Origin of the sequence: Providencia sp. PROV197, from assembly GCF_028479625.1 — a bacterium.
Lineage (GTDB): Bacteria > Pseudomonadota > Gammaproteobacteria > Enterobacterales > Enterobacteriaceae > Providencia > Providencia vermicola.
On sequence record NZ_JAMPNZ010000006.1, the window covers coordinates 57,526 to 172,868 of the forward strand.

At 40.3% G+C, this 115,343-nt stretch carries 115 protein-coding genes and 5 tRNA genes (2 of these 120 only partly in view); 45 read left to right on the forward strand and 75 right to left on the reverse strand.

Translation table 11 applies throughout. The features are described 5' to 3' along the window. The 10 genes from PR808_RS03275 to flhD all read right to left on the reverse strand — a co-directional run. Positions 1 to 335: the 5' portion of a protein-glutamate methylesterase/protein-glutamine glutaminase gene (locus PR808_RS03275; RefSeq protein WP_206083836.1), read on the reverse strand. The gene continues 733 nt to the left of window position 1, outside the view; 335 of the gene's 1,068 nt are visible here — the first part of the coding sequence; it begins with the start codon at positions 333 to 335; its stop codon lies beyond the left edge, outside the window. Next, entirely contained in the window at positions 335 to 1,171 is an 837-nt protein-coding gene (locus PR808_RS03280; RefSeq protein WP_206083835.1) for a CheR family methyltransferase, read from the reverse strand. Before PR808_RS03280 ends, PR808_RS03275 begins: the two co-directional genes overlap by 1 nt. A 128-nt stretch (positions 1,172 to 1,299) precedes the next feature. After that, entirely contained in the window at positions 1,300 to 2,868 is a 1,569-nt protein-coding gene (locus PR808_RS03285; RefSeq protein ID WP_206083834.1) for a methyl-accepting chemotaxis protein, read from the reverse strand. 116 nt (positions 2,869 to 2,984) lie between these two features. Beyond that, positions 2,985 to 4,670: a methyl-accepting chemotaxis protein gene (locus tag PR808_RS03290; RefSeq protein ID WP_206083833.1), complete on the reverse strand. Its 1,686-nt coding sequence runs from the start codon at positions 4,668 to 4,670 to the stop codon at positions 2,985 to 2,987. A 103-nt stretch (positions 4,671 to 4,773) separates the two neighbouring features. Next, the gene (gene cheW, locus PR808_RS03295) at positions 4,774 to 5,271 is read right to left on the reverse strand and encodes a chemotaxis protein CheW (protein WP_004909833.1); all 498 of its coding nucleotides are present in this window, start codon (positions 5,269 to 5,271) and stop codon (positions 4,774 to 4,776) included. A 16-nt stretch (positions 5,272 to 5,287) separates the two neighbouring features. Next, complete coding sequence (gene cheA / locus PR808_RS03300) at positions 5,288 to 7,342, reverse strand: chemotaxis protein CheA (protein WP_272538690.1); 2,055 nt, start codon at positions 7,340 to 7,342, stop codon at positions 5,288 to 5,290. A 98-nt stretch (positions 7,343 to 7,440) separates the two neighbouring features. Beyond that, positions 7,441 to 8,364, reverse strand: coding sequence for a flagellar motor protein MotB (motB, locus tag PR808_RS03305; RefSeq protein WP_241016823.1), 924 nt, complete (start codon positions 8,362 to 8,364; stop codon positions 7,441 to 7,443). 7 nt (positions 8,365 to 8,371) lie between these two features. After that, entirely contained in the window at positions 8,372 to 9,259 is an 888-nt protein-coding gene (gene motA / locus PR808_RS03310) for a flagellar motor stator protein MotA (RefSeq protein ID WP_206083831.1), read from the reverse strand. Between the two features lie 95 nt (positions 9,260 to 9,354). Then, the gene (gene flhC, locus PR808_RS03315) at positions 9,355 to 9,945 is read right to left on the reverse strand and encodes a flagellar transcriptional regulator FlhC (protein WP_206083830.1); all 591 of its coding nucleotides are present in this window, start codon (positions 9,943 to 9,945) and stop codon (positions 9,355 to 9,357) included. After that, positions 9,942 to 10,292 carry a flagellar transcriptional regulator FlhD gene (gene flhD / locus PR808_RS03320; RefSeq protein WP_206083829.1) on the reverse strand — a complete coding sequence of 117 codons (351 nt, stop codon included), beginning with the start codon at positions 10,290 to 10,292 and terminating at the stop codon, positions 9,942 to 9,944. The genes flhC and flhD overlap by 4 nt, the downstream gene beginning before the upstream one ends. A 1,629-nt stretch (positions 10,293 to 11,921) precedes the next feature. Here flhD and PR808_RS03325 point away from each other — a divergent pair. Then, positions 11,922 to 12,362 (forward strand): hypothetical protein, encoded by a 441-nt coding sequence (locus tag PR808_RS03325; RefSeq protein ID WP_206083828.1) that lies wholly within the window; start codon positions 11,922 to 11,924, stop codon positions 12,360 to 12,362. A 437-nt stretch (positions 12,363 to 12,799) separates the two neighbouring features. Here PR808_RS03325 and PR808_RS03330 read toward each other — a convergent pair. Then, positions 12,800 to 12,875, reverse strand: a tRNA-Lys gene (locus PR808_RS03330). A 255-nt stretch (positions 12,876 to 13,130) separates the two neighbouring features. On the opposite strand from PR808_RS03330, the gene cycA reads away from it, so the two are divergent. Next, positions 13,131 to 14,531 (forward strand): D-serine/D-alanine/glycine transporter, encoded by a 1,401-nt coding sequence (gene cycA, locus PR808_RS03335; protein ID WP_206086742.1) that lies wholly within the window; start codon positions 13,131 to 13,133, stop codon positions 14,529 to 14,531. 91 nt (positions 14,532 to 14,622) lie between these two features. Here cycA and putP read toward each other — a convergent pair whose 3' ends face one another. Continuing rightward, entirely contained in the window at positions 14,623 to 16,107 is a 1,485-nt protein-coding gene (gene putP / locus PR808_RS03340) for a sodium/proline symporter PutP (protein ID WP_272538691.1), read from the reverse strand. A gap of 498 nt (positions 16,108 to 16,605) precedes the next feature. Here putP and putA point away from each other — a divergent pair, with 498 nt between their 5' ends. Then, positions 16,606 to 20,589: a trifunctional transcriptional regulator/proline dehydrogenase/L-glutamate gamma-semialdehyde dehydrogenase gene (putA, locus tag PR808_RS03345; protein WP_241016913.1), complete on the forward strand. Its 3,984-nt coding sequence runs from the start codon at positions 16,606 to 16,608 to the stop codon at positions 20,587 to 20,589. Positions 20,590 to 20,796: 207 nt separating this feature from the next. Here putA and fliZ read toward each other — a convergent pair whose 3' ends face one another. Then, on the reverse strand, positions 20,797 to 21,312 hold the full coding sequence (fliZ, locus tag PR808_RS03350; RefSeq protein ID WP_206086740.1) for a flagella biosynthesis regulatory protein FliZ: 516 nt from the start codon (positions 21,310 to 21,312) through the stop codon (positions 20,797 to 20,799). Positions 21,313 to 22,336: 1,024 nt separating this feature from the next. Between fliZ and PR808_RS03355 the strand changes: the two genes are divergently transcribed. Further along, positions 22,337 to 22,645 carry a DUF5339 domain-containing protein gene (locus PR808_RS03355; protein WP_102139566.1) on the forward strand — a complete coding sequence of 103 codons (309 nt, stop codon included), beginning with the start codon at positions 22,337 to 22,339 and terminating at the stop codon, positions 22,643 to 22,645. 116 nt (positions 22,646 to 22,761) lie between these two features. On the opposite strand, the gene mgtA is transcribed toward PR808_RS03355, so the two are convergent. The 4 genes from mgtA to cspE form a co-directional block, all read right to left on the reverse strand. After that, a complete protein-coding gene (gene mgtA / locus PR808_RS03360) occupies positions 22,762 to 25,464 on the reverse strand; it encodes a magnesium-translocating P-type ATPase (RefSeq protein WP_206086738.1) in 2,703 nt (900 codons plus the stop codon). A gap of 148 nt (positions 25,465 to 25,612) precedes the next feature. Beyond that, positions 25,613 to 26,311, reverse strand: a complete 699-nt coding sequence (locus PR808_RS03365; RefSeq protein ID WP_272538692.1) for an MgtC family protein — start codon at positions 26,309 to 26,311, stop codon at positions 25,613 to 25,615. 425 nt (positions 26,312 to 26,736) lie between these two features. Beyond that, entirely contained in the window at positions 26,737 to 26,925 is a 189-nt protein-coding gene (dsrB, locus tag PR808_RS03370) for a protein DsrB (RefSeq protein WP_206086736.1), read from the reverse strand. 104 nt (positions 26,926 to 27,029) lie between these two features. Then, positions 27,030 to 27,242: a transcription antiterminator/RNA stability regulator CspE gene (cspE, locus tag PR808_RS03375; protein WP_004909801.1), complete on the reverse strand. Its 213-nt coding sequence runs from the start codon at positions 27,240 to 27,242 to the stop codon at positions 27,030 to 27,032. 484 nt (positions 27,243 to 27,726) lie between these two features. Between cspE and PR808_RS03380 the strand changes: the two genes are divergently transcribed. The 3 genes from PR808_RS03380 (at position 27,727) to PR808_RS03390 (ending at position 28,770) form a co-directional block, all read left to right on the forward strand. After that, on the forward strand, positions 27,727 to 28,230 hold the full coding sequence (locus PR808_RS03380) for a YlaC family protein (RefSeq protein ID WP_206086735.1): 504 nt from the start codon (positions 27,727 to 27,729) through the stop codon (positions 28,228 to 28,230). 136 nt (positions 28,231 to 28,366) lie between these two features. Continuing rightward, a tRNA-Asn gene (locus PR808_RS03385) sits at positions 28,367 to 28,442 on the forward strand. A gap of 252 nt (positions 28,443 to 28,694) precedes the next feature. Further along, positions 28,695 to 28,770 (forward strand) — tRNA-Asn (locus tag PR808_RS03390). 55 nt (positions 28,771 to 28,825) lie between these two features. On the opposite strand, the gene PR808_RS03395 is transcribed toward PR808_RS03390, so the two are convergent. After that, a complete protein-coding gene (locus PR808_RS03395; RefSeq protein WP_272538693.1) occupies positions 28,826 to 29,728 on the reverse strand; it encodes a LysR family transcriptional regulator in 903 nt (300 codons plus the stop codon). Positions 29,729 to 29,858: 130 nt separating this feature from the next. Here PR808_RS03395 and PR808_RS03400 point away from each other — a divergent pair, with 130 nt between their 5' ends. From PR808_RS03400 to PR808_RS03440, 9 genes are all read left to right on the forward strand, one after another. Further along, entirely contained in the window at positions 29,859 to 31,397 is a 1,539-nt protein-coding gene (locus tag PR808_RS03400; protein WP_272538694.1) for an MFS transporter, read from the forward strand. A gap of 23 nt (positions 31,398 to 31,420) precedes the next feature. Next, positions 31,421 to 32,473 carry an HlyD family secretion protein gene (locus PR808_RS03405; RefSeq protein ID WP_272538695.1) on the forward strand — a complete coding sequence of 351 codons (1,053 nt, stop codon included), beginning with the start codon at positions 31,421 to 31,423 and terminating at the stop codon, positions 32,471 to 32,473. Then, on the forward strand, positions 32,473 to 33,918 hold the full coding sequence (locus tag PR808_RS03410) for an efflux transporter outer membrane subunit (RefSeq protein ID WP_272538696.1): 1,446 nt from the start codon (positions 32,473 to 32,475) through the stop codon (positions 33,916 to 33,918). Before PR808_RS03405 ends, PR808_RS03410 begins: the two co-directional genes overlap by 1 nt. After that, positions 33,899 to 34,672: a siderophore-interacting protein gene (locus PR808_RS03415; protein WP_272538697.1), complete on the forward strand. Its 774-nt coding sequence runs from the start codon at positions 33,899 to 33,901 to the stop codon at positions 34,670 to 34,672. Before PR808_RS03410 ends, PR808_RS03415 begins: the two co-directional genes overlap by 20 nt. Before the next feature lie 21 nt (positions 34,673 to 34,693). Continuing rightward, the gene (locus PR808_RS03420) at positions 34,694 to 35,137 is read left to right on the forward strand and encodes a universal stress protein (RefSeq protein WP_206086729.1); all 444 of its coding nucleotides are present in this window, start codon (positions 34,694 to 34,696) and stop codon (positions 35,135 to 35,137) included. Positions 35,138 to 35,387: 250 nt separating this feature from the next. Next, positions 35,388 to 35,463, forward strand: a tRNA-Asn gene (locus tag PR808_RS03425). 181 nt (positions 35,464 to 35,644) lie between these two features. Continuing rightward, on the forward strand, positions 35,645 to 36,694 hold the full coding sequence (gene pyrC / locus PR808_RS03430) for a dihydroorotase (protein ID WP_272538698.1): 1,050 nt from the start codon (positions 35,645 to 35,647) through the stop codon (positions 36,692 to 36,694). 234 nt (positions 36,695 to 36,928) lie between these two features. Then, complete coding sequence (gene bssS, locus PR808_RS03435) at positions 36,929 to 37,183, forward strand: biofilm formation regulator BssS (RefSeq protein WP_047756449.1); 255 nt, start codon at positions 36,929 to 36,931, stop codon at positions 37,181 to 37,183. A gap of 217 nt (positions 37,184 to 37,400) precedes the next feature. Then, on the forward strand, positions 37,401 to 37,994 hold the full coding sequence (locus PR808_RS03440; protein ID WP_206086727.1) for a LuxR C-terminal-related transcriptional regulator: 594 nt from the start codon (positions 37,401 to 37,403) through the stop codon (positions 37,992 to 37,994). 48 nt (positions 37,995 to 38,042) lie between these two features. Here PR808_RS03440 and trhO read toward each other — a convergent pair whose 3' ends face one another. Continuing rightward, positions 38,043 to 39,089 carry an oxygen-dependent tRNA uridine(34) hydroxylase TrhO gene (gene trhO / locus PR808_RS03445; RefSeq protein WP_206086726.1) on the reverse strand — a complete coding sequence of 349 codons (1,047 nt, stop codon included), beginning with the start codon at positions 39,087 to 39,089 and terminating at the stop codon, positions 38,043 to 38,045. 277 nt (positions 39,090 to 39,366) lie between these two features. Between trhO and PR808_RS03450 the strand changes: the two genes are divergently transcribed. Next, positions 39,367 to 39,999 carry a DUF1007 family protein gene (locus PR808_RS03450; RefSeq protein ID WP_272538699.1) on the forward strand — a complete coding sequence of 211 codons (633 nt, stop codon included), beginning with the start codon at positions 39,367 to 39,369 and terminating at the stop codon, positions 39,997 to 39,999. Continuing rightward, on the forward strand, positions 39,990 to 40,997 hold the full coding sequence (locus PR808_RS03455; RefSeq protein ID WP_272538700.1) for a nickel/cobalt transporter: 1,008 nt from the start codon (positions 39,990 to 39,992) through the stop codon (positions 40,995 to 40,997). The genes PR808_RS03450 and PR808_RS03455 overlap by 10 nt, the downstream gene beginning before the upstream one ends. 158 nt (positions 40,998 to 41,155) lie before the next feature. Here PR808_RS03455 and ttrA read toward each other — a convergent pair whose 3' ends face one another. The 3 genes from ttrA to ttrB are packed head-to-tail and all read right to left on the reverse strand — an operon-like array spanning position 41,156 to position 45,988. Then, a complete protein-coding gene (ttrA, locus tag PR808_RS03460; RefSeq protein WP_272538701.1) occupies positions 41,156 to 44,230 on the reverse strand; it encodes a tetrathionate reductase subunit TtrA in 3,075 nt (1,024 codons plus the stop codon). After that, complete coding sequence (gene ttrC / locus PR808_RS03465) at positions 44,223 to 45,269, reverse strand: tetrathionate reductase subunit TtrC (protein ID WP_272538702.1); 1,047 nt, start codon at positions 45,267 to 45,269, stop codon at positions 44,223 to 44,225. Before ttrC ends, ttrA begins: the two co-directional genes overlap by 8 nt. After that, a complete protein-coding gene (ttrB, locus tag PR808_RS03470; protein WP_206086722.1) occupies positions 45,251 to 45,988 on the reverse strand; it encodes a tetrathionate reductase subunit TtrB in 738 nt (245 codons plus the stop codon). The genes ttrC and ttrB overlap by 19 nt, the downstream gene beginning before the upstream one ends. Positions 45,989 to 46,242: 254 nt before the next feature. Here ttrB and ttrS point away from each other — a divergent pair, with 254 nt between their 5' ends. From ttrS to PR808_RS03525, 11 genes are all read left to right on the forward strand, one after another. Continuing rightward, positions 46,243 to 48,000 carry a tetrathionate respiration histidine kinase TtrS gene (gene ttrS, locus PR808_RS03475; protein WP_206086721.1) on the forward strand — a complete coding sequence of 586 codons (1,758 nt, stop codon included), beginning with the start codon at positions 46,243 to 46,245 and terminating at the stop codon, positions 47,998 to 48,000. A 115-nt stretch (positions 48,001 to 48,115) separates the two neighbouring features. Then, positions 48,116 to 48,712, forward strand: a complete 597-nt coding sequence (ttrR, locus tag PR808_RS03480) for a tetrathionate respiration response regulator TtrR (protein WP_206086720.1) — start codon at positions 48,116 to 48,118, stop codon at positions 48,710 to 48,712. A gap of 74 nt (positions 48,713 to 48,786) precedes the next feature. After that, positions 48,787 to 49,731, forward strand: coding sequence for a Kdo(2)-lipid IV(A) acyltransferase (locus PR808_RS03485; protein ID WP_272538703.1), 945 nt, complete (start codon positions 48,787 to 48,789; stop codon positions 49,729 to 49,731). A 394-nt stretch (positions 49,732 to 50,125) separates the two neighbouring features. Beyond that, the gene (mdtG, locus tag PR808_RS03490) at positions 50,126 to 51,352 is read left to right on the forward strand and encodes a multidrug efflux MFS transporter MdtG (protein ID WP_206086718.1); all 1,227 of its coding nucleotides are present in this window, start codon (positions 50,126 to 50,128) and stop codon (positions 51,350 to 51,352) included. A gap of 383 nt (positions 51,353 to 51,735) precedes the next feature. Further along, positions 51,736 to 53,265 (forward strand): peptide MFS transporter, encoded by a 1,530-nt coding sequence (locus PR808_RS03495; RefSeq protein WP_206086717.1) that lies wholly within the window; start codon positions 51,736 to 51,738, stop codon positions 53,263 to 53,265. A gap of 141 nt (positions 53,266 to 53,406) precedes the next feature. Continuing rightward, the gene (locus PR808_RS03500; RefSeq protein WP_206086716.1) at positions 53,407 to 54,201 is read left to right on the forward strand and encodes a PhzF family phenazine biosynthesis protein; all 795 of its coding nucleotides are present in this window, start codon (positions 53,407 to 53,409) and stop codon (positions 54,199 to 54,201) included. Positions 54,202 to 54,488: 287 nt separating this feature from the next. Continuing rightward, positions 54,489 to 55,907 (forward strand): NAD(P)/FAD-dependent oxidoreductase, encoded by a 1,419-nt coding sequence (locus PR808_RS03505; RefSeq protein ID WP_206086715.1) that lies wholly within the window; start codon positions 54,489 to 54,491, stop codon positions 55,905 to 55,907. Positions 55,908 to 56,015: 108 nt separating this feature from the next. Further along, the gene (locus PR808_RS03510) at positions 56,016 to 56,372 is read left to right on the forward strand and encodes a hypothetical protein (RefSeq protein WP_272538704.1); all 357 of its coding nucleotides are present in this window, start codon (positions 56,016 to 56,018) and stop codon (positions 56,370 to 56,372) included. A gap of 206 nt (positions 56,373 to 56,578) precedes the next feature. Then, positions 56,579 to 56,986: an acyl-CoA thioesterase gene (locus tag PR808_RS03515; protein ID WP_206086713.1), complete on the forward strand. Its 408-nt coding sequence runs from the start codon at positions 56,579 to 56,581 to the stop codon at positions 56,984 to 56,986. Positions 56,987 to 57,583: 597 nt separating this feature from the next. Further along, on the forward strand, positions 57,584 to 58,153 hold the full coding sequence (locus PR808_RS03520; RefSeq protein ID WP_206086712.1) for a tetratricopeptide repeat protein: 570 nt from the start codon (positions 57,584 to 57,586) through the stop codon (positions 58,151 to 58,153). Between the two features lie 218 nt (positions 58,154 to 58,371). Beyond that, complete coding sequence (locus PR808_RS03525) at positions 58,372 to 58,809, forward strand: universal stress protein (RefSeq protein ID WP_206086711.1); 438 nt, start codon at positions 58,372 to 58,374, stop codon at positions 58,807 to 58,809. Positions 58,810 to 58,980: 171 nt separating this feature from the next. Here PR808_RS03525 and PR808_RS03530 read toward each other — a convergent pair whose 3' ends face one another. Continuing rightward, a complete protein-coding gene (locus PR808_RS03530) occupies positions 58,981 to 59,475 on the reverse strand; it encodes a GNAT family N-acetyltransferase (RefSeq protein WP_272538705.1) in 495 nt (164 codons plus the stop codon). Between the two features lie 117 nt (positions 59,476 to 59,592). Next, a complete protein-coding gene (gene agp / locus PR808_RS03535; protein WP_206086709.1) occupies positions 59,593 to 60,846 on the reverse strand; it encodes a bifunctional glucose-1-phosphatase/inositol phosphatase in 1,254 nt (417 codons plus the stop codon). 198 nt (positions 60,847 to 61,044) lie between these two features. Between agp and PR808_RS03540 the strand changes: the two genes are divergently transcribed. Together PR808_RS03540 and PR808_RS03545 are read left to right on the forward strand one after the other, a co-directional pair. Further along, entirely contained in the window at positions 61,045 to 61,485 is a 441-nt protein-coding gene (locus PR808_RS03540) for a GNAT family N-acetyltransferase (protein ID WP_206086708.1), read from the forward strand. A gap of 4 nt (positions 61,486 to 61,489) precedes the next feature. Then, positions 61,490 to 62,044: a GNAT family N-acetyltransferase gene (locus PR808_RS03545; RefSeq protein ID WP_272538706.1), complete on the forward strand. Its 555-nt coding sequence runs from the start codon at positions 61,490 to 61,492 to the stop codon at positions 62,042 to 62,044. Positions 62,045 to 62,118: 74 nt separating this feature from the next. On the opposite strand, the gene fdnI is transcribed toward PR808_RS03545, so the two are convergent. The 3 genes from fdnI to fdnG are packed head-to-tail and all read right to left on the reverse strand — an operon-like array spanning position 62,119 to position 66,713. Then, a complete protein-coding gene (fdnI, locus tag PR808_RS03550; RefSeq protein ID WP_206086706.1) occupies positions 62,119 to 62,775 on the reverse strand; it encodes a formate dehydrogenase-N subunit gamma in 657 nt (218 codons plus the stop codon). After that, the gene (fdxH, locus tag PR808_RS03555) at positions 62,768 to 63,655 is read right to left on the reverse strand and encodes a formate dehydrogenase subunit beta (protein ID WP_206086705.1); all 888 of its coding nucleotides are present in this window, start codon (positions 63,653 to 63,655) and stop codon (positions 62,768 to 62,770) included. Before fdxH ends, fdnI begins: the two co-directional genes overlap by 8 nt. 10 nt (positions 63,656 to 63,665) lie before the next feature. Then, positions 63,666 to 66,713 (reverse strand): formate dehydrogenase-N subunit alpha, encoded by a 3,048-nt coding sequence (gene fdnG, locus PR808_RS03560; RefSeq protein ID WP_206086704.1) that lies wholly within the window; start codon positions 66,711 to 66,713, stop codon positions 63,666 to 63,668. Between the two features lie 290 nt (positions 66,714 to 67,003). On the opposite strand from fdnG, the gene PR808_RS03565 reads away from it, so the two are divergent. The 4 genes from PR808_RS03565 (at position 67,004) to yafC (ending at position 70,446) form a co-directional block, all read left to right on the forward strand. Then, a complete protein-coding gene (locus tag PR808_RS03565; protein WP_272538707.1) occupies positions 67,004 to 68,089 on the forward strand; it encodes a hypothetical protein in 1,086 nt (361 codons plus the stop codon). Positions 68,090 to 68,235: 146 nt separating this feature from the next. Beyond that, positions 68,236 to 68,772 carry a dihydrofolate reductase family protein gene (locus PR808_RS03570; RefSeq protein ID WP_272538708.1) on the forward strand — a complete coding sequence of 179 codons (537 nt, stop codon included), beginning with the start codon at positions 68,236 to 68,238 and terminating at the stop codon, positions 68,770 to 68,772. After that, positions 68,769 to 69,323, forward strand: coding sequence for a TetR/AcrR family transcriptional regulator (locus PR808_RS03575; protein ID WP_272538709.1), 555 nt, complete (start codon positions 68,769 to 68,771; stop codon positions 69,321 to 69,323). The genes PR808_RS03570 and PR808_RS03575 overlap by 4 nt, the downstream gene beginning before the upstream one ends. Positions 69,324 to 69,546: 223 nt before the next feature. Beyond that, the gene (gene yafC, locus PR808_RS03580; RefSeq protein WP_206086700.1) at positions 69,547 to 70,446 is read left to right on the forward strand and encodes a DNA-binding transcriptional regulator YafC; all 900 of its coding nucleotides are present in this window, start codon (positions 69,547 to 69,549) and stop codon (positions 70,444 to 70,446) included. A 200-nt stretch (positions 70,447 to 70,646) separates the two neighbouring features. Here the strand turns inward: yafC and dkgB are convergent, their stop codons facing one another. Further along, complete coding sequence (dkgB, locus tag PR808_RS03585; RefSeq protein WP_206086699.1) at positions 70,647 to 71,450, reverse strand: 2,5-didehydrogluconate reductase DkgB; 804 nt, start codon at positions 71,448 to 71,450, stop codon at positions 70,647 to 70,649. A 375-nt stretch (positions 71,451 to 71,825) separates the two neighbouring features. On the opposite strand from dkgB, the gene PR808_RS03590 reads away from it, so the two are divergent. Next, a complete protein-coding gene (locus PR808_RS03590; protein WP_206086698.1) occupies positions 71,826 to 72,404 on the forward strand; it encodes an NAD(P)H-dependent oxidoreductase in 579 nt (192 codons plus the stop codon). Positions 72,405 to 72,525: 121 nt separating this feature from the next. Here PR808_RS03590 and PR808_RS03595 read toward each other — a convergent pair whose 3' ends face one another. Together PR808_RS03595 and PR808_RS03600 are read right to left on the reverse strand one after the other, a co-directional pair. Further along, on the reverse strand, positions 72,526 to 72,816 hold the full coding sequence (locus PR808_RS03595; protein ID WP_206086697.1) for a putative quinol monooxygenase: 291 nt from the start codon (positions 72,814 to 72,816) through the stop codon (positions 72,526 to 72,528). A 215-nt stretch (positions 72,817 to 73,031) separates the two neighbouring features. Next, positions 73,032 to 73,598, reverse strand: a complete 567-nt coding sequence (locus tag PR808_RS03600) for an NAD(P)H-dependent oxidoreductase (protein WP_272538710.1) — start codon at positions 73,596 to 73,598, stop codon at positions 73,032 to 73,034. Positions 73,599 to 73,779: 181 nt separating this feature from the next. Here PR808_RS03600 and PR808_RS03605 point away from each other — a divergent pair, with 181 nt between their 5' ends. After that, positions 73,780 to 74,223 carry a hypothetical protein gene (locus PR808_RS03605; RefSeq protein WP_206086695.1) on the forward strand — a complete coding sequence of 148 codons (444 nt, stop codon included), beginning with the start codon at positions 73,780 to 73,782 and terminating at the stop codon, positions 74,221 to 74,223. A gap of 208 nt (positions 74,224 to 74,431) precedes the next feature. Beyond that, positions 74,432 to 75,112 (forward strand): Crp/Fnr family transcriptional regulator, encoded by a 681-nt coding sequence (locus PR808_RS03610; protein WP_272538711.1) that lies wholly within the window; start codon positions 74,432 to 74,434, stop codon positions 75,110 to 75,112. Between the two features lie 41 nt (positions 75,113 to 75,153). Here the strand turns inward: PR808_RS03610 and PR808_RS03615 are convergent, their stop codons facing one another. Next, entirely contained in the window at positions 75,154 to 75,582 is a 429-nt protein-coding gene (locus PR808_RS03615; protein ID WP_272538712.1) for a TOBE domain-containing protein, read from the reverse strand. A gap of 209 nt (positions 75,583 to 75,791) precedes the next feature. Beyond that, the gene (locus PR808_RS03620; protein ID WP_206086692.1) at positions 75,792 to 76,304 is read right to left on the reverse strand and encodes a hypothetical protein; all 513 of its coding nucleotides are present in this window, start codon (positions 76,302 to 76,304) and stop codon (positions 75,792 to 75,794) included. A 256-nt stretch (positions 76,305 to 76,560) separates the two neighbouring features. Between PR808_RS03620 and PR808_RS03625 the strand changes: the two genes are divergently transcribed. Continuing rightward, positions 76,561 to 77,280, forward strand: coding sequence for a GNAT family N-acetyltransferase (locus tag PR808_RS03625; protein ID WP_272538713.1), 720 nt, complete (start codon positions 76,561 to 76,563; stop codon positions 77,278 to 77,280). 39 nt (positions 77,281 to 77,319) lie between these two features. Here the strand turns inward: PR808_RS03625 and ugpQ are convergent, their stop codons facing one another. The 8 genes from ugpQ to PR808_RS03665 all read right to left on the reverse strand — a co-directional run bounded on the left by ugpQ (position 77,320) and on the right by PR808_RS03665 (position 85,942). After that, positions 77,320 to 78,057 carry a glycerophosphodiester phosphodiesterase gene (gene ugpQ, locus PR808_RS03630; protein WP_272538714.1) on the reverse strand — a complete coding sequence of 246 codons (738 nt, stop codon included), beginning with the start codon at positions 78,055 to 78,057 and terminating at the stop codon, positions 77,320 to 77,322. Then, the gene (locus PR808_RS03635) at positions 78,054 to 79,124 is read right to left on the reverse strand and encodes a sn-glycerol-3-phosphate import ATP-binding protein UgpC (RefSeq protein WP_272538715.1); all 1,071 of its coding nucleotides are present in this window, start codon (positions 79,122 to 79,124) and stop codon (positions 78,054 to 78,056) included. The genes ugpQ and PR808_RS03635 overlap by 4 nt, the downstream gene beginning before the upstream one ends. A gap of 3 nt (positions 79,125 to 79,127) precedes the next feature. After that, entirely contained in the window at positions 79,128 to 79,973 is an 846-nt protein-coding gene (ugpE, locus tag PR808_RS03640) for a sn-glycerol-3-phosphate ABC transporter permease UgpE (RefSeq protein ID WP_206086688.1), read from the reverse strand. Then, the gene (gene ugpA, locus PR808_RS03645) at positions 79,970 to 80,857 is read right to left on the reverse strand and encodes a sn-glycerol-3-phosphate ABC transporter permease UgpA (protein WP_206086687.1); all 888 of its coding nucleotides are present in this window, start codon (positions 80,855 to 80,857) and stop codon (positions 79,970 to 79,972) included. The genes ugpE and ugpA overlap by 4 nt, the downstream gene beginning before the upstream one ends. A gap of 65 nt (positions 80,858 to 80,922) precedes the next feature. Further along, the gene (gene ugpB, locus PR808_RS03650; RefSeq protein ID WP_272538716.1) at positions 80,923 to 82,239 is read right to left on the reverse strand and encodes a sn-glycerol-3-phosphate ABC transporter substrate-binding protein UgpB; all 1,317 of its coding nucleotides are present in this window, start codon (positions 82,237 to 82,239) and stop codon (positions 80,923 to 80,925) included. Positions 82,240 to 82,489: 250 nt separating this feature from the next. After that, on the reverse strand, positions 82,490 to 83,224 hold the full coding sequence (locus tag PR808_RS03655; RefSeq protein ID WP_272538717.1) for a YnfC family lipoprotein: 735 nt from the start codon (positions 83,222 to 83,224) through the stop codon (positions 82,490 to 82,492). Positions 83,225 to 83,523: 299 nt separating this feature from the next. Beyond that, positions 83,524 to 84,096, reverse strand: a complete 573-nt coding sequence (locus PR808_RS03660) for a cytochrome b/b6 domain-containing protein (protein ID WP_272538718.1) — start codon at positions 84,094 to 84,096, stop codon at positions 83,524 to 83,526. Between the two features lie 733 nt (positions 84,097 to 84,829). Beyond that, the gene (locus PR808_RS03665; protein WP_272538719.1) at positions 84,830 to 85,942 is read right to left on the reverse strand and encodes a tyrosine-type recombinase/integrase; all 1,113 of its coding nucleotides are present in this window, start codon (positions 85,940 to 85,942) and stop codon (positions 84,830 to 84,832) included. 133 nt (positions 85,943 to 86,075) lie between these two features. Between PR808_RS03665 and PR808_RS03670 the strand changes: the two genes are divergently transcribed. Next, complete coding sequence (locus PR808_RS03670) at positions 86,076 to 86,273, forward strand: hypothetical protein (protein ID WP_272538720.1); 198 nt, start codon at positions 86,076 to 86,078, stop codon at positions 86,271 to 86,273. A gap of 28 nt (positions 86,274 to 86,301) precedes the next feature. Here the strand turns inward: PR808_RS03670 and PR808_RS03675 are convergent, their stop codons facing one another. The 6 genes from PR808_RS03675 to PR808_RS03700 all read right to left on the reverse strand — a co-directional run bounded on the left by PR808_RS03675 (position 86,302) and on the right by PR808_RS03700 (position 89,392). Then, positions 86,302 to 86,751, reverse strand: coding sequence for a hypothetical protein (locus PR808_RS03675; RefSeq protein WP_272538721.1), 450 nt, complete (start codon positions 86,749 to 86,751; stop codon positions 86,302 to 86,304). After that, positions 86,726 to 87,601: a hypothetical protein gene (locus PR808_RS03680; RefSeq protein ID WP_272538722.1), complete on the reverse strand. Its 876-nt coding sequence runs from the start codon at positions 87,599 to 87,601 to the stop codon at positions 86,726 to 86,728. Before PR808_RS03680 ends, PR808_RS03675 begins: the two co-directional genes overlap by 26 nt. 98 nt (positions 87,602 to 87,699) lie before the next feature. Next, positions 87,700 to 88,041, reverse strand: coding sequence for a DUF3024 domain-containing protein (locus PR808_RS03685; RefSeq protein ID WP_210845751.1), 342 nt, complete (start codon positions 88,039 to 88,041; stop codon positions 87,700 to 87,702). 170 nt (positions 88,042 to 88,211) lie between these two features. Continuing rightward, entirely contained in the window at positions 88,212 to 88,547 is a 336-nt protein-coding gene (locus tag PR808_RS03690) for a DUF3024 domain-containing protein (RefSeq protein WP_210845753.1), read from the reverse strand. 129 nt (positions 88,548 to 88,676) lie between these two features. After that, positions 88,677 to 88,976 carry a hypothetical protein gene (locus PR808_RS03695; protein WP_272538723.1) on the reverse strand — a complete coding sequence of 100 codons (300 nt, stop codon included), beginning with the start codon at positions 88,974 to 88,976 and terminating at the stop codon, positions 88,677 to 88,679. Between the two features lie 35 nt (positions 88,977 to 89,011). After that, positions 89,012 to 89,392, reverse strand: coding sequence for a hypothetical protein (locus PR808_RS03700; RefSeq protein WP_272538724.1), 381 nt, complete (start codon positions 89,390 to 89,392; stop codon positions 89,012 to 89,014). Positions 89,393 to 89,847: 455 nt separating this feature from the next. Between PR808_RS03700 and PR808_RS03705 the strand changes: the two genes are divergently transcribed. Then, a complete protein-coding gene (locus PR808_RS03705; protein WP_272538725.1) occupies positions 89,848 to 90,351 on the forward strand; it encodes a Dps family protein in 504 nt (167 codons plus the stop codon). Positions 90,352 to 91,017: 666 nt separating this feature from the next. Here the strand turns inward: PR808_RS03705 and PR808_RS03710 are convergent. Beyond that, complete coding sequence (locus tag PR808_RS03710) at positions 91,018 to 91,206, reverse strand: hypothetical protein (RefSeq protein ID WP_272538726.1); 189 nt, start codon at positions 91,204 to 91,206, stop codon at positions 91,018 to 91,020. Between the two features lie 1,092 nt (positions 91,207 to 92,298). Between PR808_RS03710 and PR808_RS03715 the strand changes: the two genes are divergently transcribed. Continuing rightward, positions 92,299 to 92,718: a hypothetical protein gene (locus PR808_RS03715; RefSeq protein WP_272538727.1), complete on the forward strand. Its 420-nt coding sequence runs from the start codon at positions 92,299 to 92,301 to the stop codon at positions 92,716 to 92,718. Positions 92,719 to 93,214: 496 nt separating this feature from the next. Here PR808_RS03715 and PR808_RS03720 read toward each other — a convergent pair whose 3' ends face one another. The 25 genes from PR808_RS03720 to PR808_RS03840 all read right to left on the reverse strand — a co-directional run bounded on the left by PR808_RS03720 (position 93,215) and on the right by PR808_RS03840 (position 110,961). Continuing rightward, on the reverse strand, positions 93,215 to 93,781 hold the full coding sequence (locus tag PR808_RS03720) for a hypothetical protein (RefSeq protein WP_272538728.1): 567 nt from the start codon (positions 93,779 to 93,781) through the stop codon (positions 93,215 to 93,217). A gap of 287 nt (positions 93,782 to 94,068) precedes the next feature. Continuing rightward, positions 94,069 to 94,434: an HK97 gp10 family phage protein gene (locus tag PR808_RS03725; RefSeq protein ID WP_272538729.1), complete on the reverse strand. Its 366-nt coding sequence runs from the start codon at positions 94,432 to 94,434 to the stop codon at positions 94,069 to 94,071. Between the two features lie 46 nt (positions 94,435 to 94,480). Beyond that, complete coding sequence (locus tag PR808_RS03730; RefSeq protein WP_272538730.1) at positions 94,481 to 97,810, reverse strand: hypothetical protein; 3,330 nt, start codon at positions 97,808 to 97,810, stop codon at positions 94,481 to 94,483. 15 nt (positions 97,811 to 97,825) lie between these two features. Continuing rightward, a complete protein-coding gene (locus tag PR808_RS03735) occupies positions 97,826 to 98,164 on the reverse strand; it encodes a hypothetical protein (protein ID WP_004906508.1) in 339 nt (112 codons plus the stop codon). After that, positions 98,164 to 98,337: a hypothetical protein gene (locus tag PR808_RS03740; RefSeq protein WP_004255410.1), complete on the reverse strand. Its 174-nt coding sequence runs from the start codon at positions 98,335 to 98,337 to the stop codon at positions 98,164 to 98,166. Before PR808_RS03740 ends, PR808_RS03735 begins: the two co-directional genes overlap by 1 nt. Positions 98,338 to 98,518: 181 nt before the next feature. Continuing rightward, positions 98,519 to 99,034 carry a hypothetical protein gene (locus tag PR808_RS03745; RefSeq protein WP_272538731.1) on the reverse strand — a complete coding sequence of 172 codons (516 nt, stop codon included), beginning with the start codon at positions 99,032 to 99,034 and terminating at the stop codon, positions 98,519 to 98,521. A gap of 77 nt (positions 99,035 to 99,111) precedes the next feature. Continuing rightward, a complete protein-coding gene (locus tag PR808_RS03750) occupies positions 99,112 to 99,330 on the reverse strand; it encodes a hypothetical protein (protein WP_004265380.1) in 219 nt (72 codons plus the stop codon). 12 nt (positions 99,331 to 99,342) lie between these two features. Further along, positions 99,343 to 99,795 (reverse strand): ProQ/FINO family protein, encoded by a 453-nt coding sequence (locus PR808_RS03755; protein ID WP_036959118.1) that lies wholly within the window; start codon positions 99,793 to 99,795, stop codon positions 99,343 to 99,345. A 407-nt stretch (positions 99,796 to 100,202) separates the two neighbouring features. Further along, positions 100,203 to 102,920, reverse strand: coding sequence for a TOPRIM and DUF927 domain-containing protein (locus tag PR808_RS03760; protein ID WP_272538732.1), 2,718 nt, complete (start codon positions 102,918 to 102,920; stop codon positions 100,203 to 100,205). Further along, the gene (locus PR808_RS03765; protein WP_272538733.1) at positions 102,907 to 103,281 is read right to left on the reverse strand and encodes a hypothetical protein; all 375 of its coding nucleotides are present in this window, start codon (positions 103,279 to 103,281) and stop codon (positions 102,907 to 102,909) included. The genes PR808_RS03760 and PR808_RS03765 overlap by 14 nt, the downstream gene beginning before the upstream one ends. Positions 103,282 to 103,339: 58 nt before the next feature. Then, a complete protein-coding gene (locus PR808_RS03770; protein WP_267722133.1) occupies positions 103,340 to 103,954 on the reverse strand; it encodes a hypothetical protein in 615 nt (204 codons plus the stop codon). Beyond that, entirely contained in the window at positions 103,954 to 104,148 is a 195-nt protein-coding gene (locus tag PR808_RS03775) for a hypothetical protein (protein WP_004265067.1), read from the reverse strand. Before PR808_RS03775 ends, PR808_RS03770 begins: the two co-directional genes overlap by 1 nt. After that, positions 104,145 to 104,321: a hypothetical protein gene (locus PR808_RS03780; protein ID WP_272538734.1), complete on the reverse strand. Its 177-nt coding sequence runs from the start codon at positions 104,319 to 104,321 to the stop codon at positions 104,145 to 104,147. Before PR808_RS03780 ends, PR808_RS03775 begins: the two co-directional genes overlap by 4 nt. After that, positions 104,318 to 104,899, reverse strand: a complete 582-nt coding sequence (locus tag PR808_RS03785; protein WP_004255428.1) for an ORF6N domain-containing protein — start codon at positions 104,897 to 104,899, stop codon at positions 104,318 to 104,320. Before PR808_RS03785 ends, PR808_RS03780 begins: the two co-directional genes overlap by 4 nt. Further along, complete coding sequence (locus PR808_RS03790; protein WP_154632364.1) at positions 104,896 to 105,105, reverse strand: hypothetical protein; 210 nt, start codon at positions 105,103 to 105,105, stop codon at positions 104,896 to 104,898. Before PR808_RS03790 ends, PR808_RS03785 begins: the two co-directional genes overlap by 4 nt. Further along, the gene (locus PR808_RS03795; protein WP_004265074.1) at positions 105,102 to 105,281 is read right to left on the reverse strand and encodes a hypothetical protein; all 180 of its coding nucleotides are present in this window, start codon (positions 105,279 to 105,281) and stop codon (positions 105,102 to 105,104) included. Before PR808_RS03795 ends, PR808_RS03790 begins: the two co-directional genes overlap by 4 nt. Next, positions 105,278 to 105,469 carry a hypothetical protein gene (locus tag PR808_RS03800; RefSeq protein WP_272538735.1) on the reverse strand — a complete coding sequence of 64 codons (192 nt, stop codon included), beginning with the start codon at positions 105,467 to 105,469 and terminating at the stop codon, positions 105,278 to 105,280. The genes PR808_RS03795 and PR808_RS03800 overlap by 4 nt, the downstream gene beginning before the upstream one ends. 2 nt (positions 105,470 to 105,471) lie before the next feature. Continuing rightward, the gene (locus PR808_RS03805; protein ID WP_272538736.1) at positions 105,472 to 105,645 is read right to left on the reverse strand and encodes a DUF4222 domain-containing protein; all 174 of its coding nucleotides are present in this window, start codon (positions 105,643 to 105,645) and stop codon (positions 105,472 to 105,474) included. Further along, positions 105,638 to 105,862 carry a host cell division inhibitor Icd-like protein gene (locus tag PR808_RS20625; RefSeq protein ID WP_166185487.1) on the reverse strand — a complete coding sequence of 75 codons (225 nt, stop codon included), beginning with the start codon at positions 105,860 to 105,862 and terminating at the stop codon, positions 105,638 to 105,640. The genes PR808_RS03805 and PR808_RS20625 overlap by 8 nt, the downstream gene beginning before the upstream one ends. A gap of 980 nt (positions 105,863 to 106,842) precedes the next feature. Further along, a complete protein-coding gene (locus PR808_RS03815; protein WP_272538738.1) occupies positions 106,843 to 107,451 on the reverse strand; it encodes a BRO-N domain-containing protein in 609 nt (202 codons plus the stop codon). A gap of 12 nt (positions 107,452 to 107,463) precedes the next feature. Beyond that, positions 107,464 to 107,859: a hypothetical protein gene (locus tag PR808_RS03820; protein ID WP_154632368.1), complete on the reverse strand. Its 396-nt coding sequence runs from the start codon at positions 107,857 to 107,859 to the stop codon at positions 107,464 to 107,466. Continuing rightward, a complete protein-coding gene (locus PR808_RS03825; protein ID WP_272519384.1) occupies positions 107,859 to 108,077 on the reverse strand; it encodes a helix-turn-helix transcriptional regulator in 219 nt (72 codons plus the stop codon). Before PR808_RS03825 ends, PR808_RS03820 begins: the two co-directional genes overlap by 1 nt. A 157-nt stretch (positions 108,078 to 108,234) precedes the next feature. Next, on the reverse strand, positions 108,235 to 109,284 hold the full coding sequence (locus PR808_RS03830; RefSeq protein WP_272538739.1) for a DUF6387 family protein: 1,050 nt from the start codon (positions 109,282 to 109,284) through the stop codon (positions 108,235 to 108,237). Between the two features lie 213 nt (positions 109,285 to 109,497). After that, positions 109,498 to 110,709, reverse strand: coding sequence for a tyrosine-type recombinase/integrase (locus tag PR808_RS03835; protein WP_272538740.1), 1,212 nt, complete (start codon positions 110,707 to 110,709; stop codon positions 109,498 to 109,500). A gap of 164 nt (positions 110,710 to 110,873) precedes the next feature. After that, positions 110,874 to 110,961: transfer RNA gene (locus tag PR808_RS03840), tRNA-Ser, on the reverse strand. 180 nt (positions 110,962 to 111,141) lie between these two features. Here PR808_RS03840 and tusE point away from each other — a divergent pair. After that, complete coding sequence (gene tusE / locus PR808_RS03845; protein ID WP_225817886.1) at positions 111,142 to 111,471, forward strand: sulfurtransferase TusE; 330 nt, start codon at positions 111,142 to 111,144, stop codon at positions 111,469 to 111,471. 7 nt (positions 111,472 to 111,478) lie between these two features. On the opposite strand, the gene PR808_RS03850 is transcribed toward tusE, so the two are convergent. Next, positions 111,479 to 111,757 (reverse strand): acylphosphatase, encoded by a 279-nt coding sequence (locus PR808_RS03850; protein WP_206086682.1) that lies wholly within the window; start codon positions 111,755 to 111,757, stop codon positions 111,479 to 111,481. Positions 111,758 to 111,975: 218 nt separating this feature from the next. Between PR808_RS03850 and hspQ the strand changes: the two genes are divergently transcribed. Then, a complete protein-coding gene (hspQ, locus tag PR808_RS03855) occupies positions 111,976 to 112,296 on the forward strand; it encodes a heat shock protein HspQ (protein WP_206086681.1) in 321 nt (106 codons plus the stop codon). A gap of 75 nt (positions 112,297 to 112,371) precedes the next feature. Here the strand turns inward: hspQ and PR808_RS03860 are convergent, their stop codons facing one another. Then, entirely contained in the window at positions 112,372 to 112,785 is a 414-nt protein-coding gene (locus tag PR808_RS03860) for a CoA-binding protein (RefSeq protein WP_272538741.1), read from the reverse strand. A 113-nt stretch (positions 112,786 to 112,898) separates the two neighbouring features. On the opposite strand from PR808_RS03860, the gene PR808_RS03865 reads away from it, so the two are divergent. Beyond that, positions 112,899 to 113,357 carry a methylglyoxal synthase gene (locus PR808_RS03865; RefSeq protein ID WP_206086679.1) on the forward strand — a complete coding sequence of 153 codons (459 nt, stop codon included), beginning with the start codon at positions 112,899 to 112,901 and terminating at the stop codon, positions 113,355 to 113,357. 47 nt (positions 113,358 to 113,404) lie between these two features. Here PR808_RS03865 and helD read toward each other — a convergent pair whose 3' ends face one another. After that, positions 113,405 to 115,343 carry the 3' portion of a DNA helicase IV gene (gene helD, locus PR808_RS03870; protein ID WP_272538742.1) on the reverse strand. Its footprint extends 116 nt past the window's final position, so 1,939 of the gene's 2,055 nt are visible here — the last part of the coding sequence; its start codon lies off the right edge, out of view; the stop codon is at positions 113,405 to 113,407.

The window sequence follows — 115,343 nt, forward strand, 5'->3', positions numbered from 1 at the left end:
ATGCCGATTTGTGGTTTAGTGACAAAATCCACCGCACCAAGCTCTAACGCTTTAAGCGTTACTTCAGAGCCTTTTGATGTCAATGTAGATACCATCACCACTGGCATTGGGTGCAAACGCATTAATTTTTCTAAAAAATCAATACCATCCATACGAGGCATTTCAACATCTAACGTGATCACATCAGGTTCGAGCTGTTTAATTAAATCACGTGCAACGTAAGGATCAGGCGCTGTATCCACCACCTCCATGTCTTCATGGCTATTAATGATTTCACGCATTAATTGACGCATCAGTGCTGAGTCATCCACACATAGCACTTTAATTTTTTTCATTACCCCCTCCTTTCAGCTTGCACGCTGTAGACGGTTTGTCCTTTGATCACAAAGCGTTGTGTTAATTGTGATAAATTTTCTGAATGCCCAATAAATAACAAGCCATCTGGCTTAAGCAGTGGTGCAAAACGCTCAAGCATTTTTATTTGCATTTCTTTATCGAAATAAATCATTACGTTACGGCAAAAAATTGCATCAAAGCGATGTTGGAGCTGCCAGTCATGGTCACTCAAATTTAAGTAACGAAATTCAATCATCTGCCTTAACGCGGGCTTGACTCGTGCATACCCTTCAAATTCCCCCACACCTTTCATAAAGTAACGTTGCCGCTGAAGTGCACTAAGTGATTTCAGCTCTTCGATGCGGTAAACACCTTGTTTCGCTTTTTCAAGCACTTCCGTATCAATGTCACTGGCAATCACTTTGGCATTAACGGCATTTGGCCCCAGTACATCACTTAATGTCATCGCGATAGAATAAGGCTCTTCCCCTGTTGAAGAAGCTGCACACCAGATGGTGATTGGGTTATTTTTACGTGTACGAATAAAATCCGTTAACGTGACAAAATGGTGTGGCTCACGAAAGAATGCGGTTAAATTTGTGGTCAATGCATTGACGAAAGCTTGCCATTCCGCGTTATGTGGCTCGCGCTCAAGCATCCGTAAATAGTCAGAAAAGTTGTCGAGATTACAGTCACGTAACCGCTTTAATAGCCGGTTATAGACCATATTTTTTTTATTCATGGTTAGGACTATGCCTGATTTTTTATGAATAAATCGACAAACCCGACCAAACTCATCATCAGTCAGTGGTTCTATCTGTGGTACAAAAAGCATCGTACTTGTCGTCCTATTCAATAAAAATCCAGAAGCAGCCACCTAATGCGCTGCCTTTAATGGCAAGGGAAATGCACAAAACGATTCATTTCCCTCTGCCGAAAACTCATTGTGAGTTTTCTCAACACTTAATACCGACTACGGTTTACTGCATTTTCAGGGAGCTCAAAAAATGCCACAGTATCCACTAAGTTATTGGCTTGGTCTTCCAGTGCCGCAGTTGCACTGGTCGATTGCTCGACTAATGCAGCGTTTTGCTGTGTGACTAAGTCCATTTGACTCACTGCGGTAGCAACTTGCTCAATCCCACGGCTTTGCTCATTCGATGCAGACGCAATATTTCCCATTAATTCAGTTACTTGATTAACTGCAGCAACCAGTTCGCTCATGGTCGCACCCGCTTCATTCACCAGCTGGGAACCTTGACTTACACGCCCCACAGACTCATCAATTAACGTTTTAATCTCTTTTGCCGCTTCAGCACTACGTTGTGCCAATGCCCTAACTTCGCCAGCGACAACGGAGAACCCACGACCTTGCTCACCCGCACGCGCCGCTTCAACCGCTGCATTTAGGGCTAAAATATTGGTTTGAAAAGCAATGCCATCAATCACGCTAATAATTGCGCTAATTTTTTGCGAACTGTTAGAAATTGATGTCATGGTATCGATAACATCTTCGGTAATTTCACCGCCTTTCGTTGCCGTTTTCGATGCACTGACGGCGAGCTCACTGGCTTGACGCGCGTTATCCGCATTCTGCTTAACGGTCGCTGTTAGCTCTTCCATACTGGCTGCCGTTTCTTCAAGGGATGCAGCTTGCTGTTCAGTCCGCGATGATAAGTTATTATTACCTAAAGCAATTTCACGAATACCGGTATACATTTGGTCAGTATTCGAACGCAATGCACTGACGGAAGTGGCTAACGATTCTTGCATTTGTTTGAGTTTGCCAAATACTTCACCGATTTCATCGCCCGTCGTAATTTCAATATTTTGGTTCAGTTTGCCATCAGCCACTAAAGCGAAGTGTTCACCCATACTTTTCAATGGGTTAATCACTTTACGTTTCATCCAATAATGGGCAAACGCGATCACCAGAATAATAATCACAATCACCGAACAAAATGAGCTCCACGCAAAGGTGTTGTACATGCGTGCAGCAGAAAGAGATTCATCATTTTCAGCATTCAATAATTCAAGATATTCATCAATTACTTGGGTTAATTGATCTTGATTTTCTTGGGCTGGAAGCTCAATGTAAGCTGCGATATCTTTGTTATCTAAGTGTGTTTTTAATGCTTTGAGTGTTGCGACAAAAGCTTGATATTTCGCATCAAGAGCTGCAAGGTTTTCTTTTTCACTCAAAATCGGTTGGTTTTTAAATGTGGTATAATCTTTTTGCGCTTCTTCTAATAGTTTGCCAAAAGTGACTTGTGTTTCTTCAATAAGCTGGTCATGGCCACTCACTTTATTCAGCAATGCAATTTGCGTTAAGCTATTACGTGCTTGTATTAAATGTTTATTGGTTTCCTCAAGCATTGCACGCTTATCAGAGCCCAAATCAATACGTTCTAATGCTTTTAACTCACTAACAACAATTCCAACAGAAACCCCGCTCGACACAATCTGCATTCCACAAAATAAAAATAGAAGCAGATATAAACTCACCGAAATTCGGATATTTTTACCAAACATAGATAATCCCCATTTGTGCCAGCTAAGAGAGCTGTTCGCTTAAAACATTGCTTGTTTTCTAATGCACAGAAACGCTGCAAAGCCAAAGCCTTGCAGCGTGAAACCATGCTTAATGTTTAGAAAGTTTCCCAGTTGTCATCATCTTTATGTTCCTTCGATGATAGTTTTTTTAAATCCGGCGTTTTAACGATATTGGATACCGTTCTTGCTGCTGGTTTTGTATTACGTATTTCACTTTGTTTTAACGGTGGTAAACGGAAAATAGAGATAAGCTGCGACAGTTTCGCGACTTGCTCTTCTAACACATTCGCTGCAACCGCTGATTGTTCCACTAACGAGGCATTTTGCTGAGTCACTTTATCCATTTCAGCAACTGCAATGCTGACCTGCGAAATGCCTTTACTTTGCTCATCAGAAGCGGTTGCGATGTGCGTCATGATGTCTGTCACTCGCGTGACCGATTCCACAATTTTCGTCATCGTTTCACCTGCGTCTTCCGCTTGGCGCGCGCCTGTTCCTGTTCTTGAAACAGAGTCTTCAATCAATGTTTTGATTTCTTTCGCGGCATCCGCACTGCGTTGTGCTAAGTTACGCACTTCATCTGCCACGACCGCAAAACCACGGCCATGCTCACCCGCACGTGCTGCTTCAACCGCAGCATTCAGTGCTAAGATATTGGTTTGGAAGGCAATACTGTCAATCACTGCAGTGATATCAGAGATTTTTTGTGAGCTATCAGCAATGTTCAACATGGTACTCACCACATTGGAAACCACTTTTCCACCTTCTTTCGCAATAACAGACGCTTGGTTTGCATACTCGCTAGCTTGATGGGCGTAGTCTGTATTTTGCTTAACCGTTGCGGTTAATTCGCTCATACTGGCGGATGTCTCTTCCAAACACGCCACTTGCTGCTCCGTACGAGAAGAAAGGTCGTTATTACCTGCGGCAATTTCAGTGGTGCCTTGGTAAATAGTTTCACTGCCATCTAATACACCACGAACCGTGTTAATCAGCTCTTGTTGCATGTGCTGAACGCCATTAGCTAATTCGCCAATTTCGTTATTCGAGGCTGTCGTAATGGAAGGCGTTAAATCACCTGATGCGAAGACTTTAATCCGCTCGTTTAATAAACCTAATGGCTCAATAATGCCTTTACGCACATAGCGATAACTAAAGAAACCAATAAAGGCGAGCAGAATCGATAATGTCACCAGCATATATAATGATTGGCGATAATTATTATCTGCATTAACGACTTCGCTTTGGAAATCGGCTGAAATATCGGCGAAATAAGCATTAAATTGCTCTTCGAACTTCATTTGATGGCCCGATGTTCTATGAGCATAGAAACCTTCTAAGTCTCCTTTTTCCGCGAAATCACTGAGCTTAATTAATGCATCACGGTAGGTTTCATAGGTGCTAAAAAGCTGTTCAAACTTGGCTTTATCATACTCTGAACTTTGCATCAGCTTGTTGTAACGAGCATAAGCATCATCCGCAGCTTTAAAGTTACGTTTTGCCGCTTTAATCAGGTCTTCTGTTGTCGCATCATCTTGAATTTTTCGGCCGTCTAATAGGTAGGCGTTGATTGACCGATTTAAATTGGCTCGGGCCTGTAAAAGGTTAACCCAGCTTTCCGTTAATACTTGTCTTTGGCGTTGTAGTGAATTTAAATAACTAATACTGTCGCTGTTATCGCCGAGTTTAGTGAACATCAACCCACTGGATACCAGTTGCAATAAAATAAAGATAAAAATGACGGACAAAAGTCCTGATACGATTTTAATTCGACTGTACATGACGTTTTACTAACATTATTTGTTGTATTTTGGATATCGGTCATCTAACCAAAAACTTTAGTTAATGACTTATTATTATTTGAGCAATTATTTAGGCTGAGAATTACTCAGCCATGCTGTCAATAAGCGCCATTTCGTCACTAGTCAGTAGCTTTTCAATGTCCACTAAAATCAACATGCGGTCATTGAGTGTCCCTAAACCAGTGAGATATTGGGTGGATAACGTCACTGCAAAATCGGGCGGCGGGGCAATTTGCTCTTCATTGAGCACCAACACATCCGAAACGCCATCAACCACAATGCCAACCACTCGGTCTTTTAAATTCACAACAATCACAACGGTGTTATCGTTGTACACCACATTTTCATGAGAGAATTTCACCCGTAAATCAATGATTGGGATAATGACTCCGCGTAAGTTCGTAACCCCCTTGATAAAGTCAGGTGTATTTGCGATGCGAGTGACTTGCTCATACCCCCGAATTTCCTGCACTTTTAAAATTTCAATGCCGTACTCTTCCTCACCTAAAGTGAAAATAAGGTAACCTTCGCCGTTTTTTTCTTCTTCGTGTTTATTTAAATCATCATCTAACATAGACATGGTATATGGCCTCTATTTAGTGCACGACAGGTTGGGAAACCTGATGTTTCTTTTTGATCAAAATGCTGTTATTCATTTTTTGCAGCTCAGCCACATCTAAAATCAATGCAACAGAACCGTCGCCCATAATCGTTGCAGCAGAAATACCTGGAATTTTTCGGTAGTTACTTTCGATATTTTTCACCACGACTTGTTGCTGTCCGACCAATTTGTCCACAAGCAATGCAAAACGGTGCCCCGCATTTTGAATAATAAGCACAATGCTGTTATCCAAATTGCGCTCCGCTTCTTCAATAGAAAAGACATGGTGTAGCTCGACCAATGGCAGATATTCACCGCGAACTAAAAGCATTTTTTCTTCACCCGCAAGGCGGTAAATATCTTCTTGTCGTGGTTGTAAAGTGCTGATGATGGCGCTTAAAGGCACGATAAAAACATCTTCTGCCACTTTTACTGACATTCCATCAAGAATGGCAAGGGTTAAAGGAAGTAAAATTCGAATGATAGTTCCTTTGCCTTCGGTGAAACCGATTTGGATACGGCCGCCCATATCTTGAATGTTCCTTTTCACCACATCCATCCCCACACCGCGACCCGATACATCAGTCACCACTTCTGCAGTGGAGAAGCCTGGTGCCATAATAAGCATCGCCACTTCATCGTTACTCATGCCATCATGCACATTCATCCCTTGAGAACGGGCTTTAGCCAAAATACGCTCACGGTTTAGACCTGCCCCGTCATCACGCACCTCAATACAAATATTGCCGCTTTGATGTGCAGCTGCGAGAGTCAATGTCCCCGCTTCTGGTTTTCCATTTGCCACACGGACATCTGGTTTTTCAATACCATGGTCTAAGCTATTACGGACAAGGTGATTTAGCGGGTCGACAATGCGCTCTATCAGGCTCTTATCAAGTTCAGTCGAACTACCTTCCACTTTTAATTCAATTTTCTTGCCTAGTTTAGAGGCAATATCACGCACCATGCGTGGGAAACGACTGAAAACATAGTCCATTGGCATCATACGAATAGACATGACGGACTCTTGCAGGGCTCGCGAGTTACGCTCCAATTGAACAATAGAGCTCAGTAAATCACTGTATTCATTTTGATCAACGTGTTGGCTGTGCTGTGTCAGCATGGATTGGATAATTACTAACTCACCGACCAGGTTGATAAGTTGATCGACTTTTTCCACGGCAACACGAATACTGCTGGAGTCCCCTTTCGGTTTTGTTACTGCTGTTTTTTTCGAAGGGCTCGAAACCACGGTAGGGTTAACGACTTCTTTTGGAAGCACAATTTCCGCATCTTGAACGGCTTCAGGTTCACTTTTTCTTTCGGCTTGTGGCATAAAAGCTTGGCAATCAGCAAACGTGATAGCGTCTTGTGCAATTTGTGATTCATCCACCACAAAACACAGTACTCCACAAATATCCTCAATATCGGTATTTGTGCCTAACCATACTTGGAGGCTATCGGTCGATTTTTCCGTATGATATAAATGACCAAACAGTTCGAGCTCGTCGGCAAGTAAATCGACTTCGGTTTCTTTAAGTCCACTTAATGTGATTTTAAAGTAATGCGAAAATTCCCCTTTAGCGTCAATTTGTTGAATTTCTGACGTCACTTCTTCTACTTGTACAATGTCTTCAATAATAGACTCTGCCTCAATGACCTCTTCGGCATGGTTCTCAACACGACTAAGCACTTCACAAATTCGTTTAAATGACTCTTCATCGGGTAAAGAATCATTTTTGTAAGCATCGAGCTGCGAGGCCATAACATCTTTGGTATCCAAAAATACATCTATGATGTCAGGAGTGAGGGCTAACTCATCATGGCGTGCCTTATCGAGCAGGTTTTCCAGTGTGTGCGTGGTGTTTTGCAACTGAGTGAAACCAAAGGTTGCAGCACCTCCTTTTATTGAGTGCGCACTACGGAAAATGGCATTTAGCTGCTCGCTATCCGGGTCAAAAGGATCAAGCTCAAGTAAATGTTGTTCCATATCCCTGAGCAACTCGTCGGCTTCATCGAAAAATGTTTGATAAAACTCAGTAATATCCATGGTTTTTATCCAGTTTCGCTTAGGTTTCACTTAACGCTGACTGCCGGAAAATCCGGCAGGCAATAAAAAATCACAATGTATCTCTTCACAAACACAGTCTATTCATCGGCTTTTTTCTGTGTTTTCGCCGTCACCACAGTCTCAGTAGCTATCTTCGTAGCTGGTTTACCCAATACGTCAGAAATCGGTTTTGCTCCGTCGTATTCACGTAAAATTTGTTTCGTTTCCTCATCATTGAGAACAATGATGCTGATCCGTCGGTTAATTGGTGCAAGACCGTTGTTTTTATCTAAATGAATCGCTGATGCCATACCAACCACTCGTAAAACCTTGCTCTCATCCATTCCCCCACGGATTAACTCACGTCGCGAAGCATTTGCTCTGTCTGATGAAAGTTCCCAGTTGCTGTAATTCGCCCCGTTGGCATAAGATAAATCATCGGTATGGCCTGAAATGCTGATTCGGTTAGGTACATCATTTAGCAAAGGGGCAATGGCGCGTAAAATATCGCGCATGTAAGGTTCCACTATCGCAGAACCTACTTGAAACATCGGGCGGTTTTCACTATCGACAATTTGAATGCGCAGACCGTCATTAATCATGTCGATCAGTAAATGCGGTTTTAACTCATTTAGACGTGGGTCTTTTAAAATAGCCTGCTCAAGGGCTTCCTTAAGCTTTTCAAACCGATAACTGGCATTACCGTCAATAATATTATTCGGTTCAGGCATCACATCGCCCTCACGAAAAATGGGGTCTTTGCCGCCTCCCGGAATAGGGTTGGTCGCATCTCCACTTTTGGTACCAGGGTTAATTGCAGTACTAAGCGGAGTTCGAAAATATTCTGCAATTTGTGTGAGTTCTTGAGGACTTGAAATCGAAATCAGCCACATCACCAAAAAGAATGCCATCATCGCCGTCATAAAATCGGCATAAGCGATTTTCCACGAACCACCGTGGCCACCTTGATGATGAGAATTGCGTTTTTTGACTCGAATTACATGAGGGGTATTGGCTGCCATCCTAGTGTTACTCCTCGGTGGTTTCTTGTGAGCGAGCACCCACTTTTACTTCGCGAACTCTATCTTCAAGTTCAACGAATGACGGCCTATCAGCACTAAATAACACTTTACGACCAAACTCTACGGCAATTTGCGGCGCATACCCTTGTAATGCAGATAAGAATGTCACTTTGATACATTCCATCATTTTGAGCTGTTCGCTGCTGCGTAATCTAATCAGTGCTGCCAAGGGTAAAATAAATCCGTAAGCGACTAAAATACCTAAGAATGTTCCAACCATCGCATGGGCAATCAATGCACCAAGTTCACCTGCTGGCCTATCAGCAGATCCCAACGCATTCACGACACCTAATACCGCCGCCACAATACCAAAAGCAGGCATGGAGTCACCGACCATATTTAGGCCAGATGCAGGAACTTCATTTTCTTGGCGGAATGTTTCGAGTTCTTCATCCATTAAGGCTTCAATTTCATGACTTTGTAAGTTACTGCTTACCATCAAACGCAAATAATCCACAATAAACATCATGGTGGATGCATCTTTGAGGATGCGAGGATATTGAGAAAAAATTTCGCTTTCTTGAGGATTTTCAATATCTTTTTCTAAGGCAAGTAACCCTTGTTGGCGAGATTTATTGAGCAATTGAAATAACAATGCCATCAAGTCCATTGACATCGTTTTATTGTAGGAAGAACGGCGGAATAGTTTCGGTAATACTTTACATAGGGCGATAATGGATTTGCCACTGTTACCCACGACAAATGCACCTAAACCAGCACCTAATATAATAACAAATTCAGCGGGTTGATATAGCGCGCCTAAATGGCCACCAACCATGAGATAACCGCCAATAACCGCTATTGTAACAATGATATACCCGATGAGTATTAACACAATATTCCCTTTCACTCCGTTGGTTAACAGATGGCAGTCAAAGGGAATATTAGGAGTAACAGGCAAAAACTTGCCTGTTGACCAAATCAATCCAATTACATTACCGCTTTCGTAATGCCATCCTGTCGATATAGCGTAATATCGGCGAGATGCTCGGAAAGTTTACGTTTTTTTATTGCTCGTGATGGCGGCTGACACAAACTACAAGTAAAACTATTTTCTGGGATGTGCGCATAAGTGATAAACGAACCATGGCAGCAGCTGCATTTTGAGCTTTGTAGCATGCCACTTTCAACAAAACGGACGAGGGTCCAAGCTCGTGTTAGTGCTAATAATGGCTCATCACCTGGCTCTGGAATACATTGTTCAAGATACAAACGGTAAGCTTTTAAGATGGCATCAACGCCTTGGCAATGTCCACTTTGCAGTAAAAATTGATAGGCGTTATAAAACATGGATGAATGAATATTCTGCTCCCATGTCATAAACCAATCTGTTGAGAACGGTAGCATACCTTTTGGTGGCGGGCAGCCTCGAAGTTCTTTGTATAATCGAACTAAACGGCCGCGGCTAATTTGGGTTTCACTTTCTAACATTTGAAGGCGAGCGCCTAAAGAGATTAATTCCATGGCTAAGCGAATATCGTTCGCTTCTTGGACAATACTTTTTTCAGCTGCGGTACTCATCTTTTTCTCGCTATATCAGTGTCGCCTTCATTATGCGTTTGCAATAATCGGGTCGAAAGGAGGATACCTGTATGAATTTGTTGTAATTCATCAACCCTTGAGTCGCGGGTCAACTTTTCAATTGTGTCGCTATTCTCAAATCTAAACTGACAGATTAGCTGGTTTGTTTCTGCCAATTTGACCAATTGAGGAAGCGTAAGGTCTGCTAAAGTAGTTGCCATTGCATCAGAGATACCTAAGCGGAACATCGCAGAAGCTTTCTCTTGGGAGATGAGTTTTTGGGCTAATAGCAAATATGAGAGGTTAATATCGTATATATGCTTCAGAAAATCTGTCGTCGAGCTCATTTTTTTTCCTTTCCGAATATTTATCAACATCTGTGTGCAAAAAGAACAAATATGAATTTGAAAGTTTTGTGTGCCTAAAATTGGTTATTAGTAAAATTAATTAAACTGGATAAATGTATTCCATTACTTCCCATGTTTTCCGTTAATCAATACCCAGTTTGGAGTATAAAAACACAAATCTTCAAACTTAAATTAAATACATTTCCTGAATACCTACAAACAATAAAGAGTGACTAAAAATTTAGCACTTTCAGTAAAAGTCAGAATTTGCCGATGTCATTATTAGTCGTCAATTATTATGCACCACTAAATTAACTATTCAAGGTACTTATGTTTCTTTTTATCTCATTGGGATAATTATCCATTGATTCATTAAATAATCTTTATTATTTCTTTATCTTGTCTTTCCCTATCTAAAATATCCGCAACATTTTAGATCACCCTAAGCCAAATGACAGGATTTTAATCAATAGCTTCACTCTCTACATGTGATTTGAAAGCAAAAAAAACCAATCACAACATCAAAATCAAAATATTGATCCAAATCAATCTTTGGTATTGAGAAACTCAAAAATCTAATATGGATATTTCTCATTATCGGCTATTTGGGAATAAAACTTAATCATTAATTTTCAATAAGTTTAATGAAAGCAATAGGCATTATTCAAAATTATTCAATCCAGTTCAAAGAGAAAAAAGATATTATTTTGTCATACATATTATCTCCATATATATATGTTCCATTAGAATCATTAAACTATGGTTATAATATGCCCAGATGATAATATTAATAAAATTAATAAACTTTATAAAGTCTGTCAGTAATGAAACAAATATTTAGCTTAAATATATGTGTTATGTATTATTGGCCGATTTATATTTTTAGTAATTTTCTTGTTATTATTTTTTTAACTAAACACTTTCAATTAATTTATTTTTGTTTTTTTTATTAAAATAACTAAAAAATTAATTTTTTTAATAAAATGATCAACCTACAGGTAACCAAACCCAAGAACGCATCACGAAAAATCAAAGTTTCAATTGAGAACATTCTGTTTCTTATCAATTTTCCTATTCGCTTTATCTCATTCAAAATAAGAATAAAACAGTGCTGACATCTTGTATTTTAATTTGTATTTTTACTTAATTTGTTTAGGGTTTTACATTGGCACGTTAATAACATAATAACATAATGTTATTATAACCATTAATTACTATATACTTTTATTTTAACAAATCCAGCTTAACGCTAATTTAACTTAAGTAAATTTGCTTAGTCGATGAACACATCTAACTGAAATGAGTTGATTTTAGTTAAAATAATTCAGTTAGCTTTTCGAGTACAAATTCAACAAAATGAAGTATGTCTACTGGAGTAAAAAGATTATAAGAATTGCGACTTTGTTCACATTTAGTTTCTTTATTTCCAAATAGTTTCTAAATAAAACTATGTTGTTATAGGTACATTTGCGCCTACAAGATCACAAAATGAACATCTTGATATCATCGAGCTCAATAAGCCATCTTACTCACCTATAATCTCGCTTATTCTGCATACAGGTTTGACTGAAGCTCTCTTAGATTTACTTTATACTAACGGCTTTTAATACCAACTATAAAAGGAAAGGTATGTTTACTTATTTTGCCAATGTTGAATTTGTTGAAGAAGAAGGTGCATTTGAAATCAATTTTTATGATTTTCCAGGTATTCAAGGTGTCACTTTTTGCAAAGATGATGTTGAATTGGAAGCCGAAGAGGTTTTACTGGCAACATTATCTGAATTAATAACGTCAAGAAAAGCAATTCCACTACCACAAGGACATACAGAAAATGCATTCCCAGTGTATTTGCCTATTTTAGTCTGCCTCAAAGTCGCGCTACATAATGCAATGTTAGACACTAAAACTTTACGTGTTGATTTAGCTAGAAAAATGAATATTAATGCGCAACAAATAGAACGCTTACTCGATGTTCACTACGCGTCAAAAATTGAGATGCTAGAACAGGCTTTATACCTATTAGGTTACGAAGCTAAAGTAACCGTGAAAAAAAGGTCGCAACAGGAATAGCATTACTTTCCTGTATTGAAACAGATTATTAATCTAGTTATTTTTGATTAGGCGGGTTATTTTACTAGCTTATCTTTTTTATTACCTTATTGGCTGTTTTAACAGCCTATTTATTTTTTTTGATCATTGCATTTTATCGATATTTATTCATTTCAGAAAAATACTGTTCAATCAATTTTTTTTTAATTTGTTAGTTACACATTTATTTAACAAATAGCACTTTGATATACATTGCATATAATCAAGGCTCTCTTTGTGTTTTGATTATTCAACTTAGAGTCAGGTAAATCAGACTGGCTCAAAGCTTATCCAAGATGAATTTGAGTAAAAAATGGAAATTGTTTCGAAGGGAATAATAAATAGGCTTTTTTGCACCATAAAAAGCAATAAGCCACTGTTTAAAAGTGGCTTATTATACTGATAACACAGCTTAATTCTGGTGGGTTGTTGGGGGTTCGAACCCCAGACCGAGCGATTAAGAGTCGCCTACTCTGCCAACTGAGCTAACAACCCAGTGCAAAATATTTAACGCCTATCAATTGCTACAGTCAATATTATTCTGCTATTTTTATTGTGTAAGTTAATTTTTAGTATTGAATGTTAAATTAACGATAATGATAGATTGAATAAGCAGCACTTCGATTTCAACAAAGTAAGTTTTCCTTACTCTAATTGAGATTTATGTCACAATATTTCACGCAAACATAACCACACAAATAAAAAAATACTGTGGTCAATTATAACAAACTACTACGGACACTTTACAGTATGGAAGAAAATACAACTTCAAACCCAGCTCAGCACTCCGCTGATCGTAATCAGTTAAAACGAAGCCTTAGTAACCGCCATATTCAACTTATTGCAATTGGCGGCGCAATTGGAACGGGTCTATTCATGGGGTCAGGGAAAACCATCTCTCTTGCAGGGCCATCCATTATATTCGTATACATGATAATTGGCTTCGTGTTATTTTTTGTTATGCGAGCAATGGGTGAACTTCTACTCTCTAACCTTAACTATAAATCCTTCAGCGACTTTTCTGCTGACCTAATCGGGCCATGGGCAGGTTTTTTCGTCGGCTGGACATATTGGTTTTGTTGGGTGATCACTGGCATCGCAGATATTATTGCCATTACCTCCTATGTCAGTTTCTGGGTACCCGATTTTCCTGAATGGGTGACTTCATTTATTTGTGTCATCACCTTACTCACACTAAATTTAGTGTCCGTTAAGCTTTTTGGTGAGCTTGAGTTTTGGTTTGCGATGATAAAAATTGTCGCCATTATTGCCTTAATTGCAGTAGGCGGAACGCTTATCGCGATGAATTTCCAATCGCCTACAGGCCATACTGCATCATTGAGTAACATTTGGAATGATGGTGGAATGTTCCCTATGGGAATAAGTGGTTTCTTTGCAGGCTTCCAAATTGCGATATTTGCATTTGTTGGGATTGAATTAGTCGGTACCGCAGCCGCTGAAACGCGCGATCCTGAAAAATCGTTACCAAAAGCCATCAATGCAATCCCAATTCGTATCATTGCCTTCTATGTTTTATCACTTATTGTGATTATGGCCGTAACACCTTGGCGGACAATTTTGGCGGATAAAAGCCCATTTGTTGAAATGTTTGTGTTAATCAGTCTTCCTGCGGCGGCCAGCATCGTTAACTTTGTGGTGCTAACGTCAGCCGCTTCATCCGCAAACAGTGGAGTATTTTCCACCAGCCGTATGTTATTTGGTTTGTCTAAAGAAGGTGATGCACCGAAGAAATTTAGCCAGTTATCGAAAAAAGCCGTGCCTGCAACAGGGTTAATTTTCACCTGTATATGCCTCAGTTTTGGTATTGTGCTTATCTATTTTATTCCTGATATCATGCATGCGTTCACCTTAGTGACTACAGTATCCGCTATCTTATTCATGTTTATTTGGAGCATGATTTTATATAGTTACCTCAACTTTCGTCGTAAGCGGCCAGAAATGCATAAAGCCTCCCATTATAAAATGCCTGCGGGGATTATTATGTCTTGGGTTAGCTTAGCATTTTTTGCTTTTATGATTGTCTTACTCGCATTCCAACACGATACAAGGCAAGCCTTAATCGCGACACCTATCTGGTTTATTGTGCTGCTTATTGGCTATCAAATTGTGAAACGTCGCAAAACACATTAAACACCATTTCGCTATCCACCAATAAAAAAGGCCGAACATATTTAACAGTTCGGCCTTCTTAATCGTTCATCTAATCACAAGATAACAACTATTACTTTGCTTTATATTCCGCTTCCGCTTGTTCGAAGCGTTCTTGTGCTTCTGCACTTGGCGCTTTGGTGATTAAACTCACTACTACAATCGCGATGGTAGCAAAGATAAAACCAGGAATAATTTCATACAATGCAAACCATTTGTATTGCATCCAAACTAATACAGTTATAGCGCCCACCAACATACCCGCCAGAGCACCTGTGCGTGTCATACGCTTCCAAAGCACAGACATCAAAACAACGGGACCAAACGCAGCGCCAAACCCCGCCCATGCATTGCTCACTAACCCTAATACTTTGTTATTTGGATCACGGGCAATATAGATAGCAATAGCCGCAACTAGCAGCACCATAAAACGCCCGACCCACACTAACTCTTTTTGGCTCGCTGTTTTACGAATAAATGGCTTGTAGAGATCTTCGGTCAATGCACTTGCGCACACTAATAATTGGCAACTTAGGGTACTCATTACCGCGGCTAAAATTGCAGAAAGTAACACTCCCGCTACCCATGGATTAAATAATATTGCTGCTAATTCCATGAAAATACGTTCATTATTCTGCGTTACAGCCCCTGCAACACTCGGGTTCATTTCGAAATAACCGATACCAAAGAAGCCAACGGCAATAGTACCGCCTAAACATAACACCATCCACGTCATGCTAATACGCCTTGCGGAGTGGATTGTTTGGTGTGAATCTGCCGCCATAAAGCGTGCTAAAATATGAGGCTGCCCAAAATAGCCTAAACCCCAGCCAAGTAAAGACAGAATTGCAATAAAATTCATTCCCTTGAACATATCAAGGTATTCAGGATTTTTCGCTTTTATCACTTCGATAGAGGTATCTATGCCACCCATAGATAAAATAACGACAACTGGTGTAAGGATCAGGGCAAAAATCATTAACGAAGCTTGGACTGTATCTGTCCAGCTCACAGCTAAAAAGCCGCCTAAGAATGTATAAGCAATAGTGGCTAATGCCCCTAACCACATCGCTTTTTCGTAGCTAATATGGAATGTACTTTCGAACAATAATCCACCTGCAACAACACCTGATGCACAATAAATGGTGAAGAAAACTAAGATAACAATGGCAGAAATAATCCGTAAGATTTTACTATTGTCCTCAAAACGGCTGGTAAAATAATCAGGTAGTGTCAAGGCATTATTATTTTTTTCTGTTTGCAAACGTAGGCGGCCTGCTACGAATAACCAGTTAAAATAAGCCCCTAGTGTTAACCCGATTGCAATCCAACTTTCAGAAATACCTGCGATAAAAATCGCGCCAGGTAACCCCATCAATAACCAACCGCTCATGTCTGATGCACCCGCTGATAATGCGGTCACCACACTGCCTAAACTTCGTCCTCCGAGAATATAATCATCAAAGTTTTTTGTTGAGCGATAGGCTAAATAGCCAATTAATAACATGCCAGTAATATATACGATGAACGTGACAATCATCGGAGTGCTTACAGTCATCTATATTCTCCATTGAGTAGCTTAGTAGTGTAGTTATCTTTATATGAATTGCCGTTGATAACTTGTAACTTCATGGTGTTGCACTTTATTGCACATCTTTAATTTATCTTCGTGAACACCAAATAGGTTGTGATTGTTTGTGTTGCACTAACTTAATATCTTAGTGACTCCATCCTAGTCAGACTCATATTAAATTAACAAGAAATTAACTATTTTTTATTCCATAAATAGAATCCATATCACAAATGTTAAAATTTTAAGCCAAATTTCAAAATAATTGATTAATTATTCCCTTAATAACGGCATGGCTATAACCATATGAAAAATATATAGAATAAATAACCATAACTTTCATTAATATGATTAATCACCAAAAAACCCGACATGTTTCACATTTCCCTCAGAAATTTCACTTAACAATGTTGCACAAAGTTGCAACATTAAGATAATGTTGTGTAACTTTTCGATTATGACGACCTGTCAACTAGAGGAATTAAGATGAGTAGCACGACAACTATGGGTGTGAGACTTGATGAAGCAACTCGTGAACGCATTAAAAATGCCGCTCAACGACTGGATCGCACATCACACTGGCTTATCAAGCAAGCTATTTATAATTACCTAGAACAACTCGACAATAACCAAATCATTCCTGAGTTATCCGCCGGTATCGATGCAAAAGAAAATCAGACAGGAGAAGAAGACACCACAGTAGAATCTAATTATCAGCCATTTTTAGATTTTGCAGAGCATATTTTACCACAATCAGTAAAACGCTCTTCAATTACTTCCGCATATCGCATCCCAGAAACGCAAGCTGTACCAATGTTATTGCAACAAGCACAACTGCCAACTGAGCAGGCAGAGGCAGCGCATAAACTGGCTTACTCCATTGCAGAAAAATTACGCAATCAAAAAAATGGTGTAGGTCGTTCCGGGTTAGTACAAGGGTTGTTGCAAGAGTTTTCACTTTCGTCCCAAGAAGGTGTAGCATTAATGTGTTTAGCCGAAGCCTTATTGCGCATCCCTGATAAAGCCACTCGCGATGCATTAATTCGTGACAAAATCAGTAACGGAAATTGGCAATCTCACCTAGGGCAAAGCAGCTCAATGTTTGTGAATGCTGCAACGTGGGGCTTATTATTTACAGGTAAGCTAGTTTCTACTCACAACGAAGCTAAACTGTCGACCTCATTAAACCGCATTATCAGTAAAAGTGGCGAGCCACTAGTACGTAAAGGCGTAGACATGGCGATGCGTTTGATGGGCGAGCAATTTGTTACAGGCGAAACCATTTCCCAAGCCTTAGCGAACGCACGTAAGTTAGAAGACAAGGGCTTTCGCTATTCCTATGATATGTTAGGAGAAGCTGCGTTAACAGAAAAAGACGCCCAAGATTACATGGTGTCATACCAACAAGCGATCCACGCTATCGGTAAAGCGTCAAATGGACGTGGTATTTATGAAGGCCCAGGTATTTCAATAAAACTATCAGCCCTGCACCCTCGCTATAGCCGTGCACAATATTCACGCGTTATGGATGAGCTATACCCACGCCTACTTTCTCTTGTATTACAAGCACATCAATATGACGTAGGGATTAATATTGATGCAGAAGAGGCTGATCGCTTAGAAATCTCATTAGATTTACTCGAAAAACTGTGTTTCGAGCCGCAACTTGCAGGCTGGAATGGAATTGGCTTTGTTATTCAAGCTTATCAAAAACGCTGTCCATTTGTGATTGATTACATTATCAATTTAGCAGAACGCAGCCAACGTCGTTTGATGATCCGTCTAGTTAAAGGTGCTTATTGGGATAGCGAAATTAAACGCGCACAAATTGATGGTTTAGAGGGTTATCCAGTCTATACCCGTAAGGTTTACACCGATGTTTCATACATTGCTTGTGCTCGCAAATTATTATCTGTACCAAATTTAATTTACCCACAATTCGCAACGCATAACGCACATACCCTCTCCGCTATCTACCAAATTGCAGGTAAAAATTACTACCCTGGCCAGTATGAGTTTCAATGTTTGCATGGGATGGGTGAACCACTGTATGAGCAAGTAGTCGGGAAAGTGGCAGATGGCAAACTTAATCGCCCATGCCGTATCTATGCCCCTGTTGGTACCCATGAAACGTTATTAGCTTATTTAGTTCGCCGCTTATTAGAAAATGGCGCAAATACTTCATTTGTTAACCGCATTGCTGATGCAACTATTCCGTTAGATGAATTAGTCGCAGATCCTGTGAAAGATGTACTTGAGCTATCTAAAACAGAAGGCCAAATCGGTTTACCCCACCCTAAAATCGCTCTCCCACGTGATTTATACGGGAATGAACGTGTTAACTCTATGGGCCTCGACCTGTCGAATGAGCACCGTTTAGCTTCTTTATCAAGCGCACTACTCAGCGCTGCTATCCAGCCTAAACTAGCAGAGCCTTTATTGGGTGGCGAGTTCTCCACAAAAGATACGCTTCCAGAAGCTCAAGCAATCCTCAACCCTGCGTGCCATAAAGATATTGTCGGTCATGTTCGTGAAACGACAGAACAAGAAGCCGATCATGCGTTAAATATCGCCAATGACGCAGGCACAATTTGGTTTGCAACCCCACCATCAGAACGTGCCGCTATTTTATTACGCGCAGCCGATCTCATGGAACAGCAGTTGCAACCGCTACTCGATGTCTTAGTTCGTGAAGCTGGCAAAACCTATTCGAATGCCATCGCAGAAGTCCGTGAAGCGGTAGATTTCTTGAATTATTATGCGACACAAGTCAAAAATGACTTTGATAATAATACCCATCGTCCATTAGGACCTGTGGTATGTATCAGCCCTTGGAACTTCCCGCTTGCTATTTTCTCTGGGCAAATTGCTGCTGCACTCGCTGCGGGCAATACTGTACTAGCCAAGCCAGCAGAGCAAACACCACTTGTCGGTGCCATCGCCGTTTCAATTCTTCACCAAGCGGGTATTCCTCGTGATGTATTGCAATTTTTACCTGGTAAAGGAGAAACTATCGGAGCCCAGTTAGTCGGTGATAAACGCGTTCGTGGCGTCATGTTTACGGGTTCAACGGAAGTCGCGGGGTTATTACAGCGTAATATTGCTGGTCGCTTAGATGCCCAAGGCCGCCCTACCCCGTTAATCGCAGAAACTGGCGGATTAAACGCCATGATTGTCGACTCCTCCGCATTAACAGAGCAAGTCGTCACAGATGTGGTTGCTTCTGCATTTGATAGTGCAGGCCAACGCTGCTCCGCATTACGTATACTTTGTGTTCAAGAAGATGTTGCCGATAGAACCATACGTATGTTGAAAGGCGCTATGGAAGAATGTCGCATGGGGAACCCAGAACACCTTTCCACCGATATCGGCCCAGTGATTGACCGTGAGGCGAAAGATAATATTGATCAACATATTCAACAAATGCGTAGCAAAGGAAAACCTATTTTCCAAGCGGCATTTGATCATTCCGATGATACAAAAGAACAACACGAAGGCACTTATGTTAAGCCAACATTAATTGAGTTGGAAAACATTAGCGAGCTGAAAAGAGAAATTTTTGGCCCTGTTCTTCATGTGGTTCGTTTCAAACGTGATGAACTTGATATGCTCGTTGATCAAATCAATGCAGCGGGTTACGGCTTAACTTTAGGTGTTCATACCCGTATTGATGAAACCATCAACCAAGTCGTCAGCAAAGCTAAAGTTGGCAACTTATATGTCAACCGAAATATGGTTGGCGCAGTGGTCGGCGTGCAACCATTTGGTGGCGAAGGGTTATCAGGTACTGGACCAAAAGCGGGCGGGCCGTTATATCTCTACCGTTTATTAAGTGAACGTCCAGAGAGTGCGGTGACGAATACGCTTGCACGTCAAGATGAACACTTACCAATGGATGCTAGTGCACGGGCCGAATTACTTGCACCTTTCGATGCCTTTACTGCATGGGTAGAAAAACAGCAGGCACCTGTTGATCAATCCGTTCTCGAACAATTTACGCGTTATACTCAAGCAGGGACTACTCGACTTTTACCTGGCCCTACGGGTGAAAAAAATACTTATACATTACGTCCTCGTGGCCTGGTTTTATGTATTAGTGACAATGAAAATGACTGCTTAATTCAACTTGCAGCGGTTCTAGCGGCAGGTTGCCAATCCCTTTGGCCTGATAGCGAAACTCACCAAAAACTATTTAAACTGCTTCCTGAGAAAGTCCGAAAAACCATCTCAATCACCAAGCAATGGCAGGGTTCTAAAGAGACAATTGAAGGTGTTATTTACCATGGGGATAGCGATCAGTTAAAAGAAGTTTGTGCAGTTATCGCTGAACGTAAAGGGCCAATTATCTCTGTTCAAGGTTTTGAGCGTGGCGATACGAACTTATTAATAGAACGACTTGTTCACGAACGTTCATTGAGTGTCAATACCGCTGCAGCGGGAGGGAATGCAAGCTTGATGACCATCGGTTAAATACAATAAGGCCTGATTTCATGAATAATTGAAGTCAGGCCTCTTCATTTTTCTTTTCAATGATTTTCATATAATTAATCTTCGTATTCTATTCAGATTTGATATTTATTTTGAACCGCTAAAAACGCAAAAGGTGCCCATAGGACACCAATTCATTAATGAATAGATATTGATTAACCACAAAGTAGGTTATCTACTCTATTCTTATTACTGCACTTTTTCTGATTCCCAGAATAAATATTGTTCATATTTACGTAATGCAATATTGTAATTACTAAATGCTGAGTCTGTCATTTTTTCGCTTAATTGTTCTTGAACTTTACTTGCAGTAAATTCTTTCATTGAAAAATTAGAAGAAGATAACAACTCATCTAAGCGGCGTAAGCGAACAACATACTCACGAACGGTACTGTGGCTCATCTCAGTCTGTAAGAATAAATACTGTTTAAATGACATAATATCAAAATAATCAGTATTGCTATTGCAGTAAATCTCACTACAAAAACGACAAAGTGCAGTAAATTTACCTTGCAGCTCTCCCCAAGTTCCTTCATCAACCAATTCGGTCATATCAGCGATAGCTTCTTTATTTAAGATGTCATCGTTGAAAACCAAAGAGATACGATCAAGAGTTTTGTGGCAATGTGCACAATGAGTTTGGCTGTGTTTAAAATCTTTGATGTAACGACTCAGAGGCCGTTTCTTTACAATAGAAGCAGACATAATGGTAAAGCCCTGTGTGTAAGTCTAAAAATAAAATTGTAACAAGATAAACCGAGTTACATACTTGTTATGCCCATAGCATTAATAGAATGTCTGCTATGTTGCATTTAAATACGGGTAAACCCGTATATTATTTTCTCACTTTTTCTTTAGGAGAATGATCCTCCTAAGAATGTAATGTAAGAAAAATTATTGCCCTTTATGAAAAATATTTTACCCCGTCTATCGCTCTTTGGCGAATTTCCAAGGTGAGTCAATTTTGGTACGAATTTGATTTAGCGTCAACCTAATTAACTTAAATTTTGTTAACTCTATACACATAGCGTTAACGAACCTTATAAAGGCAATTATTCATTAGACAGACCAAAGGCTCAGACTTTACCTGATTATCCTATCTTCGTACAAAGAAAATTTGATTTAAAAATCAATATTATAGCTATTCAAAGATTTAATTGATAAATATGTGAAGCTGCTCACCTTTTTCATCTATTATTGCATCTTAAATGTACAGATATTAATGCTTAAAATATCTCATAGTTTAGCGTTATTCAATTTACGTAAACTTTTCATTACATTTTATAACTATTTTTAAACACTCAACCCTATATACAAAAATGTTATAAATAGCATTAAAAGTGTTATATGGGTTTTAATTGACTTTATTTCGTTCTATATCACACTTTCAGGGGCTTATTTTCTAATGAGAAATAACTTTACAGAAATTACCCATTTCAACTTAATGCCAATCTTTACCCTTTTAGTTTTATCTTAATCGAGGGAGTATTACACTAATAATGAATGTACCCTTTTAAACAGCGGTTAATACTGTGATTTTTAATGAGTTCCCCATAAATAATATATAATCCAACTACCCATGCTTCATATTGCAATATTATTCACTAACATAGTTATTTTTATAATTACTAATTAAGATATTATTTTAGGATTAGTTACATTTGATATTAAAAACTTCTCTTATATACTTCATTTGCTATATAAATAAATAATTTTAATAAGGTTGATTATGAAAAAGTTAATTTTAGCTTGTGGTATGGGTTTATTGGCACTGACAATCACTGCTTGTTCAGAAGAAGAGAAAAAAGGTGAAGTTGCTGGTGCAACTGAAACTTGTAATGCTTACTTCGCTGAAGTTGATAGCTTAATTGCTAAAGCTTCAGAAAACCCACAAGCAAAAGCTCAGTTAGATGCGATGAAAGGTCAACTGGAAGAAGGTAAAAAACAAGTTGCCGCATTACCTAAAGATCAGCAAGATAAAGCTTGCCAACAAGGTATTGATGCAATGAAACAAATGAAAACGGCTTTAGGTCTGTAATCGCTTAGATTATTTCAGAGTACTGCAATTTTCCAAGAAAGGGCCCATTTGTGGCTCTTTTTTATGCAAAAAGGAGAACCTTCCTTGGTTCTTCTTTTTATTAATTTATCAATATGTTATAGCCATGTACCAAAGCGCTTGATATAAAATTGTTTCATCAATTGTGCGACAATACAGTAACTTACTAATGTTAACGCTAACCAAGGGAAATACTCAATTGGTAATGGTTGTAACCCAATCATGGTTCCAAATGATGAAAACGGGATATATAAGCCTAATGCCATAATTAACCCCGTTGTTAACATCACAGGTAGTGCCGCCGTGCTTTGAATAAAGGGTATTTTTTGTGTTCTTAACATATGAACAACCAAGGTTTGTGATAATAACCCTTCAACAAACCAACCTGATTGGAACAATGCTTCATGAGCCACACTATTTGCTTGGAATACATACCACATCAAAGCAAATGTGGTGATATCGAAGATAGAAGAGGTTGGCCCGATCCAAATCATAAAGCGACCAATGTTTTTCGCATCCCATTTACGAGGGCGTTTTAAGAACTCTTTATCCATTTTGTCCCAAGGTAATGCCAGTTGGGAAATATCGTACAGCAAATTTTGTACGAGCAAATGAATTGCTAACATGGGTAAGAACGGAATAAATGCACTAGCAATTAATACAGAGAACACATTCCCGAAGTTAGAGCTCGCTGTCATATTCAGGTATTTGATAATATTACCAAAAGTTTCCCGTCCTTTAATCACTCCCTGCTCTAATACCATCAAATCTTTTTCCAGTAAGATGATATCCGCTGATTCTTTTGCGATATCAGTACCCGTATCAACGGAAATTCCCACATCAGCATCACGAAGCGCTGGCGCATCATTAATTCCGTCCCCTAAAAAGCCGACAGTATGTCCATTTGCCTGTAATCTTTTTAAAATTCGGGATTTTTGCAATGGCGTCAGCTTACAAAAAACAGAAACCTGCTCAACTTTTTGGCTCAACTCTTCATCAGACAACGCTTCAACTTCCAAACCCGTCATGATTTCACTGATATTTAGCCCAACATCATGGCAGATTTTTTCCGTAATGATGGCATTATCGCCAGTCAATACTTTGACGGTGACACCATTTTCACGCAACGCCGCGATTGCAGAAATCGCACTTTCTTTAGCAGGATCCAAGAAAGTTAAAATACCTTGGAGCTCAAGTTGTTGCTCCGCTTGAGCAGATAATGGCAGGCTAGCTTCATGTTCATTTAATGCTCGCGTCGCTAGCAACAGTACCCGAAATCCTTGTCGGTTGTAATCACTCACTAACTCTGTGACTCTTGCTCTCGCTTGCTCATCTAAAACCTGAGATTCACCATTTTGTTGATAACTTTGACAAACAGCGAGCATTTCTTCAGCAGCACCTTTACAGATAAGTAACGCATTTCCCTCTGGCGTCCTTACCGTTACCGATAATTTTCGTCGGATAAAATCGAATGGCAACTCATCAATTTTCTGGAATGCTTTTAATTGTTCAACCTCACTATTCCCTCTTCCACGGCGAATAATGGCCTGATCCATCATATTTTTAGCACCACTTTGATGAAAACTATTCAGCCACGCGAGTTGCAGAATTTTACTATTTTTCTCACCATGACTATCAAGGTAATGTTCTAAAATGATCCTATCTTGCGTTAACGTTCCCGTTTTATCTGTGCAAAGAACATCCATTGCGCCAAAGTTTTGGATAGCATTCAACCTTTTGACAATCACTTTGTGCTTAGACATTGCAATTGCCCCTTTCGCCAAGTTTGAACTGACGATCATTGGAAGCATTTCAGGGGTTAACCCTACAGCAACAGCTAAAGAAAACAGCGTTGCTTCGAACCAATCACCTTTTGTAAATCCATTAATCAATAAGACAATTGGAACCATAACTAACATAAAACGGATCAATAGCCAGCTGACACTATTTACCCCCTTGTCAAAAGAGGTTTGTGCTCGACTACCAACGATTGATTTTGCTAGCGAGCCTAAATAGGTTTTCCCACCCGTTGCCACCACAATACCGCGAGCCGTTCCGCTGGTGACGTTAGTACCCATTAAGCAAATATTTGATATTTCAAGTAATTCATTTTCAGTGGGCGATACAGGATCAAGGTTTTTGGCGGAAACATCCCCTAATGTGTCATATTTCTCTACAGGGATAGATTCACCAGTTAAAATCGCTTGGCTAATAAATAAGTCTCTCGATTCAACGAGTTTTAAATCGGCGGGAACCATATCTCCAGCGGATAAAAGAACAATATCCCCAGGGACTAGGCATTTAATTGGAACTTCTTTACGAATTGAACGCCCTGTTTTATTGTCCCGACGAAACACCGTTGCGGTCGTTCTAACCAAAGATTTGAGCGCTTCAGCGGCTTTATTCGTCCGATATTCCTGCCAAAAACGCAATAAACCACTTAGCAGAACCATCGTAACAATAATGATAACACCCGTTAAATCTGTCTCTTCTCCTTGACGCTCAGGGATCAGATAGTCCGTGAAAAAGCTGACTAACGCCAACACAATCAGAACAAAAATAAATGGGTTTTTAAATGATGAAAGCAGCTGCTTCCAAGCAGGAGGGGCTTTTTCATGAGCAACCTCATTTTCACCCTCAGTCACTAAGCGATCCATCGCTTCATTGTCTGCTAGGCCTAATAAATTGGTTTGATACTCATTTAGCACTTGCTCAATATTTTTACTCGCTTGCTCGCCAACAATAAATTTTTGCCGTGCAGGCGCTTTAACGCTTTTGCGTTGGTGTCTTATTTCAGTCATAACGTTGTCTCTAATACAACACTTGTGTATTTTTACGCTATCCAACTGAAAATAAGGCTATTATATCAGTTGGATAGCTCCAAGGTTCGTCTCCATGACGGAGGGTGATCGTCCATTTCGGCTCCTATAGTGAGTTAATTGTTTGCATTCAAACCGGAAGCTCTGATGCCACTTTCCAATTGATAGCACTTACGCTTTGCTCAAGACTGATTCTACAAACTAATGCTTCAATCTCTTTTTGCTCAGCGGGTGTTGCCAAAAATTCAGCACAAACCTCAAGTTGTTCTGTTTTTAATGTGTCAGCACTACTTAACGATTGCAGTCGAATGTGTAACCCATTAATAGCTTGTAAAATAAGGGTTCTAACTAAAATCTCGTCTTCTTGATGGCACATAACGCGGATTTTATAACGTTGTTCAACATCTAAGGCTTGAACTTGAGGCTGCTTATTGATGCGAGAAGCCGCTTCTCGCAATAAAATATTTGCACATAAAATCAATAAGGTAGCCATCAATGCGAGTGAATATTGCCCCAACCCGCATAACACGCCAATCCCAGCAGAACACCATAACGTTGCAGCTGTATTCAAGCCTCGAATATTCATGCCTTCACGCATGATGACACCCGCGCCCAGAAAACCGATCCCTGAAACCACTTGTGCAGCAATACGGCCAGGGCTATCAGGTGATGTCGTGACAGAACTTAAAATAAAAACAGCAGCACCCGTTGCAACTAATGCGTTGGTTCTCAGTCCCGCCATACGTTGACGCCATTGGCGCTCAGCACCAATTAAGGCACCGAGGCACATTGCCGAGACAAGATTTAAAATATCAGGAGTAAAAAGCATAATAATTCCTCCAAAAAATAATTTGGATAATCTTTTATATGCTTAATAAAAAGCACATAGCCATAATTTGAATCAATAAAGATTCAAGAATAATTAGCTATTGCCTGGAGGAAATAGAGAATAAAAATATACAAACATGATACACACTCAATACAATAGTAATAAGCTATTAATTAAATATAGAATAGTACTTTGTGTACAATATAAGGGTGTATGTATGATGGGATACATCAGACACCGCCCGCCTTAGTGGCAAGCAGTGAAAAGAAAAGACGATTACTGGCTTGCCGTTAAATTAAGTTTTTATTCCAACTCTGACTGTCCAAGTAATAATCTCCTAAATAATTGATGGGTGGAGTATAGGTGGGCTAATTTACGAAGTAAAGAACAAATTTTTAATAAATTTGAATTTAATTAAAAAACTATTATTCAATTAATGTGACAAACGTGCCTTCGTTGCCTTCTTTTTCATTAAAAAACCAAATACCTTCTGGGTAATCAGGTAATGCAATTAAATACATTACACCTTCATTAAAAGGTTCGATAAGTAAAATTGTTCCTTCTCGTCGCTCTTGCCCATCTGTTTTCACATAAACACGATCATTAATATTCATGACATCTATTTTCCAACAAAATAATATTAATCATAAATGTAACGCATACGAAAAAGCCCGTCATTAAAAATGACGGGCTTTAGAAAATCAGTTCAGCAATTAGCTTAGATAGCAGTTACGTTAGCAGCTGCTGGGCCTTTTGCACCGTTTTCAATGGTGAATTCAACTTGCTGGCCTTCTGCCAGAGTTTTGAAACCATTGCCCTGAATGGCAGAGAAGTGGACGAAAACGTCTTTGCTACCATCAGCTGGAGTGATGAAACCGAAGCCTTTAGACTCGTTGAACCACTTAACTTGACCTTTCATTTTGTCGGACATTTGACTTTTCCTATATAACATCAAAAAAACTTGCCTTTTTGGCATATACGGGCCAGAGTCAACTATTTAATCAGGGAAACACCAAGATGAAGCGTCACGGTCAAAGGCTATCTGTGATAACTTTCTTCTTTAGAACACACTAACTCAGTAATCATACATCAAATAGGACTGCTAAACAGGCCGATGCACATTAACTCATGACTTTAAGATAATAGCAACTATTTTATACATTCAATCCATAAAAAGATGCAGTTTTTTCGACTATGTCACTTTTATCCGCCATAACGTTAACAAAAACACTGCATTTAGTTGATAACTTAAAGAAAAATTTAATTACAAGGGCAAAAAAACCTTTTATTGTCAGTCAGAATTATCTGATCTCATGACAATCTGCATTAATATTTTTTTTAACTGATATATAACAATCTTGAGCCCTCGTGATACTCTGCGAGTATAGATTCAATATCTGACAGAGAGTTATCACATGGATATTATCAAACAAATACTTGTCGAAGATTTAGATACCATCAATAAACGTGAAAATCGTGATGGCAAACCGTATTTCAATAGCCAGTTCCTCGCAAACCACCCTTACTTATGTATAGGTATGATTGCAGCTTATATTCCGCTCGCCGTTATTCTTTGGTATGCGCCGTATTTTGGCCCATACTGGACGTTGGGTATTACTCTGTTATTTATTATTTTAGCTAGCGTGTTACTTTTTGATATTAAGCCAGTCTATCATTTCGAAGACATCGGCGTGTTAGATTTACGTGTTTGTTATAATGGTGAATGGTTCGTGACTGAACCTGTTTCTGAAAACGCAATTCGTAAAGTCCTTGATTCCAATGAAGTCAGTCAAACAATTAAACAAGAAATCACCCGTCTAATTGCATTAAAAGGCATGATCTCGTTTTACGATATTTATCATGTGGTTTACCCCGAAGTTTCTACACCAGTACAAGGTAAATTGGCTGCACAAAATTAATGCAATATCAATTAACTAGCATGAAATTCAGTCATATTGAGTAGTGATTGAGCAGTTGAGTTTTTTTTCAATTTTTATCGTTGACAGTCCGAGGTGATATCGTTAATATTCGCCTCGTTCTTAGGAACAAAGCAATTCCTCCATAGTTCAGTCGGTAGAACGGCGGACTGTTAATCCGTATGTCGCTGGTTCAAGTCCAGCTGGAGGAGCCAAATTTAAAAAGCCCGCTTAATGCGGGCTTTTTGCTATCTTGCATCCTCTCTATTTAACGTATAAATCTATTTTTTCTTTCCTCGCTCTCATTGTGGCTGTCTATCCCCTCATTTAGTTAAAATCAGATATTTAGGTACAGATAATCGCCAGTTTGTCTATTTAACACCCACTTGACGATTTTTTTAATTTTTATGCTTTACAACGGGAAACAGGATGGGTAATATGCGCCTCGTTCTCAGGAACAAAGCAATTCCTCCATAGTTCAGTCGGTAGAACGGCGGACTGTTAATCCGTATGTCGCTGGTTCAAGTCCAGCTGGAGGAGCCAAATTTAAAAAGCCCGCTTAATGCGGGCTTTTTGCTATCTAACATCGACTAACTCATTATTCTTTTTCTAGAAAAAATTGCTTAATCGTTTGACGTAGCCATTGGTGCGCAGGGTCTCTATCCAGACGAGGGTGCCATGCTTGCACAATAAATATAGACTCCAGCTCAATAGGGAGTTCTATCTCAACAAGTGGCAAATTGATGCTTTTCACCCCTTGTAATACATGGCGCGGTAACGGCAAGATATAATCAGACTTCATTGTTAGCATCATAGCGGAATGAAAACTGGGTAACGTCAATGCCACCTTGCGTTGCAATTTCAAATCACGCAATGCATCATCAATTGGCCCTAAAGTCCGTCCCCTTCGTGAAACACTAATATGCGGATAATGCGTTAACGTTTCAGGTGTTACGTTGTCAAGAATTGGATGCCCAGGACGTACTAGCGCTTGAAACGTGCTCGTAAATAAGCTCTGGGCTTTAATTTCAGGGTGCCAATCCCGTGATGAGCCAATAACCAAATCCACTTTGCCACTACGCAAGGAGTCATCATCTATATCACTTTCTGCGATAAAGGTTAAACTACTTCGTGGTGCCAACTTACGTAATGTTTCTAATAACCCCCCACCTAGTGCCCCAATAAAAATATCATTCGCACGTATGACAAATGTTCTTTCAAGGGATTCGGGATGAAACAACTCATCAGGTTCAATAAGTGCTTGAGCTTGAGCTATAATTTCTGCCAATTGTTGTTTTAACTCTAACGCTCTGGGTGTCGGAACCAATTTTCGCCCTGCCCGCACGAGAATAGGATCATTAAATTGTTCACGGATACGGCCTAAAATGCGGCTCATCGCAGGCGCACTTAAATTCATTTTTTCAGCAGCACCGCTCACACTGCCTTCCTCCAGTAATAAATTCAGCGCATAAATTAAATTAAAATCTATTTTCTGTGGCATATTTCCCCCGCCCACGGATTGCGTTTTTTGCAATAAATTAATTACATCATTTCATTTTAAACAATCAAGTAAAATTTAGATACTACTGCTGAAATTGATAGAACAATTATTGAAACAGCAGGAGTTTGAAATGGTTGATGCGTCTATTACGCAACCTCAAAAAAACAAATGGATAGCCAGTGCAGGCGAGATCAGTGGCCGCACATGGATGGGCCTATTTGGTGTTTTTTTAGCGGTCATGGCGAGTGGCGTGGGAGAAAACGCCAGTAAATTCGCCCTTGGCGACATCCAAGGCGCAATGGCTCTAAATATAGATACAGGAAGTTGGTTAATCTCCTGCTATGTCACAGGTTTTGTTATTGGCTCGGGTTTTACACCCTGTTTTTGGCCTACTTTTTCATTACGCCGTGTAGCCTTAGTGATGTGCTCAATTTATCTACTGGGTGGATTAATTACACCTTGGTTAGGGGAGCACTACACATGGTTGTTAACCATTCGCAGCTTACAAGGCTTCGCGGGTGGTGCTTTACCACCGATGTTAATGACCGTTGTACTGCGCTTTATGCCCCCGCTAATTAAGGTGTTAGGGTTAGGTGCTTATGGGTGGGTTTCCGCGTGGAGTGCCACCTTTGGTGCAACCGCCGCCGCATTTGCATTTCACTGGGGATGGAGTGGTTATTTTTATTGGAATTTACCCTTAATGGCCATTGCAACCATTTGCATTGGCTATGGCTTACCACAAGACCCTCTTCGCTTAGAACGCCTTAAACAATTTAATTGGCGTGGTTTAATCCTTGGGGGAAGCGCTTTAGCCATGCTAACTGTAGGAATATCCCAAGGAGAGCGTTTAGATTGGCTTAATTCCTCACTCATTTATGTCTTATTAATTGGTGGATTAGGGCTACTTGCGCTGTTTCTCATTAATGAATGGTATCACCCATTGCCATTTTTTAATTTGCAGCTGCTTGGCAAACGAAATCTTTCATTTTCATTAATTACGTTGGGTGGGGTTCTATTGATTATGGTTTCACTAGTCAATATTACCTCTGGTTATTTATCCGCAATCCAAGGATATCGACTCGAACAGACCTCAGACATGATGCTGTGGGTATCACTCCCCCAACTAATTACGCTGCCTATCGTTGCTATCATTTGTAATACCCCAAAAGTGGACTGTCGCTGGGTATTGGCGATCAGCCTGTTATTGATGGCAGCGGCTTGTGTGCTTGCATCACAACTGACCCCTGATTGGCATGGAAATAATTTTAAAACCATTTCGCTACTACAAGCAATTGCTCAACCCATGGCAGTTATTCCGTTGTTGATGATGGCAACTGGGGGACTTTTACCGACCGATGGCCCATTTGCTGCTGCGTGGTTTAACGCAGTCAAAGGCTTCGCAGCAACAGCAGCAGGTGGTGTTATTGCCCTGTTAAGCCGCCAACGGGGGGATTTTCATTCAGGCGTAATTGCCGATGGCTACGGGACAGCATATCGCAAAACCTCAGAGTCTATTGGAGAGCTGACCCAGCTTGCCTCTAGTCAGGGATATGTGCTGGCTAGTGCTGATCTTTATATGTTGGTTTCAGGCTTAGCGCTGTTGTTAACAGGGCTGATCGTTGTGATGCCAACTCGAATTTATCCGCCACGGTCTGTAGCCGCGGCTTAGTTATTGATTATCAGGAATTAACAATGAGTAAAATTAAAATTAATAAAGGTGTTGCCCTTGCAATCGCGGGTATTTTAGTTGTCGTAGGCGGGCTATTAATTAATAAGTTCGCCATTAAAAAAACAATGCAAAATACCAATGATGCTTATATTCGTGCCGATATTTCGCGTATTTCACCCCAAATTTCAGGTGTTGTTACCCAAGTTTTGGTTCAAGACAATCAATGGGTGAAAAAAGGCGAATTATTAGCGGAAATTGACCCACGGGAATTCACTGTCGCACTTTCCCAAGCGATAGCACAAGAAAACTCAGCACGTGCACGCCAAGATGATACAAAAGCGAATCTAGTACGCCAGTATGCGCTGATTTCTGCTGCGCAAGCTCAATTACAATCCGCACAAGCTGAGTTGCAATTTGCTCACCAAGAGAAAACGCGCTATCACAAAATGGCAACGACTGGCGCAGGTTCACAACAAGCGGCACAACAAGCAACTACCCGCGTACAAACGATGACTGCCAGTGTTGCACAAGCCGAAGCGTCTTTAAAAGCGGCTAAGAATATGTTGCAAGTTTTACAAGCTAAGCAATCGGACAGTGACGCTGAATTGACATTGGCGCAAGCGAAGAAAGAGATGGCTAAACTCAATTTATCTTATACCCGTATTACCGCACCGATTGCAGGAGTAGTGGGTAAAAAAAGCCTGCGAGTGGGTGAGTTTGTTAAGCCTGGTGATGCGTTAATGGCAATTGTGCCCCAAGACAAACTGTACATTATTGCTAATTACCAAGAAACACAGTTGCAGAACATTACTCAGGGGCAAACCGTTGATATCAGCATTGATACGTTCCCTGGCCAAACCCTAAAAGGCTATGTTGACAGTATCGCACCCGCTTCAGGCGCTAGCTTTTCCCCTGTTGCACCTGAAAATGCAACAGGTAATTTCACAAAGATTGTGCAACGTATCCCTGTAAAAATTACCTTTGATATTAACAAAGAGAGTGCGGCGACAATGAATGCACTACGCGTAGGCATGTCAGCCGATGTGAGCATCAACACATTGGATGGGAGCCACTAATGAACAAAACCGCCATTGCACTGGTTCTCGTAGCACTCACAGGTTGCCAAGCAGTTGGCCCCGATTACGTGCCACCGCAAGCGACTTTGCCAGAAAATTGGGGTGCTAACCAAAGCACCTCCTCCCTTCCTATCCAGTGGTGGAGCATTTTTGGTGATCCCCAGCTTTCAGAGCTCATACAACGCGCAACAAAAAGTAATTTAGATTTGCAATTAGCGACAGCGCGCATGCAACAAAGTCGCGCTTTATTAGGCATTGCCGATTCTGACTTAGCCCCTGATTTTAGCTTTGATGGTGCTTACCAGCGCCAACGTGCAACATCAGTCGGTAGTATGGATCCATCAGGGAAAAAAGGCGAGTCTGACTTTAACCTCTGGCGCGGTGGGTTTAGTGCGGTTTGGGAGTTGGATATGTGGGGAAAATTACGCCGTGCATCAGAAAGTGCTCGTGCTAATTTTGCCGCATCAGAAGAAAATCGGCGAGCCTTGTTAACCTCTGTCACCGCAGAAGTTGCCACCGATTATTTACGCCTGCGTGCTATACAGCAACAAATTCAAGTTGCAAGAGAAAACCATGCAACCTCGTTACAAACCTTGGAACTCACTCAGGTACGTTTACAAAATGGCTCAGGAAACCAACTTGATGTGGAACAAGCGCAAGTACAACTCGACCAAATCAATGCCTTGCTTCCTGTGCTAATTGATAGGGAAAATCGCCTAAAAAATGCCATTACCTTGTTGCTGGGCGAGCAACCTGGGGCGTTTAATGCCCAATTATCAACGAAAAAGAACCTCCCACAGTTAACTCAAATAGTTCCGATGGGCGTTCCGTCGGATCTTGCACTTCGCAGGCCAGATATTCGTGAAGCCGCAGAGCGCTTACACCAAGCAACCGCAGAAATTGGCGTCGCTAAAGCGGATTACTACCCACGGATCACGTTAACAGGTAATGCAGGCTACCAAGCCCTTGCATTATCCGATATGGGAAGCTGGTCAACGCATACGTTCGCCATTGGCCCCTCACTGTATTTACCCATATTCGATGGTGGAAAAATCAAACAACGTGTGACGTTAAGTGAGTACCGTCAACAAGAAATGGCAATTGCATACCAACAAACTGTTTTGCGTGCTTGGCATGAAATTGATGATGCACTTTCAGATTATCAGGCCCAACAACTCAGGCAAATACACCTAGTTTCTGCCGTTACCGCTAATCAACATGCTTTTTCATTAGCACGGGATAGCTATCTTAATGGCGCCAGTGACTTCATGCATGTATTAAGCACCCAGCGCGCCTTGTTAGATTTGCAATCGGCACAAATTACGTCTCAAGAAGAAACCGCCCTTGCTGTAGTCAATCTATATCGAGCATTAGGCGGTGGTTGGGAACACACTTATCCGTCAAATATGCAGCAGGAGGATCCTCATGCACAATACAATGAATAAAATTGTGGGCGACATATTAGAAAAAGATACAAGGCGCAAACGAGAAGCTACCGTTAGCGCAGTGCAATCATTAACAAAAAAAATGCGACGGATTACCTTGAGTGGTGATGATGTCGATAAGTTTTTAGATGATTTAAGAGCTTACGAACCCGCAAGTTGGGTCAAGGTATTTTTTCCTTGGAAAGAAAGTTTAGCGGGTCGCGCTTACACCATTAGCGGGATCAATAAAATCAACAGAACCATTGATATCGATATGGTTTTGCATGGTGATGGCCCCGCATCTCGCTGGGCTGAAAACGCATTAATCGGTGATAGACTTGGTTTTGCAGGGCCGTGTTCTGGCGGGTTTAAACCGCTATCTGAAGCAGGTTGGTTACTTTTATTGGGTGATGAAACCGCACTTCCCGCAATGCGTCGTATTCTTGAATCATTGACGGAACCAATGCCTGTTTTCTGGTTTGCAGAGGTCAGTGATGAAGCAGAAATACAAACACTAAATTACCCTGACTTAATCGTCAATAGCTGGCAAATTCGCGACCGTCATTATGATAGCGTGATGAATAGTTCTCTAGTCCGAGCCATTACTCAATGTGCTCTGCCTGCTGAACCAGGCCAAGTTTGGTTAGCCTGTGAGCAACAAATTGCTGTTTATTTGAAGAATCATTTTATCAACGAAAGAGGGATCCCCAAAACCTCACTCTTCGCAAAAGGCTATTGGAAAAAAGGGGAATCTAACTTTAAGGGTGCGGTGTAAATCGCTTATCAGGAGATAAAAATGATTAATAATGTATTGTTGGCTGTCGATAGCTTCGAAAATAGCAGTAATGCCCTCAATTTTATGCAACGTATGACAGGCTGTATTCATAATGTCATTGTCTTAACCGTTGTCGATAGCACCTTTGCGCTAAGCCGCACTAAACTAAGTCAAAATAGCGATGAACGCGATGAGTACCCTGCTGCTCAGCGAGAAGAAGCCTTAGCAGAGAAACAATTAAAAGATGTCACCAGCGCATTAACAAATATGGGATTTAAAACACAGGGGCTGCTTGCCGCAGGAACACCTATCGAGACAATCCCTAAACAAATGGAAAAACACAATTGTGATTTACTGATTATCTCCCACCGTCACCTTTCTTCATTTAGCCGCTGGCTGAATACGTCGGTCACTCGCAGTTTATTAGATGATATTTCTCAACCCGTTTTAGTGATCCCGCGTTAACCGATATAATTAAAAATGATTACAGTGGTTACCTGTTGTTATCCACTGTAATCAATACTTTTAATACACAAAGCCCATCATGGCATTGATGTTTTTTCTATTGATTTGTCCTTCAGTTTATTGTTCCTACATAATTTCCGATCAAACTTCCCTCAGTTCGCACAGATAACAGGCAAACGAACATTTTTTTCGATATTCTCCTTTGACAATCCCTTTAGAGGAAGCTAATATCCTCTGCGTACCAAGGAGTTCCTCCATAGTTCAGTCGGTAGAACGGCGGACTGTTAATCCGTATGTCGCTGGTTCAAGTCCAGCTGGAGGAGCCAATATTTAGAGAAGCCTGCTTAAAGAAATTTAAGCAGGCTTTTTGCTTTCTTATCGTTTATCATTTTTCTCAAAAGATATTTAATCATTAATTCCCATAGCTATTTTTCTCCTTTCGCTTTATCATTCGTTCCCGGCCTGAGCGTTCGCTCATCACTCACCTTCCCTTATGGAGCCGGTTTAATGACTACTGTAACTACCCTAACGATTCGCCGCCCTGATGATTGGCATGTTCATTTTCGCGATGATGATATGTTAAAAACGGTCGTTCCCTACACCAGTGAGTTTTTTGGCCGCGCAATTGTGATGCCAAATTTAGTTCCTCCCGTTACTACCGTTGCAGCCGCAAAAGCATATCGCGAGCGCATTATTCAGGCTGTGCCACAAGGGCACCAATTTACCCCGTTGATGACCTGTTATCTTACTGATGGAACTGACTCAACTGAACTCATCCGTGGCTTTCAAGAAGGTGTGTTTACCGCATGTAAATTATATCCTGCTAATGCAACAACCAACTCAAGCCATGGGGTTTCTGATATTAAGAAAATTTACCCTGTTCTGGCAGCAATGGAAAAAGCAGGTATGCCGCTATTGATTCACGGTGAAGTCACCGCGAACCATATTGATATTTTTGACCGAGAAGCACTGTTTATTGAACAAGTCATGCAGCCATTACGCGCCCAATTTCCAAACTTAAAGGTAGTTTTCGAACACATCACAACAAAAGAAGCTGCACAATATGTTTTGGATGCCAACGAATTTACCGCTGCGACGCTAACGCCTCAGCACCTGATGTTTAACCGTAATCATATGTTAGTCGGTGGTGTAAGACCGCACTTGTTCTGTTTGCCAATTTTAAAACGTAACATTCACCAAGAAGCGCTTCGTTCTGCTGTTGCATCGGGTTGTGATCGCTTCTTCCTAGGAACAGATACCGCTCCACATGTGCAATCACGTAAAGAAGCTGCTTGCGGATGTGCTGGCGTATTTAATGCACCAACCGCACTGGCCGCTTATGCAACTGTGTTTGAAGAACTAGATGCTTTAGCGCACTTTGAAGCATTTTGCTCATTGAATGGTCCTAAATTCTATAATTTGCCTGTAAATGAAGGCCATATAACCCTGACTAAAGAACCAAACATGACTTGTGAATCTATTGATTGCTGTAATGATAAATTGATCCCGTTCTTAGCAGGTGAAGATTCTCGCTGGTCAATCGCTATCGCTAAATAAGCACTAAAAATCTCGTTTATCGTCATGGGGGAAGTTGCAATCGCTTCCCTCTACGAGCCCCAGCTATATTCACTTTATTTGTGCATTTACTGTCATTTATGCAAAAAAAATATTTTATTTACTTCCTTATTAACGAAATCTCCTTATACTGAAAGTGGATTCATTCCAAGAACTTTGCTCTTAGTCAGTTATAGATATTTATTATTTATCACGCTGTTTGATTAGGAGGTTTTTATGAATAGAAAAAATGATGTTATTCAAACTCACCCAGTTGTTGGCTGGGACATTAGCACTGTAGATGCCTATGATGCTATGATGTTACGTTTGCACTACCTCCCCGAACAAGATAAAAACTCAGGCGATGCTGTCGTGGATAAAACCATGTGGCTTACCACGGATGTCGCAAAACAATTGATTGGTATTCTTCAAGCTGGCGTGGATAAGATAGAGTCTGGGGAATACATCGAATTTAATTTTAAAACACACTAAATCCTTAAATGGATATTTGAGCCGTAGATATCCATTTTTTAAATCTATAGCCTTTCAATAAAGTAGTTATATATTATATAACTACTTTACCTCATTTTATTTTTATAAATTGATTAATTTAAATTAACGACAACATTTTTTGTTTTTATTATTACTCAGTTGACATCACTAGCTATTCCAATTTATTGTAATACTCTTTCGAACCAGGACGTTCCCAATGAAAATATTAGTTATTGATGAGTGTTATTACACGAGACTTGGTATTACTGAATATTTATCAAAGAATAAGAACTTAAACTTTATTAGCACTGGCTGTTTGGGTGATGCTATTAAATTCATAAATAAAAACTCACCAAACATTGTTCTTGTTAATTTAACCTATTATTGCCACTACTCAAATTATTGTCCAACTTTACAAGGGTTACTAAACCTATCAAATAATATTCGTTTTTATATTTATATCAATGCCCCTTACCCCCAAACAGATAACCCACTATTATTAAAAGATAATTTTTTTATTTTATCCAAAAATATCATTATTAAAACATTGGATAGAGTAATTAATGATTATGCACAAATAGAAAAAATAACAAAATTAGCGAATAATACAGATACCTCTATATTTACTGTCAAGGAGCAAAAAATAATTAGCAATTGGATGAATGAAATACCAAACCATATTATCTCTAAGAAATTAGGGATAAGTAACAGTACGGTTTATTCACAAAAGCGCCATATAGCAAGTAAGGTTTTCGTTAAAAACAGAATAGAGCTTTTCTTCATTTATAATGTATTTAAATATTTATATTAAGTAAAAAGCCCTGAAAAAGGGCTTCTACTTTTTTAGTATTATACTCAATTAGCTATCGCTATTTAATAAGCCCTCTGATAAACGGTGGCGGGATTTATTAAATATTTTATTGCTCACTTCACGGCCTGCACGGCGAGCACGCTGTTCTTGCTCTGGTAGTTTCATTTCTTCATTGCATGCAGCACTACAGCAACCTTCGTATTTTTCAGCGCAAGTTGGGCATTGGATGAACAGTAGATGGCAACCATCATTGCGGCAGTTCGTGTGTGAATCACAAGGTGCCCCACACTGGTGGCAGTGCGCTAACATGTCATCTGTAATACGTTCGCCCATACGGTTATCAAAAACAAAGTTTTTCCCTTTAAAACGCAAAGGTAAGCCTTGTTCTTTGGCTTTACGTGCATACTCAATAATACCGCCTTCCACGTGATAAACATTTTTAAAGCCGTTGTGTAGCATGTATGCACTCGCTTTTTCACAACGAATACCGCCAGTACAATACATGACAACATTCTTATCTTTTTGCTCTTGCAGCATTTCCACGGCCATCGGAAGCTGTTCTCTAAAAGTATCCGATGGAACTTCTACCGCATTTTCAAAGTGACCCACTTCGTATTCATAATGATTACGCATATCAACAAATACAGTATTCGGATCATCAATCATTGCATTCACTTCATGCGCTTTGAGATATTGCCCAGTATTTGCAGGGTTAAATGTCTCATCGTCAATGCCATCAGCAACTACGCGATCACGCACTTTCATGCGCAGAACCCAGAACGATTTCCCATCATCATCAATAGCAATATTTAAGCGCAAATCATTCAATGCAGGATCTGTGCGATAAATTAGTTCACGTAAAGCGTCAACATTGGATGCTGGCACGCTGATCTGTGCATTAATGCCCTCTTTGGCAATGTACACACGGCCAAATACGTTTAACGCTTTGAATTGTTGGTACCATTCATTACGAAAGACAGCTGGGTCTTCAATATTAAAATACTTATAGAAAGAAATAGTGGTACGTGGCTCAGTTTCAGCCAACATGCGTTCTTTGAGTATTTTATTTGAAACTTGGTTATGTAACACTGGCATGGTGTTCTCTTTTCCTTTGTAACTAACTAATATTTAAACAATTAACCTGATGACTGTTAAACACAACTGCATGAGATTATTTATTCATATTATCGCTGTTATTGTGTTAATAAAAAACCCTTTATTTTAAGTGGGATTGTTATTGAAATATGATTAAAACGTTTAAATCATTATTTACTTACATAATTAACGGTATTTTAGTGACATTTGATGATTCACGATTTCATTCCGTTATGTTATAACGTTATTAATTTACCACCTTTAAATAGTAGAAATAATGCGATTATTCCCTCTCTTTTTTATTATGTTATCTCTTGTCGTGCCACAGGTAGCGGCTCATCCTCACAGTTTTATTGAAATGAAAATGACCCTTGAAACCAAACAAGATAACTATTCAGGGATAAATTATGCTTGGAAGATGGATCCAATGACCTCTGCAGATATTCTGTATGAACTCAAAGGGGTAAAAAAGGATGACCCACGCTGGAAGCAACAAGAAGCCATTGTGATGGCGAATGTATTAATGCAGGATTATTTCACTGATTTCTATTATCAAGGGAAAAAAGTCAGTTTTAAGCGCATCCCCGATAACTACCATCTTGAAAAAGACGGTTTTTCTCTAGTGTTTTACTTCACTGCGTCATTTATGCAACCTCTACCAATTAAAAGCTCCCATGTGACTCTCCAAACCTACGATCCATCATTTTATGTCAGTATGACCTACCAAAACCCGCAGCAAATTACACTACCTATAGAGCTTGCCGCGACCTGCAAGTTGGCATTAAAAGAAGCCGATATTACTGACTCCATGCGCGCCTATGCCTTTTCATTAGACAAAAATGATACACCAGATGAAGACTTAGCACTTGGTAAGCAATTTGCACAACAGGTGGATATCCAATGCCCTTAATTGCGTTGCGTAACCAAAAATGGCTCGGTGCAGTTATCTTATTAGTGCTTATAGCGTATTGCGCCTTGCAGGTTTACATCCATTGGAACTCATGGTTACAACTAAGTGTTATTTGGCAAAAACAATTAAACCAAGGGCTATCTTACCTTCTCCAAGAAACGGCGACTCGGCCATTTTATGCTGGAGGATTATTGGTCATTGCAAGCTTTGCTTATGGTTTTTTACACGCCCTTGGGCCAGGACACGGTAAATTAATCATCACCACCTATATCGCCACACAAGCCACTCACTTAAAACAAAGTGTCATGATTAGCTTACTCGCGTCTTTATTGCAGGGATTAGTCGCCATTTTGCTGGTTTCTTTTGTACTCATTTTATTCCAGCTCTCCACTAAACACCTGAACCAAGCCAGTGCTTATGCAGAGCAAATCAGCTACATTTTTGTGATCTTGCTAGGCGTATTTCTTTGTGTCAGTGCGATTCGCCGTCTTTGGCAAACCAGCAAACCAAAAAAATCAGCCGCTTTAACATTACGAAGCATACAACCACTGAATCAATCCCAACCCAAAATTATTTATAGCAAAGTGCAAACTGAGCTGTCTAGCTGCGCTTGTGGGCATCAACATGTTGTCCAATCTGAACAGCTACAAGCGGGGTTCAAAAGTAAGCTACTGATTATTCTTTCGATGGGGATCCGCCCATGCTCAGGCGCAATTTTGGTACTGCTCTTTTCGTATGTGATTGATGCATATGTGTGGGGAATGATTGCTGCGCTGATGATGGCTGTCGGCACAGCGTTAACCATCTGTTTGATTGCGGTGTTTGTTCATCTTATGAGAGATAATGCATTGCGCGTTTCACGTCTAAAAGGCGTTCAACTCTCACCATATTGGGTAATTTCACTTAAAATCATCGCTGGGGTGCTGTTTGTCTTGATGGGCGTTTTATTGTATCAAAGCGGTGCAATGGAACACGCAACCTCACCATTATTGCATTAAAAAAGGGAGGGCTCCCCCTCCCTGGCACTTGCCGAAGTCACAGTGCGATAAACACACTGTTGATGCGCAATGTCAACTGCTCAAAACAAAGTTGCTGGCCTGCAACGCTATGCAGAACCCCGCAAGCTAGCAACTTTTACTACTACGTTAAAACCTAGCTAGCTGATTAACTCAATTTTCGCTGGTAAACCTTGGCGAACAGAAGCACCCGATACCCAATCAAGCCAAGTATTTGCCACTTCACGCGTTGGGTCAGCAAACCCGAGGTCGTTTAAATTAATACCTGAACCATTAGCCGCATTCATCGGCATTGGTTCACCATCTAAATAGTGCTGTTTAGCGCCCATTTCAGTGTGCCCATAACCATGCTCAATCGCTAGCACTCCTGGCATTACACCATCCAACACGCTGACTTGAGCTTCTGCATTTCCACCTGGCGTGGTGATGCGGATCCAATCACCATGTTTTACCCCCATTTTCGCAGCATCATCAGGGTGAATAGCCACAAGGTTGGTCGGTTTAACATGACGTAAGCGTTCAATCACCGTTGTTGAACTGCTCATTACATGAGATTTAAATGACATCAGTTTCAGTGGCCACTCTTTTTCTGGGAACACTTTATTAACGTCATCACCATTCGCCATACGTGGCGGATAGTAAGTTGGACAGCCACTGTAACGTTCACCCGTAATTGCATGACGGTTAGTCCCAACAGTTGGGTTCCAAATCTGCAATCCTTTTTTCCATTGTGGCCCTGTTGCATCGCCATCCCACGCTTTTTCATACGGTGCAAAACGGCCACCGCGTGTGAAGATGTAAGCCACACGGCGCACTTCTTCTGGTTTCAACGTGCGAGTGATCGCAGGTAAAATACGTTCAACACCACTGATTTGGATGTCTTCTGTTGCGGCTTCTGGTACGGGTTTTTCCCCTAACCAAGCCATATTAGCAGCCACGCGCAAGTAGTAATCCTCTGCGGTATTGAGTGAATGCATGTTGCCATCCATGTCCTCAATCACGTTGTCCCCAAAGCCAGGTAATTTCAGCTCTTTTGCTACCGCAATGCAGAAGCTTTCCATTGAAATTGGCTGGCCATCCGCGGTTTTCGCTGTACGGGACTCAACAATTGGCCAACGCGCGGTACTCGCCTTAACTTGAACACCTGACCACGGCGCACTGAAGCCCCAACTTTCAAAGTTATGGGTATCTGGCACAATGTAATCTGCCAGCGCAGTGGTTTCATTCATAAAGGCATCAATACCAATAATTAATGGAAGATGTTTTGGATCTTTCAGTTTTTCTTCCATAACCTGACGAATACCCGCGATGCCATATACCGGGTTAGTCATATTGGTGATCCACGCTTTAAGCGCATACGGATACCCCATCAACGCAGACGCCAGTTGCTCCGTTAATTGGCCTTTCGCAAACGGATACCAAGGGGCTTTTGCAGGATACGGTTTTTCACCTGCGGCTAATCTTGCTTTAAATTCATCTGATTTTTCATAGACTTCATTACTGCGCGATAACACAACACCTTTTGGCTTCACTTTGCCTTTGTAACTCGCCATATTGTAACGTGGGCCATCGTTCTCCCCGTTGAATTTACCGCCACCAACAGACACACCGCCTTTCAGGTTTAAATTACCAATCAAGGCGTTAAGCATTATGACTGACCATGCTGTGTAGAAGCCGTTGCCTCCCATCATACCGCCATGGGAAATGACCGCTGCTTTTCTATCATAAGAAGTTAAGGCTTTGCCCAGTGATGCAATGGTTTTCACTGGTACATGGCAGCGTTCGCTATATTCTTCAAGCGTCATGCGATTTGCTGCTTCTTTCAGGCATTGGAAGCTTGATTTTACTGTGACTTCGCTGCCATCATGCAATGTCACTTTGCGGGTCACAAAAAGTTCCGCAGCAGGGACATCATCTGCTAATTTCAACTCACCAGAAGCGTCCTGAACCAAATAGGCTTTTTCATCATCCTCTTCCCCAGTAAGATAAGAGGAAATTAATAATTTGCCTGCTAATGGATGCGCGTCATCAGTGATAACCAAATGGGTGGAGTTGGTCCAACTTTTTTCCCCCATGCCTTCCATTGATTTTTCGCTTGGTACGCTAAGGTATTTTGCATTATAACGCTCGTTTTCGATGATCCAGCGGATCATTCCCATCACTAACGCTGCATCCGTCCCTGGTTGTACAGGCACCCAATGACCATGGTCATTGGCTAATGTTGTCGTTAGTGGCAATGCAGGGGAAACAACCACATAATTAAAAGAATCACGTAAACGTGCTGTCGCTAACTGGCGGCCTTGACGTTTGAACGGGTTCCCCGATTGTGCAGGGGACGTCCCGAGGAATAAGGCAAAACGCACGTTATCCCAATCAGGCTTGACGTGGGCGTTTTTGTCCAAGTCATCCATCAATGCCCCCGAACCTGCTCGGTAAGCGAGGCCACAGTAAGAGCCGTGCGCACCGAAGTTTTTGCTACCAAAGCCGTTTTGTGCAAAGCGACGAATAAAGCCGTCGCGGCCATCGTCCCCTGCGTTAGTCACTAGCAATTGGTTCGCTTTCGGGCCTAATTTAGGCTGTGATGGGTCTAATGGCGTTTCAAGGTCACGAATGGCTCTTAATCCATCCACATGGCCTTCACCGAATAAATCACCGCCTTCAACCACTTCTTTAATCAGTTGTTCAAAGCTAATGCGCTCCCATTTACCTTCACCGCGTTTACCCACACGTTTCATCGGTTCTAAAATACGCAGTGGACTGGTTAAGCCTTCCATTAAGGTCGCCCCACGGGCACATGCCGTTGAACGATGTTCTAAACCTGACTCACCGCTCATTTTGTTGAACGCAGTTTTTAGCGGCATACCATAGGGGAAATGCTCTTCGTGAGATAACGGGTGGTACGGGTTCCCAGCAATACGCAGCACTTCATTTTTTGCTGTATCAACACGAGCACGGATACCACACTGAGTCCAGCAACCAAAACATTGGGTCATCGCCACCACTTGTTCTGGGTTTTCCTGCCAGCCTTTCAGTGCTTGGCCTTCTGGACGCAGTGAGTTGCCATTGAGGCGGTCTAACGTGACTTTACCAGAGGTGCCATTAACCAAACCATCGACTGCACGTTTGGCCACATCACGGTAGCTTGCACCAAATAACGCAATGCCACCGACAACCAAACCACCTTTAAGCCATTGACGTCTTGAGAATTTAGCCATGTTGCACTCTCCTCGCAAACCAGCGAACACCTTCACGAACAATAATTGTTAACGCAATCCACAGACCAAATGTGCCTACAATAGCCATTAAGCCGTCAGTCCCCAGAGGGAAGTGGTATGGATTCGCGATAATGTTATATTTTGGAACCGCTTGAACTTCCATCAGGAAAATCCAACGTAGTGTCCAAGCAAAAGCCATCGAAACTAAGGCTAAAACGGTAATGTAAGGTACTGAACGGATAGCTTTTACATTGCTCACTGACATCACAAATGTGATTAACCACAGCGCACAAACCCCCATCAGCATCCACAAACCTGCACTTGCAGTATCCAACTGTTGGCGTACCGCGATCCCTGATATGGTATCCCCTGATAACCACAGAGCGAAACACACGGCAAATAACAGCAGGGTAATCACTTGGAAACGGGCTAAACGGTTTTGGTATTGTGGCTCTTTGCGAGCACCTAAACCAATCAATGCAGGCAGAACTTGCAACGCACTTAGGAACATTAATACTGGCATCCACCAGCTATACCAGATTGGACGCGCGTTTAAGATTGACGCTTCACGGCCGGTGTACAGCAATAAGCCCATTGCAGATAACGCCGCTAGCAATGCCACCCAACGGGTCGCTTTAAACTCTTTTTTCCAAATCATTTTCACAATCAGGGCAACAAAATATAACCCAATGAATGTGGTGAATAATGGTAATAAAACCGAGCCCCACCACATCCAAGACCACAGTGTTGGGTGTGCGTAGAAATGCCAAACCCGTGCGGTTTGGTGCAAGTCTGCCGTTAACGCGAGTGGCGCGGTGATCCCCATGGTGATCGCGATGAACACAGCGATCATCTCTAATCGGCCATTTTCGCTTTTATTTTGCCAATGCAGGTAACACGCATACAGCACAGCGCAAGAAGCGATTCCGATAAAGAAAAAGTATTGCACGGCCCACGGTAGCCAGAAAAATTCTTGTGGCTGAGCCATAATTTCAGAAATATATGTCACTTGACCGTCCATCAGAACACCTCCTGCCATAATGCGGGTTGCCCTTTGCCTTGTAGCGGCTCTACAAATGCATCATCCAAACCGATATAGAAAACTTGTGGTAATGTGCCACTTTCTGGTTTGAGCACTTTAATTTCCGCTTCATGTTCAGTCAGCATTTTACGAATGGTGCTGTTCGGGTCTTTTAAGTCACCAATAATACGTGCACCGCCCACACAAGATTCAACGCATGCGGGTAATAAACCCACTTCTAAACGATGTGCACAGAAAGTACATTTATCTGCAGTTTGTGTGGAATGATTAATAAAGCGGGCATCATACGGGCAAGCCTGTACACAATAAGCACAGCCGACGCAACGTTCATTATCAACCACAACAATGCCGTCTTCCCGTTGGAAAGTGGCTTGAACAGGGCATACAGGAACACAAGGAGGTGAATCACAGTGGTTACATAAGCGTGGCAGAAGTACGTTGGTAAAACCTTCCTCACCTTTAACCGCCACTTGATATTGGTTAACGGTGGTTCTAAATTGGCCTTGTGGCGTTTGGTTTTCAACCGAGCAACTTACAGTGCAAGATTGGCAGCCAATACAACGACGTAAGTCGATTAACATCCCATAACGTTTTTCAGGATTGCCTTCATGACGCGTTGGAGATAAGTTTAGGCCAGCCTCCGAGATTGGAATTAACGACGCACCCGCCGTCACTGCCCCAATTTGTTGTAGAAATTTTCGTTTACTCAGATCCATAATTGGCTCCAGTATTGACATTGCTAATGCGAAAATAAAAGTTATTAATCAATATGTTATTTGTTTTACAAGCATTATTGACAATCGATTCAGTCCAGTTAAGATAACCGCAGAAATTCTTATTTCTCTTTAAAACTGGTGTGTTATCTTGGTAAAGCTTGTAGTGCCATTGTAGGAAGAGAGGAGCCAGCGCCCTATTGTGGTTTACCACATACCCGAAGCTAAATTGATCTAACGCAACGAATAACCCAAATATGTTAAAAAAATCGCCTATACTGTTGTATCACATACTATTAACCATGTTTTTAACATGGTCATTTCCTGCGATTTCTGCGCAATGGACAATCGGCGTTTTGGCTTTGCGTGGCCCCAGTTCCACACAATCTCACTGGCAACCTTTAGTCGATACGTTAAATGATTCAATTCCAGGAGAACGCTTCACTCTCCAGCCCTTAAATCTCGATGAAATGCGTGAAGCCATTTCCAACCAAAAAATTGATTTCTTACTGACTAACCCAGCACAGTTTATTCAGCTCGACAGCCGCTACCACTTACGGTGGCTACTTTCCTTGCGTTCCGATGTCGAGCCTAATAGCACCACCCGCAACGTGATTGGTAGTCTGATACTGGTACGCAATAACAGTGACATGACTGAACCTCAAAATTTGATTGGTAAAAAAGTGGGGGCGATTTCCCCCGATGCTTTTGGTGGGTATTTATTAGGCTATAAAGTGCTGCGAGATTTAGGCTATGACGCCGAAAAAGATTTTCAAATGCAGTTTTTAGGCTTCCCTGCGGATGCCCTGCTGTATGCTTTACGCGATGGTTCACTGTCAGCCGCGATCGTTCCTGTTTGTTTATTGGAAAATATGCACAGTGAAGGGCTAATTGATAAAACGCAATTCCGACCGCTTATTCAACATCCTAGTTCTCTGTCTTGCCTGACCAGCACGGAACTTTATCCCAATTGGTCATTTGCGGCCCTAAGCGAAGTGCCAGATAACCTTGTCGACAAGGTCACTAAAACCTTACTTTCAACAGATAAAAGTACTATGCGCTGGGGAGCCCCCGCCTCCGTTACCCAAGTGGAAACCCTTTTGCGGGATGTGAACCAACATCCACAGCAGCGGCAAATTTGGCAAGATATTGTCAGTTGGACAATTCAAAACCAAATTACCCTTGGCTTTGTTGCCCTATTTTTTGTCCTTCTTGGGGTGAACCACGTATGGATTGCATTTTTAGTTCGCCGCCGAAGTCGCCAATTAGAAGTGGCGCATAACCGACTGCGCCAGCAAGAGGCAGATTTACAAAAAGCTCAACGGTTGAATATTTTAGGAGAAATGGCTTCAGGATTTGCTCATGAACTCAATCAACCGTTATCGGCTATTCGGCACTATGCACAAGGGTGTATTTTGCGGCTGAATAAAGAGTCGGAAAAGCATCCTTTAATTAATGCCTTAACAAAGATTGACGACCAAGCCCAACGTGGGGCGGATATCATCCGTAATTTACGTCTTTGGGCGGGCAAGCCAGGGCAAGACCCAGCACTAATTTTAAGCCAACAATCTGTTAAACAAGCTATTAAGCATATTTGGCAACTTTTACGCGTTGACCAACATTACCCTAATGCAAAATTATTACTACCAGACACCCAAGATGTGTCGTTGGTACTGCCAGAGACCCTATTGGAGCAATTATTGTCCAACTTAGTCAGCAACAGCCTGCAAGCAGGAGCCAACACATTACACTTTGGTTTTCATTTTGCCCAAAACCGCTTTTTACTGGTCTTGCAAGATGATGCAGGGGGTATGCCTTTAGAACAACTTGAACAAGGGATAACCCCATTCGCAACCACCAAAAAAGAAGGCTTAGGGCTTGGCTTAGTGATTTGCCAGCGCTTGATTCAAAGTCAAGGTGGGGATATTCGTATTGAAAACAACCTGAGTGATGATGGATTAAACGGCTTGCGAGTCACATTAATTTTTAATTATCCCGATAATTTGCACCACTAAGCACTGTATGCCACGCAATTGATAACATTCAGATTAATTATATGTGACAATAGCTTTATTGAGCTGACTAGTATCTATCTTAATAGTCACCCTCTACACGACGAGGTATGTATTTATGCCAGTTATCCATCTAGTGGATGATGACACCGATGTGACCGACGCCTGCCAGTTTTTACTTGAAACGCTGGGCTACACTGTTACCGTTTGGAATGACAGTGAACAATTTATTCAACATGCAGCCCTTCACCAAGAGGGGGTGGTTTTGCTTGATATGCGCATGCCAAAGCTAGATGGTCGGCAAGTCCACCAATATCTGTGCGATCAGCACAGCACCTTAGCCGTGATTTTTCTATCTGGGCATGGGGATATTCCGATGGCGGTTGAGCAAGTCAAACTTGGTGCCGTGGATTTTCTACAAAAACCGATTGATAGCCAACAACTGGCAAAAACTCTTGAGCAAGCTCAACGGCAAACCACGCAATCCACCGAAAATTATCTAATTAAACAACGCTATGAAATGCTAACACCCCGCGAAAAAGAAATCTGTCGCTATGTGCTCCAAGGTTTAATTAACCGTGAAATTGCTGAAGCTACCTGTGTTTCAGTACGTACTGTTGAAGTGCATCGTTCTCGCGTGATGGAAAAAATGGCGGTGAGAAACATCGCTGAATTAATGAGTACCATGCAGTCAGTGAACTTATTAAAAAAATAATTTGATATAATTAGATTCAATTAAACCTAATTAATAAAAATTCACCATTACAGACTAAAAATAATCGGATACTAATGATACCAGCGCCTACTTTTCAAAAACACCTACTTCATCCTCGCTACTGGTTAACGTGGATAGGTGTTACTGTACTTTATCTTCTTGTTTTACTGCCTTACCCTGTTATCTATTGGATGGGGACTCGCCTAGGGTTATTATCCAAGCGCTTTCTAAAAAAACGCGTACAAATTGCCGATCGTAACCTGCAACTGTGTTTTCCAGAGATGAGTATGCAAGATAGGCAACACTATATTGATAAAAATTTCGAATCTGTCGGTATGGGATTATTTGAAACGGGTATGGCATGGTTTTGGCCTGATTGGCGCATTAAACGTTGGGTTAAGGTCGAAGGCCGTGAAAATATGTTATCTGCCCAAGAGACTGGCCGCGGGATTATCGTGCTTGGCATACATTTTCTCACCTTAGAAATAGGCGGGCGTGCTTTTGGTATGCTAAACCCAGGTATTGGGGTATATCGTGCTAACGATAATAAACTGATTGACTGGCTACAAACCCGTGGGCGTTTACGTTCAAATAAATACATGCTCGACCGTAAAGATGTCAAAGGGATGGTACGTGCTCTGAAGGACGGGGAAATTCTCTGGTATGCCCCTGATCACGATTATGGCCCACGCAATAGTACCTTCGCACCGTTGTTTGCGGTTGAAAAGGCAGCAACCACTAATGGCTCACAAATATTACTTCGCTTAGCCAACCCACTGGTTGTCCCTTTTGTCCCACGACGTTTACCCAACGGCAAAGGATATGAGCTTCTCATTCAACCTGCAGTGGATAATTTCCCTGTAGAAGACAATGTGGCAACTGCAGCGATGATGAACCAAGTCATCGAAAAAGAAATTTTGCGTGCGCCCGAGCAATATATGTGGCTACATCGCCGTTTTAAAACGCGCCCACAAGGTGAAGCATCGCTGTATGGCGACCTCGATAAAATTCATCATTAATTTATGACAAAATAGCTGTAGCCCTACCTAACAAAGAGTTTTTCCTAAATAGATGGAAAGTTTTCCCTAAATAGTCAGGCCTACAGCGAGGCGCCTAAATGAAGATATCCCAAGGAGCGTACATAAGTACGTGACTTGGGTAGCTGAGTGACGGTAACAACGCTGTCGGTCTGAATATAACAGGAAAATAAGCCAAAAGTTTTCCCTAAATAGTCAGCCCTACAGCGAGGCGCCTAAATGAAGATATCCCAAGGAGCGTACACAAGTACGTGACTTGGGTAGCTGAGTGACGGTAACAACGCTGTAGGGTTGAATATGACGGGAAAATGACGGCAACAACGCTGTCGGTCTGAATATAACAGGAAAATAAGCGGTCTGAATATAAAGGGAAAATATGACGGGAAAAGGTAATTACTGGAAAAGAAACTTATACGTCGTCTGGTTCGGCTGCTTCTTAACAGGTGCTGCCTTTAGCTTAATCATGCCTTTTCTTCCCCTTTATATTGAAGAGCTCGGCGTCAAAGACCACGCTTCGTTGAATTTATGGACCGGCGCTGTTTTCAGTATTACTTTTCTGTTTTCCGCCATCGCCGCGCCGTTCTGGGGGCGGCTATCTGACCGTAAAGGTCGTAAGTTAATGCTGCTGCGTTCTGCGCTTGGCATGGCGATTGTGATGGTCTTGATTGGCTTTGCACAAAATATCTGGCAATTATTGGCACTCAGAGCCTTACTCGGCTTGCTTGGTGGCTTTGTGCCCAATGCCAATGCGCTAATCGCCACACAAATTCCAGTGAAAAAAAGTGGCTGGGCAATGGGCGTTTTGGCCACGGGGGCTGTGAGTGGTGCGCTCATTGGCCCATTAATTGGTGGGTTCCTTGCTGACCAGTATGGTTTACGCCCCGTCTTTTTTATCACAGCAACCGTTCTATTTATCTGTTTTTTCGTCACCCTTTTTTATGTTCGCGAACGTTTCACCCCTGTTTCGCGCAAAGATGCCTTAACCAGTAAACAGGTTTTTGCCTCCCTACGGAATAAAAACTTGGTCATCAGCTTATTTTTCACCACCATGATTATTCAGGCAGCAATGGGTTCCATTAACCCTGTCATTACCCTTTATGTTCGAGAACTGTCAGACTCCCTTGAGAACCTAGCATTTGTTAGTGGAGTGATTGCATCTATTCCTGGCGTCGCCGCGTTAATCAGCGCACCAATGCTAGGTAAATTAAGTGATCGAATTGGCCCTGAAAAAGTCCTATTGGCCGTTTTAGGTACCTCAATTTTTGTGCTATTCCCGATGGGGCTCGTCAGTAGCTATTGGGAGTTAGGTTTCCTACGTTTTTTATTAGGGGCACTTAATGCCGCCTTACTACCAGCGGTTCAGACGCTAATTATTTATAATATTTCGCACCAAGTGACTGGCCGTATTTTCAGCTATAACCAAGCTTTGCGGGATGTGGGGAATGTAACGGGGCCGCTGATGGGGTCGTTTGTTGCAGCAACCTATGGTTTCAGAGCTGTCTTTTTCTTCACAGCTGCTTTAGTCCTTTTTAATCTTATCTATTCTTGGCTCATTATTCGACGCCAATCAGATGGCCTACGCGCTTCACCAACTGAGCAATAATTAGCCAGATAGTTTTTAACCAAAAACCTGATGCTTTATAAGCTTTATTGTTTTCTTAACGAAAAAATAATACTTTATATGATTAACTAACTGTTTAATAACAACTTAATCGATTCAAAATTCTTTCTTTTATTGTCAATGAAAATCCTGTATCTTCCCCTACCTTATCGTGAAAAATGAGAGTTATATCGACTTTTCACCTTAAAACCTCGCCTTTTACAATAAATTCATTCTGTTTATAGGCGATTCTATAATAATGTATGTTAAAAATATGTTTCCAAACTGAAAGTTAACATATCAAATAATAATCGACACTCAGGCGCTCGGCTTGGTGTTTTATATCATGCACAACCTCTCAAGAGATGATTTATGGGAGTTCACAGATGAATAATTCTGCGACTAAAACAAAAACTTTTTTCGGGCATCCATACCCGCTGAGTTCACTTTTCCTTACCGAAATGTGGGAAAGGTTCTCTTTCTACGGCGTTCGCCCGCTACTTATTCTGTTTATGAGTGCGGCACTCTTACAAGGCGGCATGGAGCTGCCAATTGAACAAGCCTCTGCTATCGTTGGTATCTTTGCAGGTGGTGTTTACATCACTTCGTTACCAGGCGGCTGGTTAGCTGATAACTGGTTAGGCCAACGCAGAGCGGTTTGGTACGGCTCATTGATCATTGCATTTGGTCACTTATCCATCGCAATGTCTGCATTTTTAACGAATACCTTCTTCTTTGTTGGTCTATTGCTGATCGTACTCGGAACGGGGCTGTTTAAAACCTGTATCACCGTGATGGTAGGTACCCTGTATAAGAAAGAAGATACACGCCGTGATGGCGGTTTCTCCCTGTTTTATATGGGTATCAATATGGGTTCATTTATTGCACCATTAATCATTGGCCCATTGCATGAAAAATACGGTTGGCATTTAGGCTTTGGCCTCGGTGGTTTAGGGATGTTAGTGGCGCTGTTAATCTTCCGCTTCTATGCTATTCCGCAAATGCGTCGTTACGACAAAGAAGTCGGCTTAGATTCCACTTGGAACCACCCGACAGTTCAACGTAAAAATGTCGGTAAATGGGTCACTTTTGCGATGGCATTGCTCGCGGTATTGGTTATCTTAATCGATAACGGCACAATCCCATTCAACGCATCAATGATCGCTAAAAGTTCTGCTTACGTGATTTCAACCTGTGTGGGCATCTACTTCCTGTTTATGTTCTTCTTTGCAGGTTTAAATAGCAGTGAACGCTCACGCTTATTAGCTTGTTTGATTTTACTGGTTGCAGCCGCGTTCTTCTGGTCAGCCTTCGAGCAAAAACCGACTTCATTTAACATTTTCGCTCGTGACTATACCGATCGCCAAATGGGTAGCTTTGAAATCCCAACCATTTGGTTCCAATCCATTAATGCTCTGTTCATTATTTTGCTAGCCCCTGTATTTAGCTGGTTCTGGCCATCCCTTGCTAAGCGCAATATGAACCCAAGCAGTATGACAAAATTTGTTATCGGTATTTTATTTGCCGCGGGCGGTTTCGCTATCATGATGGTTGCAGCAAACCAAGTATTAGCAACACAAAGTGGCGTTTCACCGTTCTGGCTAGTGGGCAGTATCTTATTACTGACTTTAGGTGAACTGTGCCTAAGCCCAATTGGTTTAGCAACAATGACCTTGCTAGCACCGCAAAAAATGCGTGGTCAGGTTATGGGGCTGTGGTTCTGTGCCAGTGCATTAGGAAACTTAGCGGCAGGTATTATGGGCGGTAACATCCGTAAAGACCAACTGGATTCCATGCCTGAATTGTTCTCCCACGTATCTATCGCGTTGGTTATCTGTGCTGTCGTATTGGCCGCACTGATTATTCCAGTAAGAAAGATGCTTAAAAATGCGGATAAAAACGAAGCCAAAGCGTAGTTATCTTCATTAACTTGAACTGCTCAATGACATATTGTTGTTGGGCAGTTTTCTTTCCTCCCATACGATTACTTAGCTTATTATTTTTTTCTAATCAGATTATACTCACTGTCTTATCTACCATAAGCCGGAATGTTAAGTATGTCCCTTTCTCTACCTGTCTACTATGTTGATGCCTTTACAGATACCTTATTTCAAGGGAATCCCGCAGCCATTGTACTACTGAATGATTGGCTACCTGATCATATGCTCATTGCCATTGCCGCGGAAATTAATTTATCGGAAACGGCATTTTTAGTCGGTCAACATATCCGCTGGTTTACCCCAAAAATGGAAGTTGCTTTATGTGGCCATGCCACTTTAGCTACGGCTTATGTCCTTAACCATGTCTTACAGCAACACGCCCAGCCAATCGTCTTTAAATCACTTTCGGGAGAATTAGTGGTAACCTGCAGTGAACAAGGCCTCACTCTTGATTTTCCCATCCTTGATTCAGTTCTCAGTTCACCAATACAATTCCCTGAACTTGCTGATATTTTAGGTGTTGAAATTACTGAGCTTTGGCTCGCCAAAGACCGCTATCTGTGTTTTCTTTCAAATAGACAGCAAATCGAAAACTGCCAACCAGACATGCAACGCCTTGCACAACTTCCTCTGCCAGGGTTAACAATTACAGCACAAAGTACTGAAGACGACTGTGACTTCGTATCACGCTATTTTGCTCCCGCCAAGGGGGTAAATGAAGACCCTGTCACTGGCACTTCACACTGTGCCATTGCCCCAATTTGGGCAGAACGATTACAAAAAACAGCATTAGTCGGAAAACAACTCTCGAAAAGAGGCGGTATAATCCACTGCGAGGTCAATAACGGCAGAGTTAAGCTAACAGGAAATGCAGCCTTATTCCTAACAGGTAAAATTCAAATTAATCAATAAACTACAAAATCTAGATTCAAGAGCGCATACTTCAACCAATATCCGCACTCACAACAATGACATTAAATGATGTTCGGCATGTGATGAGTATGACTCTTCCCTCTCTTTTGTGTTCCTTATCTCAGATTAGATAATAATTTTTTTAACATTTAATTAAAAATTTTAAATCAACGTTAAATTAGTTTACAATCATAATTATAATTAAAAATATAATTGCAATTATAAGTATTACTTATTAACGCTTTGATTAACTGTTAAAAACTCATTCTATATAAGGAACTCTATAAATGGCTATTACTAGAAGAAAATTTCTTATTGGTGGCGCGGTTGTCACTGTAGCCGCTGGTGCTGGAATTTTAACGCCAATGCTAACGCGTGAAGGTCGCTTTGTACCTGGTAAGCCAAGACATGGCTTCGTTGCAGGGACGGAAGGTGCACTACCACAACAAGCTGACGTCGTTGTTATTGGTGCTGGAATTCTAGGGATTATGACTGCTATTGAATTAGTCGGTCGAGGCTTAGATGTTGTCATCGTTGAAAAAGGCAATATCGCGGGTGAGCAATCATCCCGTTTCTACGGCCAAGTTATCACCTATAAAATGCCAGAAGAAACCTTCTTACTTCACCATCTCGGTAAACATCGCTGGAGAGAGATGAATGCCAAAGTCGGTGCTGATACCAGCTATCGCACCCAAGGCCGTGTTGAAGTCCCTCTTGACGAAGAAGACTTAGTCAACGTGAGAGAGTGGATTGATACCACCAGCAAAAATGTCGGTTCTGACATCCCATTCAAAACTCGTATTATTGAAGGTGCAGAGTTAGATCAGCGCCTAAAAGGTGCACAATCTAAATGGAGCATTGCTGGATTTGAAGAAGATTCAGGCAGTTTAGATGCTGAAATTGCGACCTTCGTGATGGCAGAGCATGCCAAAAAACTGGGGATCAAAATTTACACCAACTGCGCAGCAAGAGGGTTAGAAACTCAAGGTGGCGCAATTTCAGATGTCGTTACGGAAAAAGGGGCGATCAAAACCTCTCGTGTCGTCGTGGCTGGCGGTGTTTGGTCACGCTTGTTTATGCAGAATTTAGGGGTAGACGTCCCAACTCTGCCTGCTTATCAATCCCAACAGTTAATTTCTGGTTCACCAACAGCGCCAGGTGGTAACGTCGCATTACCAGGTAATATCTTCTTCCGTGAACAAGCTGATGGCACTTATGCAACTTCTCCACGTGTTATCGTCGCACCAGTGGTGAAAGATTCCTTCGTTTACGGCTATAAATATATCCCATTATTATCAATGCCTGATTTCCCAGTGCACATTTCGTTAAATGAGCAACTGATTAACTCATTCACAGAGCCAACTAGCTGGAAATTGAATGAAGTTTCACCGTTTGAAAAACACAGAAATATGACAGCATTACCAGACCTGCCAGAACTGAATGCATCATTTGAGAAACTAAAAACCGAATTCCCTGCATTTAAAGACTCAAAACTGATTGATCAATGGAGCGGAGCAATGGCCATCGCACCAGATGAACACCCAATTATTTCCCAAGTTAATGAATACCCAGGTCTGGTTATCAATACCGCAACAGGTTGGGGTATGACAGAAAGCCCAGTTTCGTCTGAATTAACTGCCGACTTATTGTTAGGCAAAGAACCTGCACTGAATGTAAAACCATTTAGCCTGTACAGATTCAGCTAGTTTATTCGCTTCATCGCGATCACAAAAACCCTCCAAGTTGGAGGGTTTTTTATTGCCTAATATTCCTCAATCCCTTAACATTCTCGACTTAAATCAAATGGAGTGATTATGAACAAGTTATTATTAGGAATGATGATTTCGTTAGTGAGTTTCGGCGTAGTGGCAGAGAAAAACTACACCCTAGAGCAAGTTGAAAATATGATTGCTTCTGGGAAAAAACCCCAAACTGCAACGCCTACCTTAGATGGCTCGATAGCAAAAGAGGATTTTGCAACCTGTAAATCTGGCTTAAAAGAGTGGTTAGATGGTGTTGAAAATTACCCGATTACCATCGAAAAAGATGTTGATGGTAAAGATTTTTCCGCCACTATTTGGACAGAATCCAAAGCCTTTTTGGTATCTTGCGTAAAAAGTGGTGATAATGCAAAAGCCATTCGAATGAGTGCTGAATATTTAGATAACTAACTGGCTCATTTTATTCGTTTTCATTCACACCATATCGGTGTGGATGAATACATTTTTATCATCACGATAGCAAAATGTGCTCTATTTCAAAAACCTTCCAAACTGGATCGATTCACTTCTCATTTATTGCTGTAATTATTTGTGATGAGTATTACACTTAGCCTTAACATTATTAATACACTAAGTAACAACTGTAAGGCCCAACCATGAGTTCCATCGTTGATGATGTCATCGCACAAAAAATCGAACAATCCATTTCCCGCGTTTCTAAAGTTGTATTCCCGACCACAACTAACCACCATAGCACCTTATTTGGTGGTACAGCTTTAGCATGGATGGATGAAGTCTCTTTTATCACTGCAACCCGCTTTAGCCGAAAACGTTTAGTGACCGTTTCTACAGAAAAGATCAATTTTACACATCCCATTCCATCAGGCACGATTGTTGAATTAGTCGGAAAAGTCATCCGAGTCGGTAGAACCAGCTTAACGGTGAATGTATCCATCTTCTTGGAAGATATGTATTCTGAAGGCCGTGAAGAAGTTATCCATGGCCAGTTTAACTTTGTAGCCATTGATGACAATGGAAAACCAACACCCTTATTTGGTGAATAATATTTAAAATAACTGAAACAATCACCTTTTTGGTGTAAATAAAGTGTGAACCTATTTTTATTCACACTTTATTTATCTTTCTAACCTTTCATTATTTAAGTTTTCTATTTTTCATATCGCTATATCCAAAATCGTTAAATAAAGCTATTTTTCGTTTAAGTTATGATATTTTTTGGCATAATTCACCAAAAAGGATTTTCAACAAAAAATTAATTTTTACGTTATTCATAAAATGTCTATTAATATATAATTATCATAATTAGAAATACTTAGTTTAAAAAATAAAAAAACATTAATATCTTGTTACAACAATCATATAGCGTCATATTTTAACACCACAAAAATACTCCTATAAGATGTAATTTAGAATAGATATTGTAATTTACCCATTATGGACGTAGAGTATTTCAACACGCTAATTACCCTAAAAGGGTGTAACGCCTGAAAAGAATATTTATTATTTAAAACGCGATATCTGCACTATGGCATTACATATATGCTTGAAGTAGTTGGCGAGTTCAATAATTAATGTGCAAAAATACATTTTATAGCCTATAAATAATAGTAATAAACATCGATGACATAAGAAATAAAACCATGCTTAGAATTCTTTCACTTATTTTTATCTTTATTTTATCCATTAATCTCAGTGTTGCTGCGGTTCCTAAAGAAACCATCAAACGTATTGAGCAAGAAGCCCAAAAAGGCGATATTAAAGCACAAGTGATGCTTGGGATTGGTTACTACCTGGGTAATGAGCTGAAACAAGACTACGGTAAAGCCAAAAAATGGCTGACGATGGCCTCAAATAAAGGCAATTCTGATGCTCAGCTATTTTTAGGCGATATGTACCTAAATGGTAATGGTGTAGAACAAAACCTTGAAACTGCGATGGAGTTATTTGAAAAATCAGCGAATAAAGGGAATGTTGAAGCACAAAACTATATGGGGCAATTTTATTATCAAGGTATTGGGGTAAAACAAAACTATATTACCGCATTTGAGTGGTTCCAAAAATCAGCTGAGAAAAAATTTCCTCCCGCACAATATCAGCTCGGAAAGATGCTTGAGAATGGTGAAGGTACCGAAATTAATGATAAATTAGCGGCTGATTACCTAGCGCAAGCCTGTAAAGCTGGCATTAAAGAAGCGTGCTCTAAAAAATAATCCAGCCCTTTTCCTCTAGATTAAAACTTTCCTATTTTGACGAACATCACCATCATCGGTCATGTTCGTTTTTATTTTTTCTTTGCTAAAAATCTGATTGCGACTACTGGCTCACACCCCATCACCAACCAATCAGTTACTATTCTAGTATGAATAATCAATATCAAAATGTATAAGAATGTTCTAAACTTATAATATAAAAGAAAAAAGGAGAATTTATGTACAATACAATTTTAGTTCCGATCGATGTAACCGAAGATGCTCTGACCAATATGTTAGTTCCACATGTCAATTCTCTGCAAAAATTGAATAATGCTAATGTTCATTTTCTTGCGGTCACGGCCCCAATTTCTAATTATCTACGCTATGGTGGCACCATTTTACCAGGCGATTTCCCGAATGATGAAAAACAAGCTGAGATTATTCTTGCTGAGTTACAAGAGAAAATTAAGTTGTTTTCAATTCCTGCGGAAAAAGTGCATGCAAAGGCGAGTGTTGGTTCGGTTAAAGATGAAATTTTAGCCACTGCCGAAGATATTAATGCTGATATTATCTTACTGGGTTCACGTCGCCCGAGTATGACAACCTATTTATTAGGTTCAAATGCAGCATCCGTCGTACGTTACGCAAAAACAAGCGTACTGGTTGTCAGATAAGCTTTACTATCTACAATTTTTAGTAATTTTATCTTACTTTACCAATGATAAGTTTAAGCTCAATGAATGTTACAAAAACGTATAAATCCATACACTTTATAAGACTATTTCATTGCTAATTGCGGTAAATTATAGGCTCATAAACATTTTCGTGATTTTCACGCCCTGCTTTTATAGCAGGGTTTTTTTCATCTTTTTATCGGCTTTTTTCAGCCTAAACCGTTTAAACGGTACGCCATCAAAATCAACCAAACCGTCTTCGACAAATCCATAGCGCAATAACGCCGCTAGCTTAAGTCTTGTTAACGGCAAATGAATGGTTAGGGAATCAATATTCAGGGAACTAAAAGCCTTTTGGATCATTTGTACCGCAATCCGTTTGCCTTCCCCCCAAAATACTGGATGCAAAACAAGGGCTAAATCCGCATCACCGTTTTCATTTTGCAGCCCACCCCACCCCGCAAATTGTCCATCGATAACAAATGCCCAAACGCCATAACCATACTGGCTCCAATGCTGCTCTTTTCCCGCAACCCAATTTCGGCAAAATGCCTCATCAAATAGTACATCCCCCAGAGGCATATGCTTCAATACTAATGGGTGTGTATTTAGCGCAATAATCTCAGCTGTTGGAATTTGGGGAAGTCGTAAAAACTGGATAGGCATATTTGTCACTCGATAAAATAAGATGGCTGAATTGTAAGCAGCTAAACATAAATTTCAACATGAAAAAAGCCCATTGAACATTACTGTTAATGGGCCTTAACGAGGAAGATTAAACGTTTATTGTTCCAATGCTTTCGCCATCACCTTTTGGAAATCTTCCCATGAACAATAGCCATTTTTATCAACCGGGCAATCTTTTAGCTCTAAAGTCACATGTTTTGGGGGTGTCTCAAGGGATAAATAGGCATTGTCCCTAAGTTGATCTGCAGTTTGATAAACATATTCAACTTTCATAAAGTCTTTTTTCGTTTGTTTGTCTGTCCAACGCTGGAAAACCAATTTACCGCCAATTGGCGTATGCTCGTACTGCTGTGCTAACTGATACGGTTTAAAATCCATCGCTGACATCAATGAAGCAATGTTGGAATCGTGACCCACTAAGAAAATAAATTTAGCTGTTTCCCCTTTATCTACGGATACAAAGCCTTTATCTATATAATTGAGGATTGGATGAGCCACATTTTTCGCAATAATTTTTGGCGTAAATAAGGTCTCTTGGTACGCATTTTTCAGAGTATTCAGTTTTTTCCATTTCTCAGGGGTATCCACTAGCCCCCATGCGACTTGATCTGCGGGAAAACCTTCATAATATTGTAGGTCGATAGCATCCACTGCAGAATTCGCAATTTTCAATGGGCCACTAACACCCGGCTCTTTATCTGCTTCGATAATAAAACTATTTTTTTGGCTATCGAGGTTACACAATTTATCCGTTTTGCATTTTTGAGAATCTTTAATATTCAATACGGTATCAAGTTCTTCATAACCTGCTTTTAGTGATAAACCTTTAAGATAATCATCCATTGCCGCAAGGGCTTTTTGTTTAAACTCAGGCGAGCCATTGGTAATAATCGGGTTAAAGACAGGGTCCATCTTACCAATTTCTGGCTGATGGTGGATATTCACTTTACAGCCAGGAAATGCCCCCGCTGCAAAAAACTGTGCTGTCGCTATCGTTCGTTGTAAGCTATTGGTATACAGATATATATCTTCGTTACTAGTTGGGCATAACTCATCCGCGAGTAACTTATTTTGGTCAATCCACTCTCTAAAATAATGCCCCATATACACTTCAAGCGCCCCACCTTGAGTAGTGAGATAACCGCTTTTTGCATCCCAATCCGGCCATTTTTTATCAGTCACTTCAGTGAGAATACCTGTATTAACTATTGGTGTTCGTAAATTGTGGCGGCTAAGGACTAAAACTTGGTCTAAAACCATATCTGCTTGATTGTCGGTACTTGCCATGGTTGGTGCAATCGGTGCAAATAAGGCCGCAGATAAACATAGCGTTAACACTTTGTATTTCATTAAGATACCCCTACCAATATGGAAAAGTGAAAAGACGTTAAACCGCCCCAATAATCTAAACTTATCTCATAATGACAAAGCTGACTTTTTTTTCTGAGATTAATATCTCAAAACTAGCCTTAACTAAAATTAAAATCAGACATTGACATTACAAGTCTGCAATTTAAGATTGCAGCATTATTTTAGGGAGACAAGATAATGATAGTCCAAGCTGCCACGCGTGCACATGATGATGAAATAATTCGAATTTGGGAGGCTTCTGTTAGAGCCACTCACGATTTTTTACCTGAAGAAAAAATTGACGAACTCAAAGTAGCAATTAAACAGCTATATTTGCCAAACTTAGCTGTATTTGTCGCCTTTAATGATACAGGTAAAATGGTGGGCTTTCTTGGTTACGCTGAAAATCGCCTTGAAATGCTATTTATCTCCCCAGAAAACCGCGGGCAAGGGACAGGGAAGAAGCTCCTACAATACGCCATTGAAAAATGGGGTATCACAGAGCTTGATGTGAATGAGCAAAATCCACAAGCTGTTGGATTTTATGAACATATGGGGTTTGTACAATATGACCGTTCAGAGTTAGATGGTGAAGGAAACCCTTTTCCACTCTTACATATGCGTTTAAAAATAGCGTAGTAGCATGAACATTCTCGAATTAGAGACCCCGCGATTACGCCTTCGCAAGTGGCAAGAGGAAGATAGCGCCGTGTTTTATGCGCTCAATAGCACCCCTGACGTGATGCGCTACTTTCCTGCCATATTAGATGAGCAACAAAGCCAACAGTTTTTAGAAACCATCATCACAAAATTTAGCCAACAAGGTGGCTGGGGGTTATGGGCTGCCGAATTAAAAGAAACCAGTGCATTTATTGGCTTTCTTGGCTTAAATATTCCCGCCGCTAACCTGCCCTTTTCCCCCTGCGTTGAAATTGGTTGGCGTTTGCTTCCTGATTATTGGCATCAAGGCTTTGCTTCTGAAGGGGCGAAAGCCGTTATTCGGCTGGCGTTTACCCAGTTAAAACTTAAAGAGTTAGTTGCATTTACCGCGGTTCCCAACATTCCATCAGAATCGGTAATGAAACGCCTTGGCATGATAAAACAGCCTGATAACTTTTATCACCCTGCGCTCCCTGATGGTCATTGGCTACAAGAACATGTGTTGTATCGCATTAAAGCGAGCGATTACCGTAATTAAAATGCCACCAAAACAATCCCCACAAAAAAGCCATCACACTGTGATGGCTTCAGGTTGCTTAGCTTATACGTAAATTACTTTTTACTTTCCGCTTCTGCTTTAGCTTCTTTCGCTTCAACATCACGATACCAGCGTGGGTGGTGTTTCTTCGCCCAACGACGGCTCACTTTGCCTTCGATCATGCCTTTAATCGAGCCTTTAACCCAGAATGCCATATACATATGGATTAAGATTGCGTGGATTAAAATAATCGCGGCTGCTGCATGAATAAGCAGGCTCCAACGGATCATCCACATCGGGAACATATCCGCAAAGTAAGGACGCCAAATGATAATCCCAGTCACTAAGAGTACGAAAATCATACTCATAATACTCCAGAACATCATTTTTTGGCCTGCGTTATATTTGCCAACATCCGCAACTTCGTGCTCGTTACCTTTGAGGACTTCTACAATATTCTTGATCCAAGGTAAGTCCTTTTTATCTGGAATATTGTGTTTCACAAAGCGCACAAACATAAACATCAGTACGACAAAAATCAACACACCAAAGAATGGGTGAAGAATACGCCCCATTTGTGGTGTACCGAAAGTTTCCGTCAGCCATTTCAGTGTTGGGAAAAACAGTGCAATACCTGACAACGCAACCAAGAAGAAGCTGATGACCACTGTCCAGTGGCAAGCACGGTCAATAAATTTTGTCCGTACAATCATTTTGCTTTTTTTACTCATGGTTATCGTCCTCCTCTTCATCACTCACTTCTTTGTTTGGGCCAATTCCCACATAGTGGAAGATTAATCCCGCAAAGGTTGCAATAAAGCCAATTGCAGAAAGTGGTTTCAGAACGCCTTTCCACAGATTAATTGGGGTATCAATTTGTGGATCTTCAGGCAGTCCGTGATAAAGCTGGGGTTTATCCGCATGATGCAACACATAAACAACGTGTGTTCCACCGACGCCTTCAGGGTCATAAATACCCGCTTGGGCGTAACCACGATTTTTCAGTTTCGTGACGCGCTCTGCGCCGTATTCCAGCATTTCGGCTTTTGTACCAAAACGAATAGCCCCTGTCGGACACGTTTTCACACAAGCAGGTTCTTGACCAACACTGACTCTATCAACGCACAAAGTACATTTGTACACACGATTATCTTTCGGATTCAATCGTGGAATGTTGAATGGACAACCCGCAATACAGTAGCCACAACCAATACAGTGCTCTGATTGGAAATCCACAATACCATTAGCGTACTGAATGATTGCACCTGCAGATGGGCACGATTTCAAACAGCCTGGGTCGGTACAGTGCATACAGCCATCTTTACGGATCAGCCACTCTAACTTGCCCATTTCCGTGGTTTCGCTAAAACGCATCACCGTCCACGATTTGGCACTTAAATCCGTAGGGTTATCGTAAACCCCTACGCAGTGGCCCACTTCGTCACGAATATCATTCCACTCAGAACATGCCACCTGACAAGCTTTACAGCCAATACAGGATGACACATCAATAAGCTTACACACTTCCAGCTTATCATCACGCGCCTGCGGCGGAGGCGTAATGCTATTGGTCGCGGAACGTTTAATAATGTCTTGAGATTGCATGGACATGTTCCCTCCCTTACGCCTTCTCAATGTTAACTAAGAATGCCTTATACTCAGGAGTCTGAGAGTTAGCATCGCCCACAGATGGCGTTAACGTATTGGTAATGAAACCTTTTTGTGTTGCGCCTTCAAAGCCCCAGTGAATTGGCAGACCAACCGTTTCAATCGGTTTGCCATCAACCATCAGGGTTTGCAATCGTGGTGTCACCACAGCGACCGCTTTGATAAAGCCGCGTTTACTGCTGACTTTGACTTTATCACCCAATGCAATGCCCTTCGCTTTCGCTAAGGTTTCACTGATTTCCACAAATTGCTCTGGTTGAGCAATCGCGTTTAAGCGAGCGTGTTTTGTCCACGTATGAAAGTGCTCAGTCAAACGATATGTGGTTCCTACATAAGGGAAATCTTTGTGATCACCAAGACGCTTCTTGTCTTCATCAAAAATTCGCGCAGCAGGGTTAGACACCACATTTGGATGCAATGGGTTTGTACCTAATGGCGTTTCAAACGGCTCATAGTGCTCAGGGAATGGCCCTTCAGCCATCTTATCGATAGCAAATAAACGCCCTAACCCTTCAGGTTGCATGATAAATGGACCTGTTCCTACTTCTGGCGCAGAAGCGTTAAAGTCAGGAATATCGTTACCTACCCATTTTTTACCGTTCCATTCGATAAGCACACGGTCTTTATTCCATGGTTTACCTTTGGTATCACAAGATGCTCGGTTATAAATCACACGGCGGTTCAGAGGCCATGCCCATGCCCAACCTAGTGTATTACCGATACCTGATGGGTCGCTGTTATCACGGTTCGCCATTTGGTTGCCCTTTTCTGTCCAGCAACCAGTGTAAATCCAACAAGACGAAGCGGTTGTACCGTCATCACGCAGCAATGCAAAAGAACTGAGTAACTCGCCTTTTTTCGCCTGAAGATTGCCATCCGCATCATAGAGGTCAGCCAGTGCAATACCGTTGTTCTCTTTCGCCACTTCTTCTGATTCAGGGTGGAATTGCTGTTTGTAATTCCATTTCATCTGCATCAGAGGTTCTTGGCCTTGGCCGCCCTCTTTTTCATACATTTCACGGATTTTATACAAAATACCCGTTAAGATTTGGCCATCATTACGCGCTTCACCTGGGCCATCCGCAGCCTGCCAGTGCCATTGTAACCAACGGCCTGAGTTAGCGATTGAACCATCTTCTTCCGCAAAACAGGTTGATGGTAAACGGAACACTTCAGTTTGAATTGAAGCGGTATCGACGTCATTCATCTCACCGTGGTTTTGCCAGAAATTTGCTGTTTCTGTGACCAGAGGATCAACAACCACTAAATATTTCAGCTTGCTCAGGCAACTAACCACTTTATTTTTGTCTGGGAAAGACGCAACTGGGTTAAAGCCTTGGCAGATGTAACCCGTCACTTCGTTACGGCTCATCATGTCAAAATACTTCATCACATCATAAGCTTGGTCCCATTTAGGTAACCAATCGAAGCCCCACTGGTTATCTGCTTGTGCAGAATCACCGTAGAACGATTTCATCAAACTGACGAAGAATTTAGGGTAATTACTCCAGTAGTTCACCTGATTCGGTAATGTCGCTTTTGGCGTGTTCGCCGTCAGGTAATTATCGACAGTAAGATGTTTTTCTGAAGGTAATGTCAGGTAACCTGGCAAACTGGTAGATAACAGGCCTAAGTCTGTCAAACCTTGAATATTTGAGTGACCACGCAATGCGTTCACACCACCACCAGCAACCCCCATATTACCAAGCAGTAATTGGATCATTGCCATGGTACGGATGTTTTGCGCGCCTACGGTATGTTGTGTCCAACCTAAGGCATACAGGAACGTACCTGCTTTATCAGAAGCGCTGGTCGTCGCGAGAATTTCGCAAACTTTTAAGAAATCGGCTTGTGAAGTACCACAAATTTTTTCAACCATCTCAGGCGTATAGCGTGAGACGTGCTTGCGAAGTAAATTCCAAACACAACGTGGGTCTTGTAATGTGTCATCGCGCAGTGCGTGACCATTCTCATCAAATTTGTAGTTCCAGCTGGTTTTGTCATAACTGCGTTTGTCAGCGTTATAGCCACTAAATAGACCATCTTCAAAGTCAAAATCATCTCTGACAATTAACGCCGCATTGGTGTAGTTCTGAACGTATTCAGCATTGATTTTATTATTTTCAATTAGATACAGTAAAACGCCCGATAAGAAAGTAATATCGGTGCCTGAACGAATTGGCACATAATGGTCTGCGACTGATGCGGTACGCGTAAAACGCGGATCGATAACAATCAGTGTTGCATCATTATTATTTTTTGCTTCAATTGCCCAGCGGAACCCAACAGGGTGAGCTTCCGCAGCGTTACCGCCCATTACGACGACAACATCCGCATTTTTAATATCAACCCAATGGTTGGTCATCGCACCGCGACCAAATGTTGGAGCAAGACTTGCTACCGTTGGTCCGTGTCAGACACGCGCTTGGTTATCAACCGCCAGCATACCTAGCGATCGTGCGAATTTTTGGGTCAACATTCCCGTTTCGTTACTTGCAGCAGATGCACATAACATCCCTGTGGATAACCAACGGTTTACTGTTGTTCCTTGTTCATTTTTTTCAATGAAGTTTGCGTCGCGGTCATCTTTCATTAATCGCGCAATACGCGTGAAAGCATCATCCCAGCTAATACGTTCCCATTTATCAGAGCCTGGCGCTCTATATTCTGGGTAACGTAAACGATTTTCACTGTGAATGTAATCCAGCAGGCCAGCCCCTTTAGGACATAAAGCACCACGGTTTACAGGGTGGTCGGAGTCTCCTTCGACGTGGAAGATCGCGGATTTAGCATTCATGGCACCATCGCCCATGCTATACATTAATAATCCACAACCGACAGAACAGTAAGTACAAGTATTACGCGTCTCTTTAGAACGTAGTAATTTATATTCACGTACATTAGCTATTGCCATTCCAGGCATAAAACCTAACGCAGCTACAGTTGTACCTGCCATCCCGCCAGCACAGATTTTAAAAAACTTTCTGCGACTAACGTTCATTGCTACCTCTTTATATTTTTTGTATAAATCGGTGAGAGAATAGCAGCCTAATATGATTAGATATTGCCTAAAATCAATTAAAGTGAAAATAAAAGTTTAATTAATATTAACTGAGTAGTTAAACAACAATTAAAATTACCACCAATAGGGTATTTATTGTTAAATTGATTTGGATCAATTGTTACAATCGGAAACCTTTAAGTTAAATAAATTTTATTTGGCGTTTTTTGAAATCTACATTTCAACATAATAATTATAATTTACAAAAACACTCAGTTTTAAGGTAAATTATGCCACTTAACGTAAATAATGAAATTTCAATACTATCAAATAGTAAAATAAAAAACATAAATCCACTACAAAATAATACTTCGAGTTTCATCAGTCATCTCCATAATGTGGAGAGCAGCCAAAACCCCTTCGATTTATTAAGTACTAGTCAACAAAAAATAGCAATTAATCAGGAACGTGATGAATTGAAAAATAATATTCAGCATGACATAAAAAAAGCGGCTATTTACGGTATTAGTAAACATCAATTAGAATGTGCTGACTACATGAGAGCTGTTAATAAAGAAGTACAAACCATCATGATAGGCAGTTTAAATCAAAGTATTGGCCTAAATAAAGTGAATGTTTACCCATTATGTAGTGTATATGGCGAGCTGGACGAACAGTTAAATGCTTTTGTTAACGCGCTAGAAAACCGCTCAACGGTGGACGCTGATTGGGTTCTAAAATCATACCTTCCTTTCGTTAATCAATGGCAAGTTACGCTAGCGAATAACAAGCATAAAATCGATATATTTCAATATTTAGCTAAAAAGAGTAACACACAGGAACAACTCAAAGAATTAAAAAAACTCATCATAAAAAATACATCACCAAAAACTAATAGCGACGAACTGTACAATTTTATTAAAAATAAGATATTACCGTGTCAATCCCTATCAGAATTTCGAGCGAAGTTACAAGATCTATATCAAACTAACAAGGAGGATATAAATTGGAATTCATCTGGCTTATTTAATTTAATTGAAAACCATTTTTTTAGAAATACAAGTAAAATCGGATTGAATTTCTTTCTCCAACACCACCATTCAATCATTCTCACTTGGAACCAAAATGATGAAAAAGGTTTTTTACTCAGTGACATCAATCAAAAAAATTTCAAACATGGTTTTAGACGGCTATATAATAATAAAGAGTGCATAGAACCCATCACTTTTTCAGAGATCAGGCATCTTGAGAGAAATAAAAGCCAGTTTTCAAATAACATCATTAGAATACTATTACATAGTGATAGCGCTATGATATCGAAGGGTTTTGATGATAAGTGGTTTGAATACAAAGACAGCGAAATGATTGAGCAGTAATCTAAAAGAAAAGAACGAGAAAAGTTAGTGCTCAGGCTGCATGTTGTCAATAACTAAACAAAACATATATAGCCACATTATTAAAACTAGCATTCCTATATTTTTACATTATTATACACCGTATAATTAATTCTGGAGGTATCATAATGATCACTGGGCATGTCTTCATAGCAACCAGTTTAGATGGCTATATTGCACGTAAAAATGGTGATATTGAGTGGCTTTTACAACAGGATCTGCCTGATGAAAATCATGGCTACGAAAGCTTTATCAACAACATCGACGCTATCATCATGGGTCGAGGAACATTCGAAACAATTTGTGACTTCACACCTTGGCCCTATGAAAAACCTATTGTGGTGCTTTCATCCAAGCTCTCAGCACAATCCGTACCTGAGCATTTAATCGGTAAGGTACGGTTTTCAAACCAGACTCCAGAGCAAGTCATGCTAATGTTAGAGGCTGAAGGCTATAAGCGTGTTTATATCGATGGTGGGCAAGTTGTTCAATCCTTTTTAAAACAAGGGCTAATTCACGACCTTATTATCACTAAAATTCCTATTTTATTAGGTGAAGGACGTTCTTTATTTGGCCCTCTATCCCATGATATTTGCCTAAAACATTTAAATACTCAAAGCTTCCCTTCAGGGTTTATTCAATCTCATTATGAGATAGTCAAATGACAGAACGTAAACCTGGACGCCCGAGATCACAACAACTCAACATATCACCTGAAAATATTATTGCGAAAGCAATAGTGATATTAGATGAAAAAGGGATTGAGCAATTATCTATGCGGTTAATAGCCAAGGAGATGGCCATCACACCAATGGCTATTTACCACTATTTTTCTGATAAAAATGCATTAATTAAAGCTATTGGTAACACACTTTATCATGATGTTAATATTGCAGATATAAAAGGCATTTACCCCAAAATAGAAAACCTTTTACTTAGATATCGCGAAAAAATCATTCAATACCCGCAAATTACGTTAGCAATATTTAGCACACCTAAGTTATTTCCCGAGCAAGCCTCTCGCATAACCCAGGAGCTAATCCAGTTATTAACGGGGTTAGGATTATCAACACAACAAGCAACCCAATGGGGGCACATTTTAATCGACTATACTCACGGCGAAGCTTTAGCAACAGCAACCAATGATCAGCTTATTTATGGCAAAGCAAAAGAAAATTATACTGATACATTAAAAATGCTCTTAAATAATATATAAAACGTAATTTTAATGCCATTATTCTAAATACTGAACGAGGTTTCCCCGCAGAAAAATTTTATAAACGGAATGATTTTACTGAGCATAAAGGACTAATTATTATGTCGAAAATAGTCAAATAAATAACGCTTTACTACTGTAACCCTTTTACTCCCTACTACTTTTTATTTCTGCTACTATAACAGCCTTCTTTTCTATCATCTTATTGGCTAATAAAATCATTATGAGAGCAACATCTGAAGAAGCCCGAGTATTTATTGAAGTGGTAGAACAAAAAAGTTTTAGTAAAGCAGCTGATAAACTGAATTTAGCAAATTCAGCAGTAAGTCGAATCGTCAAAAAACTGGAAGAAAAATTGGGTGTCAACTTGCTTAACCGCACCACAAGGCAAATTGACCTAACCGCCGAGGGCGAACTTTATTTTCAGCGTATGAAAGTTATCTTGCAAGAAATGCAAGCAGCAGAAAATGAATTACACGAAACGCAAGCTTCCCCAAAAGGCCTATTACGAATTGATGCTGCAACACCGATTGTATTGCATATATTAATCCCCTTTGTTTCTGTTTTTCGTCAACAATATCCCGACATTCATTTGTCGTTAGTGTCATCAGAAACCTTTGTTAATTTAATCGAACGGAAAGTCGATGTTGCAATACGTGCAGGGCAACTCACCGACTCCAGCTTACGCGCCCGCCCATTATTTAATAGCTACCGCAAGATAATCGCATCTCCAAATTACCTTGAACAACATGGTGAACCCAAATACCCTCAAGCGCTTTTGAACCATACATGTTTAACCTTTACTGAACCCGCATCATTAAATATGTGGCCAGTTAAAAGTGTTGATGGGCAATTAATGGAAGTCACGGAAGGGATATCATCAAATAGTGGAGAAACGCTAAGGCAGCTTTGCTTAACGGGAAATGGAATTGCATGTTTGTCTGACTTTATGGTGAATAAAGATATTCAAAATGGCCAGTTTGTCGAAATATTAAAAGAAGACTTACAGCCTGTTCCTTTGCCATTCCATGCCGTTTATTACAGTGACCGCGTTGTCAGCCAGCGTATCCGCGTTTTTATTGACAGCTTAACTCAATATCTTGCAGAAATTCAGAAGCCATAAAAAATTATGGCTTCTCAGACTGCTGGCAAACCGATTAGGTTTGACTTCAGGTTGGATAGGTTTTGAAAATAAATTAGGAAAATCAATTTATTGATTTTCGGCTGATAACACAAAGTAGGAAAAACCACGCTTTTATCCTGCTTTGTCAACAACCTCAGAAGCCATAAAAAATTATGGCTTCTGTGCATATAAATAATTAATTAGTCCCAGTTTGGAGCTAAACCTTCAGGGCTAACTAAACGATCATGACAATCTAATTTTGCAATAGCGGCTTTATCGTCACTATCTAACTGTAATTGGGTTGCTTGTAAATTGCTTAATAAATTCTCACGCTTTGTTGATGATGGAATAACTGAGTATCCTTCCCCAATCGCCCACGCTAAAATAACTTGAGCTGGCGTTGCACTGTGTTTCTGTGCAATTTGCGCAATAGTCTCATCGTTTAATGCTTTACCATAGGCTAATGTCATATAAGAGGTAATATGGATATTGTGCTGTTTTGCCCACTCGACGACTTTTTTGTTTTGCAGATAAGGTGATAGCTCGATTTGATTTGTCGCAATATTTTCTACACCGACCGCCGCAATCGCTTTTTCCATTAACGGAATGGTAAAATTAGAAATACCGATTTCACGTGTTAACCCTTGTTTTTTTGCTTCCAATAAAGCTTGCATGAATTCTTCAACAGAAACAGCATCATTTGGAGATGGCCAATGCACCAGTGTTAAATCTACATAATCTGTTTGTAAATCACTTAAACTTTTTTTCAAACTTGGAATGAGCTTATCTTTGCTTAGATTCTCAATCCAAATTTTTGTCGTAATATAAAGTTCATCACGTGAAATGCCACTTTCGGCTATAGCTTGCCCAACCGCTTCTTCATTTTCATAAATTTGCGCAGTATCGATGGCTCGATAACCGACATCTAATGCATTTTTAACTGAAGCAATTACCACATCATCTTTTAAACGGAATGTACCAACGCCGATCACAGGAATAGCCATTATGTTATCTCTCTTAAATTCGTTCACGTTAAACTTTACTGATAATTATTTTTTCGCCATATTTATTAACTGCAAACTAGTCAATAGTTGTGGCGACAATTGAATACCACAGAGAATACGCTGTAATAACACTGACGGAAATAACCATAATTTCAATAGACTTTTGCTAAAAAATCAATAATTCCTGCAGATAATAGCTTTAACTATAAAAGAGGCCTTCATTAAAATCTTTTACTTAAATTCATTTAACCCCATCATTAAATCAGACAATAAAACTAAAAAACATAAAAATCTGTTTAATTGGTCTGCTTTTCATCTTTATTTTAGTTTGTTAGCCTAAATACAACTTAGTAATTAGCAAACAAGGCAAGACAAATGAAAATTCTTCTTCTCAATGGTGGACAAACATTCGCTCACTCCGCAGGACAACTTAATCGTACTTTACATGATGTCGCTAAAACCTGTTTAAGTGAGTTAGGGCATACTATCCAAGAAACACATATTGAATCAGGCTACGATATCGAAAACGAAGTTAAAAAATTTCTTTGGGCAGATACAATCATTTACCAAATGCCTGGCTGGTGGATGATGATGCCGTGGATGGTAAAAAAATATATGGATGACGTTTATACCCTCGGCCACGGTCACTTATATGCAAACGATGGACGAACTCGCCAAGATCCAAATAAGCAATACGGCACTGGTGGCCTGCTTCATGGTAGAAAATATATGCTTTCAGTGACTTGGAATGCTCCCGTCGATGCATTTGATGAATTTGATAACTTTTTTGATGGTCGTGGTGTGGATGGTGTTTATTTTGCATTTCATAAATCACAACAATTCCTTGGATTGAAAAAATTCCCAACCTTTATGGTTAACGACGTGATCAAAGAACCCAATATTGAAAAATATATCAATGATTACAAAACGCATCTCACTGCGATTTTTAAATAGTTAATTTAAAAAGGAATATATGCGTCATCCTTCAAGCTGCATGGGTGTTGACTGCAACTCGAATGATTTAGCGTATACAACGTATTCCTTTTTTATTATTTGGAATAATATAAATTATATTTTATGCAATTTTACTTATTAATTTCACATCTAGCAGATCAATTTTATCTTCTATTCTCTTAATAATATCTTGTAAGTGTTGCGTAGCATTATGTTTATCTAGTGATTGTTGATCCTTCCATATCTCAAAGAAAATAAATGTATTGGGATTAGCATTATCTTGATGTAATTCATACTGAAGGCAACCTTCATCTCTATTGCTTGGCTCAACAAGCGATTTAGTTGCTAGTTTTACAAACTCAACTTCATTATCTTTTGCAATTATCGTTGCAACAATTCTTATTTCCGACATAAACTCATCCTGTTATAAAAGTAGAGAATTTCAACCCCTCTATTTATAACATAACTCAAAATTAGAATTCAGGCTTTATTATTCTATAATTCAGAAAATACATTTCTAATTTTAATAATATTGTTATATTGCAAAAACAGCGTAATTTTAAAATATAATACAATTAATTTTATAATTGCATTATATTTTGTTTATTTCATATTGATAGCCATAAGCTAAATTTCATCCAACAGTGATGCAATAAAGGCTAAGCGATGCTCATCACCTCCTTGAGTTACGCGATCACAGTTCATCCACTTTCCATTTTTAAGCCCTACCGCTGTCATACAGTGGAAAATAGCATCATGAACAGGATCACCTTCTTTGACTATAAAGTCAGTTGGCTCTTCAGATGTCGTCACAATGGTCGTTTTGTTGATATCTAACAGTGGTAAAAGCTTTTGTTGTTGTTCGTTATAGTACCAAGCAAAACCATTTAACATCACTTTATCAAAGAAACCTTTTAAAATAGCAGGCATTCCCATCCACCAAACAGGGAAAATAACAATCACCTCACAACTGGCTTTCAGTATCCTTTGATATTTTCCCACTAAAGGATCAATAAAGTTCCCTTTTGCATATAATGCAAGTTCAGCCTCTGTTAAAACAGGATTAAAGTTATCTGTATGTAAATCAATAATCTGAAAATTTTTATTTTTGGCCATTAACTCTTTTTCTATTGTTTCGAGTAAAAAATGGCAGAAGCTGCCGTCCCATGGGTGCGCATAAATAATTGTTACCATAAAATTCCATCCTTATAATAAAGTCCGAATAATACAAAATAGAACTCTCTTTTTTCGACCTTTTTATTGTAACTTATTATAGATTAGTAATTATGATAAAACGCAAAAACTGTTGAAATACTGTACAGATAATACTAACCCAAATAGCATGATTAAATGAACATATAAAAGTGAGGTCGCAATGGAAAATCATATTCAATTGGATATTAAAGACAGTGAAACCCTATTATCTTACTTATCAACTGAAATAAGTTTACCGATTGGCACTAAAAACTTTAATGGTTTTAGCATACAACACACGCCTATTACAGCTTATGACGCAGAGATAGCAATTGAACATATTGAAAATGCCATTATTCCAGTAAAAAGACAGCTTCCTGATGGGGAAATATTACTCTCTAGCAATAATAAAATGCTAGGTTTACTGATAGAAAATAGGCATGTTAATGGTGAATTTATAACGACACCACAAATCGAAGATGCTTTTAATGAATTGGTCAATGTAATTAACGGTAGCCCTATTCATTCAACACAATTACCAACGAATAGTGAGTTCAGTGCTTTTTTATTAATTATAAGGGAAATTACCCATCATTGGGGTTTGAATGGTATAACATATAATTAATCACAGTAGAGAAAGAGGACAAAGCCCTATATCTCTAACTTAAATATACTTAAAGATTCTAAAAAAATCTTTAATATTAATACTCTACACGTTATTTTCAAACAAACTAGCTGGGCTATTGCCCTTTAAAAAAGGACACATGTCCTTTTTTAAAGAAGAAAAATTGAGTATGATTCACCTATAATTTTAAGTATAAGTGGCTATTAAAATGAAAAGAGTAAACTCTACAGCAAAGTGTGAAGATTTTATTACCTATCATAATCTTAATGAAATTATTTCTGAAGAAACTCTCGAAAAAGCAAAACTTATCCACATAAAGGCTAAAGAGTACTTAATCTTTCAAGATAGCAAAATTAGTCACCTGTATTTTCTTGTTAAAGGCAAATTACAAGTAGAACGCTATGAAACTAATGGAAATAAGGTTGTTTTTTCATTTGAAAATGCATTTTCTATTCTTGGTGATTTAGAACTTTTCCAAGATGACGATGAACATGATAGGATCTACAACACAATTCAAGCTGTTACAGATGCAGATTTACTCGCAATTCCTTTATCTATAATTCGAAAAAAGGAAATTAATTCACCATTATTTTTGCAGTTTATCTGCCAGCACCTCAGTAAAAAGCTATATAACGCATCACAATTACATTCAAGTGCGTCCTATTCAGTAGAGTACAAATTAAGGCGCTACCTATCTTTTGTAGAAAAACAATATGGTGTTAATTTTAAATTAGAAAACAGAGAATCTTTAGCTGCTATGCTAGGGGTATCGGTAAGGCAATTAAATCGAACACTCTCTAAATTAATCACAGACAAGTTAATTGAACTAAAAGGCAAGCAAATAAAAATTTTAAATACTGAGCTACTCTTAAATTCGTATCAAAAGTAAAAAAGGCCACCAGAGGCAGCCTTAGTCTAATACGGTAACCATTACTTTTTAGTGGCTAAAATAACCGCTGAAGCTTTAATAATTGCCGTAACTTTACTGCCGACTGCTAGCGCCATTTCAACGGTGCTATTATTCGTTACCACAGCTGACAATAATGTTCCCGCCTCCGTTTTTAAGTTAACGACAGAGTTTACACTACCCTTTTCAATAGATTCTACTTTTCCACAAAATTGGTTACGTGCTGAAAACTTGTACTCTTGTGCATCGGAAACAAGGACAACCCACGGTGCTTTAATGACAGCAACGGCTTGTTTACCTTTTTCTAACCCTAACTGTTTAGTACTGTTTTTAGTGATGATTGCGGCAATACTTTCTCCGTTGCCCAAATCTAAAATAACTTCATCATTTATTGCCCCAACAACAACAGACTCAACAACACCGATAAGTTGATTTCTTGCAGAAATAGTCATATTACGCCCTTCTTGATTATTAATGACTCATTATTTGAATAGTAAGGCTTTAACACTAAATTTTCCCAACTGTGGTAACCAAAGCCCATAACTAAAATATCGTAAATCATGACAACATTTCTATGATATTAATACATAATTATAAAAATCAACTGAGCAATTACTCCGAATTTGCGTTATCCATATTAAAGTAGTTCTTGTATTCGCGCTTAATCACTTCTTTTTAACAGTGGATGTTCTTTTTTGTAATCATGTTCATGATTATGGCCTCGGGACTTCAACACAACATATTCTTTTTTACAGTCCGTTAAAAACTGCAAGGAATTTGTCTTGCCCGTTTGGCTATCAATTAAAAAAAGGCTAATCGTATTATTTTTCGGAGAAACTATTTCAATAATACGCCCATCATCATGATAATAATCACCTTTATTAATCGTCACATTAAAATCTTTGATACTCTCGACTCTGCGATGCTCTTTACTTTTATTTAAAGGAAAGCCTGCATATTCACCGATGACAAAATCACGGATGTTAATCACATCATTAAAGAAAAATACTTTGGCGATGGGTGCAGCGGTTGGGAATGTAAAGCTACCATTCCTATCGTGTGATATCTGGTTGATCGATTGGTCAATATCACAGGTATAAACCAACGTTGAATTAGGCGCTTGACATCCAGCTAAAGCCATAATCGCAGTAAATAAAAATCCTATTTTTTTCATTGCATTCCTTGAATTAATAAAGTGCACAAAACTTAGCTTAGTATAAGCAACGTTAAGTTAAAGCTGAAATTTTAAGCGTAAGAAAATGTTTATATTTGATTAGCTCTATTCCTTATTATCAGCTTTATTAGCCCCCCTCTAAGAATGATATTCTCCGCCCCCCAATTGGCACCTTAACATTTGTAAAAAGTGGAGCTTTTATCAAACCACAATTTACTTATATTAATGCTATTATTTTTTATAAGGTACTCTATTTATGCACATAGAAAATGAATTTGGCCAACCTATTGGTCGGCTAATTCCAAATTGGTCTGCGCGCCAATTACCTCAGCGAATTCAACTACAAGGCAGACACTGCCGGATTGCTCCCCTCAATACTTCACACGCTGAAAGCTTATATCAGTCATTTTCCCAATCACCAGATAAGCGTAGTTGGACTTGGTTATCTGATGAAGCGCCTCAAAATTTTGAGCAATATAAAGATTGGGTTCATCACGCTTCACAAAAAAGTGATCCCTTATTTTTTACTATTTTTAATAAGCGCAATGATGCAGCAATTGGTGTATTTTCATTAATGAGAATAGATGCAAATAATGGGGTTGTTGAAGTCGGTCATGTTCACTTTTCCACCTTACTCAGTGGGACAATCATGTCAACCGAAGCACACTGGCTATTGATGCAATATGTATTTAATACACTAGGTTACAGACGTTACGAATGGAAATGCAATAGCTTGAATAACCCTTCCCATCAAGCTGCATTACGTTTAGGTTTTCAATATGAGGGACGATTTCGTAATGCACTAGTGACCAAAGGCCGAAATCGAGATACCGATTGGTTTTCGATTATTGACAGTGAATGGCCACAGGTAAATGAAGCACTACAAGCTTGGTTAGCTGATTCTAACCATCGCAATGGTAAGCAAATAAAATCCCTTTCAACTATTCGAAAAAGTTTCTTGTTAGTCGAAGATTAACGTTGATAGCCCCAATTGGGGCTATCAAAATAATGGAAATTAAGAAAAATCAGGCCCAATCACATCAATACGATCTGTACAAATTGCATCAACCCCCCACTGTAAAAGCTGAGAGGCTCGAGCTGGGTCATTCACAGTGTAAGCTAATATGCGTAACCCTGCTTGTTTAAGCATTTTGACGCGTGCTTCATCTAAGAGTTTATGGTTTAAATGAATAGAAATACATGCCAATTGTGTTGTTAATTGTTGCCAATCATCACGCCACTTATCGAGTAACAGCCCCCTTGGTAGTTCAGGAACCGTTTTTTGGGCAGCCTCTAAAGCCTCAACAGAAAAGGACGATAATAACGGTGCCGTTTGCCCAACCCAGAGTTCTCGGGCTGCCAATGAAACCAAAGTGCCTGTCTCAATTTCGAGACCTGTTGTTGGCTTAATTTCGATATTCGCCATCATGCCGTATTTCTGGCAACGATCTGCAACTTGTTCAAGGGAAGGTAAGTGCTCACCTGCAAACTCTGAACTATACCAACTTCCTGCATCAATAGTGAGCAATTCTTCCCAACTCAGTAACCCAGCAATACCAGCACCATCACTCGTTCTTTCTAGCGTATCGTCGTGCAACAGAAAAATTTGCCCGTCAATGGAGAGTTTTGCATCAAACTCAATCATTGTATGCCCAAAGCTCGCACCAACATCAATTGCGGCTAACGTATTTTCAGGTGCAAGTTTACCGCCACCTCGGTGTGCGACAACATGCGGGTAAGGCCAATTACTCATAAACGGTATCCCTGTTGGCTATCGAAAAAATGTAGGTGCGTATCTGGAAAATGAAGATACAGAGCCGTCCCTACCTGTGGACGAAATTCATGACTAAGGCGTACAACCACTTTTTGTGAGGCTATACGCCCATGCACTAAATTATCTGCGCCGAGTATTTCAAGATTTTCGACCACCAGCGGTATTCCTTCAGCTGTTTTCGAAACCCATTCTATATGCTCAGGTCGTATCCCTAACGTTATCGCACTCCCTGCCCACTGTAAATATTGGCGATTCAGTGGTATCAAATGCCCTGAACTAAATATAAAAAATTTACCATCCTCGCTAATTTTACCCTCAAATAAGTTCATCGCTGGTGAGCCAATAAAACTGGCAACAAAACGACTCGCAGGTTTCTCATAGACCTCAACAGGGGTACCTATCTGCTCTACAATCCCTCTATTCATCACCATCACTCTCTGAGCCAATGTCATTGCCTCTACTTGGTCATGAGTCACATACAAACTGGTTGTTTTAAGCCTTTGATGAAGATGTTGTAGTTCCAGTCGCATTTGTACGCGTAATTTAGCATCTAAGTTGGACAATGGCTCATCAAACAAAAACACAGCGGGATCACGTACTATTGCCCGTCCCATCGCAACACGCTGGCGCTGCCCTCCTGACAATTCACGCGGACGGCGTTGCAACAAACCCTCTAGCTCTAATATACGGGCAGCTTCTTCAACTTTTTTGCGGATTTGATCTTTACCTAACCCTCTGATTTTTAACCCCCACGCCATGTTTTCTTCAACACTCATATGTGGGTATAACGCATAATTTTGAAAAACCATTGCAATGCCGCGCTCTTTAGGTTCTAAATTTGTCACTCGTTGCTGGTCAATCCAAATATCACCACTGGTCACTCGCTCAAGGCCTGCAACCATACGTAATAACGTTGATTTTCCACAACCTGACGGACCAACCATCACAATAAACTCACCATCCGCAACATCAACAGTTAATGGCTTAATAACTTGGTTTTTACCATCCCAACTTTTACTAACTGCTTGTAATTTTAACTCTGCCATGGCTTATTTCTCGCTATCGACCAAGCCACGCACAAATGCTCTTTGCATGACTAAAACAATAATTACAGGGGGGATTAATGTCAGCAGCATCGCTGCCATGACTAGATTCCATTGTGTTGTTCCTTCTCCTGAAGCAATCATGCCCTTTATCCCTGCAACCGCCGTCCCTAAATCTAGGTCAGTAATAATCAATAGTGGCCACAGATATTGATTCCAACCATAAATAAAGGTAATCACAAATAAAGCCGCGAGATTAGTTTTTGAAAGTGGCAATACAATATCGAAGAAAAAGCGCATCGGGGTTGCACCATCAATGCGAGCAGCTTCCATAAGTTCATCAGGCAACGTCATAAAAAACTGGCGAAATAAAAAAGTCGCTGTCGCAGAGGCCATGAGGGGCAATGTTAGACCTGAATAGCTATCAAACATATTCAAATTAGAAATCACTTCGATCGTCGGAAAAATGCGTACCTCAACAGGAAGCATTAATGTAATAAAAATCATCCAAAAAAAGAGGTGACGAAATGGAAAACGAAACCAAACAATGGCAAAAGCAGATAACAGTGAAACCGTAATTTTCCCAATCGTGATAACCAAAGCCATCAATGTACTATTCGCTAACATCACCCAAAAAGGAGCACTGTTGGCTGCTACGCCATTGTTCCAAATGTAGCTCAAGTTTTCCCATAAATGGCTACCAGGGATCAGCGTAATCGGCGTTTCAAATACCGCTTGGTTATCTAAGGTTGCGGCGACAAAAGCCACATAGAGTGGAAATAAAATAACTATCGTACCTAAGATAAGTATGACATGGCTAAAGATCGTTAACCCTCGGCGCTGTTCAATCATTGATAACGCACCTTACGTTCAATAAAACGGAATTGAATAATGGTTAAAATCACCACTAATAACATTAAAATGACAGATTGCGCTGCGGAAGAGGATAAATCTAACCCAGAAAAACCCTCTCGATATATCTTATAAATCAATGTTGTTGTTGCTTGAATTGGCCCGCCCCCTGTTGCCGCATCAATAATCGGGAATGTGTCAAAAAAGGCATATACCAAATTCACGACTAATAAGAAGAAACTGACTGGTGTAATCAACGGTAATGAAATGCGGAAAAAACGGCGGATAGGCCCAGCGCCATCAATAGCGGCAGCTTCCATCAAAGAACGTGGAATGGATTGTAAAGCGGCAAAGAAAAACAAAAAATTATAACTAATTTGCTTCCAAACAGAAGCGAGAACAACCAAAAACATCGCTTGCCCACTGTGCTGAGCATGGTTCCAATCATACCCTATAGATTCTAATACATGGGTAATTAACCCTCTGCCTGGGCTGAATAAAAACATCCATAAAACCGCGGCAATAGCAGGAGCTACCGCATAGGGTAATAACATCAATGTTTGGTAAAAACGGCTACCTCGAATGACATAATCCACCAAGGCGGCAAAAAACAATGAGACAAATAACCCACATCCTGCCACTAATCCACTAAACACCATGGTGGTATAAAATGAATCAAGATAATAGCTATCTTGGAATAATTGAATAAAGTTATCTAACCCAACAAATTCACTTGAGAACCCAAATGGATCAATATTTTGCAATGAGTACCATAAGGCTTGAACAGCTGGCCAAATAAAAAAAATAATGGTAATCAATAACTGAGGTAGAACAAGGGCATAGGGTAGCCAACTTGATCGAAAAACAGGTCGTGAAGAAGACATAAAAACACTCGGTTAAGTTGCATAATTGCCCCTTCCTTGAAGAAAGAGGCAATAGTGTCTGTCAGTTACTGCTGGGTTGATTTTTCAAAGCGGCGTAATAATTGATTACCGCGTTCAACCGCAGTATCTAAAGCCTGCTGAGGCGTTTTTTTCCCTGACCAAACCGATTCTAATTCTTCATCTACAATGGTACGAATTTGAGGCATATTCCCTAAACGTAAGCCTTTGGTGTAGGCTAAAGGAGGTTTGTTTAGCATCTGGCGAGTCGCAATATCTGCACCTGGGTTTTTATCATAATAACCCGATTCACGGCTTAAATTATAAGCTGCTGTTGTTATCGGCAAATAACCCGTTTTTTGGTGCCACTGTGCTGCATTTTCAGGTTTAGCTAAGAACTGCATAAACTCGGCAACCCCTTTATATGTTGCAGGGTCTTTTCCTGCCATCACCCATAAACTGGCTCCACCGATAATGGCATTTTGCGGTGCTCCCTCCACTTCGGCGTCATAAGGCATCATGCCAACACCAAAATCAAATTTGGCATGCTTGCGAATATTCGCGAGTGAGCCTGAAGAAGCGGTAATGATGGCACAATCGCCGTTGTAGAATTTTTCGGTGGATTCATCTTTACGGCCTAAGTAGCTGAAATCGCCTTTTTTATTCATTTCTTGCAACAAAGCGATATGCTTAACTTGTGTTGGCTGATTAAATTCTAAAACAGCATCTACCCCATCAAACCCATTATTTTTTGACGCAATAGGTTTACCATGCCAAGCACTAAAGTTTTCAATTTGGATCCAACCTTGCCAGCCACTGGCATAACCACATTTCATACCAGACTCACGTAGCTTTGCCGTATAAGCCGCCATGTCTTGCCATGTTTTCGGCGGCTCATCTGGATTTAAGCCTGCTTTTTTGAAGGCTTCTTTGTTGTAATACAAAACAGGCGTTGAGCTATTAAACGGTTGCGATAACAAATGCCCTGTTTTTGCATCACTGTAATAACCCGAAACGGTTGGAACAAATTGCGATTCATCAAATGCAATACCTGCATCTTGGAAAACTTCATAAACTGGCTTAATCGCCTTAGATGCCATCATCGTTGCCGTGCCAACTTCATAAACCTGTAAAATGGCAGGGGCATTACCAGAACGAAAAGCCGCAATACCTGCAGCAAGGCTTTGTTCATAGTTGCCTTTATATACAGGCATAATTTTATAATCTGGGTGTGTCTTATTAAATTCGGTGGCTAACGCATTAACCTCTTCACCCAGCTCCCCTTCCATGGAATGCCAAAAGGAAATTTCAGTGGCGGCGATGGCTTGGCTGGCAAATAATAAACTGAATACTGTCGCTAGCGTTGAATGTTGTAACGGTGTCATTCTATTTATCTCGCTTTCTATTGAATTGCGCTTAGATTTGCATCAAATGTACGAAATCACGCAGTTTATGTTCGAGATAGAATGTACCAGTAGGAAATGACAGAAATATAACTCACGGATGACAGAACAATGACAAAAATGTCTCTAAAGTATGAGATATAAATGACAATCTATTGAAAAATAAAAGACAGTCATCACCTGCCCCTGACATGAAATGCTGTCACTTATGTAAGCCACTATTTTTTATTAATTAATAAAATTTCACTTCTGTTTTACTAGTTTTTGCCAATTTCACCGTTTTACCATTCGAGTCCAAGGTAAGAGTAAAATTACACTGGTAAGCAATATTGCGCTTATCATAATCACATTTTGAATCAACCAATAGAATTGTTTGCCCTAATGCCCGAATATCCATAGTAAGATCAAATGGTTTCGTGAAATCTTTACCATAAGTTATTAACGTCTCTGAAATAACGCTATTACCTTTATAATATTTAATTTCTGTTGGTAGCTTATGCTCGTTATAGCTGTTCTCACCAAATTTTTCTTTCGTGTCCGCAAGCACTGAACCTGTGATAAATCCATCTTTATTATATTGATAGATTAATTCTCCATTTGTATCTTTCCTTGAAATTATATTACAGTCTTTACCTATCACAATTTCGACTGGCCCATTCGCATCCATTCCAATCAACTTATTCTTAACCCTTTTAATTGAAAGGTAATTATGAACACTGCTTAGATATTCATCTTTTTTCTGATCTAGCCAAAAACTCTCGACACAACCATCAGGCCCTATTTTTAGTACGGACTTGTAATTAATCGTTTTATCTTCATTGTAAACCGTGCCGACAAGCTCCTTAACATTGCCCCTTACAGGATTAAAATCATACAACTGAGCCATATTGAACACTACAGGGTTATATTGCTGTTCTTGAAAAGCCAAGGTTCCAAAAGAGGTAAAACAAACAATTACCTGCACCATTGGTAATACACATTTACAATTCATTTTTATTTTTTATACCCTTAAGGCTGGTATTCTGTGATGACTTAATAATGTCAGGTTTTGAGGTCGATTAAACCAACGTATCACACATCCCTACTTTATTGCTTACACGTTAAATTGGCAGAGAAGAACCTCACGAAAATTAACAAAGACGTCAACGCTTCCTCTATAGGTAGGATTTTTCAAGTTGCTCACCCATGAGTTAACTAAGTATCAATTCGCTTTTTCTATCACCTGAAATTAATGTCAAAATAACTAAACCACAAAGTATCCACTCCCTACTTATTTTTACTTTTGTTCCAAAGTACAAAATGAATAATCCCTAAACCACCGTGACCGTAAATATAAATCTCAATTAAAATTGTGAGTGATTTATGAATACTTCTAGCCTCTAAAGCAAGTGGCGACTGCTGTAACCATAGTATAAACCATACAATGCCCGACAAAATAACAATTGATAAAGCACCTAACCCTAACCCTTGAACTGTTGCTGCAAGTCCTTTAGGAGAGCTGTCTGGTAGTTTTTTGGCTAAAAGTAAGCTTATATCTTCTTTGATTTGCTTAAAATCCCCCCAGAGATAGGGATAAAAATATCTAAGCCCACGCTGGTTAAAACATGATACGACTAAAAAGAACGTCAGGAAAAAAAGTACAAATCCTGAAACAATATGAATCCAAGTGAATAAATAAGCTTCATCAAAAAAAGGAATAACTACTGACTTTGTTCCAGTCATCCAATTACTAACTATGATTTGTGATATCACTAAGAGTAGAATTAATACATGTAGAATTCTTATTCTTTTAGTCTGATAAAGACCAAAAAAATCCCAAATCGATTTGAATATGCTCACAATGTTTCACCTTTTTTATAATCTTTCGTACGGACATTGTTTAATAGCTTATAATACGCTTATTTTATGGCTTTAAGTCCTAGCCGTAGAATATTTTATATGAAATATAGCTCACATCTACCACTCAATTACGACAATCCTTTTAAGATGACTCCATTCATAGTTATGGAATATGTTTGTTTTCAGTATGGAATTAATGCGCAGAGGACAAAAAACCAGCCTTTTTATTGGCTGTTTATTTACTATTGTTGGTGGGCTAAGTGTATTTAAAGATAGTCCGTTACCATCCGCCAGCGTGTATGCATTTTATTTTGGCTTGGCACGCTTGATTGCCATGTCTGTTAGCTTCATAAATCACCAATATTGTATAGGGAAATTGCAGAGGAAATTTCTATACAAAAAAACTATGCAATAAATTATAGAGATTTAGAACGAGGTTAGTAGACTTAGGTAGAGTGAGATTTCGCTAGAATGCTTGATTTACTTGGGATTGGAAGACGTTACTAGAAGTGAAGATGGCGGAGGAGAGAACAATACACAACAATCAATATGTTGATAACAAACAATTATTTTAATTATAAATTTATAGATACCCCCAAATGTACCCCCTAATATTTTTGTCATGCCTGTTTTGAGGTGATTTTTAATCTCAATGTTAGCCCTACACTTTCCAATAACGTCATTGCAAAAATATCATCAAAATCTAATTTTATTTCAAAATATGCAACACTCATCAATCAGGGATCATGTCATCCAATTTATTAGCATGTTCTCTTAAATGCTCAGGCGCTAAATGAGCATAACGCTGAACCATAGAAATTGACTCCCATCCCCCCATTTCTTGCAGTATCGCCAGAGTAACGCCAGATTGAACCAACCAGCTCGCCCAAGTGTGCCGCAAATCATGGAATCTGAAATCAGTAATTCCAGCTTTTTTTAACGCTGTTCGCCATGCTCGATTCGAATCTATTTTTAATTTAACTCTAGCAATAAATATATCGCTTTTAGTGTTTTTATATTGCTGTTCACGGGTAAATACCCATACTTGGTGATTACCAATCTGCTTACTAACAATATTTGCTGCTGTTCTGTTAAACACAACCCCTATTGGTTTTTTCCCTTTCATCTCATCTGCGTCAATCCATGCCACACCCCGATCAATATCTACCTGAGACCATTTTAAGTTAATTATATTAGAACGCCTTAGCCCTGTTGCTAAAGCAAATCGGACAACATCTTTAAGGTATTCTGGTAACTCAGATAATAATCGTTGAACCTCATTTTTTCTAAGCCAACGGGTTCGGGACGAATCAGGCTGTGGAACTTTAAAATATAATGAATTTTCTAGCCACCCCCACTCAAATGTTGCGGCTCTGAATAGAGCTTTGAGCAAGCGAATATAACTAATGCTGGTGGCTATTTTGACAGGCTTAGGTTGGTACTTACCTATTGGTAGGTTATTGCCTTTATTTGATAGCTTTCTAGCTTCCCAATTTTGTCTGTGTTTTTCGTTCGACTGTGCATAAACAAAAGCAGTTAACTCCCCAGCTTCTATATCAACCAGTAGTCTTTTCCCAAATTTTATAGATAGTCGTTTTAGTTTAGATATATCACCTTTAATCGTTCTTTTTGTTTTTTTCTCTTTTATCCATCGCTCGCATGCATCTTCAAATGTATGCTTCTCTTTTTCCTTGAGGTGTCTTACCCTCCATGAGTCAGACTTCAACCTATCAAACAACTCTTGAGCTTCTACCTTACTTTCGGTGTGTAAGCTCTTGCGAACTCTTTTACCTGAATGTTCTGTAAAGTCACAAAACCAGATATTTCCCCTTAGATAAATTCCCATAGAAAGCCTCTAAAAGAGTTTTTTATAGATTATTAATTATAACCTGTAGAGAGTAAAAAAGCCCTCGGGTGATGGCTATGATTAGAACGAAAATTATACATAGATGTCTAAGAAGTATATGTCTGGAGGCGTTATGAATACATATAATGATAGAGAGAGATTAGTTTTATCGGAAATAGGTATGATGACAATCGAGCTGATATCGATAGGCAGTAGAGTTGATGGATATGGGATAGTTGATGGGTTGCATGCGAAAGTAGGGGGTGAAATGAATCCAACCAAAAAAGCTATTCTTAATGAAGCAATTACTATGATTAAGGTTAATGCATAGAAAAAGCCCTCGCGGAGAGGGCTGGGGGTTATTTGGAGTTCTGTATGCTCATTAGTCTGTGGATTGCAATGCTATCACTGACAAAAATAAACAATGACAATAAAAATATTATTATTTGAATTATACCCAAATACACATTAGGAAAAAAAATAATAATTGCGTATATAAGCATTGAAACAACGATGAGAAACACTCTTTTAGACACATAAAATGAATACTGCGCACTATCTATATTCCCTTGCATCATGGGTATTACTTTTGCCATTTTATGTGTGCATTGCCCGAAAATAACCGCAGACATAAGTGACCAGTCAGATGTTGTTAAGAGATGATATAATATTGATTTTATAGATGAATAGTCCTTAGCGATTGAAACAATGAACAAGCCCAGCACAGGAATTAAAAAAAACATAGCTTCACCGTAAGCATCGGCTCTCATTGCTCTATTTTTTCTATTCTCGTTTTGGGAACATGTCACTTTGATACCCCTTGGTTCGAACAACATCTATGACTTCAATTATTTTAACATCCTTTAGCTTGGGTTTTTTATTTTTATTTTCATAGTAAACTTCATTGTATTCTATAACAGCTTCCATAAGGTCTTTTGGCCCAATTGGGTCTATAAGCCCAGATTGATATCTTTGAAGCCAGTTTTCATCAGCTACTCTAGTTAGAAATATATTTTTTGTTTCTACTTCTTCAAGCTTCCAGACTGTATCACCTTTATTCACTGACACATTAACATAAAATTTAGATTTTCTTTTGTAATGGCGTTTTCTTGCGGACAAAACCTCGCTAACATCACCAACAAATGTGAATTTATTATTTAGCTTGGTGTAATTGTAATTACTATCATTTTCCATTGAGCCGAAGCCAATATATGTGCTCTCTCCATTTTTAAGTTTAGAATTTAGTACGGATAAATCAGATAGGGACTTCCCTAGTTGCTCCACATCTATCACTGGTTCGATTTTCATTCCATTGAGTTCATTGTTCGTGATAGAAGTAGACATATTCTGTGCGATAACCTCAATTTGATCTCTGGTTGATATCTCATGGGAGCTACATAGGTCACTTGCTAGTCTCGATGATGTGGAATCAAGAAGTTTATTGAATTTTTCTTTTATGCAACTGATAAAGGCTATAGCTGAACCACTCTTTAATCCTATTAGTTCAAAATGAGCGCAGTCTTTTTCATTGATTGACGTTAGGGTTATTACACCAATACTCTTATAAAATTTAACGTAACCAGTTAGGATATTTAAAATTTCCTCGGGATCCTTCCTATCTTTACTGTAATCAAATTTTATAGCTATAACATTATTCATCGCTATCTCATATTTAACTTGATGATTAATTATTAAAATCGCGTCAACCAAATTTCAGTTTTACTGTTGTTCTGTCAACCACACCCTAAAACGTGTCGTCAGCCGAAGAAGTACCCCTGTGAATCATCTTCAATAAGCCTAATAGCATCAGAGAAACTACCCAGCATCCTTTCATCATAGTTATGCCAGTTACTATCTTTATCCATCCAAAGCAGAGACCAAGAACTGCTAGCCTTGTTATGGGTAATTTTTGCTATTGGTTCTTGGATTTGGCTGTCACTCCAAGTGAGACGTCTAATTTCAAATATGACAACAGAATCATCTTCAATACGATAATTTAAGTCGAGTTCATCTCTAAGGTGTTCCGCTGGGCGACGTTTTTCCATGAAGAACTCCATGCATCGCTTAATATTCGCTACTTCAATATCGTTAAATGCCATACTTCCCTCTAAAGCGTATATTTACTCTACTCTACGTTGAAAATTGAAATCCAAGTGATAGGTTCTTCTGCAAACTGTAATACTGCTCCAACTGCTAGTGCGATTAGTAGCATAATAATCAGCAACCTATACTTAGATATAAAATTAAACATTTTTTTCATATCAAATAGTTACCCAAAGAAGCATCTACTAACATCATTCTCAACCACCTTAATGGCATCTGAGAAGGACGGTATAGACACTTTGATTGCAGCTATCCATTGATTAGGCTTAACTATGCTATATAGATTCCAGCTTGTATGAGGGCGATTTAGCACTATTTTTGCTATAGGTGATTCATATTTTTTATTATTGATGTAATTAACTCGGGAAATAATTACTTCATTGCCAATAATGCGGTATTGCAAATCGACCTCATCCCGAACAAAAGCAGGTGGCCTTCGTTTCTTCATGAACGATTCCATGCATTGCTTAACGTCAGTTATTTCTGCTTCATTGAGTGCCATGCATTATCCTTAAAACGTGTCGTCAGGCCAGCCATTTATCACAATAAATAAGCATTTTATCAATATTATTTATATTTAGTTATCTGGTTATTTAACCAGCAACAAGTGGCATTATTTCTAGCGATTAAATCACTTAGCATCTTTGGCTAACAATCTATTTAATTCCTTCGCCACATCTCTTTGCATCCTAATCTCATATATATTCTTACTATTAAGCTTTTTTTGTCTTTTATGAGTTAAGACAGCTGAAGAATCGAGATTATTATCAAATTGAGCTTGTTCAAACCGCTTCAAACTTTCTTTACTTGCACGCCATGAACTACCGACACGAAACATATGATACTTAGCTGGGTTTCTATACACAGCAGACTCAGAAAGCTTAAGCAACGCAGCATATTCCTTTACCGTGAACAGTGAATCATCTTCCATAGCTATCCTCAATACCTAAGAGTTAATTCTGATTTTCAGAATATCTTAATTGGGTTATTAATTCTGGGATAGCGATTCAAACTATGTTTATTTATTTTGGGTACTACCTCCATCATCAGCCTTATTTGCTGACAGCTAACGATGTGCGCCCCTGTTAACTGATAACCATTAAACCATTCATAGCGACCTGTAGCCTTAACTTTGTTTCCCTTCTGGCAGGTCATTAGCTCCAGCGCGTTAATATCGAATGCCACTATCTTTAACGGGTATGGACTACGCTTGTCACTCTCAGCCTGAATAGTCATCGTGGCCATGACTTTACCTGTGGCTGTTTTAACTCGCTCAGGGGCTTTTATTACCGTCCCTGACGTGGTGATCCTGATTGATTTCGCTTTTCTCATTTCTGGTTTATTCATCTTGACACCATCAAAATATAAGCTATTGGTTAAAATATAATGCTGGTGAAATTCTGTGTGTATAGATAATCAATCTAATTATCAGGGGTGATCTAAACGTTAATTTATCCATGATGATACGGGATTATCCCCTATGTAACTTCGGCTAATATTAAACTACACTACCAAACCGATAATAGTAACCTCCTATTTCTTATAGAAATAGCACATCTTTAATAAAATATCTTGTTCCCTTCGTCAAAATAACCATTGAGTTAACTTTTAGTGCCACCGGCAGAGACTGATCAAAAAACAATCAAATCGATTGCACTGCTCGAATAAACAGCCCATAATGAAAAATCAATGTTTGCAGTAATATTTATTTAATTATTTGAATATCTAAAAATAATCACATTAAATATTTAACAAATTATTACCACTACCAGAAGGTATTTAAATATACCTAGGAGTTAATAATGAGTAAAATTACAGAATTACATACCTGCCAACTAAAAATACAAACAAATCTTTCCTCTTTAGCAATTCAAGATATTAGCGGAGCACTAAACGTATTGTTAGCTGATGTTTTTGCTATCTACATAAAAACCAAAAATTTTCATTGGCATATGAGCGGCTCACATTTCAGAGATTACCATGTGCTACTGGATGACCAAGGAAAACAATTACACTCTATGGCTGATCCAATCGCAGAAAGAGTTAGGAAAACTGGAGGCATGACGCTTCACTCAATAAGTCAAATATCTAAAATGCAAAGGATTATTGATAATAATGAGGAATATATGGAGCCATTCTCCATGCTAATAGAACTTTGTGAAGATAATAAAATGTTAGCCATGGAACTCCAAAAAGCACATGAAATATGTGCAAAACATAGTGATTACGCCACGGCAAGCTTAATTGAAAATTGGATTGATGAAACAGAACACCGTGTTTGGTTTTTATTTGAAACTTGCCACTAAAAGTTAAAGTAACAAATCGTTAGCATTACCATGCTCTATTAATGGCAAGTATTTTTAATAATTAGGAGACTCTGAGACTAGAGCTTCCTAATATTATAAATCTTCACTTTAATTCTTATTATAATAGCATGCCGACATATCAATAAAAATATTCGTTTTCGCTGGAAACCTGCTTGGAAACCTCGCCCTGATTCCTTACCGTAACCTTACCGTTATCAGCTTAACCCTCACCGTTTAACCTTGCCGTAATCTTGCCGTTCAATCGCATTATACGGACCGTAATAGGACCGTTATTTTAGCTTTGGTTATTCATGTTCAGAGTAGATACCCCATTGATTTAATCGGTAACGCATATTTGCGTCACGGTAACTTATTGATATTTATTCAGAGTGCTTATTTGCACTGTGGGATTAGTTCCCAGAGGACAAATTTGTCTTCTGGTTACTTTTAGTGGTTACCAAAGTGGTTACTTTTATCTCATGGCCATTACTAGAATTTTGCCAGCCAGTGACGAGCCTCCAATTTCAGAGCCTCATGACTCCTTAATCTCAAGGAGTCCTATTTAACCGCCTTAAGTGTCCTTGATTCCAAGGCAACCTATAGCCTGTATACCGTCGCACTTTTTAGCGCTTCGCTTCATATTTAACCATTGCGATTATCTTAGCATCACCTTTTTGGTGCTGGTTTCGTCCATTGGTAGGTAGGTGCTGTAATTCTTCGTCTGTGACGCTCTTTAGCCTGTATCGTCTGCGCTACCCCCGTTCTAATGGCTAACCTATCACGTCCGTTAAGTGATTGTCCTTGCTGGTGGGCTAACTCCATCATAACGGCTTCTATTGCTTCACGTTGTAACATGGCTATACCTCAAAGGTGTTGTGATTATCTCTATACCTTGATTGTGCTGAATTGGAACAATCAAAGCCTATCAATCCACTAGCATAAAACATGCTGTTTTGCTGGCAACCAGATTGGCAACCGTCAAGATGGCAACTACGCGCACAGGTTAAAATACGCTATCTCATGGCGAACCCAAAGTGACGGTCTCGGAAAAATCAATGGGTTATGTTTCACAGTGGCAACCAAGTTATATCCGTCAAGACTAGTCAAAACTTATTACCCCTGTTTTGCTGCGTACCATTCTGCGTACTTTTATACAACATCATGATTTTATTTGATTATAACGAATCGTTAGAATTAAGCACATACCTACTGCGTACCTATTTTATTTTGGACGGGGCTTATAAATTTATTTGACACGATGTCAGGTTTTGTCAGGTTCTCATGTCTGGTTTTGTCAGGTTCTGATGTCAACAATTGTCAACATTCAGCGGATGGAGTATCCACTAAAATATAGCCTTTTCGGTGGATACCAAAACGGATACCTCACAATCACTATAGCAACACCATAGTAGCACCGTGGTTTATTCTAGTACCATTTCGGTACGTTATTACCGCGATTCTTTTTGATATCAAAATAACTACACCGTGTTTTTCGTATGGGTTAGCTATACTGGCTAATACTTAGCTGCTTTGGCTAAAGGCGCTAATTTGTGGTTTTGATATGAGAGCTTCATTCCAAGCCGTCCTCAGTATCAAGGGTAGCATTTCAACTGTCGCCCTTTCCGACTATGGCCATAATCACAATCGTTAACCCTCCTCAATTTTGAGGGCACTGTTTCTATTGATAAATACAGGCTCAAAAATGAGCCGATTGATTCTATTGGTAAAATTATACTGTGCTCAAATTTGAGCTTTGCCATGTATTCAATCAGTTACAAGGCGCAATAATACGCTTTGCTTGTTTTACAGTAAGTTACCCTGACTTTGTTATATTAAGTTATAGAATTATCCGTTAAACCCACCAGCAATTTTACATTTTCTAAACTGTATAACACTGTTATACGCTGATATAATAAGCACTCATTAAGTTAATAACGGACTATTATCATGAGTAAATCTAATCTTATTGCCTTTCGTCTACCTGCTGAACTACAAGCCCTGTTTAATGATGCTGTAGAAAACTCTGGCAGCGATAAAACATCGTGGATAGTCTCAGCTATCAAAGAGAAGTTAAACCGCCCAGACAGTAATCCTGACGTTCGTATGCTGTCGCTGGTGGAACGCCTAGAATCGTCTGTAGCGTCTTTGATTGCTGGTAAGGCAGATATCCCACCGTATACCTATAATGAGTCTGCTGTCGTTTCTGTGGTTAATTTGGTGCTATCAGAGGGCATAGATAACGGGCGGATTATCGCTGAACGAATTAATGAGGCTGGATATCAAACTAAAGGCGGTAAAGCGTGGGATAAGGATATTTATTCAGCGTGGAGGCGTCACAAGGATATAGCAGGGAAACTGAGTAGCTAATTACCCCTGTAAAACTTGGTATTCAACTGCGCATTAAACCTTAGCATTTCTTAGCAGCCAGTGCGCAATTTACCGATACATTCCGATACATATCAAACTGCGAATGATTACTAAGTTTTACTAAGTTCAACGTGTAGTTTTATGTAGTAGTAAACTGCGAACAATCTTGACATTTCTCAACAATGAACCTTAACAATTGTTAACAGGCCATCATTGAATAAAGCCACCCAGAAAGGGGCTTCAACACTACATTCCCACTTCATGGCCAACTGCGAAATTCGCACTTTTGTTCGCAATTTTCAAACTGCGAATTCGCAATTCTGTGCGCAGTTTTAGTGCGCAATTTTGGCATCAATGCGCAGTGCGATATTTCACTAAATATTATCTACTTATTGGCATGTTAGCCGCCATATCAATCAGTCTAAAACGTTAGGATTTGTTAGGATTAATGCGTGAGGTTTCGTGAGGTGGTATTACGTAAAAATATAAGGCTTTATTAGGTTATCTTAATACTCGACGTTAATTTATCGACAAATGGTATAAACGCCTGCCAGTAATATTCTTCCAATCTTGCCTGTTCTGCTACTAACTTATCGAATGTAGCCCACCTCATGCCTTTGGGTTTATCGAAAGAATACACATGCTTGGTTAGGTTACTAACATCTGGACTATAACCCCAAATAGCAAAGCGGCCTACTCGCACCTTGCGCCTTAATCGGTCAAGCTTGTTTTCACTCTGGCTGGCATAGTGGAAATTCCAACACGACCTACAGGCTAAATCTTTACGACTAAAATAAAGCTCGGCTCTACGCTTATGGCAATAGGGGCATGAATACCAATAGCGAACGCCATAACCTGCTTGAGTGGTAACGAGTGATAAAGAAAATCGCTTATCACCTATAACAACCAAGTAATTATCACCATTTTTACCAATGATTAATTTCCCTGCGCTAGTATCCCACTGTAGGCCTTCACCATTATTTTTAAACTTTCTGATAGCAGCTATAGTGCCATGCCCGATAGTTGGTAATGCGTCCGTATAGTGCCTTGATTGTGGTCTCATAATGCCTCGCCATTTTCAATCCGAAATAATATGAGTTTTTTATAAATTATCATTCTCATTACTTCGTTAATCCCTGTGATACCAATAGATACAAGCCCATTTCAAGGTGAGATTAATATTCTCGTTTTATTGACTCCGAAAACTCTTGCTACGATGTCCGAAAACTAGCCGCTAACGTGTCCGATAATTCCGTCTAACGTGTGTAAAAACTATCTAACTACCTTTGCTAACGTGCCCGAAAAGTCATATTTCTCCCTCGCGCGCGTACTGTTCACGAAAGTACCGAGTTAACGCTTCAATTCTTCCTGAATATACTTAGTTAAATTGGGTAATGTTTCCTCTACACCTTTTTTCAAGAACTCTTTTTTAGCCGTTGGGCGTTTAAACTTCTGCTTAACTTTCGGGTCATGCACATATGCGGCATAGCTGGCGGAATAACCAATACGCCCCGTTACTCGTGTGCCGTTAACGGTGACTGTTCGAAACTGGCTATTAATCAATGCCGAGGTATCGATAGGCGTATAGACTGCGGCCTGCGCTCCAGCATCGATAAGAAACCGCTGCATAGCTAAAGACACTCTTTGCTGAACATGGCTAACATAGCGGTCAAAGCTACCATTTCCTTTTTTACTGACAACTTTTACTTTTATCATTGCTGTACTCCAATAAAACTAAAGGGCAGAAATCTGCCCATATTTATTATATTTTGGGGCCTGCTGTTGTGTTGTTGATTACTGAACGGTGTATGGGCCCTTTCTCATTCATATCAGTGATAATGATCCTTGCCACATCTTCGCCAGTAAGCCCTTTTTCCATTCTTGGTTCGATGGCGGCATTTGCCACATGGTTTTCAATTACTACACTGAAATTAACACTACTGCCACGCCCGCCCTGTAAATCTTTGTTTGATATAACTCGCCCATTGTCACCAGGGATCATATATTGCTTCCCCGTACTCGCTTGGAATATCTCAGGCTTACCATTTTCACCGACACGATAGTATTTACTCGCATCAACTACCCCGCCATTCTTACGCCCTCCGCCAAAACCAACCATAGACATGGCTTGCCCTGCGGTTTGAGCGGTTGTATACGCTGATAATCCCGTTCCTGATGCCGCTCCACCAGTTGCGATTGATGCCGCGATTGCTGCTGGTGTCCATGCCGCTAATGCTGCCGCACCTCCTGCTGTTGCTGCCGCTGCGTTCGCTGCCTGTGAAGCAACGCCAATTGTTTTGGTCAGAATGAAGTTTTTAAGCATCTCCACACCAACCTGAGCAATGGAATTTACAACACTGTTCAGCATCGTATTACCTAACGAACGTAACGCCTCTGACGCATCCATTGAACCAGTAATTAACCCTGTCAGGACGTTTGAAGCATTACCCGCCAGAGAATCAACCGCTGAAGCCAACATTTCATAGCCTAGGTTCTGCTGCCTCATTAGCTCCCATTGTGCCGCTAACTGCTGCTGTTGATACTCTTTCTCTGCTGCGGTTCTGAGTAGCTGGTATTGCGCGTCAGTTGCCGCTTTCGATGCGGTGAACTGGTCATGGCTAATCTGCTGTTTTGCATAGGCTTCATTGAGTATTTGTAACTCTTGCGCTTTGTATTCTTTCATCATGGCCAACTTCTGAGTATGCTCATTAGCCAATGCCTGAATCGGGTCAAATTTAGCGCGGTTTTCCTCAATGTAATTGACTGAGGCATTGATTTTGATATCAGTCATTCCCTGATTAAATGACACCATCGCCTCACGCCCCATACGCTCAAAATCTTCTTTGTTGATGAATCCCTCATCTAACAAACGTTTGAGGGTTTTAACTTCCTCACCAAAGGTATGCGCTAGTTTTAATTCTGGGGTGACTTCCTGAGCCGCAATAAAGTCATTCACGCGCTGATTGAGGTCAAACAGTTCCGCTGCCTCTTTTGAGATAGCCGCTTTTTGTTTCTCTGTTGCCTGTGCCCCGAGTCGCTGAACAGCTTCATAGATTGCCATTTCGCGGTTAACATCGGCTGCGCCACTTTCCAGTAATCCATAGCGTTTTTTCAGTGTGGCCAATTGCTCACTCTGACGTTTTATCGCTTCATTTGCTTGGTTGGCGGCTTTAGCTGACTTGTTGCCTTTTGATTTACTGCTTAGTGCGGCTTCTTGGGCTTCACGTAACTTGCGTATGGCTTCAATCGCTTTCGGGAGTTCGGTATTGTAGGCCGCTGAACCTTGTTGTAATCCCATTTGCATGAGGAGTAACGAGGCGTTGTATTCATCCAGTGCCGGCTTACCGTCTTTCATGCCAATTGTGAGGGCTTGGGTGCGCTGCTCAATCTCAGTGAGAGAGTTAGCAAGGTTCAAGCTGACCGTTTTATCAAACTCATCCGTTAACTCTTGGATTTTCTGTTTAAATATTTCAGAGTCTTTAACAAAGCCGTCAGCAATCAATGCCTTTTCTAGCTCTTTGATAGCCTGTTCTTTCTTAACCGCTGCCTCGCTGCCTAACTCTAGTGATCGGGCTACTTGTTGATTAGCATCAATCACGCCTTTAGCTTGGCGTTGGTAAATTAAATCGGCTCTGGTCAGTTCATCCGTTTGTTGCGCTCTAACCTTAGCAATATCAGCGGCTTTGCCTTGTGATACCGTCCAACGTCGAATGTTTTGCTCACCTTCTGAAATAAGTAGCTCATATTGCTGCTGTTTCTTGGTGAGTTTTTCAATTTCCTTAACTAAATCATCCCGCACGTAAGGCGTACCAACTTCAAATCCTTGCTCTTTTTGCCTTTGAATCTCTTTATTAATATCAGCAAGTCTAGTCTCATATCCTTCAAGCTCTATGTTAACACTGGAAAGGCTTTTTTTCTGTCCGTCTAACTCTGTGGTTGTTTCCGCTATTTTCTCGCCTAAGCGGTTAGCCACAACGCGCGCCTGTTTTGCTGACAGTTCGTCAATTTTATCAATCCACTGATCTACCCTGTCGTTAAACTCTTTAGTGGCGGTGTCATCGTTCATGGCGTTATACAGCGCGTAGACACCTGCGGCAGCCAAAAAGAATACACCAGTAGGACCACCTAATAATCCCACTGTGCCCCGTAACCCTTGCATAGCGATAGACTGAGTTTTAGCGGCTTGTGCTGCGCGGTTATTGGCTGCGGTCACTGCGTCCGTTGTGGTCGCTAGTGTGGCTTTCGCTTTTTGCTCCAATGCTAATGCCGCATTTAATTTATGGGTTGCGTTGGCTTCAACTTCTTTCGCTTTAGCAACTTGAGCCTCAACACGCGCAATTTCTTTCCCTGTCGTGGCTAAATGCGTTTTGATTTTGGTTTCTGTGGCGTGTAGTGCGTTGCTGGCTTTGGTGACGCGTTGTAGATTTTCCTCACTCGCTGCCATTTGATAGGTTATTTCGGCATCCTTGAGCTGTACCGCCTGTCGTGCTCTCAGTGACTCTAAATCACGTTGCTTAGCATCATTAGCCGCTTCTAGTGAATAAACGTGCTCTAACGCTGCCTGAGCCGCTTTTAACTCGGCTTGTGCGGATACTGTCAGATTTCTAGCGTTAATGACTTCTTGGGAGGCTGCGGCTTGTAATGCCTGTGCTTTCATTTGAATAGCGCGAGTGTGTGTAACCTCGGCTTGTGTAGCATTAATTGCCCCTTGAGTATGTTGTAAGAGTGAAGAGGTCGCACTGCCAATATTAGAAATATACCCCGCACCTAATAACCCAGAGACATTACTAATTACGCCTGTAAAACGCGCATTCGCGCTAGTCGCTCTGTCTGTAGCGGCTGACGCTGCGCCAATTTGCCCCGTTAACTCGCTCATTTGACGTGATAATCGGTTAATTTCAGGCATTTTTAACGCACTGGAAACGGCCATTGCTGTTTTATCAAAACGGTAAAAGGCTTTCGACGTATCATCAGCCTGCTTACCCATTTCAGCCATTTTCCGCTTTGTTTCTCTAATCGCTTTATTCGCTTCAAGCAAGCTCTCAGTCTCACCATGTATGTCTATTGTATAACCTTCGCCGTGATACGTCATAATTGTTCCCTCTAATTAATGCACGGCTGATAAGCCACTGACATTACCGTCACGTAATGCAAAACGTGTCATTTCGCCAATCACGTAAATACACTGATCTGTGATGGAATAAGGCTTGGTAAATACGTTTAGGTAAGGAAGCAATAAATCACACGCCTTACTCTCAACGTCGAACGACTCACCACGAGACTTAACAATCGATACCGCATTATCAAATAGCCCTGCCGCCAGCAATTCAGGGATCACTTCGCCTGTAATGCCGTTATACGTCACTAATGTTGTTCCTGTTTCCGCTTTTAGCCCATCAACATAAATCTGAGCTATAGTGCTTGCTAACTGCTGTAACTTTTCCATTAGAACCCCTCACGCTGTAAGGCATCACTTAATAGCCCTTGAATCAGTTGGCTAATAGGCGCTCGCTGAATGAAAACATCTTTTTCACCCTGTTTTTCTTTAAATTTTTTAACGCGATCTACTATGTCGCTTTCAATCGACACTGCTTTGAAGGTTCTTTTTTGCTTATCCATGATTATTTATCCACCCTGTTTTTATATACACTACAATTATAATGCAGAGCAAAAAATAAACAACAATACATTGCTACAAAAAAGTATAAATGTAGAAATATTTTCTACTAAACTTGATTTATTTGAAATTAAGACAACAAAAAACCGACTCAATGGTCGGCTTTTGTTTATGTGGATTATTTTATTTCAGTGGTCTTTGGTGATCAGTGAAAATGGATAATCGCCCATCTTCTTTCCTCGTGCCTATTGAGACAAATACCCGATAACCATCTATGTTGTTATATTCTGCTTTGATATCCCTGCAACTAATTTGTTTCAAACAATTAATAAAGTTCTCTTCATCATCAATGCGTATTATTTCACTGGTTGGATTACCATAAATTGATTTTAGTTCATTACTAATATGATTAAACTTTGCGATTACATCATCTTTGTTGGTTTCGTTCAGCGGCTCTGAGTGTATCACTTGCGCCAATCCTGAATCTTTATAGAAAATTAGTGTTGTTAATCCATATGCTCCGTTAGGTGTTTCCATAATAGAGCAAGCTGGATCTTTACACTCACTAGCACCCTCTAAGTTTAGCTTTTGAATTTCCTCCACCGACTGCCCCCACTTAAATCCGTAGGGTGCTGGTGGATTGTTATCACATCCTGATAGAAATAAAGCCAATAAAGCCGTTATCATGATTTTTTTCATTTGGTTATCCCTTTAGTTGATAAGGCCAATTATACATAACCGCCTCGGCTTATGCGTTGGCGGTGTTCAACTAATAACTATCTGTAACGCCTAACCAGAGCCTTTCTAGCAATTTTGATTTGTTCTGGCGTACCTGTAATAACCATGCGTCTAAAAATAAATCCTGAAGTTTTGACATTAACGTCAGCGATACGCCTGACGGCTTGCATGGCATATTTAATTTTATCAAGCTCAAAGATTGTATAAGCCAATTCAATTACATCTTGATTACCTTTGCTTCTGTAAATAATTTTCATAAGGCTCCTGTATCATTTCTTTAGCCACTCTATCAGTTTTTGCTCTGCTATGCTTTGTTGTTCTGGCGTAACCTCTCCGTTAGGTTGTCCGTGCATATCAAACCGATTGCCGCCCAGAGTAAGGGCTTTCAAATATGCCTTGCGGCTGATGTATGAGCGTAATCCCTGTTTAATGTGGCTCTCTGGGATATCCAGCCCTTTCTCTTTAACCTCAGCAATCATGGCTTCCTTGATACCAATCATTAGCGGTTTTGCTTCTGGCTCACTGAATAGCGTCCAGTGCTTCGCTATACGGTCGATACGGTGTTGTTTCTTCTTCGCGTGAACATCTGCCTTGTTTTTCTTCTTCGGTTGCTGTGGGGCTTCCTGTGACGTTTTAGCCTGTGTGTTTTTTGGTGTGTTCGTCGCTGGTGGATTTGTTACACCATTGTTATTTTTTCTTAATGATAAAGTCACTCGGGTCATGATTTCTTTTTCCTCAAAAAACTTTTCTATTAAATACGCGATCAGGTGTTGGTTCAGTCGGTTCAGTTGGTTCAATTTGTAAAGATAATTGTTTTTAAAGCATTTATTTGAAAGTACTGAACCAACATACCCATGATTTGAACCGACATTTTCTATGTATGAACCAACATCGAATTTAAAAATGCCATCCAGTGGAAAAACTCTTTAATTCTGTGTGTTGGTTCAAAATGCCACTTTGTCGGTTCAAAACAGCCTCTTGTTGGTTCAGTGTTGGTTCAATAAATGCTATTTTTCCCTTATAAATCAATAAAACTTATCTACTGAACCAACTGAACCGACACTAAAACGATAAAATCACGCACATGAAAAAAACATTATGGGATTTTCATCCCTCCGCTAGTTGTTGCTCAATTGTTATCTTCTTCTGTGCTCTCTGGAGCGAACTGCAAAACGTAAACATTAAATTGCCGTCCGTCTATGCGTGGGCTTTTTCGTTGATAACCTCTCCCACTGGTGGGTGGTGTTAACATGCCAGCCATTTTTAACGCCTCAGCAAATTGTTTGTAGTTAAACCCTGCCGCGATTTCTTTCTCAAAGGCGGACGGGAAGGTATAAAAGATTATCGGGTCATCCTCGTTACTGCCTTTCTTCCTATATCCTGCAAGGTCTCTAATAGGTAGATCCCTAACATCATAAGGAATTGGGGCAAATCGGCTTAATCCGTGAGCATTCAAAAACGCCTCAGCTTGTTCTTTGATTTGCTCATACTCTTTGTTTCCCGTGCCGAACTCTGCGACCCATACGTTAAATATTGCTTGAACCACATCCCTACAATCTTGTTCACTCCACCCCGTAATCACACGGCCCATAATCAAAGCAGCTTCAATTGTGGCGAATCGGTCGCTCGCTCGGTGTACCTGTTCCCCATAGCTACTTGGAATTAACTTATTCCAGCGTTGCTGTGCGGCTCTGTAGGCTTCTTTAGCTTCGTCTTTATGATTCGATAGATACTCAATCCAATAACGTCCTGCTGCCCCGTAGCTATCACGACAATTCACCTTGATTAAATCCGCGTGGGCTTTCCCTGTTTCACATTCGTGTAGTTCCGTGGCGCGTTCAATGGGGATATTCAGTAATCGCACTAATTGCCCTGCGTTCACTTTCACACCTGAATTTAATAAAAAGGTCTCAATGTCCTTTTCCCCTGTACTGATAGCCACCGTCCGCCAGCTTTGAACCTGCCTATTGCCACCATCTTTCGCACCTTGTATCTTGCCTTTGCCATTAAATAGCGTGTAAGCCGATTTATAGACGTGTTTAGGGTCTGCCCCTTGTCCAACTTCATCCAAATACAAAAGCCCGTCATTGTGCGCTACAGCCTCGTTAGTCATCCCGTACTCAGTGCCATACCATGTTAAACGCTGTAAATCGGGATCACCGTATAAACTCACGGCCATATCTGCGGTGGTGCTTTTCCCTGCTGTCGATTGGGCGTAAATGTGAATACCAAAACTGTCTGCCCCCGTGATACTCGTCATCGGTGCGGCTAAGGCTGCGCCAATTGCAAACATCATAAAACTGTTACCGTTAGCCAATCGCGCAACATCATTCCGCCAGCTTTCTACTGTTCCGCTTGTCTGGTAGGCGGTAGCTGCTGCGCTTTGCCCGTTAAAAAATATCGGTTGCTCAGGTGTACCAATGATTGAGCCGTCTGGCATGATGTACGCGCCTTTGTGCCAGCCTGATTTATTGGTGATACTCCAATTCTCTTTGAATTTCTGGCGCAAGAGCCAATCAGATAAAGACTGTCTTAGCCCTGATTTAGTTGTCACAATTAGCCCTGCATTTTTAAGCGTTTTCCAGCCCTCACGCTCGCCAATATCCCCCATCGGAACGGCTTGAACGTTGTTATTGCCCCACTCGAAAATCAAATACTTTTGATTCAGGTCATTAACGCCTTTCGTAATGCGTTTTATGGCGTTAGATAACCATTGTTCATGATTGATGATCTCCCCTGTTTCTTTGTCCGCTTTAGGTGTAACTAGAAATACACCGTCGTCGCGTGATTCAATGCGTATTTTCATGGGGTCTGATTTAAGGGCTTTGTGGTTTACATCAATCTCAATCATTACCTTACTTCCTTGTTTATCCACTTCGGCATTAAATGCCTGTCTTGCTGCCTCAATGCCGTGTGATAAGCGATAATCATCCCAATCGGCTTTATCATCAGTAGGCGGTAAAACAGCAATACCATTAACCGCCTTAGCTGCCTTTTCAGCCGCTAGCTTTCCTGTGTTTGGTTGGTCTGGCTTAATATCGTTGTCACCTGCAATGATAATTTGGCTCTCTGGGTACTTCGTCCGCATCACCTTAGCCACATGAATTAAGTTACTCGCATCAATTGCCGCTACTGTGTGCGCTTCTGGTTGGATTAACTGGCACGTCATGGCGGTTGCTAATCCCTCGGCGATAATCACCGTAGAAACGTTTACAGGCTCATTAATGGGGTAATAGCTGCCATTCTTCGCACTATCGAGTAATAGCCGTTTATCGCCATTAGGTTTAATGGTTTGTGCTGCTGTGATTGTGCCGTCAGTGTCTATCAATGGAATAATCAGCGAACCATCGGCTAACAGGGTCACGGTGGTACTATCAAATCCTTTCGCCTTGAGGTAATCGGACTCGCCCTGTTTAGCATTAGCAATAGTGCGGTTGTATCGCGCTGTAAAACGTTTATGCTTCTCTATCTGCTCGTTAGCTTGGCTCTGGGCTTGCTGCGCTTTCAATGTGTCCTGTTGCGCTTTTACCTCATGGCTACGGTAGGCTGGTGGATTATCTGAACGGGTATCAATTCCAATCATGCCAGCCACTTCATACGCTGCCTCAGTCACGCTGCCACCCAGAACACGCTGAACTAAGTCCAACCCATCGCCCGAGCCGCACTGACTACAAATAAACGTGCCGTTGCCGTCTTTGTCATCGAATCTAAAACGGTCTTTACCACCACAATGAGGACAAGCCGTGTGAGTGTTTAGGGGTACTTCTGCCCCAAGGTTAGATAATATGCTTTGCCATTGTCCGTTAGCTTTCAGCTTCACATCACGGATAACATCAATTGGTTTCATCCTCTTCGCCTCCTGCAGGTTCAGCCATTTCATGCGACACATTTAAAATCGATTGATATAACGCCTCGCCCTCCAGAGTAAGACGCCCACAATCTACCGCTTTGGTTAATGCCTCCAGTGCGGCCGTTTCGTATTCTTCAAACTGGTCTATTAACGGCTCAATAAAACAAACCTCAGTTAAGAAACAAAGGTACTCAATGGGTGAAATTTGTTGCTTGTTAGTACGGCCTTGGCATGTTTCCGTATAGGTGTAACATTCCTCAAAGTCATTCGGGCGGTTTTTAAATACAGCAAAGGCAAAGGCTTTCAGCGCATCATCAAGGGAGTTCGCTTTGGTTTTGAATGGGATAATATTGCTCATTGAAATGCTCCTTTGTTCGCCAGTAAATGGTTTAAATTGTTAATCATGATCCCCCCTATCAGTGAAACACTGGCATAGTGCCAACTTCACTAGAACGAGCGATTTTCATAAGGCCATCATGCAAGATGGTTAGCCCCTTTCGCCCTTTTTCAGAGAGACGATTTCCCACTTCTGGCTGCATATTGATAAAGTCCATGTAAGCCCTGATAACTAACTGCCGCCCCATTTCCTGCCCGTATTGTTCACAAACAAAGTCCTCCATATGCGTAGTTAACAACGCACGTTCGCCCGATGGATAAACCGATATCCCCGAACCGTTATCGCTGTAATACAGCGTGGCAATGTCTTTGCCGCCTAGCTCATTGTCGAGTTCAATAACGCCATGTTTATCTCTTAACTCTTGAACAAATGACGCTGCTACTACCCAACGGCATAAAATCAACGTTTGCTCTAATGTTGGGTTAAACAAGCGTTCTCGTTCACCTTTTGAGATTGCCAATACAAGCTCAAACCCCATGAGCAAATCCGTGTCAAAATCACCAGCATCAAGGGATTTAAGCGCATCGTCGTAGCTAATTACCTTGTTAAGCTGACCATTCTCACGATAAACAACCAATACACCTGTGGCACCATAGCCAAAACTGGCAACGTTACGTTTGATAAATAAGCTCATTATTTGCCCTCTGCCGCTTCGTTCATTTCATCCCTAATCGAATAAACAACAATCAACACCGCCCAGATCATGTTTCTGGTTTCGTCGCATTCCTCTGCGTCCAGCCACGTAGAAAGTAAGGTGATTAGCATTAATACTTTTGATTGGTGCGGCTCCAGTAACCTTTCCACTTCGCGTTTTTGTTCCTGCTTCATTGCTTCACCTCACGCACATAGTTAATTCGAATATCGGTCAAACCATCACGTTGCGCTTCTCGCATCACTTGCGATTGAGCGTCTTTCTGGGTGGCAGATATCACCTGTTTACAAATACCTAGCGTTAACCCTTTCGGTGTTGTGCCATACCCTGCGATTTGAAACGTTCTCATGAGCGATAATCCCCCATATCCTGAATGTGTAGCTGTGAGGCTTGTTCAATGGCCATTACCATTGGTTTAAGTGCTTTCTTCTCCTTGCGACGTAGGTTCATGGCATAACTGCCGCGCCTACCGTGACCTTGATAAGAGTCAGCTTCTAAACTACTAATCAAGTTTTGAGCCTCACCAATTGGCATGGCTTCAAGTTCCGCCAGCGTGGGGATTTGAATGTGTTTAATTTCGGGAAACTCAGACAAACGAAAGTAGCTGTTAACCATTGAGCGTTGAACCTGCCACGACAAATCATCAGTAAATGGCTTAACCAACATGAGATAACCAGATTCAGCCAATACCATTAGTTCAGGCGTGTACTTGGTGATATTTTCATCAAGGTATGGACGTAATACGTCCTGACCTAACAAAAAGTAATCAACTCCATCAATGAAATGGCGTTTATGCTTGGTGAATGTACGCCTTGCTGTACCTTTCGGGCGTTGGTGTACCTCGTCAATCATGGCAAAGGTCACAACTCGCTTACCTTGATACATAAACGGGCTTAGGCTGGTGGCATTGATAGTGACCTGTCTCATTTAATCACCTCCGCTAACCGAGTAATTTCTTTCCCTTGAGCATGTACAAGGCGATTAACTGCTCTCAGTAGAAAATGTGTATCTGTATCAGCCTCATTCTCTACAGCCGTTAACAGTGGGATTAACAACGCTTGGAGCTCCTCGTTGATATGCTCGACTTCTTCCAAGGTAGATAAGTGACCAACTTTTAATTTAATTGTTTTCATTTGGTCGCCTCCGCCAGTGATTGCCATATTTCACCGCTTAAATCGCAAGCAATAGAAATGAGATCCACTAACTCACTCGAGCAGTTCCCTTGAGCCTGTTCTAATATCGTTGTGATTAATGAATTGGCTTGCTGTGCCTTGTATGCGGCTACATCTAAAGAAATTGGCTTGCTCATACTTCCCCCTCCTGATCTGATGCTTCAATCAGAAATGCCGCTACATCACCAGATAACTTCGCCATAAGCGACGATATCGCGCCTATATCGGACGGTGTAAAGTTGCGAGGATAATTAGGAAGCATCAGGCTAATCAGCTCTAACTGATGCGCCTTTTCAGCTGCTTGGTGAATATTGATATCCGCCATGATTAAGCCCTCCCCGAATAGGTATATTCGTTGCTGAACTGGCTTAATGGAACAATGACAGGGCTATCAAAGCCGTCTCGCTGAAAGGTCACACGGTTGAATTGAACCGATAGAACTCTGACGGTTTCACCATTATTTTTGTGAGTGTAAAAATCATTAGGTTGAGGGTTACGCATGATGTTTACCTCCAATAGCAGGTAAGCGACCAGCGAATATCAGCATGTAATCACGTACAAGCATCAGTCTTGCACTGTTCTCGTTCGGTGCTGTAACAGCAATACGGCAAGGTTTAGCGGTGTAATCGCTACGGTTTAACGCGAGGAATAACCATCTGTACGATTGGTTAGGGGTGAGACTAGTCCGCCCTGTGACGGGTGTGTTATGCTTACTCATAGTTACCTCGATAATGAGACTATCGTTGGTGATTAGCCCTCGTTCGATACTGGTAATATCATTCGAGGGCGTTTTTTTATGTTGCAATAAACTTAAAATTACTTTGTAATTACAACAAGCAAATAATAACGGGAATGTAATTACAATGTCAACAGGGAAAATCAAACCAAAAACTGACCAATACCAAATGAGATTGCCATCAGAATTTCGTGAGCAATTAGAAACAGAAATGAAGAAAGACGGCGATACCACTTTGGCTACATGGATCAAGCGAGTTCTTAGGAAAGAATTACAGTCGCGCGGTATCGAGCCAAAAGGCTGATATTTGCCATACCAGAGAAGTAAGCTAATATTAATATTCTCACTTGCTCGATATTCAATATCGACGTTTCCAAGGGTAGCCGATTGGCTGCCCTTTTTTATGGACTCGCAAAACTCAATTCGTTCCTTTTTTATGGACTCCAAAAACTCAATTTCCCCATTTTTTGAGATGAACGAATTCAAATAGCGGGATTTCCCGACTTTAGAAAGGTGAGAAAAATCACCTTTAGCAAATGGTGTAAATTCTCCACCTTTTGCGCTCCCCCGTTTTGGGGTGCTCAAATGTTCGCCAGAATTACAATCTGAGAAATATTCCCCTGATTGATTTCCCGTAAATTTGGGTGATTGATTGGCGTAAATTTTCGCTGATACATCGGCTAAAGTTTTAGCCAGTTGCTGAGCTAAAATATTAGCTGAGCACTGAGCCAAAATATTGACCGAGTAACCAGACGAAAATTTGTCTGATTGGTTGCCAGTAATACCGTAGTTTAAAGCTGCAGTATTAGTAGGGGTGTAAGTTGAACTTACGTTATTACCTGCCAGTAGGGAATCATTCACTTGGTAGGCAATATTCACCCAATCGGGTGTTAATTGATTAATATTTGAACTTTGATACACCGCTTTGGGTGTACCAAACATTTGTAAGTTAATAGCCGTCATTAGTGGATTTCTCCATCAAGAAAATCAGGCTGGTACTTCTTCCATAATTCGCGTTCTTCACGCTGTAAATCAGCTTTCTTTTGCTTACAGGATTGCAGGTCACGCCCATGCTGTGAGGATGTAACTTTGTATTGTTGCTGACGTTTGGTGAAGTCGTTTAACGCTGAGAATGGCACACCATATGCGCCAGTTTTACGAATGGATGGGATAACGTCACGGAATACCCAATTAGTAAATCTATGGGCTAAAGTTCCTTTAGTGGTGGCCTTACGACTACGGGCAATCAGTTTATAAAAACCAGATTCCGAAACAATTATTAACTTTCTTACTCCGCCATGAGAGGCAACTTGACTATAACTTAAAGTTACAGTCATCTTTTCATCATCATCTAACCCCTTTACCGCCTTAGCTGTATTGCTTTGCTCCAAGGCGCTACATAAGTCAGTAGCAATAAACCACGGCTCATTATTTATTTTAACTATCCGCACCTGAACATCTTCAAAGCGAATAACGGAAATATCATCTGAGTTAATATTTAAAATAGTCTCTTCGCTGAATTTAGGGTGAGCGAATCCACCAGCATTTAAGCTGTTATTTTTCAGTTTCATTTTCTTATTCCGTTATTTTGTCGGGTAGAGGCTTAAAATATTATTTACGTATGCTTTATCCAGTGTTTGGTAATTACCCTGTTCAGCGCGTTCATTAATTAAATTGATAACCTTCTGCGCATCCTGAGCCGTCTTAAAGCGGTAACGGTAATGTGACCCAATACCATCAGGGTTAGGCTCATCAATGCGATCCAGCGTAATATCCAACTTGCGTTCTAACTCTGAGGCGTAATTCCTTGCTGACGATAAGCGACAATGAATTAATATTTCATTCTCTGTAAATCCATTAATTCCTGTACCTAACATATATAAACGGGCACGGTGTTTTTTCGGTGGATTCTTTGATAGAATAGATGCTGTCGCGTTATCCTGAGAAGCCACCTGTAGCGGGTGGTTTTTCTTTTCCATTATGCCACCTCGCCAATACGTGATTCAGCAATCTTATTTGCTACCCACTCATCCACTTCCGATTCAACGAAAGCAATAGAACGAGTACCGATTTTTACTGATTTAGGGAATTGACCTGCTTCAATGAGGCGATAAATCCACGCTTTACCATAGCCTGTACGACGCATAACTTCTGGTAAGCGAATGAGGTTTTCTTTTAAGGTTGTAACTGTTGGCATGATGCCTCCTGTTATCTAGTTTGTAATACGCCTTAGTAGACGCTCGTAGATCTCAGAAGGATTTTCTATTTAATCTGACTTACTAAAAAGGGATGAGAAAAAAACAATTTCTTACCGGTATAAAATGCATAATAAAACTTTCCGGTAAGAAAATATTTCAAATAGTTTCCGCTGTAATTTTCTGTATCAAATTATCTAAATATTTGTCCGTTAGTATTTCCTCTGCTATTGGAACTAATGTTTTTCTTGCTTTTTCAGTCGTGTCTACATTGTACTCATCAAAAAAGATGATATCTCCAATGTTTTTGAATGTAGGTACAATATCAAAAAATAAACATAAAATTTTAAAATCAAAATACGCAAGAACTCTCATTGATAACCATTTTTTTAAAGTGGATGTTTTAATACTGCTTTTTATTTTTTCTTCTACTTCCACGTTAACAAGTGAACCATAAACTTTTCTTGCTTCAAATATCCAATTTTTAAATGTATCGATTAATATTTCATCTGGGGTATTTAGGTCTATTTCAGCCCATATTTTTTTCTCTGATGAATACATCTCATTCGGCCACCCATAACCCTTTGGAATTGAACTAAGCGCATGAACATCCTCGATAGAGGAATCTTTCTCTATCGCCTTGAAAATAATTTGGTTATATTCTGGGTTTGTCATCCCCCCTAGAAATCCACAATAACGGTTAACAAAGGCAACGTTGCTCATATCAAATATTTTTATAGGTAACTTACGCTCCCACCCAAAGCCATATTTTATATCTTCCGATCTTATTGATATTGCGTCACCATAAATTAAGTCATGTAAAAATTTCGAGGCACCATGTAATTCAATGTTAATCCTATTATTTTTTTCTATTTCATAGGCTAGCCGTGAACTAGGAGCATCCCCTTCAATCTCTTCGTCAATTACATACTCACTAATGTATTCCTCATATGTTTCTTCTCTTATCATTTCAACAGAAAAAAACATATCAAAAACATCCAACCTTTTCTTAAAAGCCAAATAAAATTGAATTGGGTGAAAATCCTTAGTAATTTCATCATATTTTCTGATATCAAGCACATTTTCGATATCTTTAATTCCAAATGATAACTCTCTTAACTTATTTAAGACTGAATCACTTTCTAATAATTTCAGTCTTATTTCCTCCATTTGATCTTCAAATTCTTTTTTACTTCGTGGTAAATGCATGCAGCCACCTCACGCCCTCATTCTGTAGGAGCTATGCCAGCTAGTAGAGGTGTACTAGTTTTCGGGGATCAGCCTAGACATAGCTTTATTCTTTATAGTCTACACAAGTCTACTACAGTCTATAATTACTGTCTATTTATCCAGTTATGACGATTTCAGGCACAAAAAAACCAGACCTTTTATTGTCTGGTTATGTATGTGGCTGCTGGTGGATTAAGCACGTTTAAAATTGCCGTGGACAACATTATCCCCGTTCTCTAATGCCCCCATGTAATCAGCGTACCATTGAAGCATTTCTCTACGCCCATCAATATACTGAGCATGGTTATACGTTCCACGAATAGAGTTCTTATCAACGTGCGCTAGCTGTGTCTCAATCCATGCAGTGTTATAACCTTGTTCGTGTAGGATGGTACTCATTGTGTGCCTGAAACCGTGACCTGTGGCTCTACCACTGTAGCCCATGCGCCTAATCATCGTATTCAGTGCCATATCTGATATGTGCTTTCTATAATCGGTGCGGCTAGGAAATATATATTGATAGCTGCCACTGATTGGATGTATCTGTTTCAGTAAATCAATAACCTGCTCTGATAGTGGCACAATATGCGGTCGGCGCATTTTCATTTTTTCAGCTGGTATTTCCCATACTCCAGTATCAAAGTTAATTTCTGACCATTCCGCCTTTCTCAATTCCCCTGGTCGAACTCCAGTTAAAATAAGCACCCTTAGCGCCACTCTAACAATCTGGCTTCCCATATACTTATCTATAGAAGAAAGAAACTCTGGTAATTCACTAACTGAAAGATGGGCGTAGTGCTCACGCTTATGTGGTACAAAGGCACTGGCTAAATCTGGCGCAGGGTTATACTCTGCCCTACCAGTAATAATGGCGTACTTCCATACCTCGCCACAACGTTGACGCACTTTCTTTAGCTTCTCGGTTGCTCCGCGCTTTTCCATAATAGAAAGCACTTCAAGTAATTCCATTGGTTTGATTTCAGCAATAGGTCGATTACCTATATAAGGAAAGACGTCTTTCTCAAATGCGTCCATCATGTCATCACGATAACCAACAGACCAGCGATCCTTTCTTCCCTCATACCATTCAAGGGCGATATTTTTAAAGGTGTTTACGCTGTCAATCTTTGAGGCTTGCTTTTGTTCTTTGCGTTGTTGGTTTGGGTCAATTCCATCCGCCAGCAATCTCTTTGCATCATCACGCTTTCTTCTGGCATCAGCTAGCGTAACGGTTGGATAAATTCCAATAGCTAAAAGTTTCTCTTTGCCATCGATTCGGTATTTTAACCGCCAATACTTTCCGCCATTAGTTTTAACCAATAGATACAGTCCACCACCATCAGATATTTTGTAGTCTTTTTCTTTAGGCTTACTGGAATCAATTTGTTTAACTGTTAGCTTCATTTGGGGGTACTCAAATCATGGGGTATAAATGTACCCCCATATGTACCACCTAAAGGGGGTAGTTTTCAATAGACGTTAGTAGACGTTGGAATAATGGGATTTAGTTAGAATGCTTGATGTACTTGGGATTGGAAGACTTTAGAAGACGTTGCTAGAAGTGAAGATGGCGGAGGAGGAGAGATTCGAACTCTCGGATGGTTTCCCATCGGCGGTTTTCAAGACCGCTGCCTTCAGCCGCTCGGCCACCCCTCCGCAATGACGTGCACTATAAACATCCTCTTCGTGGATGTAAACCCCTAACTTGTTCGTTCGCCTTAAAAATATACGCATTTCAGTCTGTTGGGTGAAAATATCAACATTTTAATTCGTTCGCTTGGGTTATGGGCTCATTTTTGCTAAATTTGTACTCTGTTTTTTTGGGATTAATAAAGTATGTTGCTGTTTAACAATCAAGAAATTGAAACGGACTCTCAAGGTTATTTGCTCGATAGCCAACAATGGTCAGAGGAACTCATCCCTTTACTTGCGCAAGAAGAAGGCATTGAACTGACTCATGAGCACTTAGAAATCATTCGTTTTGTGCGTAACTTCTACTTAGAATTTAATACATCCCCAGCGATCCGCATGTTAGTCAAAGCCGTTTCGCAACAATTTGGGGAAGAAAAAGGCAATAGCCGCTATCTATACCGGCTCTTTCCAAAAGGGCCAGCCAAACAAGCGACTAAACTTGCTGGCTTGCCTAAGCCTGTGAAATGCATTTGATTTCTTACTAATAGCGGACATTAAAATCCGCTATTGGCGCCGTTTGCCAGCTTTCACTAAAAAAATGATCAATTTTAGCCCCTGGTGGTCCACCCGCTTTCAACCAGTCATCGACAAATTCAATATCTTGCTCTGAGCCATAAATCGCAAGTTTTACACTGCCGTCTTCACGGTTGCTCACAAAACCTTTAAGCCCATTTTGATTGGCCCAATGATAGGTCTGATAACGAAAGCCAACCCCTTGAACTCGCCCATAAATATAAAAGTAACGGCCTGATGTTGTCATGTTCGCCTCCTTTTTAGAGCATAATAGTGTGGTTCTCTTTTTTAGCTGTTGTTTTTTACCCGTTGAACAGATAATCTGCTAGTGAGGCACTGCTTTCTCAACGTTGCATATAGAGACAGTGTATTGCGTTATTGCTAATTGTCCATACGTTAACTTGAAAACGCGCAACACTGCCCACATATAGATTGAAGTACAAGCAAGGCTATTAGGAGGTCGCTATGATGATCACCAGTAAATATGGGATCGGGCAACAAGTCAGACACAAACTTCTCGGCTATTTAGGGGTCGTTGTTGATGTGGACGCTGAATATTCGCTCGAACAACCACATGATGATGATATTGCCTCAAACAGTACGCTACGCGATCTGCCTTGGTATCATGTTGTTATGGAAGATGACAATGGGGATGCTGTTCATACTTATTTGGCTGAAGCACAAATTACTTATGAATCTGCAGATGACCATCCTGAACAACCTTCGATGGATGAACTTGCAGAGTCAATAAGGTCTCAGTTGCAGGCACCGCGTCTGCGTAACTAATTTTTCTTCTCATTAATGAACGCAACCGTAAAGCAGCACTTAGCTGCTTTACTTTTTAACTGTTAAGTAAAATCATTATTTCTCAAGTCCTAAAGCTGGAATGTCTTGTTTTGGGCATCTGTCCATCACAAACTTCACTCCCGCTTCTAATGCAATTTTTTGTGCCTCTTCGCTAATCACGCCTTTTTGTAGCCACAAAACATTTGCCTTAGCAGCAACGGCTTCTTGCGCGATACCGACAGCAGCTTCTGCATTACGAAATACATCCACCATATCTATTGGCTCATTTATGTCACTTAGCTTTTCATATACCAACTGGCCTAACAACGTTTGCCCTGCTAATTTTGGGCTGACAGGAATGACGTGATAGCCTTGATGTAATAGGTATTCCATGACTTCATAACTGGGTCTATTAACTTTTTCGCTCGCACCGACTAATGCTATGGTCTTCACGCTTTTTAAAATTTCAGCAATTTCTTGATCTTTCATCAAAATATCTCCCAAAACCAGTAAACTATTCACTAGCATTATGATATATCTGGTACATCTTTGCCCAATCAATTTTAACGATATTTAAAGTCCATCTGACTTAAGGGAAAACCATGGAATCAACAACCCGTATTATAGGTGCCTCAAAAAATATTGCTTTAGTTGCCCATGACCACTGTAAGTCGTCTTTGCTGTCTTGGTCTACGAAAAATACACAGCGCCTGCAAGCTCATAAACTGTATGCGACGGGAACAACAGGTAATTTGATTAACCAGCACACAGGCTTGCCAGTCACGAGTATGCTAAGTGGCCCAATGGGGGGAGACCAACAAATTGGTGCCATGATTGCAGAACAAAAAATCGACCTTTTGATTTTCTTTTGGGATCCACTCAATGCTGTACCCCATGACCCTGATGTCAAAGCCTTACTGCGCTTAGCAACCGTGTGGAACATTCCTGTTGCCACTAATCCTGCAACCGCAGATTTTCTCATCACCTCACCATTTTTTGATGAGGCAATCGATATTGTCATCCCTGATTATCAAAGTTACCTAACCAAACGCACAGGCTAATACATCGATTGCCCTGTGCCAAACACTTTCAACACAGGGCAATATCATTACGGTTTTTTCTGTCTTGGTACACCTAATTGTCTGAGCTCCTCAACAAACTCCGATGGGTTTTCAGGGTTATAGAGTAGCCAAACTTGCTGTTTTGCACGTGTTATTGCAACATACAGTAAGCGCCGTTCTTCTGCATTTTCAAATGATTCAGGTTGTGGCAATAATGCTTCTTCAATAATTGACTCTCTTGCTGGTGCAGGAAACCCATCTTTTCCACCATTGAGCCCACAAATTATAACATGATCAGCTTGTTGCCCTTTTGATGCATGGATCGTCATAAATTGGATATTCAACTTCGGCCAACGTGTTTGCGCTTTATTTAGAATCTCTGGTTTTAAATAATGATAACGCGCTAAAACCAATATTATTTCATCATCAAGCACATACCCGCTCATTTTATCTAACAAGCGCTCTAACGCCTCTTCATACAAAAGGACGACAGATTTTTTATTACCTTTAACCAAGCTGTTCAAAGGCTTATCTAGCTGGATAGGATTCTGTAAAATAAACTGGTTAGCAATGTCACCAATACGCTCATTAAACCGATAAGTGGTGTTCAGAGCACAAAGCTCCCCTTCACCAAAGTTATGTTCAAAAGATGTTGTCAAATCCAGCTCAGCACCACTAAAGCGATAGATAGCTTGCCAATCATCACCTACTGCAAACAAGGTTGTTTGCTTATTTTGTTGGCGTAACGCTTGCAAAAGCTTAGCCCTTAACGGTGAAATATCTTGAAATTCATCGACTAAAATATGTTTCCATGGACTAATAAATCGCCCTTTTTCGAGGATATTAACCGCTTGATGGATCAGCCCAGAAAAATCAACCGCCCCCTCTTCTTTTAGCGCGTTCTTCCATGCTTTGAGTAACGGAGCCATCAATTTAATACGCTTATGAAATAACTCTCGTATCTCTTCAGGGGCATTATCCACCATCTCTTTTTGGCTACCCCCATGCATTCGCATCAAACTTAGCCAGCGTTCTAAACGTGCAACGACTCTCTGGGTTATCTTTTCGTTTTGCCAGAACTCGCCATCTGGAATATCCCACATCAGCTCTTCACTCAGCCACTCTCGCCAACCTTTAGCTTGTGCTTTTTTACTTGAACACTGCTCGCGCCACTCTTTTAAGAGTAACGCTTGGCGTTTTTTAGTGTTGCTTTCTAGTTCACTGACTACAGGGGATTTTTTACTGCCTTCTCGAATAATATGGAGAGCTAAAGCATGAAAAGTTTTTGCTTGAATCTCATCTTGTTGCAAACGTAATTGAATACGCTCATTCATTTCATCTGCGGCTTTACGACCAAACGCTAACAGTAAAATTTGCTCTGGCTTTGCTAATCCCCGTAGAACTAACCAGCCCGCACGAGCCACTAATACAGACGTTTTGCCGCTTCCAGCCCCCGCAAGCACAAGTACGTTATCTTCACCATTGATAACGGATAAAGACTGAGAATGATTGAGCGGTGATGATTCCACTTGCTGAAAGAAATCGTGGTAACGAGTCAAAACAGATTCACACCATTTCTCATTGATTTGCTTACGACACTGTTGGCTATGATTCAGCCACTGTAGGCATAATTGGTACTGTACTGAACAATTTTCGAACTGCGAAATTCGGGCAAGGGGTAATGGCAGCGACGAAAACTGCTGTTTAATATTATCTTTAATCACCGTTAATTGGCGTAAACTCAACCATGCATCTTGCTGTGATATTTGCTCAATTTTATTGTTCAACTGAGTGAGAACCTCTGCACTCACTTGGCTCATCTCTCCACTCCATTGCTGCCATTTTTCATTTAAATAATGAAAAAAGCGCTGAGTTTGTTTCCATTCAGTACCATGCAAACGAATGACTTGCTCGTTTACAATTTCAAACTCTAACTCCCCCCAGACAATACCCCGCTTACAACGAAGATCGATAAGTTCATTAAAA

Bases quoted from the DNA above. Each gene is read 5' to 3' on its own strand.
- PR808_RS03280 (WP_206083835.1), bottom strand. From the start codon at position 1,171: ATGCTTTTTGTACCACAGATAGAACCACTGACTGATGATGAGTTTGGT.
- PR808_RS03285 (WP_206083834.1), bottom strand. From the start codon at position 2,868: ATGTTTGGTAAAAATATCCGAATTTCGGTGAGTTTATATCTGCTTCTA.
- PR808_RS03290 (WP_206083833.1), bottom strand. From the start codon at position 4,670: ATGTACAGTCGAATTAAAATCGTATCAGGACTTTTGTCCGTCATTTTT.
- cheW (WP_004909833.1), bottom strand. From the start codon at position 5,271: ATGTCTATGTTAGATGATGATTTAAATAAACACGAAGAAGAAAAAAAC.
- cheA (WP_272538690.1), bottom strand. From the start codon at position 7,342: ATGGATATTACTGAGTTTTATCAAACATTTTTCGATGAAGCCGACGAG.
- motB (WP_241016823.1), bottom strand. From the start codon at position 8,364: ATGGCAGCCAATACCCCTCATGTAATTCGAGTCAAAAAACGCAATTCT.
- flhC (WP_206083830.1), bottom strand. From the start codon at position 9,945: ATGAGTACCGCAGCTGAAAAAAGTATTGTCCAAGAAGCGAACGATATT.
- flhD (WP_206083829.1), bottom strand. From the start codon at position 10,292: ATGAGCTCGACGACAGATTTTCTGAAGCATATATACGATATTAACCTC.
- PR808_RS03325 (WP_206083828.1), top strand. From the start codon at position 11,922: ATGTTTACTTATTTTGCCAATGTTGAATTTGTTGAAGAAGAAGGTGCA.
- cycA (WP_206086742.1), top strand. From the start codon at position 13,131: ATGGAAGAAAATACAACTTCAAACCCAGCTCAGCACTCCGCTGATCGT.
- putP (WP_272538691.1), bottom strand. From the start codon at position 16,107: ATGACTGTAAGCACTCCGATGATTGTCACGTTCATCGTATATATTACT.
- putA (WP_241016913.1), top strand. From the start codon at position 16,606: ATGAGTAGCACGACAACTATGGGTGTGAGACTTGATGAAGCAACTCGT.
- fliZ (WP_206086740.1), bottom strand. From the start codon at position 21,312: ATGTCTGCTTCTATTGTAAAGAAACGGCCTCTGAGTCGTTACATCAAA.
- PR808_RS03355 (WP_102139566.1), top strand. From the start codon at position 22,337: ATGAAAAAGTTAATTTTAGCTTGTGGTATGGGTTTATTGGCACTGACA.
- mgtA (WP_206086738.1), bottom strand. From the start codon at position 25,464: ATGACTGAAATAAGACACCAACGCAAAAGCGTTAAAGCGCCTGCACGG.
- PR808_RS03365 (WP_272538692.1), bottom strand. From the start codon at position 26,311: ATGCTTTTTACTCCTGATATTTTAAATCTTGTCTCGGCAATGTGCCTC.
- dsrB (WP_206086736.1), bottom strand. From the start codon at position 26,925: ATGAATATTAATGATCGTGTTTATGTGAAAACAGATGGGCAAGAGCGA.
- cspE (WP_004909801.1), bottom strand. From the start codon at position 27,242: ATGTCCGACAAAATGAAAGGTCAAGTTAAGTGGTTCAACGAGTCTAAA.
- PR808_RS03380 (WP_206086735.1), top strand. From the start codon at position 27,727: ATGGATATTATCAAACAAATACTTGTCGAAGATTTAGATACCATCAAT.
- PR808_RS03395 (WP_272538693.1), bottom strand. From the start codon at position 29,728: ATGCCACAGAAAATAGATTTTAATTTAATTTATGCGCTGAATTTATTA.
- PR808_RS03400 (WP_272538694.1), top strand. From the start codon at position 29,859: ATGGTTGATGCGTCTATTACGCAACCTCAAAAAAACAAATGGATAGCC.
- PR808_RS03405 (WP_272538695.1), top strand. From the start codon at position 31,421: ATGAGTAAAATTAAAATTAATAAAGGTGTTGCCCTTGCAATCGCGGGT.
- PR808_RS03410 (WP_272538696.1), top strand. From the start codon at position 32,473: ATGAACAAAACCGCCATTGCACTGGTTCTCGTAGCACTCACAGGTTGC.
- PR808_RS03415 (WP_272538697.1), top strand. From the start codon at position 33,899: ATGCACAATACAATGAATAAAATTGTGGGCGACATATTAGAAAAAGAT.
- PR808_RS03420 (WP_206086729.1), top strand. From the start codon at position 34,694: ATGATTAATAATGTATTGTTGGCTGTCGATAGCTTCGAAAATAGCAGT.
- pyrC (WP_272538698.1), top strand. From the start codon at position 35,645: ATGACTACTGTAACTACCCTAACGATTCGCCGCCCTGATGATTGGCAT.
- bssS (WP_047756449.1), top strand. From the start codon at position 36,929: ATGAATAGAAAAAATGATGTTATTCAAACTCACCCAGTTGTTGGCTGG.
- PR808_RS03440 (WP_206086727.1), top strand. From the start codon at position 37,401: ATGAAAATATTAGTTATTGATGAGTGTTATTACACGAGACTTGGTATT.
- trhO (WP_206086726.1), bottom strand. From the start codon at position 39,089: ATGCCAGTGTTACATAACCAAGTTTCAAATAAAATACTCAAAGAACGC.
- PR808_RS03450 (WP_272538699.1), top strand. From the start codon at position 39,367: ATGCGATTATTCCCTCTCTTTTTTATTATGTTATCTCTTGTCGTGCCA.
- PR808_RS03455 (WP_272538700.1), top strand. From the start codon at position 39,990: ATGCCCTTAATTGCGTTGCGTAACCAAAAATGGCTCGGTGCAGTTATC.
- ttrA (WP_272538701.1), bottom strand. From the start codon at position 44,230: ATGGCTAAATTCTCAAGACGTCAATGGCTTAAAGGTGGTTTGGTTGTC.
- ttrC (WP_272538702.1), bottom strand. From the start codon at position 45,269: ATGGCAGGAGGTGTTCTGATGGACGGTCAAGTGACATATATTTCTGAA.
- ttrB (WP_206086722.1), bottom strand. From the start codon at position 45,988: ATGGATCTGAGTAAACGAAAATTTCTACAACAAATTGGGGCAGTGACG.
- ttrS (WP_206086721.1), top strand. From the start codon at position 46,243: ATGTTAAAAAAATCGCCTATACTGTTGTATCACATACTATTAACCATG.
- ttrR (WP_206086720.1), top strand. From the start codon at position 48,116: ATGCCAGTTATCCATCTAGTGGATGATGACACCGATGTGACCGACGCC.
- PR808_RS03485 (WP_272538703.1), top strand. From the start codon at position 48,787: ATGATACCAGCGCCTACTTTTCAAAAACACCTACTTCATCCTCGCTAC.
- mdtG (WP_206086718.1), top strand. From the start codon at position 50,126: ATGACGGGAAAAGGTAATTACTGGAAAAGAAACTTATACGTCGTCTGG.
- PR808_RS03495 (WP_206086717.1), top strand. From the start codon at position 51,736: ATGAATAATTCTGCGACTAAAACAAAAACTTTTTTCGGGCATCCATAC.
- PR808_RS03500 (WP_206086716.1), top strand. From the start codon at position 53,407: ATGTCCCTTTCTCTACCTGTCTACTATGTTGATGCCTTTACAGATACC.
- PR808_RS03505 (WP_206086715.1), top strand. From the start codon at position 54,489: ATGGCTATTACTAGAAGAAAATTTCTTATTGGTGGCGCGGTTGTCACT.
- PR808_RS03510 (WP_272538704.1), top strand. From the start codon at position 56,016: ATGAACAAGTTATTATTAGGAATGATGATTTCGTTAGTGAGTTTCGGC.
- PR808_RS03515 (WP_206086713.1), top strand. From the start codon at position 56,579: ATGAGTTCCATCGTTGATGATGTCATCGCACAAAAAATCGAACAATCC.
- PR808_RS03520 (WP_206086712.1), top strand. From the start codon at position 57,584: ATGCTTAGAATTCTTTCACTTATTTTTATCTTTATTTTATCCATTAAT.
- PR808_RS03525 (WP_206086711.1), top strand. From the start codon at position 58,372: ATGTACAATACAATTTTAGTTCCGATCGATGTAACCGAAGATGCTCTG.
- PR808_RS03530 (WP_272538705.1), bottom strand. From the start codon at position 59,475: ATGCCTATCCAGTTTTTACGACTTCCCCAAATTCCAACAGCTGAGATT.
- agp (WP_206086709.1), bottom strand. From the start codon at position 60,846: ATGAAATACAAAGTGTTAACGCTATGTTTATCTGCGGCCTTATTTGCA.
- PR808_RS03540 (WP_206086708.1), top strand. From the start codon at position 61,045: ATGATAGTCCAAGCTGCCACGCGTGCACATGATGATGAAATAATTCGA.
- PR808_RS03545 (WP_272538706.1), top strand. From the start codon at position 61,490: ATGAACATTCTCGAATTAGAGACCCCGCGATTACGCCTTCGCAAGTGG.
- fdnI (WP_206086706.1), bottom strand. From the start codon at position 62,775: ATGAGTAAAAAAAGCAAAATGATTGTACGGACAAAATTTATTGACCGT.
- fdxH (WP_206086705.1), bottom strand. From the start codon at position 63,655: ATGTCCATGCAATCTCAAGACATTATTAAACGTTCCGCGACCAATAGC.
- PR808_RS03565 (WP_272538707.1), top strand. From the start codon at position 67,004: ATGCCACTTAACGTAAATAATGAAATTTCAATACTATCAAATAGTAAA.
- PR808_RS03570 (WP_272538708.1), top strand. From the start codon at position 68,236: ATGATCACTGGGCATGTCTTCATAGCAACCAGTTTAGATGGCTATATT.
- PR808_RS03575 (WP_272538709.1), top strand. From the start codon at position 68,769: ATGACAGAACGTAAACCTGGACGCCCGAGATCACAACAACTCAACATA.
- yafC (WP_206086700.1), top strand. From the start codon at position 69,547: ATGAGAGCAACATCTGAAGAAGCCCGAGTATTTATTGAAGTGGTAGAA.
- dkgB (WP_206086699.1), bottom strand. From the start codon at position 71,450: ATGGCTATTCCTGTGATCGGCGTTGGTACATTCCGTTTAAAAGATGAT.
- PR808_RS03590 (WP_206086698.1), top strand. From the start codon at position 71,826: ATGAAAATTCTTCTTCTCAATGGTGGACAAACATTCGCTCACTCCGCA.
- PR808_RS03595 (WP_206086697.1), bottom strand. From the start codon at position 72,816: ATGTCGGAAATAAGAATTGTTGCAACGATAATTGCAAAAGATAATGAA.
- PR808_RS03600 (WP_272538710.1), bottom strand. From the start codon at position 73,598: ATGGTAACAATTATTTATGCGCACCCATGGGACGGCAGCTTCTGCCAT.
- PR808_RS03605 (WP_206086695.1), top strand. From the start codon at position 73,780: ATGGAAAATCATATTCAATTGGATATTAAAGACAGTGAAACCCTATTA.
- PR808_RS03610 (WP_272538711.1), top strand. From the start codon at position 74,432: ATGAAAAGAGTAAACTCTACAGCAAAGTGTGAAGATTTTATTACCTAT.
- PR808_RS03615 (WP_272538712.1), bottom strand. From the start codon at position 75,582: ATGACTATTTCTGCAAGAAATCAACTTATCGGTGTTGTTGAGTCTGTT.
- PR808_RS03620 (WP_206086692.1), bottom strand. From the start codon at position 76,304: ATGAAAAAAATAGGATTTTTATTTACTGCGATTATGGCTTTAGCTGGA.
- PR808_RS03625 (WP_272538713.1), top strand. From the start codon at position 76,561: ATGCACATAGAAAATGAATTTGGCCAACCTATTGGTCGGCTAATTCCA.
- ugpQ (WP_272538714.1), bottom strand. From the start codon at position 78,057: ATGAGTAATTGGCCTTACCCGCATGTTGTCGCACACCGAGGTGGCGGT.
- PR808_RS03635 (WP_272538715.1), bottom strand. From the start codon at position 79,124: ATGGCAGAGTTAAAATTACAAGCAGTTAGTAAAAGTTGGGATGGTAAA.
- ugpE (WP_206086688.1), bottom strand. From the start codon at position 79,973: ATGATTGAACAGCGCCGAGGGTTAACGATCTTTAGCCATGTCATACTT.
- ugpA (WP_206086687.1), bottom strand. From the start codon at position 80,857: ATGTCTTCTTCACGACCTGTTTTTCGATCAAGTTGGCTACCCTATGCC.
- ugpB (WP_272538716.1), bottom strand. From the start codon at position 82,239: ATGACACCGTTACAACATTCAACGCTAGCGACAGTATTCAGTTTATTA.
- PR808_RS03655 (WP_272538717.1), bottom strand. From the start codon at position 83,224: ATGGTGCAGGTAATTGTTTGTTTTACCTCTTTTGGAACCTTGGCTTTT.
- PR808_RS03665 (WP_272538719.1), bottom strand. From the start codon at position 85,942: ATGGGAATTTATCTAAGGGGAAATATCTGGTTTTGTGACTTTACAGAA.
- PR808_RS03670 (WP_272538720.1), top strand. From the start codon at position 86,076: ATGAATACATATAATGATAGAGAGAGATTAGTTTTATCGGAAATAGGT.
- PR808_RS03680 (WP_272538722.1), bottom strand. From the start codon at position 87,601: ATGAATAATGTTATAGCTATAAAATTTGATTACAGTAAAGATAGGAAG.
- PR808_RS03685 (WP_210845751.1), bottom strand. From the start codon at position 88,041: ATGGCATTTAACGATATTGAAGTAGCGAATATTAAGCGATGCATGGAG.
- PR808_RS03690 (WP_210845753.1), bottom strand. From the start codon at position 88,547: ATGGCACTCAATGAAGCAGAAATAACTGACGTTAAGCAATGCATGGAA.
- PR808_RS03695 (WP_272538723.1), bottom strand. From the start codon at position 88,976: ATGGAAGATGATTCACTGTTCACGGTAAAGGAATATGCTGCGTTGCTT.
- PR808_RS03700 (WP_272538724.1), bottom strand. From the start codon at position 89,392: ATGAATAAACCAGAAATGAGAAAAGCGAAATCAATCAGGATCACCACG.
- PR808_RS03705 (WP_272538725.1), top strand. From the start codon at position 89,848: ATGAGTAAAATTACAGAATTACATACCTGCCAACTAAAAATACAAACA.
- PR808_RS03710 (WP_272538726.1), bottom strand. From the start codon at position 91,206: ATGTTACAACGTGAAGCAATAGAAGCCGTTATGATGGAGTTAGCCCAC.
- PR808_RS03715 (WP_272538727.1), top strand. From the start codon at position 92,299: ATGAGTAAATCTAATCTTATTGCCTTTCGTCTACCTGCTGAACTACAA.
- PR808_RS03720 (WP_272538728.1), bottom strand. From the start codon at position 93,781: ATGAGACCACAATCAAGGCACTATACGGACGCATTACCAACTATCGGG.
- PR808_RS03725 (WP_272538729.1), bottom strand. From the start codon at position 94,434: ATGATAAAAGTAAAAGTTGTCAGTAAAAAAGGAAATGGTAGCTTTGAC.
- PR808_RS03730 (WP_272538730.1), bottom strand. From the start codon at position 97,810: ATGACGTATCACGGCGAAGGTTATACAATAGACATACATGGTGAGACT.
- PR808_RS03735 (WP_004906508.1), bottom strand. From the start codon at position 98,164: ATGGAAAAGTTACAGCAGTTAGCAAGCACTATAGCTCAGATTTATGTT.
- PR808_RS03740 (WP_004255410.1), bottom strand. From the start codon at position 98,337: ATGGATAAGCAAAAAAGAACCTTCAAAGCAGTGTCGATTGAAAGCGAC.
- PR808_RS03745 (WP_272538731.1), bottom strand. From the start codon at position 99,034: ATGAAAAAAATCATGATAACGGCTTTATTGGCTTTATTTCTATCAGGA.
- PR808_RS03750 (WP_004265380.1), bottom strand. From the start codon at position 99,330: ATGAAAATTATTTACAGAAGCAAAGGTAATCAAGATGTAATTGAATTG.
- PR808_RS03755 (WP_036959118.1), bottom strand. From the start codon at position 99,795: ATGACCCGAGTGACTTTATCATTAAGAAAAAATAACAATGGTGTAACA.
- PR808_RS03760 (WP_272538732.1), bottom strand. From the start codon at position 102,920: ATGAAACCAATTGATGTTATCCGTGATGTGAAGCTGAAAGCTAACGGA.
- PR808_RS03765 (WP_272538733.1), bottom strand. From the start codon at position 103,281: ATGAGCAATATTATCCCATTCAAAACCAAAGCGAACTCCCTTGATGAT.
- PR808_RS03770 (WP_267722133.1), bottom strand. From the start codon at position 103,954: ATGAGCTTATTTATCAAACGTAACGTTGCCAGTTTTGGCTATGGTGCC.
- PR808_RS03775 (WP_004265067.1), bottom strand. From the start codon at position 104,148: ATGAAGCAGGAACAAAAACGCGAAGTGGAAAGGTTACTGGAGCCGCAC.
- PR808_RS03780 (WP_272538734.1), bottom strand. From the start codon at position 104,321: ATGAGAACGTTTCAAATCGCAGGGTATGGCACAACACCGAAAGGGTTA.
- PR808_RS03785 (WP_004255428.1), bottom strand. From the start codon at position 104,899: ATGAGACAGGTCACTATCAATGCCACCAGCCTAAGCCCGTTTATGTAT.
- PR808_RS03790 (WP_154632364.1), bottom strand. From the start codon at position 105,105: ATGAAAACAATTAAATTAAAAGTTGGTCACTTATCTACCTTGGAAGAA.
- PR808_RS03795 (WP_004265074.1), bottom strand. From the start codon at position 105,281: ATGAGCAAGCCAATTTCTTTAGATGTAGCCGCATACAAGGCACAGCAA.
- PR808_RS03800 (WP_272538735.1), bottom strand. From the start codon at position 105,469: ATGGCGGATATCAATATTCACCAAGCAGCTGAAAAGGCGCATCAGTTA.
- PR808_RS03805 (WP_272538736.1), bottom strand. From the start codon at position 105,645: ATGCGTAACCCTCAACCTAATGATTTTTACACTCACAAAAATAATGGT.
- PR808_RS20625 (WP_166185487.1), bottom strand. From the start codon at position 105,862: ATGAGTAAGCATAACACACCCGTCACAGGGCGGACTAGTCTCACCCCT.
- PR808_RS03815 (WP_272538738.1), bottom strand. From the start codon at position 107,451: ATGAAACTGAAAAATAACAGCTTAAATGCTGGTGGATTCGCTCACCCT.
- PR808_RS03820 (WP_154632368.1), bottom strand. From the start codon at position 107,859: ATGGAAAAGAAAAACCACCCGCTACAGGTGGCTTCTCAGGATAACGCG.
- PR808_RS03825 (WP_272519384.1), bottom strand. From the start codon at position 108,077: ATGCCAACAGTTACAACCTTAAAAGAAAACCTCATTCGCTTACCAGAA.
- PR808_RS03830 (WP_272538739.1), bottom strand. From the start codon at position 109,284: ATGCATTTACCACGAAGTAAAAAAGAATTTGAAGATCAAATGGAGGAA.
- PR808_RS03835 (WP_272538740.1), bottom strand. From the start codon at position 110,709: ATGAAGCTAACAGTTAAACAAATTGATTCCAGTAAGCCTAAAGAAAAA.
- tusE (WP_225817886.1), top strand. From the start codon at position 111,142: ATGTTGCTGTTTAACAATCAAGAAATTGAAACGGACTCTCAAGGTTAT.
- PR808_RS03850 (WP_206086682.1), bottom strand. From the start codon at position 111,757: ATGACAACATCAGGCCGTTACTTTTATATTTATGGGCGAGTTCAAGGG.
- hspQ (WP_206086681.1), top strand. From the start codon at position 111,976: ATGATGATCACCAGTAAATATGGGATCGGGCAACAAGTCAGACACAAA.
- PR808_RS03860 (WP_272538741.1), bottom strand. From the start codon at position 112,785: ATGAAAGATCAAGAAATTGCTGAAATTTTAAAAAGCGTGAAGACCATA.
- PR808_RS03865 (WP_206086679.1), top strand. From the start codon at position 112,899: ATGGAATCAACAACCCGTATTATAGGTGCCTCAAAAAATATTGCTTTA.